The sequence below is a fragment of the Devosia lucknowensis genome (genome assembly GCF_900177655.1).
Lineage (GTDB): Bacteria > Pseudomonadota > Alphaproteobacteria > Rhizobiales > Devosiaceae > Devosia > Devosia lucknowensis.
This window is the reverse complement of record NZ_FXWK01000001.1, coordinates 279,806-395,148: the sequence shown is the minus strand read 5'-3', so window position 1 is coordinate 395,148 and position 115,343 is coordinate 279,806. Positions and strand designations below refer to the sequence as shown.

General features: G+C 62.9%; 98 protein-coding genes and 2 tRNA genes (2 of these 100 running past the window's edge). 52 read left to right on the top strand and 48 right to left on the bottom strand.

Annotated features, from left to right (window positions below; genetic code table 11):
• The 8 genes from CCK88_RS01860 to CCK88_RS01825 all read right to left on the bottom strand — a co-directional run.
• Positions 1–234, bottom strand: the start of a protein-coding gene (locus CCK88_RS01860) for an LPS-assembly protein LptD (RefSeq protein WP_086468844.1). It extends 2,067 nt beyond the left edge of the window; only the first 234 of its 2,301 coding nucleotides appear in the window; it begins with the start codon at positions 232–234; the stop codon falls past the left edge of the window.
• A gap of 235 nt (positions 235–469) precedes the next feature.
• Positions 470–1,480, bottom strand: a complete 1,011-nt coding sequence (locus CCK88_RS01855; RefSeq protein ID WP_086468843.1) for an ABC transporter ATP-binding protein — start codon at positions 1,478–1,480, stop codon at positions 470–472.
• Positions 1,462–2,433, bottom strand: coding sequence for an ABC transporter ATP-binding protein (locus CCK88_RS01850; RefSeq protein ID WP_086468842.1), 972 nt, complete (start codon positions 2,431–2,433; stop codon positions 1,462–1,464). Before CCK88_RS01850 ends, CCK88_RS01855 begins: the two co-directional genes overlap by 19 nt.
• The gene (locus CCK88_RS01845; protein WP_244557411.1) at positions 2,423–3,460 is read right to left on the bottom strand and encodes an ABC transporter permease; all 1,038 of its coding nucleotides are present in this window, start codon (positions 3,458–3,460) and stop codon (positions 2,423–2,425) included. Before CCK88_RS01845 ends, CCK88_RS01850 begins: the two co-directional genes overlap by 11 nt.
• 3 nt (positions 3,461–3,463) lie before the next feature.
• On the bottom strand, positions 3,464–4,438 hold the full coding sequence (locus tag CCK88_RS01840; protein ID WP_086468841.1) for an ABC transporter permease: 975 nt from the start codon (positions 4,436–4,438) through the stop codon (positions 3,464–3,466).
• 156 nt (positions 4,439–4,594) lie between these two features.
• Positions 4,595–6,274 carry an ABC transporter substrate-binding protein gene (locus tag CCK88_RS01835; RefSeq protein ID WP_170926317.1) on the bottom strand — a complete coding sequence of 560 codons (1,680 nt, stop codon included), beginning with the start codon at positions 6,272–6,274 and terminating at the stop codon, positions 4,595–4,597.
• Between the two features lie 105 nt (positions 6,275–6,379).
• The gene (locus CCK88_RS01830; protein ID WP_170926316.1) at positions 6,380–7,402 is read right to left on the bottom strand and encodes a LacI family DNA-binding transcriptional regulator; all 1,023 of its coding nucleotides are present in this window, start codon (positions 7,400–7,402) and stop codon (positions 6,380–6,382) included.
• A 224-nt stretch (positions 7,403–7,626) separates the two neighbouring features.
• Positions 7,627–8,193 (bottom strand): GGDEF domain-containing protein, encoded by a 567-nt coding sequence (locus tag CCK88_RS01825; RefSeq protein WP_170926315.1) that lies wholly within the window; start codon positions 8,191–8,193, stop codon positions 7,627–7,629.
• A 214-nt stretch (positions 8,194–8,407) separates the two neighbouring features.
• Here CCK88_RS01825 and CCK88_RS01820 point away from each other — a divergent pair, with 214 nt between their 5' ends.
• Complete coding sequence (locus tag CCK88_RS01820; protein ID WP_086468837.1) at positions 8,408–9,247, top strand: transglutaminase-like cysteine peptidase; 840 nt, start codon at positions 8,408–8,410, stop codon at positions 9,245–9,247.
• Between the two features lie 46 nt (positions 9,248–9,293).
• On the opposite strand, the gene CCK88_RS01815 is transcribed toward CCK88_RS01820, so the two are convergent.
• The 7 genes from CCK88_RS01815 to CCK88_RS01785 form a co-directional block, all read right to left on the bottom strand.
• Positions 9,294–22,943: a DUF5801 repeats-in-toxin domain-containing protein gene (locus tag CCK88_RS01815; RefSeq protein WP_140048853.1), complete on the bottom strand. Its 13,650-nt coding sequence runs from the start codon at positions 22,941–22,943 to the stop codon at positions 9,294–9,296.
• A 166-nt stretch (positions 22,944–23,109) separates the two neighbouring features.
• The gene (locus CCK88_RS01810; RefSeq protein WP_086468835.1) at positions 23,110–23,721 is read right to left on the bottom strand and encodes a ribbon-helix-helix domain-containing protein; all 612 of its coding nucleotides are present in this window, start codon (positions 23,719–23,721) and stop codon (positions 23,110–23,112) included.
• Complete coding sequence (locus tag CCK88_RS01805; RefSeq protein WP_086468834.1) at positions 23,711–25,057, bottom strand: HlyD family type I secretion periplasmic adaptor subunit; 1,347 nt, start codon at positions 25,055–25,057, stop codon at positions 23,711–23,713. The genes CCK88_RS01810 and CCK88_RS01805 overlap by 11 nt, the downstream gene beginning before the upstream one ends.
• Entirely contained in the window at positions 25,054–27,198 is a 2,145-nt protein-coding gene (locus CCK88_RS01800; RefSeq protein ID WP_086468833.1) for a type I secretion system permease/ATPase, read from the bottom strand. Before CCK88_RS01800 ends, CCK88_RS01805 begins: the two co-directional genes overlap by 4 nt.
• 109 nt (positions 27,199–27,307) lie before the next feature.
• Entirely contained in the window at positions 27,308–28,708 is a 1,401-nt protein-coding gene (locus CCK88_RS01795) for a TolC family protein (protein WP_086468832.1), read from the bottom strand.
• Between the two features lie 26 nt (positions 28,709–28,734).
• Positions 28,735–29,097, bottom strand: coding sequence for a hypothetical protein (locus tag CCK88_RS01790; RefSeq protein ID WP_170926314.1), 363 nt, complete (start codon positions 29,095–29,097; stop codon positions 28,735–28,737).
• A gap of 190 nt (positions 29,098–29,287) precedes the next feature.
• Positions 29,288–30,946 (bottom strand): Na/Pi cotransporter family protein, encoded by a 1,659-nt coding sequence (locus CCK88_RS01785; protein WP_086468830.1) that lies wholly within the window; start codon positions 30,944–30,946, stop codon positions 29,288–29,290.
• A gap of 276 nt (positions 30,947–31,222) precedes the next feature.
• Between CCK88_RS01785 and ugpB the strand changes: the two genes are divergently transcribed.
• The 11 genes from ugpB to CCK88_RS01730 all read left to right on the top strand — a co-directional run bounded on the left by ugpB (position 31,223) and on the right by CCK88_RS01730 (position 41,910).
• Positions 31,223–32,548 (top strand): sn-glycerol-3-phosphate ABC transporter substrate-binding protein UgpB, encoded by a 1,326-nt coding sequence (gene ugpB / locus CCK88_RS01780; RefSeq protein WP_086468829.1) that lies wholly within the window; start codon positions 31,223–31,225, stop codon positions 32,546–32,548.
• Positions 32,549–32,648: 100 nt separating this feature from the next.
• On the top strand, positions 32,649–33,533 hold the full coding sequence (gene ugpA, locus CCK88_RS01775; protein ID WP_086468828.1) for a sn-glycerol-3-phosphate ABC transporter permease UgpA: 885 nt from the start codon (positions 32,649–32,651) through the stop codon (positions 33,531–33,533).
• 12 nt (positions 33,534–33,545) lie between these two features.
• Positions 33,546–34,394: a sn-glycerol-3-phosphate ABC transporter permease UgpE gene (gene ugpE, locus CCK88_RS01770; RefSeq protein ID WP_086468827.1), complete on the top strand. Its 849-nt coding sequence runs from the start codon at positions 33,546–33,548 to the stop codon at positions 34,392–34,394.
• A 3-nt stretch (positions 34,395–34,397) separates the two neighbouring features.
• On the top strand, positions 34,398–35,456 hold the full coding sequence (locus CCK88_RS01765; RefSeq protein ID WP_086468826.1) for a sn-glycerol-3-phosphate import ATP-binding protein UgpC: 1,059 nt from the start codon (positions 34,398–34,400) through the stop codon (positions 35,454–35,456).
• A gap of 44 nt (positions 35,457–35,500) precedes the next feature.
• Entirely contained in the window at positions 35,501–36,247 is a 747-nt protein-coding gene (locus CCK88_RS01760) for a glycerophosphodiester phosphodiesterase family protein (RefSeq protein ID WP_086468825.1), read from the top strand.
• A gap of 10 nt (positions 36,248–36,257) precedes the next feature.
• A complete protein-coding gene (locus CCK88_RS01755; RefSeq protein ID WP_086468824.1) occupies positions 36,258–37,043 on the top strand; it encodes a DeoR/GlpR family DNA-binding transcription regulator in 786 nt (261 codons plus the stop codon).
• Positions 37,040–37,816: an HAD-IIB family hydrolase gene (locus CCK88_RS01750; protein WP_425290626.1), complete on the top strand. Its 777-nt coding sequence runs from the start codon at positions 37,040–37,042 to the stop codon at positions 37,814–37,816. Before CCK88_RS01755 ends, CCK88_RS01750 begins: the two co-directional genes overlap by 4 nt.
• A 146-nt stretch (positions 37,817–37,962) precedes the next feature.
• Positions 37,963–38,745, top strand: coding sequence for an NAD kinase (locus CCK88_RS01745; protein ID WP_086468822.1), 783 nt, complete (start codon positions 37,963–37,965; stop codon positions 38,743–38,745).
• A 297-nt stretch (positions 38,746–39,042) separates the two neighbouring features.
• Entirely contained in the window at positions 39,043–39,783 is a 741-nt protein-coding gene (locus CCK88_RS01740) for an ATP-binding cassette domain-containing protein (RefSeq protein WP_244557410.1), read from the top strand.
• Complete coding sequence (locus tag CCK88_RS01735) at positions 39,784–40,815, top strand: ABC transporter permease (protein WP_086468821.1); 1,032 nt, start codon at positions 39,784–39,786, stop codon at positions 40,813–40,815.
• A gap of 153 nt (positions 40,816–40,968) precedes the next feature.
• Complete coding sequence (locus CCK88_RS01730; RefSeq protein WP_086468820.1) at positions 40,969–41,910, top strand: sugar-binding protein; 942 nt, start codon at positions 40,969–40,971, stop codon at positions 41,908–41,910.
• A gap of 222 nt (positions 41,911–42,132) precedes the next feature.
• On the opposite strand, the gene CCK88_RS01725 is transcribed toward CCK88_RS01730, so the two are convergent.
• On the bottom strand, positions 42,133–42,579 hold the full coding sequence (locus CCK88_RS01725) for a MarR family winged helix-turn-helix transcriptional regulator (protein ID WP_086468819.1): 447 nt from the start codon (positions 42,577–42,579) through the stop codon (positions 42,133–42,135).
• 299 nt (positions 42,580–42,878) lie between these two features.
• Here CCK88_RS01725 and ectA point away from each other — a divergent pair, with 299 nt between their 5' ends.
• From ectA to CCK88_RS01675, 10 genes are all read left to right on the top strand, one after another.
• Positions 42,879–43,439 (top strand): diaminobutyrate acetyltransferase, encoded by a 561-nt coding sequence (gene ectA, locus CCK88_RS01720; RefSeq protein ID WP_244557409.1) that lies wholly within the window; start codon positions 42,879–42,881, stop codon positions 43,437–43,439.
• Positions 43,440–43,481: 42 nt separating this feature from the next.
• On the top strand, positions 43,482–44,768 hold the full coding sequence (ectB, locus tag CCK88_RS01715; protein WP_086470760.1) for a diaminobutyrate--2-oxoglutarate transaminase: 1,287 nt from the start codon (positions 43,482–43,484) through the stop codon (positions 44,766–44,768).
• A 10-nt stretch (positions 44,769–44,778) separates the two neighbouring features.
• The gene (locus CCK88_RS01710) at positions 44,779–45,171 is read left to right on the top strand and encodes an ectoine synthase (RefSeq protein ID WP_086468818.1); all 393 of its coding nucleotides are present in this window, start codon (positions 44,779–44,781) and stop codon (positions 45,169–45,171) included.
• A 39-nt stretch (positions 45,172–45,210) separates the two neighbouring features.
• Positions 45,211–46,140: an ectoine hydroxylase gene (thpD, locus tag CCK88_RS01705; protein WP_086468817.1), complete on the top strand. Its 930-nt coding sequence runs from the start codon at positions 45,211–45,213 to the stop codon at positions 46,138–46,140.
• Between the two features lie 67 nt (positions 46,141–46,207).
• Positions 46,208–47,665 (top strand): aspartate kinase, encoded by a 1,458-nt coding sequence (locus CCK88_RS01700; RefSeq protein WP_086468816.1) that lies wholly within the window; start codon positions 46,208–46,210, stop codon positions 47,663–47,665.
• 42 nt (positions 47,666–47,707) lie between these two features.
• Positions 47,708–48,574 carry an ectoine/hydroxyectoine ABC transporter substrate-binding protein EhuB gene (gene ehuB / locus CCK88_RS01695; RefSeq protein ID WP_086468815.1) on the top strand — a complete coding sequence of 289 codons (867 nt, stop codon included), beginning with the start codon at positions 47,708–47,710 and terminating at the stop codon, positions 48,572–48,574.
• Positions 48,575–48,650: 76 nt separating this feature from the next.
• Positions 48,651–49,325: an ectoine/hydroxyectoine ABC transporter permease subunit EhuC gene (ehuC, locus tag CCK88_RS01690; protein WP_210189893.1), complete on the top strand. Its 675-nt coding sequence runs from the start codon at positions 48,651–48,653 to the stop codon at positions 49,323–49,325.
• A gap of 3 nt (positions 49,326–49,328) precedes the next feature.
• On the top strand, positions 49,329–50,021 hold the full coding sequence (gene ehuD / locus CCK88_RS01685) for an ectoine/hydroxyectoine ABC transporter permease subunit EhuD (protein ID WP_086468814.1): 693 nt from the start codon (positions 49,329–49,331) through the stop codon (positions 50,019–50,021).
• The gene (ehuA, locus tag CCK88_RS01680; protein WP_086468813.1) at positions 50,018–50,794 is read left to right on the top strand and encodes an ectoine/hydroxyectoine ABC transporter ATP-binding protein EhuA; all 777 of its coding nucleotides are present in this window, start codon (positions 50,018–50,020) and stop codon (positions 50,792–50,794) included. The genes ehuD and ehuA overlap by 4 nt, the downstream gene beginning before the upstream one ends.
• A 95-nt stretch (positions 50,795–50,889) precedes the next feature.
• Positions 50,890–53,061 (top strand): mechanosensitive ion channel domain-containing protein, encoded by a 2,172-nt coding sequence (locus CCK88_RS01675; protein ID WP_086468812.1) that lies wholly within the window; start codon positions 50,890–50,892, stop codon positions 53,059–53,061.
• Positions 53,062–53,154: 93 nt separating this feature from the next.
• On the opposite strand, the gene CCK88_RS01670 is transcribed toward CCK88_RS01675, so the two are convergent.
• Positions 53,155–53,229: transfer RNA gene (locus tag CCK88_RS01670), tRNA-Gln, on the bottom strand.
• Between the two features lie 172 nt (positions 53,230–53,401).
• Here CCK88_RS01670 and CCK88_RS01665 point away from each other — a divergent pair.
• A tRNA-Pro gene (locus tag CCK88_RS01665) sits at positions 53,402–53,478 on the top strand.
• Between the two features lie 92 nt (positions 53,479–53,570).
• Here CCK88_RS01665 and galU read toward each other — a convergent pair.
• The 8 genes from galU to CCK88_RS01625 form a co-directional block, all read right to left on the bottom strand.
• Positions 53,571–54,470, bottom strand: a complete 900-nt coding sequence (galU, locus tag CCK88_RS01660; protein WP_086468811.1) for a UTP--glucose-1-phosphate uridylyltransferase GalU — start codon at positions 54,468–54,470, stop codon at positions 53,571–53,573.
• A gap of 123 nt (positions 54,471–54,593) precedes the next feature.
• A complete protein-coding gene (locus tag CCK88_RS01655; protein ID WP_086468810.1) occupies positions 54,594–56,588 on the bottom strand; it encodes a tetratricopeptide repeat protein in 1,995 nt (664 codons plus the stop codon).
• Between the two features lie 8 nt (positions 56,589–56,596).
• Positions 56,597–57,631, bottom strand: coding sequence for a family 8 glycosyl hydrolase (locus CCK88_RS01650; protein WP_086468809.1), 1,035 nt, complete (start codon positions 57,629–57,631; stop codon positions 56,597–56,599).
• A complete protein-coding gene (locus tag CCK88_RS01645) occupies positions 57,631–59,901 on the bottom strand; it encodes a cellulose biosynthesis cyclic di-GMP-binding regulatory protein BcsB (protein WP_086468808.1) in 2,271 nt (756 codons plus the stop codon). The genes CCK88_RS01650 and CCK88_RS01645 overlap by 1 nt, the downstream gene beginning before the upstream one ends.
• Positions 59,898–62,090 carry a UDP-forming cellulose synthase catalytic subunit gene (gene bcsA, locus CCK88_RS01640; RefSeq protein ID WP_086468807.1) on the bottom strand — a complete coding sequence of 731 codons (2,193 nt, stop codon included), beginning with the start codon at positions 62,088–62,090 and terminating at the stop codon, positions 59,898–59,900. The genes CCK88_RS01645 and bcsA overlap by 4 nt, the downstream gene beginning before the upstream one ends.
• Positions 62,091–62,153: 63 nt before the next feature.
• A complete protein-coding gene (gene bcsN / locus CCK88_RS01635) occupies positions 62,154–62,996 on the bottom strand; it encodes a cellulose biosynthesis protein BcsN (protein WP_170926313.1) in 843 nt (280 codons plus the stop codon).
• Between the two features lie 198 nt (positions 62,997–63,194).
• A complete protein-coding gene (locus CCK88_RS01630; RefSeq protein WP_086468805.1) occupies positions 63,195–64,301 on the bottom strand; it encodes a GGDEF domain-containing protein in 1,107 nt (368 codons plus the stop codon).
• 341 nt (positions 64,302–64,642) lie between these two features.
• Complete coding sequence (locus CCK88_RS01625) at positions 64,643–65,257, bottom strand: biotin transporter BioY (RefSeq protein WP_086468804.1); 615 nt, start codon at positions 65,255–65,257, stop codon at positions 64,643–64,645.
• A 91-nt stretch (positions 65,258–65,348) separates the two neighbouring features.
• Here CCK88_RS01625 and CCK88_RS01620 point away from each other — a divergent pair, with 91 nt between their 5' ends.
• Positions 65,349–66,266: an MBL fold metallo-hydrolase gene (locus CCK88_RS01620; RefSeq protein ID WP_170926312.1), complete on the top strand. Its 918-nt coding sequence runs from the start codon at positions 65,349–65,351 to the stop codon at positions 66,264–66,266.
• On the opposite strand, the gene aroC is transcribed toward CCK88_RS01620, so the two are convergent.
• On the bottom strand, positions 66,263–67,378 hold the full coding sequence (gene aroC, locus CCK88_RS01615; RefSeq protein WP_086468802.1) for a chorismate synthase: 1,116 nt from the start codon (positions 67,376–67,378) through the stop codon (positions 66,263–66,265). The two genes, CCK88_RS01620 and aroC, sit on opposite strands and share 4 nt — an antisense overlap.
• A gap of 48 nt (positions 67,379–67,426) precedes the next feature.
• Positions 67,427–68,074, bottom strand: coding sequence for a histidine phosphatase family protein (locus CCK88_RS01610; RefSeq protein ID WP_086468801.1), 648 nt, complete (start codon positions 68,072–68,074; stop codon positions 67,427–67,429).
• Between the two features lie 218 nt (positions 68,075–68,292).
• On the opposite strand from CCK88_RS01610, the gene CCK88_RS01605 reads away from it, so the two are divergent.
• Together CCK88_RS01605 and CCK88_RS01600 are read left to right on the top strand one after the other, a co-directional pair.
• Positions 68,293–69,717, top strand: a complete 1,425-nt coding sequence (locus CCK88_RS01605; protein ID WP_086470758.1) for an FAD-binding oxidoreductase — start codon at positions 68,293–68,295, stop codon at positions 69,715–69,717.
• A 230-nt stretch (positions 69,718–69,947) separates the two neighbouring features.
• Positions 69,948–70,508, top strand: coding sequence for a hemerythrin domain-containing protein (locus tag CCK88_RS01600; protein ID WP_086468800.1), 561 nt, complete (start codon positions 69,948–69,950; stop codon positions 70,506–70,508).
• A 124-nt stretch (positions 70,509–70,632) separates the two neighbouring features.
• Here the strand turns inward: CCK88_RS01600 and CCK88_RS01595 are convergent, their stop codons facing one another.
• On the bottom strand, positions 70,633–71,382 hold the full coding sequence (locus CCK88_RS01595; protein ID WP_086468799.1) for an SOS response-associated peptidase: 750 nt from the start codon (positions 71,380–71,382) through the stop codon (positions 70,633–70,635).
• 77 nt (positions 71,383–71,459) lie between these two features.
• Here CCK88_RS01595 and CCK88_RS01590 point away from each other — a divergent pair, with 77 nt between their 5' ends.
• The 6 genes from CCK88_RS01590 (at position 71,460) to CCK88_RS01565 (ending at position 74,822) form a co-directional block, all read left to right on the top strand.
• Positions 71,460–71,861: an NUDIX hydrolase gene (locus tag CCK88_RS01590; protein WP_086468798.1), complete on the top strand. Its 402-nt coding sequence runs from the start codon at positions 71,460–71,462 to the stop codon at positions 71,859–71,861.
• 9 nt (positions 71,862–71,870) lie between these two features.
• Complete coding sequence (locus tag CCK88_RS01585) at positions 71,871–72,299, top strand: TIGR02301 family protein (RefSeq protein WP_086468797.1); 429 nt, start codon at positions 71,871–71,873, stop codon at positions 72,297–72,299.
• Between the two features lie 92 nt (positions 72,300–72,391).
• Positions 72,392–72,670, top strand: a complete 279-nt coding sequence (locus CCK88_RS01580; RefSeq protein ID WP_244557408.1) for a hypothetical protein — start codon at positions 72,392–72,394, stop codon at positions 72,668–72,670.
• Between the two features lie 81 nt (positions 72,671–72,751).
• Positions 72,752–73,576 (top strand): CAF17-like 4Fe-4S cluster assembly/insertion protein YgfZ, encoded by an 825-nt coding sequence (gene ygfZ, locus CCK88_RS01575; protein WP_086468796.1) that lies wholly within the window; start codon positions 72,752–72,754, stop codon positions 73,574–73,576.
• A gap of 69 nt (positions 73,577–73,645) precedes the next feature.
• Positions 73,646–74,263, top strand: a complete 618-nt coding sequence (locus CCK88_RS01570) for an HD domain-containing protein (RefSeq protein WP_086468795.1) — start codon at positions 73,646–73,648, stop codon at positions 74,261–74,263.
• Positions 74,264–74,375: 112 nt separating this feature from the next.
• Positions 74,376–74,822 (top strand): hypothetical protein, encoded by a 447-nt coding sequence (locus CCK88_RS01565; RefSeq protein WP_140048850.1) that lies wholly within the window; start codon positions 74,376–74,378, stop codon positions 74,820–74,822.
• On the opposite strand, the gene CCK88_RS18875 is transcribed toward CCK88_RS01565, so the two are convergent.
• The 3 genes from CCK88_RS18875 to CCK88_RS01550 form a co-directional block, all read right to left on the bottom strand.
• Positions 74,819–75,796, bottom strand: a complete 978-nt coding sequence (locus CCK88_RS18875) for a cell wall hydrolase (RefSeq protein ID WP_425290604.1) — start codon at positions 75,794–75,796, stop codon at positions 74,819–74,821. The two genes, CCK88_RS01565 and CCK88_RS18875, sit on opposite strands and share 4 nt — an antisense overlap.
• Positions 75,797–76,072: 276 nt before the next feature.
• The gene (locus CCK88_RS01555) at positions 76,073–76,624 is read right to left on the bottom strand and encodes a hypothetical protein (RefSeq protein WP_140048849.1); all 552 of its coding nucleotides are present in this window, start codon (positions 76,622–76,624) and stop codon (positions 76,073–76,075) included.
• Positions 76,625–76,707: 83 nt separating this feature from the next.
• Positions 76,708–78,978 carry a putative PEP-binding protein gene (locus CCK88_RS01550; RefSeq protein ID WP_086468791.1) on the bottom strand — a complete coding sequence of 757 codons (2,271 nt, stop codon included), beginning with the start codon at positions 78,976–78,978 and terminating at the stop codon, positions 76,708–76,710.
• Positions 78,979–79,098: 120 nt separating this feature from the next.
• Between CCK88_RS01550 and ispH the strand changes: the two genes are divergently transcribed.
• From ispH to rnhA, 3 genes are read left to right on the top strand one after another with little or no spacing between them, the layout of a single operon-like run.
• Entirely contained in the window at positions 79,099–80,070 is a 972-nt protein-coding gene (gene ispH / locus CCK88_RS01545; protein ID WP_086468790.1) for a 4-hydroxy-3-methylbut-2-enyl diphosphate reductase, read from the top strand.
• Complete coding sequence (locus tag CCK88_RS01540) at positions 80,067–80,594, top strand: GNAT family N-acetyltransferase (RefSeq protein WP_086468789.1); 528 nt, start codon at positions 80,067–80,069, stop codon at positions 80,592–80,594. The genes ispH and CCK88_RS01540 overlap by 4 nt, the downstream gene beginning before the upstream one ends.
• Positions 80,587–81,057 carry a ribonuclease HI gene (rnhA, locus tag CCK88_RS01535; protein WP_086468788.1) on the top strand — a complete coding sequence of 157 codons (471 nt, stop codon included), beginning with the start codon at positions 80,587–80,589 and terminating at the stop codon, positions 81,055–81,057. The genes CCK88_RS01540 and rnhA overlap by 8 nt, the downstream gene beginning before the upstream one ends.
• On the opposite strand, the gene CCK88_RS01530 is transcribed toward rnhA, so the two are convergent.
• From CCK88_RS01530 to CCK88_RS01510, 5 genes are all read right to left on the bottom strand, one after another.
• Positions 81,041–82,033: a DUF808 domain-containing protein gene (locus CCK88_RS01530; RefSeq protein WP_086468787.1), complete on the bottom strand. Its 993-nt coding sequence runs from the start codon at positions 82,031–82,033 to the stop codon at positions 81,041–81,043. The genes rnhA and CCK88_RS01530 overlap by 17 nt on opposite strands.
• A gap of 60 nt (positions 82,034–82,093) precedes the next feature.
• Positions 82,094–84,118 carry a glycine--tRNA ligase subunit beta gene (gene glyS / locus CCK88_RS01525; protein ID WP_086468786.1) on the bottom strand — a complete coding sequence of 675 codons (2,025 nt, stop codon included), beginning with the start codon at positions 84,116–84,118 and terminating at the stop codon, positions 82,094–82,096.
• A 77-nt stretch (positions 84,119–84,195) separates the two neighbouring features.
• Positions 84,196–84,564, bottom strand: a complete 369-nt coding sequence (locus CCK88_RS01520) for a hypothetical protein (protein ID WP_140048848.1) — start codon at positions 84,562–84,564, stop codon at positions 84,196–84,198.
• Between the two features lies 1 nt (position 84,565).
• Positions 84,566–86,479 carry a DUF2207 domain-containing protein gene (locus CCK88_RS18335; protein ID WP_086468784.1) on the bottom strand — a complete coding sequence of 638 codons (1,914 nt, stop codon included), beginning with the start codon at positions 86,477–86,479 and terminating at the stop codon, positions 84,566–84,568.
• Between the two features lie 5 nt (positions 86,480–86,484).
• Positions 86,485–87,042 (bottom strand): LemA family protein, encoded by a 558-nt coding sequence (locus CCK88_RS01510; RefSeq protein WP_086468783.1) that lies wholly within the window; start codon positions 87,040–87,042, stop codon positions 86,485–86,487.
• A 306-nt stretch (positions 87,043–87,348) separates the two neighbouring features.
• Between CCK88_RS01510 and rnk the strand changes: the two genes are divergently transcribed.
• On the top strand, positions 87,349–87,756 hold the full coding sequence (rnk, locus tag CCK88_RS01505; protein WP_086468782.1) for a nucleoside diphosphate kinase regulator: 408 nt from the start codon (positions 87,349–87,351) through the stop codon (positions 87,754–87,756).
• Positions 87,757–87,849: 93 nt separating this feature from the next.
• Here the strand turns inward: rnk and CCK88_RS01500 are convergent, their stop codons facing one another.
• The 4 genes from CCK88_RS01500 to CCK88_RS01485 are packed head-to-tail and all read right to left on the bottom strand — an operon-like array spanning position 87,850 to position 90,626.
• Positions 87,850–88,773: a glycine--tRNA ligase subunit alpha gene (locus CCK88_RS01500; RefSeq protein ID WP_086468781.1), complete on the bottom strand. Its 924-nt coding sequence runs from the start codon at positions 88,771–88,773 to the stop codon at positions 87,850–87,852.
• A 55-nt stretch (positions 88,774–88,828) separates the two neighbouring features.
• Positions 88,829–89,062, bottom strand: a complete 234-nt coding sequence (locus CCK88_RS01495; protein WP_086468780.1) for a hypothetical protein — start codon at positions 89,060–89,062, stop codon at positions 88,829–88,831.
• Positions 89,063–89,073: 11 nt separating this feature from the next.
• Entirely contained in the window at positions 89,074–89,913 is an 840-nt protein-coding gene (locus CCK88_RS01490; protein WP_086468779.1) for a S49 family peptidase, read from the bottom strand.
• Positions 89,914–89,960: 47 nt separating this feature from the next.
• Positions 89,961–90,626 carry a tRNA1(Val) (adenine(37)-N6)-methyltransferase gene (locus CCK88_RS01485; protein ID WP_170926311.1) on the bottom strand — a complete coding sequence of 222 codons (666 nt, stop codon included), beginning with the start codon at positions 90,624–90,626 and terminating at the stop codon, positions 89,961–89,963.
• A 249-nt stretch (positions 90,627–90,875) separates the two neighbouring features.
• Here CCK88_RS01485 and CCK88_RS01480 point away from each other — a divergent pair, with 249 nt between their 5' ends.
• The gene (locus CCK88_RS01480) at positions 90,876–91,853 is read left to right on the top strand and encodes a polyprenyl synthetase family protein (protein WP_086470756.1); all 978 of its coding nucleotides are present in this window, start codon (positions 90,876–90,878) and stop codon (positions 91,851–91,853) included.
• Between the two features lie 66 nt (positions 91,854–91,919).
• Here CCK88_RS01480 and CCK88_RS01475 read toward each other — a convergent pair whose 3' ends face one another.
• The 3 genes from CCK88_RS01475 to CCK88_RS01465 form a co-directional block, all read right to left on the bottom strand.
• Complete coding sequence (locus CCK88_RS01475) at positions 91,920–92,801, bottom strand: 4-(cytidine 5'-diphospho)-2-C-methyl-D-erythritol kinase (RefSeq protein WP_086468777.1); 882 nt, start codon at positions 92,799–92,801, stop codon at positions 91,920–91,922.
• A 6-nt stretch (positions 92,802–92,807) separates the two neighbouring features.
• Entirely contained in the window at positions 92,808–94,541 is a 1,734-nt protein-coding gene (locus CCK88_RS01470) for a tetratricopeptide repeat protein (protein ID WP_086468776.1), read from the bottom strand.
• Positions 94,542–94,638: 97 nt separating this feature from the next.
• Complete coding sequence (locus CCK88_RS01465) at positions 94,639–96,285, bottom strand: electron transfer flavoprotein-ubiquinone oxidoreductase (RefSeq protein ID WP_086468775.1); 1,647 nt, start codon at positions 96,283–96,285, stop codon at positions 94,639–94,641.
• A gap of 76 nt (positions 96,286–96,361) precedes the next feature.
• On the opposite strand from CCK88_RS01465, the gene CCK88_RS01460 reads away from it, so the two are divergent.
• From CCK88_RS01460 to moaB, 3 genes are all read left to right on the top strand, one after another.
• Positions 96,362–97,174, top strand: coding sequence for a uracil-DNA glycosylase (locus CCK88_RS01460; RefSeq protein WP_086468774.1), 813 nt, complete (start codon positions 96,362–96,364; stop codon positions 97,172–97,174).
• A gap of 105 nt (positions 97,175–97,279) precedes the next feature.
• Positions 97,280–98,605 (top strand): MFS transporter, encoded by a 1,326-nt coding sequence (locus CCK88_RS01455; RefSeq protein WP_086468773.1) that lies wholly within the window; start codon positions 97,280–97,282, stop codon positions 98,603–98,605.
• Positions 98,583–99,119, top strand: a complete 537-nt coding sequence (moaB, locus tag CCK88_RS01450; protein WP_086468772.1) for a molybdenum cofactor biosynthesis protein B — start codon at positions 98,583–98,585, stop codon at positions 99,117–99,119. Before CCK88_RS01455 ends, moaB begins: the two co-directional genes overlap by 23 nt.
• Before the next feature lie 32 nt (positions 99,120–99,151).
• Here the strand turns inward: moaB and CCK88_RS01445 are convergent, their stop codons facing one another.
• Complete coding sequence (locus CCK88_RS01445) at positions 99,152–100,642, bottom strand: MDR family MFS transporter (RefSeq protein WP_086468771.1); 1,491 nt, start codon at positions 100,640–100,642, stop codon at positions 99,152–99,154.
• A gap of 366 nt (positions 100,643–101,008) precedes the next feature.
• Here CCK88_RS01445 and CCK88_RS01440 point away from each other — a divergent pair, with 366 nt between their 5' ends.
• Positions 101,009–102,157 carry a PA0069 family radical SAM protein gene (locus CCK88_RS01440; RefSeq protein WP_086468770.1) on the top strand — a complete coding sequence of 383 codons (1,149 nt, stop codon included), beginning with the start codon at positions 101,009–101,011 and terminating at the stop codon, positions 102,155–102,157.
• Between the two features lie 98 nt (positions 102,158–102,255).
• Here CCK88_RS01440 and CCK88_RS01435 read toward each other — a convergent pair whose 3' ends face one another.
• Together CCK88_RS01435 and CCK88_RS01430 are read right to left on the bottom strand one after the other, a co-directional pair.
• Positions 102,256–102,930, bottom strand: coding sequence for an HAD family hydrolase (locus tag CCK88_RS01435; protein ID WP_086470755.1), 675 nt, complete (start codon positions 102,928–102,930; stop codon positions 102,256–102,258).
• Between the two features lie 63 nt (positions 102,931–102,993).
• Positions 102,994–103,575, bottom strand: a complete 582-nt coding sequence (locus CCK88_RS01430; protein WP_086468769.1) for a hypothetical protein — start codon at positions 103,573–103,575, stop codon at positions 102,994–102,996.
• Positions 103,576–103,698: 123 nt separating this feature from the next.
• Here CCK88_RS01430 and CCK88_RS01425 point away from each other — a divergent pair, with 123 nt between their 5' ends.
• From CCK88_RS01425 to CCK88_RS01410, 4 genes are all read left to right on the top strand, one after another.
• Complete coding sequence (locus CCK88_RS01425) at positions 103,699–104,064, top strand: DUF4180 domain-containing protein (protein ID WP_086470754.1); 366 nt, start codon at positions 103,699–103,701, stop codon at positions 104,062–104,064.
• A gap of 2 nt (positions 104,065–104,066) precedes the next feature.
• On the top strand, positions 104,067–104,756 hold the full coding sequence (locus CCK88_RS01420) for a ribonuclease HII (protein WP_086468768.1): 690 nt from the start codon (positions 104,067–104,069) through the stop codon (positions 104,754–104,756).
• A gap of 82 nt (positions 104,757–104,838) precedes the next feature.
• Positions 104,839–105,975: a site-specific DNA-methyltransferase gene (locus tag CCK88_RS01415; protein WP_086468767.1), complete on the top strand. Its 1,137-nt coding sequence runs from the start codon at positions 104,839–104,841 to the stop codon at positions 105,973–105,975.
• 199 nt (positions 105,976–106,174) lie between these two features.
• Positions 106,175–106,546: a hypothetical protein gene (locus tag CCK88_RS01410; protein WP_086468766.1), complete on the top strand. Its 372-nt coding sequence runs from the start codon at positions 106,175–106,177 to the stop codon at positions 106,544–106,546.
• 3 nt (positions 106,547–106,549) lie between these two features.
• On the opposite strand, the gene CCK88_RS01405 is transcribed toward CCK88_RS01410, so the two are convergent.
• Positions 106,550–107,608 (bottom strand): A/G-specific adenine glycosylase, encoded by a 1,059-nt coding sequence (locus CCK88_RS01405; protein ID WP_244557407.1) that lies wholly within the window; start codon positions 107,606–107,608, stop codon positions 106,550–106,552.
• Positions 107,609–107,930: 322 nt separating this feature from the next.
• On the opposite strand from CCK88_RS01405, the gene CCK88_RS01400 reads away from it, so the two are divergent.
• The 3 genes from CCK88_RS01400 (at position 107,931) to CCK88_RS01390 (ending at position 112,803) form a co-directional block, all read left to right on the top strand.
• On the top strand, positions 107,931–108,446 hold the full coding sequence (locus CCK88_RS01400) for a DUF721 domain-containing protein (RefSeq protein WP_086468765.1): 516 nt from the start codon (positions 107,931–107,933) through the stop codon (positions 108,444–108,446).
• 88 nt (positions 108,447–108,534) lie between these two features.
• The gene (locus CCK88_RS01395) at positions 108,535–109,323 is read left to right on the top strand and encodes a DsbA family protein (protein WP_170926310.1); all 789 of its coding nucleotides are present in this window, start codon (positions 108,535–108,537) and stop codon (positions 109,321–109,323) included.
• Positions 109,324–109,347: 24 nt separating this feature from the next.
• Positions 109,348–112,803 (top strand): AAA family ATPase, encoded by a 3,456-nt coding sequence (locus tag CCK88_RS01390; protein WP_086468763.1) that lies wholly within the window; start codon positions 109,348–109,350, stop codon positions 112,801–112,803.
• Positions 112,804–112,922: 119 nt separating this feature from the next.
• On the opposite strand, the gene CCK88_RS01385 is transcribed toward CCK88_RS01390, so the two are convergent.
• On the bottom strand, positions 112,923–113,237 hold the full coding sequence (locus tag CCK88_RS01385) for a hypothetical protein (protein ID WP_086468762.1): 315 nt from the start codon (positions 113,235–113,237) through the stop codon (positions 112,923–112,925).
• A gap of 336 nt (positions 113,238–113,573) precedes the next feature.
• Here CCK88_RS01385 and CCK88_RS18615 point away from each other — a divergent pair, with 336 nt between their 5' ends.
• The 4 genes from CCK88_RS18615 to CCK88_RS01365 all read left to right on the top strand — a co-directional run.
• Entirely contained in the window at positions 113,574–113,966 is a 393-nt protein-coding gene (locus CCK88_RS18615) for an AtpZ/AtpI family protein (protein ID WP_244557406.1), read from the top strand.
• A gap of 21 nt (positions 113,967–113,987) precedes the next feature.
• A complete protein-coding gene (locus tag CCK88_RS01375) occupies positions 113,988–114,767 on the top strand; it encodes a F0F1 ATP synthase subunit A (protein ID WP_086468761.1) in 780 nt (259 codons plus the stop codon).
• Positions 114,768–114,824: 57 nt separating this feature from the next.
• Positions 114,825–115,052 carry a F0F1 ATP synthase subunit C gene (locus CCK88_RS01370; protein ID WP_067459640.1) on the top strand — a complete coding sequence of 76 codons (228 nt, stop codon included), beginning with the start codon at positions 114,825–114,827 and terminating at the stop codon, positions 115,050–115,052.
• Between the two features lie 97 nt (positions 115,053–115,149).
• Positions 115,150–115,343, top strand: the 5' portion of a protein-coding gene (locus CCK88_RS01365) for a F0F1 ATP synthase subunit B (RefSeq protein WP_425290625.1). 445 nt of this gene lie beyond the right edge of the window; 194 of the gene's 639 nt are visible here — the first part of the coding sequence; its start codon is at positions 115,150–115,152; the stop codon falls past the right edge of the window.

The window sequence follows — 115,343 nt, the reverse complement described above, 5'->3', positions numbered from 1 at the left end:
CAGCACATAGCCGCTGACGCGCAGGACGACATCGCCGCGCGCCGTGATGACGTTGTTGACCTGGTCGAAAACCAGTTCCTCGGCTTCGACGGCAGTCGGCGCGGAGGGGTCGATGGGGGCATTGAAGAAGTCTTGCGGCAACAGTCCCTGGGCCGCCGCGGGCAGCGTGGGAATTGCGGACGACAGCATCGAGGCAAGCGAGGCCAGAACGAGTGCGCGTGTGCGGGACTTCACTGCAAAGTCCCTCCCGCGCCTTTATGCTCTGGAACCCGCCCTGGCATGATCACACTACGCTGACTTCAGAAAACGCAACGTCGTCCGAAGCCGAAACGCCTGCGAACGCTAAACTACCGGTCAATGTAATCAGCGGCAATGAAGAATGTGCAAACCATCAACGGCCTCAGGGCCGGGACCGTGGACAAACTCCAGATTGTTTGCGACCGCGGCCAAAAGGTCACGGCCTGCAAGCTCACAGATTGTGGCAGCGCACCGTGTGACCCATGCCAAGCTGTGTCGGGCCAGGCATGACGTCCTTGCAGATTGCGGTGGCCCTTGGGCACCGTGACACAAAGGGACAGCCGGTTTTTCCGCGGGTCCAGACCGGAATATCCACAGCGCGGCGAGCCCGGCCGGTTTCTATCTTGCGGTTGGGGTTCGGGACCGACTCTATCAGCAATTGCGTATAGGGATGGCGCGGATTGTCGGTGATCTCCTGGCTCGGACCCTGTTCCACCAGGTGCCCCGCATACATCACCGCCGTTTCTTCGGCGAAATAGCGCGCCGTGGCGATATCGTGGGTGATGTAGAGCGCCGCCAGCTGACGGTCGCGCTTGAGGTCTTCAAGCAGGTTGAGGATGCCGAGACGGACCGAGACATCCAGCATGGATGTCGGTTCGTCGGCGAGCAGCACGTCGGGCTGTACCGAAAGAGCCCGCGCGATGGCGACGCGTTGCCGCTGGCCGCCTGAAAGTTCGTGCGGCCGACGCTTGAGATAGTCGGCGGCCGGCCTCAGGCCAACGCGCTCGAGCAGGTCGAGCATTTCCGCCTCGATGGCCTTGCCCCTGAGGTCGGGGCGATGCAGCCGGATCGGCCGCTCGAGGTGATAGCCGATGGACTGGGTGGGGTTGAGCGATCCGAACGGATCCTGGAACACCATCTGCACCTGCGAGCGGTATTGCTGCATGCGGCTGCCGCGGAAGGTGGTGATGTCCTCGCCGCGATAGCGGATGGTGCCGCCGGTGGGCTGGTAGGCTCCGGCCAGCATGCGGGCGCAGGTGGATTTGCCCGAGCCCGACTCGCCCACCAGCGCCAGCGCCCTGCCCCGCGTCAGCTGCAGCGACACACCCGAGAGCGCGCGCAGGAAAGTCTGGTTGAGGAATGCGCCACCGAGGACGAATTCCTTGTCGATATTGTCCATCTCCAGGATGGGCGCTTCCGCCACATGCGTGGTGCCGGCGCGCTCTAGTTCAGCAAGTGACATGCGGCCTCGCTCCTGTGTTCCGGGTAGTAGCGGAGTTCTGGGGCTTTCACGCGGCAGATCTCCATGGCGTGCGGGCATCGTGGCGCGAACCGGCAGCCCGGCGGCAGGGCGCGCAAGTCCGGCGGCGTGCCGGGAATGCCTTCCATGCGCAGGCGCGGCCCGGTCAGCGGCGGGAAACTGTTGCCCAGCGCCCGCGTATAGGGATGCTGGGGATTGGTCAGAATGGCCTCCGCGGGCGCCACCTCCACCAGTTCGCCCGAATACATCACGCCGATACGGTCGCAGAACTCGATCATCAGGCCCAGGTCATGGGTGATGAACAGCACGGAGAAACCCATCTTCTCCTTGAGTTCGACGATCTGCTCGATGATGTCGCGCTGCACCACCACATCGAGCGCCGTGGTGGGCTCGTCCATGATGATGAGACGCGGGCTGAGCGCCAGAGCGATGGCGATACAGATGCGCTGACGCATGCCACCAGAGAACTGGTGCGGAAAATCATCCAGGCGCGCCGGCGGGATGCCGACGAGTTCGAGCAGTTCCACTGCCCGCGCCCGCGCACCGTCAGAACCCAGCTCGGGCTTGTGGGTCTCGATCACGTCCATGATCTGCTCGGCCACCGAGATTACCGGATTGAGCGCATTCATCGCCGACTGGAAGACGAAGCTGACCTCGTTCCAGCGATAGGCCTTGAGCCGCGCCTTGTCGAACTTGAGCACGTCGTCGCCGTTGAGGCGCACCTGCCCGCCCGATACGAGCCCGGGGAGACGGGTCAGGCGGGCCAGGGCAAAGGCGACCGTCGACTTGCCGCAGCCGCTTTCGCCGGCAAGCCCGAAGGCTTCTCCCTCGCGGATATCGAAGTCGATGCCGTCGACGGCGCGGGCGACCGAGTGCTCGCCCACATAGTCCACGGTGAGGCTGCGCACCTCGATCAGGGCACGATCAGAAGACATCGGCGCTTCTCCCGCGACGCTTGAGGAATTTGCGGATGCGGCCGATGCGGCGCGAGGCCTTGAGCTGCGGATTGGTAATTTCGTCCACGGCGAAGTTGATCATGACAAGGGCTGCGCCCGTCAGCATGATCGCAATGGCCGGTGGCCAGATTTCCCACCAGGCGCCAGTCTGCAGCGCCAGGTTGTTCTGCGCCCAATAGAGCATGGTGCCCCATGTCACCGCATTGGGATCGCCAAGGCCGATGAAGCTTAGCGCGGCTTCCGCCAGGATCGCGGCAATGGTGCCGAGCACCAGCCCGCCCATGAAGAAACTGAGCATATTGGGGAATATCTCCTTGAAGATAATCCGCCACTTGCTTTCGCCCATCAGCTCGGCCGCCAGCACGAATTCGCGCGTTCGCAACGACAGCGTCTGCGTTCGGATGGTTCGCGCCGGCCACCCCCAACCGGTGAGGGCCAGCACGATGCCGATCACAAGGGGCCCTGCACTATCCACGAGGCTGGCTATGACGATGATCAGTGGTAACCCCGGCATCACCAGCACAACATTGACGAAGAAGGTCAGAATGTCGTCGGTCCGGCCTCCGAAATAGCCTGCGGAAATGCCGACACCGAGACCAATCACGGCGGCGGCCAGCCCTGCACCGAAACCGACGGCGAGGCTCATGCGTCCGCCATAGGCCAGCTGCGTGTAGACATCCTTGCCCATTCTCGTCGTGCCCAGCACGTGTTCGTAGCTCGGCGCAACATGCGGTTTGCCGGCGCGGCGCTGCGGGTTGTATTCGCTGAATACGGGGCCGAGCAGCGAGAACAGCACCAGTCCCAGCAGCACGATCACGCCGATCATGCCCTTGGGGTTGGTAACGAAGGCGGCGAGGGATGGCGGCAGGCGACTGGTCCAGCCGGGCCGCCCCTTCACGCCGAGTTCTTTCATCAGCGCAGACTGGCTCGGTGCAAACGAGGCAACCACCTCGTCGTCGAGCCGGTCGAGCAATGAACCAGATGGGACTTGGGTGACGTGAGCCATGGGTCAGCCCTTTCTCAAGCGCGGATCGAGAATGACATTGGCGATGTCCGAGAGGAGGTTGGCGACCAGCACGGACATGGTCAGCAACAGCAACTGTGCCTGGATGAAGGAGTAATCCCGGCTTTCAATGGCCGTGACCGTGAACTTGCCGAGGCCGGGATAGTTGAACACCTGCTCGGTCACGAGCGCACCGCCGAGCAGGAACCCTACCGACAGGGCCAGCGAAGTGATCTGTGGCAGGATGGCGTTGCGTGCCACGTAGCGATAGCGCACGCGGCGATCGCTGAGCCCCTTGGCGCGCGCCAGGATGACGAAGTCTTCGTTCAGAAGATTGATCATCATGTTGCGCATGCCCAGATGCCAGCCGCCGAAACTGACGATCAGGATGGACAGCACGGGCAGCGTCGCGTGATAGAGCACGCTACCTATGAACTGGAGATCGAAGGATGGCGCCATGCCGGTCGCATGGGCCCGCCCAAGCGGAAACCATTTGAGCTCCAGGGAAAAGGCATAGAACAGCAGCAATGCGACCACTGCCGGCGTGAATGCATTGAGCATCACATTGATCGGTGTGAAGGCGCTGTCGAAGAAGCCGCCCCGGTTCCAGGCAGCGTGAATCCCCATCATGGTGCCGATCAGGAAAGCAAGGGTGATGGCGATGCCGACCAGCACCAGCGTCCAGGTCGCGCCGTAGAACAGCAGCGACGACGTCGGCTCGGGGAACTGCACGGTGGAAATACCGAAGTCCATCCGCATCACCTGGCCGACATAGCCCAGATACTGCTCCCACAGCGAACCGCTGGTGCCGTAGGACGCACGGATCGCTTCCACCTGCGCCTCGTTGAGGCGCCCCTGGAACGACGCGATGATGCGCGCCGAGGGATCGCCCGGCATGATGCGCGGAATAAAGAAGTTGAGCGTCACCGCCACAAAGAACGCCGCCAGGTAGAAGGCGATGCGCCGCAAGAGATAGATCACCCTTGATCCTCCGAAGTCAGGCCCGTCATCGCGCCGGAGCGCGACTCCCGTGCCGGGAGCCCGGCGCTGACCAATCGGTTGGGACGACTGGCCGGCGCCGAATGACGGGGACTTTGACGAACCGGCAGCGCCGAGGCGCCGCCGGCAGAGCGGGACTTAGCGAGCCACAGGCTTGAGCGAGAGGGCGTGGATCACGCGCTCGCGGGTACCCTCGAAGACCACCGGACGGACATAGGGGTTCTCTTCGGTGACCCAGCCTTCGAAATTGCGGGTCGAGTACTCGTACCAGGTCGGGTTGGCAAACAGGCCGATGACGGGCAGGTTTTCTGCCACCGCGATGTGGATCTTGGTCATCTCTGCCAATTGCTCGTCGCGATCGGCCGTGCTGCGGAACGCATCGAGGGCGGCTTCGACCTCGGGCAGCCGCATCTGGTGCATGGCCTGGTAGTCGACGCGGCCAGCATCCATGTTTCGCGGATTGAACATCGGATTGTAGGTGTTGTACGGCGTCGCGCCGCCATTGGTCCACATGATGTAGCTGTCGAAGTCGCCGGTTCGCGCCTTGTCGTTCCAGGCACCCTGGTCCATGGTCCGGACCACGGCATTGATGCCCACATCCTGAAGGTTTTCCGAGATGGTCTGGCCGGAATTGATCCAGTCGGTCCAGCCGTTGGGGATGTTGATTTCGAAGGCGATCGGCGTCCCGTCGGGATTGTCGCGGAAGCCGTCATTGTCGGCGTCGACAAAACCGGCTGCATCGAGCAGTTCCATGGCGCGATCAGGATCGTATTCCATCAGCCAGGCATAGGGCTCGAGCGCTGCCTCGTCGATCCATGTGGCATAGGCTTCGCCGGTGCCGATGGGGAAACGGGTATGCGTGGTGAGGCCGAAGGTCGAAATTTCCACGATCGTGTCGCGGTCGATGGCGACGGAGAGCGCCTTGCGGAACTCGAGATCGTTGAACGGGGCCTTTGTGGTGTTGATCTGCAGGTTCACGTCGCCACCGGGCGGCAGCCAGTAGTTGTTGAACTCGCTCTGCGGCGTGAAGGTGATCTCGGGGTCGGTCAGGCCCGTACCGAGCCAGTCCACCTCGCCGGCAGACATGGCGGCGATGATCTGTTCATTGCCGTTGAGCTGCAGGAAGCGCAGGCAATCGATGGCGTTTTCGTCGTTGTAGCGACTGTCCTCGTTGCGGCAGAGCTCGAAGGAAGAGCGCGAGAAGTTCTCGACATTGGTCCATGGACCAGTGGCGACCGGGTTGGTGTTGGCGTAGTTCTTGGGGTCCTCGATGTCGGCCCAGACGTGCTCGGGCAGCGGGTAGATGCCGCCGATGGCAAACTTGGCCAGCGCGTCAGGTTCCTTGAGGTTGAACTTGACGGTGTAGTCGTCGATCTTTTCGGCGCTGACGACCGAACCGGTATCGGTGTCCTCGCTGTAGACGTCGATAGCCATCGGATAGTCGGGATGGGCCTTGGCGTATTCGAAGGTGAATACGACGTCGTCAGCGTTGAAATCCTCGCCGTCGCTCCACTTTACGCCTTCACGCAGCGTATAGGTGATCGACATCAGGTCGTCGGCAATCTCATAGGCGGTGGCGAGAGCCGGATAATCGTTATCCGGGTTCCAGATGTTGTCGATCCAGAGCGGCTCATACGCAAAATCGCGCATGAACTGCTGCGGGCCGGTCGGGTTATTGGGATTGAAGTTCTCAACCAGCGCGTCGCTGTCGATCGGATGCAGCGTCAGCACCACCCGGTCCTGTGCCATCGCCGGCATACTCATGGCCAACGTGGCCAGCCCAGCCGTCATCATGGCGATCTGCCTGACTTTATTCATTCTAGTTCCCTCCACGATATTCTCCTCCTCGAGAATTTCATTGGGTGAGATCGATCCCACCCTGATTAGAACGACCAGCCTTTCCCGGGCCGGCATGACGAATGGCTATGCAACCTCCTTGACCGGTTGAAGTGCAGCCACGCTGGAGCGCAGCACCAGGTTGGTGCGGACCAGCGATTGCAGCGGCCCTGCAGAGGGCTCCGCCAGCAAATCAAGAAGGTGCCCCGCCGCTTTCTCCCCGAGGTCATCGGGCTTCTGGCGGATGGTCGTCAGCGGGGGCGACATAAATTGGGCGTGATAGCCATCATCGAAGCCGATGACCGAGATGTCGTGCGGCACGCGCAGCCCGGCTTCGCCAAGCGCCAGGTAAAAACCGGCTGCGATCACATCCGCTCCTGCAAAAACGGCGGTAAAGTCGCGTCGCCGCGCCAGCAGGTCCCGGCCGGCGGAATATCCGAAGCTTTCGTGGAAGAGTCCGGCCAACACCTCGATATCATCGAGCGTCCTGCCCACCTCGGCCAGGGCCGCCTTCACGCCTTCGAGACGATCGATGGCGTCGCCGATCGTCGGATCGCCGGAAAGGTAGACGATGTCCCGGTGCCCCTGCTCCAGCAAATAGCGCATGGCGGCCCGGGCGCCCTCGAAATTGTCGAGGCTCACAATCCCCCTCGAGAGCGGACAATGGTCATGCCCGATCGACACGACGGGGATGCGCGCCTTGCGCAGGATTTCGACGGCGTCAGCCCGCATCGGCCGCTCGAGATAAAGGACGATGCCGTCGCAGGATCGATCAACCATCTCGACGATGGCGCGCGCTTCCTGGTCCTGGTTGGCATAGCCAGACGAGACCATCAGCGACTTGCCCGCCGGGCGGATGGCGCGCTGCACCCCGTAGACGATGTTGGCAAAGTAAGGTGTGCCAATATCCACCACCACGGCGCCGATTACATTGGAGCGGTTGGACCTCAGCGCCTGCGCAAGAGTGTTCGGACGATATCCGAGTTCGGCAATGGCGGTCTCGATCGCCTTGCGATTGGTTTCCGACACATAGCCGTTGCCGGCCACCACCCGCGAAACGGTGGAGCGTGATACGCCCGCGCGTTTTGACACGTCGGTGATGGTGACCATCCCGCCCAATCTCCTCCTGTCGGCCTCTTGTGGGACCGATCCCATAGATGATGAAATCGATTGCAGGAGCAAGTCAAGAGTGCTTGCAGCGTTTGCGCCAAGCCGCGATCACAATTGAAAAAACGTCGGGTTTCCGCGGTTTTGCAGCAGCTCTGATTGGGGAAAAACGGCCCGGCCACTACAGCGGAGCCGTTTGAAAAATGCTGCGCGATGGCGGAACTGTGTCAGCTGATGACGATCTGGCTGTCTGAATTCTTCGCTTCGGCCAGGCCATCGAGCGCTTCCTCGATCAGGCCGCCCTCGCCCGCCTTTTCCGACGGATACGACACGCCGCTCACCGCAACGCCGAGTCGTGCAATGCCTGAGGCCGTCATGAACAGCGTGTCATCCACCGATTCGCGGATACGCGACGCCAGTTGTGCGGCAATCGCCTGGGGTGCCCCGCGCAATAGAACCGCAAAGGCGTAGCCATGAAGGTGGGTGACCAGGTCATCCGCGCGAACGGCCTGCTTGATGGACTGCGCCAGCCAGGGAAGAATATCGGCGCGATGGTCTTCGGCGATGGCTTCGATCGCGGCAGACCGGTCATCCAGATCCACCACCAGCAGCACGCCAGGATGAACGGCCTGTTCGCCCTCGAGGATCGCGGCGAAGCGCACCCAGTTGACGGCGCCCGTGGTCGGATCGATGTCCCCCGCCTGGATCGGCGGCAGATCGCGCGCCTCGTCGCTGCGCCGGTCCCAGTTCTCTTCGGACTTGCCGGTAATCCAGTCCAGCCACGACTTGGCCATGCACGTGCCCTCTCTGCAGATAGGATGACAGCATGCCGTCCATGTCTCAATTCGGCCTAAGGGCATTATGTACAATTTTAATGTTCTCGCGGTCGCCGACCGCAAATATACCCATAAAATTTTATCGAATAAATAAATCCAAATAAAACCAAGCCGATTTTCGAAGTTTTATTTCAATGTTGCGATCTTCTCTGGGTAAACACCGGAGAGACGAATGTCTTTCAAGACTGCACTCGCAACACTTGTTACTATTTCCGCACTCGCGGTCACACCCTCTTTCGCAGCAACTGTTGCCGCGGTGGTGCAGCCCGGCTCGGGCGGAAGCATTCTGGCAACCGAACGGTTTGTCTCGCTGCCCACGCCGCGCCCTGAGGCCGCGGCTTTGCCCACGCTGAGCAACGCTCCGTCTCCCCGGCTTGGCGTGTTCCACTCCGTTGCCATCTCTGCCGCGCGGCTCCCTGCCGCCGCCAAGTGGCAGACCATCCGCGCCGAAGATCACACCGCCCTTTTCGACACCGACTGCTCCACATCAGGCGTTCGCGGCTGCGACACCAGTTTCGCGCGAAAAGTCCAGGGCGTCGCCGCGCGCGCAGCTGGATTGTCCGATCGCGCTATGCTCGATCTGGTCAATCGCACGGTGAATGGCGCCATGCGTTACCGCGAGGATAGCATTGTCTGGGGCAAAGGTGACTATTGGGCGACGCCGAGCGAAATGGCGCTGAAAGGCGCTGGAGATTGCGAAGATTTTGCGATCGCAAAATACTGGCTTCTGCGCAGCCTTGGCATTGCCGACGAGCAGCTGCAGATCGTCGTTCTGCAGGATACGCGCCGTCGCCTGTTCCACGCGGTCCTGGTCGTTCATACCGCGTCGGGCGCCTATGTCCTTGATAATGTTAGCAACCGCCTCGAGGCCGACAGCGCCTACTCCCAGTATCAGCCGATCATGAGCTTTGCCGCCGGCAAGAACTATATCCACGGCTTCACCGGTGGCGCCAGCAACGTCGCCGCCATGCCCCGCGACCTGGCCAATGTCGCACCGGGATCGGGACTATAAAAAAGGGCGGCTCGCGCCGCCCTTTTTGTTCAACATTTTCAGGTGATTAGATCACCTTGATGGTGAAGTCGTCGGTGTCGATCTTGATATCGATCTGGGTACCGACGGTGCCGTGGTTGTTGAGCGTCGCCACATCCACCCAGTTCTCGCCACCGGTGGAGCCGTTGAGATCGACCTGGACCGTCGCATCAGTGCCGCTGTCGACGATACGCACATAGTTGCCGATGTTGGTATCGTTGGTGATGGCACCATCGAGCAACGTGCTGAGATCGACCACGTCCCCTTCAGCCCGGCTGTAATCGGCAATGATGTCCTTGATGCCATTGGTCCCCGAGTCCGACCCGATCACGAAGGTATCGGCACCGGTACCGCCATGCATCGTATCCGACCCCAGGCCACCGATCAGGATATCGTCACCCGAACCGCCGCTGAGGAAGTCGTTCCCGGCATCGCCAAGGAGGACATCGTTTCCTCCGTTGCCCAGGAGGGTATCTCCTTGCTTGGCCTCAGTCACCGTCGTAGCGCTCGGCGCAGGTTGTGGCGGCAATACGCCACCTTCTTGAGTTGTCTTGACGTCTCCAGCGGTGTCGCTGGATGTCGATGTCGCCGTTATCGTACGCGCAGTCGTCGACTCGATATGGAAGGTGTTGGAGCTTGAATTGTAGCTCGCAGAGATTCCCGATACACCGTTTAGTGTGGAAACTAGGCGAGCGGCAGCATTATCAAACCTGTCATCGTGACCGGCAAAAAGGTTCGAGTATGTTGCAGAGTAAGTTGTGTCACCAATAGTGATGAAAATCCGCTCTGAATAATCTGTGTCAAGAAAGTACCCAAAGTTGCTAGGGGAGTTCTGGAAGTCGACTTCGTACTTCCATGGCAAGGTCGTGACAGCATTGACAATTGCAGTGGTGATCGCAAACGAGACACCCGGATAGCTGGTGAGCGTGACCGAGTTACCCGCCAGATTTCCCCACATCACCCCCTTGCCCGACAAACTGTTGGCAAGCGTCACCCCGCCTACACCTACTGCCTTGAGGGCATTAAAGACCTCAAGCGCCGATGTCCGGTTTGCGGCAACTGTGTGGTTGTAGGTCACGCCATCCACCGTAATTGAGACGACGTCACCGACATCGTACCCACCGGGATTGAAACCAACTGTAGTCACTTGCGGCGTGCCAGTATACGTGATCAGCCCCGGGCTCGGCTGGCCGACAACTGAGGTGCCATTCGTGGTATAAACAGTCGCTGAGTCCGCGTTATTTGACGTGGAACTTCCGGAAATCGAGCTGAATGGAGTCGCAGAAAATACGGTGAACTTGTTGCTGCCAGATTCGTACGACACCTCAAAACCCTTGCCAGCCAAATGGCTCACAAGATTTTCAGCTGCACTGTCAAAGCGTTGATCATTGCTTAATCCGGATGTGTAGCGCTGCTCGTATTTATTTCCGTTAATCCAAATACTTATGGATTCGATTGCAGAATCGAATTTGTTCGGATTGTCATGGAAATCTATCTCATACTTCCATGGAAGCGCCGAAACATTGTCGATGTTGGTCGCAACTTCGAAGCTGTGCCCATCAGCGCTGGTCCATACGGCCGAATTATTCGACAGATCCGCAGGCCAGGACACACCCTTCGCAGACAATGCGCTTTCCAAGGTGACATTGCCATCTTTTGCAGTTCTGAGCGCGTCGTAGACGTGCTCGCCAGTTTGTTTGTTGACCGCAACCGTGTGCGTGAACGTTCGCCCATCTACAGTGATGGAGACTTTATCACCGACGTCATAGCTGGATGCAAAAGTCAGAATGGACGTCTGCTTGCCTGTCCATGCGCCGGCAATGATGATGTCATCACCGTCAGTACCGTCGATTGCTCCAAGTATATCCTGAGTAACACTTGTGTGGCCATTCGACACTAGCTTGCCGTCCGTCACTTCATAATCGAAGCTGCCGCTTGGGCTGTTGCTGTTGATCGTGACCGAGCCAGGATTTGTCGTCAGGCTTGCGGTCAGGCCATTGAGGCCGGACGTGCCTGAGATACCGAGAAGATCGCCATTGGCATCCGTATCATTCAGCAGCAGGGCCCATTCAGGAACCTTGAAGGCGTTGCCGATGCCGGCATTGGTGATGATGTTGTCCGCACCCGCCACCGGGGCGAAATTGTCGTTGTCCAGGATCGTCGCCGAGCCGGATACCGACGAGTTCCATGTGTTGCCAGAGGTTACGGCTGCCTTGAGGACGAAGGACTCGTCATTCTCGACATGGGCGTCGTCCACTGTGGCAACGCGTACCAGAACATGGTTCGCATTGGTGCCGGATGGAATGGTGATGCCACTGCCCGAGACCGAAGTCCAGTTGGCGCCATTGTCGAGCGACAGCTGATAGCCACCGATATCTGCGGAAACCGTCGTACCGTGCAGAACCGACAGGTCGAGAGCGATCGTTTCGGTGATTGCCGTCGAGAAACCCAGCTTGAAGACGGCGTAATCGCCTTCCTCGACAGTCGTATCCACTCCAGCGATGGAAAGGACCTGGCTCGGCTGCGAATTGAGCTTGATGACAAGATCTGCAGCCTTGATGTCGCCGTCGCCATCACGCACCGAGTAAGTGAATGTTTCCGACGCGTTTGCCGGCAGGCTCGCGCCGTCAGCAGTCAAGGTGTAGGTGTAGGTCCCATCGGCGTTGAGGACGAGTTTTCCGTAAGTCCCGTTCACGGCGAAGCCGTTGGCAGGGTTGGTGTCGCTGTTTGCGCCAAATTTTACGCCGATCACTGCCAGACCGCCGTCCGCGCCCGCCAGATCGTTGGCGAGAACGTCGCCGGTGACCTTATGGTCCGCCGATGCCGATGATACCAGACGCACCATCAGATCGAAGTTGTTGGCCTGGCCTTCTAGGGTCTTGACGGAATTGACCACTTCTCCCTGCTGATTGGTGAACCCACGGACATCGAGCGTGTAGTCCTGACCATCTATCGTAATGGTCGACGTCGTCGAAGAAATCGAAACGATGTCCGCATTGACCCATGGATCGCTGGAGTCATTCGGGGTCTCATTGTGGGCAAAAGTCAGTGTAATCGGCCCAACGATGCGCGGGACACCATTTATCAGGACCGTGAAGTTCACCTTGAGCGTGGCACCCGAGATCGACGTACCAGCGTCGATGGTCTGGTTATAGTGAGTAAATTTGCCCAGCGAGAACAGCTTGTCGGTCAGCAAGTCATTGAGGCTGGCAGGCGAGTTATCGACAAATCCGTAGCCTGACTGTTGTCCGCCGCCACCCCAACGCACCTCGTCATTCTTGCCGTCGCCATCGCGGTCGTAATACTTCACGCTGGTCCCGCCAGAGAGGCCGGTCCATTCCGCGATCACATTGGCCACGGCGAGGTCGTCGACATAGACGGTCAGGGTATTTGCGTCCTTGTTCGCCACCGGAACGTCATCGATGATGTCGATGGTGATCGTGTTCTGGGCCGTATTTCCATATGCGTCCGTTACCGTGTAGGTGAACGTCTCGACGTTGTTGGCCTTCTGAGTACCATCGTTCGCGTTGGGCGTGGTGGTGACGGGAGAGGTCAGCGTATAGTGCCACGTCCCATCGCTGTTGAGCGTCAGGTTGCCGTTTGAGCCCGCGCCGTTGCCATCGAGTGCGAAAGTCTTGGCACCAGAACCACCGGTGACATTATCGCTCAAGTTGCCGCTGATGGTCTCGCTCAGAGCAGGATTGCTGCCAGTAGGAAGAGCTGCTTCGTTTACCGACACGTCTTCGTTGGCCGCCGCGAGACCCGAGTCCGCCACATTGATTGTTAGCGTCGTCGTCGAAATGTCGCCATCGGCGTCCATGATTGAGTAGACGAAGTGGTCCACCGCCCCTGCGGGCATTACCGAATTTGGATTGGCCTTGTAGCTGTAGCTGCCATCGGCGTTCAGGGTCAGCTGGCCATAAGTGCCAACAATACCGGTGCCGCCAAGGTTGCCATTGGCGGTGACGCCGGTATCTGAACCGGTCGCGACGCCGAGCACCCCGCCTGCGGTGGCTGCGCCGTCGGCGCCAAAGATATCAGGCGTACCATCGGTCAGCACGTTTCCGCTGACTGTACCGCCTTCAACGACAGAAGCGACGTCTGCGTTCGCAAGCGGCACGTCGTCGACGATCTTGACCGAAAGGGTGGTGCTTACCGTGTCGTTGTTGTCGTCTTTGAGGACCACGGAAAAATCGTCGAACAACAGGTTTTCGCCGGCGCCGGTCGGATGCGCTTCATTGTCGTTGAGCGTGTACTTGTAAGTGACAACACCGGTCGAGGCGTCATAGCCGGTGACCTTCAGAGTGTTACCCAGCGCAGAGGTGATGGTGGCCGAGGTGAACACACCATTGGTAATCACAGCCTGTCCGCCGATGGCCAGCGAAGCGATGCCGTCTGGAGCAGATACCGTGAAGTCGCCGTCGACAGTGGTCGGCTGCTTGCTCGTATCTGACCCTTCGCTCTCGCCGTTACCGCGTGAAGCCAGCAGATCGTCCTCATCCACAATCGCGTCGCCGCCATTGGCTCCGGGCGTAAGATTGGTGATGCTGACGCCGTCGTTTTCGCCGTTGATGGTCACGGTGAGCTGGGCCGAGGATGGATCTCCGTCTGCATCCTGCATGGTGTACTGGAATTCTTCGACCAGAGTCTGTCCGGGAACCAGGCTTTGCAAGGTAGCCTTGGTCGTCGCATCTGTCTTCAAGGTGTACGTGTAGGTGCCGTCAGCATTGAGCTGTAGCGTACCGTACGCCCCCGAGACACTGCCTGCAGTAATGACAGTCTTACCGCCATCCGCACCGCCAACGTCATTGTTGAGAACGTTGCCCGAGACGGAGGTGCCATCCTCAGAAATGGACGTTGCATCATTATTTGCCGTGGGCTTGTCGTCCACGATCTCGATCGTGATGGTCGCCGGAGCGGAGGACAGGGTGCCATCGGAAACCGTCAGATCGAAGCTGTCCGTTTCCGCAATGCCGTCCACATCGGTCGTCACCTTGGTGAGGGTGTAGATATATTCCGCGACCCCCGTTGTCGCGTTGTAGGAGGTGACCTTGAATTCACCGAGCTGCGAGGTGAAGACCTTCCCCACAAGTGCATTCAGCTGAGCGGTCTGACCGTTGACCGTCACGTTCACCACGTCGCCCAGTCCATCCTGATCACCGATGGTGAAAGTGCCGGTGGCGGTGTGACCCGTGCCAGCGGTGGAGCCGCCTGAGAGGCCGGATTCGAGCACCTCATTGTCATTGGTCCCGAGGGAGATGGTTGGTGCTGTATTGCTTTCCAGTGCCACCGTGAACGTGTCGCTGACACGGTCGCCGTCGCCATCCTTTGCAGATACTTCAAACGTCAGTGCGTCGATATCGATCGCGTTCTGGGCGGTGCCACCGATGCTGTCGATGCGGAATTGGGTGGAGTTGGCGTTCGGGCCAGAGACCCAGACACCCGTCAGCTCAAGCCGAACGAAAGCAGCAGCATTCTGAATGTTGAGCGTGCCGTCGGCGTTGAACGTCGCGGTCGATCCAGAGCCGACGGTCTGCCCATTGGCATCCTTGGCCACCCAATCGATGCGCATCGTGCCGTTTCCGATGTGATCGACACCGATCTTGGCGGATGTCATCGCGTCGTCGAAGACGACGGCGAGCTTTTCGCCGTTCTCGATGCCGTTGTTTGCAACGCCGACGCCCTGGCCCGACCCATTGAGCGGACCAGAAATTCCTTCGAGCATGAACGAACCGAAGTCCTTGGTAGCCGTCGGGCCGAAGCCGCCCTGCAGCGAGGTGTCGTGCAGGACTGTCGTATCCAGACCGATCGGCGCTTTCTGGACGAAGGAGTATGTGCCGTTGCTGTTGAGGGTAAGCTCGTAGACAACAGTGTTTCCGACCTTACCAACGAGCATACGACCATTTTCGCTCAATGTGGCGTCGATGCCGTCGATCTGCGGCCAGCCGGTGATCCGGAGGCCGTTCGTGGCGTGCTGGCCGTCGGCGCCGAATGCGATATTCAGCGCGCCCGATACCGCCGAGTTAAGGGCGTTGACCTGGGCATTGGCAATGCCATCGCCCCCGAATACCGGCGTGTCGTCGTCAACGTTGAACTTGAGTTCGCCCGAGATGGTATCGCCATCGCCATCGGTGATGGTGAAGCCGAAGTTGAGATCGAGGTTGTCCTCGAAAGCGGTCTCGATATCCGCAGTCGCGGGGTTATCGGTGATCGGATGCACCAAGGGGCGCAGGATGGTCAGCGTGTAATTGCCGCTGGCATCGATGGCGAGGGTATAGACCTGGATGACGCCGCCTTCTGCGGCGCCATTGGTGTCGATGGTACCGACCAGCATGCCGCCCTTGCCGTTCGGCTCCCAGGTCTGCGCCACGTCATACTGCGTGCCGATGCCGTTCTCGCCGACTAGGATGGCCTTCAACCCTGCCACGCCCGTGGCCACGATGGACTTGAGGCCATCGGCGCCGGCGTCGAAGTTGATCTTGCCGGTCGCGATATTGCCGTTGGCATCGTCGCCCGGCCCACCGGCAATGCCGTGCAGCTGGCTGTCGTCGTCGAGGCCGTTGAGGACCTGCTTGACGCTCACTTCGTCGAGCAGAATGCCATATTCGTCCGCAGTGCCCGTGCCGGTGAAGGCAATCGTCGTCGATGCACTGGTTGCGGTGAAGGTCACCGTCACGGCCTGCCAGCCGTTGCCCTTGTCGGCATCGGGATCGAGGACGAAAACGCTCTGGCCATTAACGGTCACCGTCATGCCGTTATCGGCGGCGTGGCCAGGACGCGCTGCGTAGTGGAACGTCAGGGAATAGGTCTGTCCCGCAACGGTGGTGATGGTCTGGGCGATCGTGGAGTTGGTCGCCGTTTTGCCGCTGTCCTGGTCGGAGTCCAGTTCAACGAGGTTTGCCGTGCCGTTGGCGCCCGAAAGGCCACCAGCGCCATTGCTCTGGATTTCGAATGGCACGCCGCCATTGCTGTTCCAGCCTTCGATCGAGGTGAACAACTGCCAGCCGCCAGGCACATTGGCCGGGTTTTCGAAGCTGCCATTCTGGATCAGTTCTGCGCCAAACTTGTCGGCAGTGATGCCGGTGATGCTCGGGCCGTCGTCCTCGAAGCGGATCAGCTGGGTGATATCGCTGGACGCGGTTGCCTTGTCGCCGTCGCCGTCGGTCGCGGTGACGCTCACGCGCACCGAACCCGGCGGCAGGTACAGACCCTCGTCGTGACTGCTGCCACCGACCGGGTGTTCGAGCGAAACGAACTGGGCCACGGTGACAACACCAGTGCCGCTACCGATATGCAGCGCGAAAGCTACCTTGCTGGTGCCGGCGTCATCGTAAATACCGACGACGCGGCCCTCACCATCGAGGGTCAGAGAAATGACCTGCCCCTCGGTGGTCTTCAACGTGGTGGCGCCAGCGACGATGCTGAAGGCATAGGCCAGTTCAGCACCCTTGCCGTCAGCGCCGTAGTCCACGCTCGAGGCGACAACGGCGCCCGTGCCCTGGGCATACTGGGCCTGCATGTTGAGATCGATGCCGACGACAAGGCCCGAGAACAGGTTCTGCACGGCCGCGGCCGCCACCTCATCGGAGTCTGCCTGAATGCTGGCGGACTCATCGATTATGATCAGGTCGTTAATCTGGACGTTGGCCAGGAACGTGCCGGTATTGTCGCCGGAGGTACCGATTTCCTGGAAGGTCAGCGTGTTCGGGCCGGCCTGGGCAACCAGGTTCAGCACGATCGTCTGCATATCGCCGCCGTTTGGATCCCAAGTGCCGACCGAAACGCCGTTCCAGAACACTTCGAGCTTGGCGCTGCCGGCGACCGCGTCAGACGCTTCGCCGATTTCGAAGCTCAAGCGGTAGACTTCGTTGGCCACGAGGCCGTTGATCTGCTGGCTGATCGCCACATTGCCCGGCGAGGCTTCCATGTCGACCATGACGCTGTTGGTCGGGCTGTTCGCACCGCGGTAGCCGTCACCGACGCGCTGCAGCTCGGTCGAATAGGTGCCGCCGTTCGATGAAGAAGTAATCGTCCAGTTGCCAGCGGTGCCAGACGTGTAGCCGCTGCCTTGTCCCCACTGGTTGTTGTTTGCGGTGAAGCCGTCGAAGAACAGGCCGTTGCTCAGGCCGCTCACCGGTGCCACCGAGATCGACGGGCCGTCGTCTTCGAACGAGATCAGCTTGCCCAGGTTGATGGAATCCGAGGCTTTGTCGCCATCGCCGTCGGTGACGGTGACTTTGAGCGAAATCTTGCCGGCAAGGTTTTCGATGCCGGTGGCAAGATTGCCGTCGTTGGCGTCGTTATGCTCGTCATGATCGGTCTTGTCGTCGTGCACGATGGCGCGGAACTGGTTGACGGTGACCGAACCGTCGGCCGCCACCGCGATGGTGAACACAGTGTGCCCACCGATTTCGCTTTTGCCGACGACCACACCGTCTTCGCAGCTCAGCTTGATCTGGCTCTTGGTTGCGGTGTCGAAAAGGCCGGACCGCTCATTGTCGATAACCAGAGTGTAGACCTGCGATGCCAGACCATCGGTCCCGGCATCGACAGCCACCGTGAACAGGTCAGCGGCAGCGATCTTGCCGAAGCCGATGGCGCCCTGCGCTGCCCCTTCAAGGGTCTCGTCATTGTTCTGGCGCCCGCCTTCGTCCTGGACCGAGCCGGTCGTGCCGACGGATTCGTCGAGCACAATGGCGGCGCTGGACTTGGCGACGATGCCGACGGACGGACCGTCGTCCTCGAATTTGATGCGGCCACCCAGGTCGATGCTGTCGCTGTCGCTGTCACCGTCGTGATCGGTAACCGTGACCTCGAGCTTGACGAGGTTGTAGGCCAGCACTTCGGGCGAGTTGGCCTCGTCGTGGTCCGTGCTGTCATTGTGTTCGAGCGCACGGTACTGGAAGACGCGCACATCGCCATCGTTGGCATCCACCGAGATGGAGAAGACTGGAATGTCGTTTCCACCGCTGACGAAATAGCCGACGACGCTCGTTCCGACCATCTTGAGCAGGACTGCGCTATTGGTCTGCGCGTCGATCAGGCCAGTGGCGCCGGCGCTCAACTTGAGCGCAAACGTCACGCTGCCCGGGCGGTCAGCGCCCATTTCGTTATTGAGCGTGAAGAGGCTTCCTTCGCCGCCCTTGGCAAAACCGATGAGCTGCTGGCTGGCATAGGGATCGCGCGTACGATCGGACCAGGTTGCATCCCGTTCGTCATTCTCGTTGCCGGAGCCGCCGAGCGACTCGTCGAGAACGAGCTTGCCGCCATAATTGAGATCGATGTCAGCGACCGGGCTATCGTCGTCCACATTGATCTTGAACGTGCCGATAGCCGTGTCGCCGTCCCCGTCAGTCACCTTATACTTCAGCGAGAATTCGACGTTGTTCTCGTCCTGACCGTAGGGGTGATCGATGGCCGCAAGCTGGGTCACCTTATAGGCGCCGGTGACCGTGTTGGTGATTTCGATCTTGATCACCGGCTCACCGCCCTGGGTGATGATCAGTGTCTTGTCGCCATTGTAGAGATTGTAGCCGAAACCGTCCGGGAGTGCATCGGGCTTGACGAGCAGGACCGAGCCGGCGCCATCCGAACCATACTCATGAGCCAGGAAACCGGTGGTGTTCAAAGGCGCGATGTCGTCGCCCGTACCACCTTCGATACCACCCCAGAGATCGTCGTCTTCGAGCGAAATCAGCGCGTTATTGCCGACCGACGGGCCGTCATCTTCGAAGCGGATGATCTGTCCAAGATCGAACGAACCACCATGCTTGTCGCCGTCGCCATCAGTTACCGTAAGGTTCAGAGAGAGTTTGCCGGAGGCAATCTTTTCGGCGTCCGAACCGTTTTCGTCGTGATCTTGGTTGTCGTTATGCTTGATCGCACGGAACTGATTGACAGAAACCGTACCATCCGCGCCGACGGACACGGTGAATACCCTGACACCTCCAAATTCGGTCACGCCCTCGATGGTCGCACCGACCTGCTTGAGAATGATCTTCTGGCCGGAGGCGGTATCGGTCAAGTCGGAGTAGACCTTACCGTTCTGGGCCGCGCCGCTGAGCATCAGCGTGTAGACCTTCGACTTCAGGCCATCGGCGCCAGCATCGATCGTCTCGTGGAACAGGTCAGCACCTGCCACGCGAGCGTAGCCGATTGCTTTGTCTGCAGCGCCGAAAAGGGTCTCGTCATTGTTCTGCCGGCCGCCTTCGTCCTGGGTTGAACCGGTCGTTCCGACAGACTCGTCCAGCACAAGTCGGACGCCATCCTTGGCTTCGAAACGCACGACCTTCGGGCCGTCGTCCTGGAACGAGATAGCGTTGCCGATGCTGACAGAATCCACGTCCTTGTCGCCGTCGAAATCCGTGACCGTGACAACGGCCTTGATGGCATTGCCGATCAGCGCGGCGGATTCGTCATGGTCGCCTGTCGCATGCTGGATGGACATGTATTGAACCATCGACAGCGTACCGTTGGCACCGATGTGGATGGCGAATGCGGCCGGCTCGCTCGGATGGCCCAGGCCTGTGTTGTTCTGATCGACGCGACCGATCACCAGCCCGTCTTCCAGGCTGAGGAAGATCTTGTCGCCGTTGGTCGTACGAAGGCCTGAGAACACCTTGCCGTTGTCGCCGTTGATTGCGAGCGACCAGGAGACGCTGACAACATCGTCAGCACCCGGCGTCACATTGGCAGTGACCACGCCGCCTTGAGTCGCGAATTGCGGCCCGAGGTTCATGTCGGTGTCGGTGCCCTTGTTGGATACGCCGGCGAAGAGTCCCTTCACGGCGTCACTGGTGGTGTCGTCCGCGTCGGACTGTGTGCCGCGGGTTTCGTCGACGGACAGCGAAGCCTGGCCGAGGCCGGCCTTCACTTCCGGAACATCGTCCTTGATGCGGATGCTGAAGGCATCCTTGAGCACGACGCTGTCGCCGTCATGATCGGTGGCCTTGATAACCGAGCCGAAGTCGATCGATGACAACTCACCTGCGATCTTGTCCTGAAGATCGAAGTTCTCACCATCTGCCCAGTCGTGGTCGAGCTGATCGATAAGGTCGAACGTATACTTGCCATCCGGCTGGATGGTCAGCTTGAAGACAGGACGGTCCTGCCCCTCGTTGTAAACAGATCCAGGGCCATCCTTGTTCACGAAGCCCCAGAGGACATTGCCGTCCTGAACGTCGAAGCTCAGCACGCCGCCCGCTGACTTCAAGCCGAGGCTCTCAAGGGTCGAACGAACCTGCGCCTCATCGACAAAGCTGAACTTGAGCGCTTCGTCGGCACCCGACCTGACGAGATGTGCGAGGCTGCCGGTGACCCGAGCAGCACCGCCATCGACGGTTGTGTAGGAGTTATTGCCGTCATTGGCATTGTCCGGATAGCCATCCGGACGCGTGCCGGTGGACCAGTCCGTGCGGATTTCCTGCTCGTCGACGATCTGGGTCTCGTGGCGGCCCTTGATCAGTTCCGGAACGTCGTCGCGGACCTTGATCGTCAACTGGCCGACGAGATCGACATAGTCGCCGTCGCCATCATAGGCGCGGACGATCGAGCCGAAGTCGAGACCGAGCACGTCCCAGAAGGGCGAGCCATCCTGGAGGTCGAAGTTCTGGTCGGCGCTCGTGGGCGCGTCGTACCAGTCGTCGCCGGGGCGGTCATGGTCGAGCTGGTCGAACAGACGGAATTCATACTTGCCGTCGGCCGGGTTGATGCGGAACTCGAACACGGTCCGACCGCCGGCAGTCGCCGTGAAGGTTGCCCAAGCGCCGTCTGAACCAGACTGGTAGGATAGCGCCGCACCCTGCGAAGACAGACCATAGGCCTCGAATTTGTCGGCTGCGCCGGAATTGATGGCGTACTTGCCGAAGCCGTCGGCTCCGAAGTTCACGACACCGCTCAGGCTGCCATAGATGATCGCAGGACCGGTTTCATTGTTGTACGGATTTTCGGTGTAGGAGCCGTCGGCATTGCCGTCATTGGGGCTGGTGCCGAGCGACAGCTTGGTGGCGATATCGTCTTCGTCGACGATGCGGACATAGTCGTGATTGCCGTTGTAGCGAATGACCGGCAGATCGTCGTCGATCGTGACCGTAAAGGTACCGCCGATGGTGTCGCCGTCGGCGTCCTTGGCTGTAAAACCGACGTTGAGGACAATGTCGTCCTCGTAGCTTTCGCCGTCGCCTTCGCCCTCACCTTCGATGCGCAGCAGGATGACTTCCTCGCCACCGCCTTCGCCGCCTTCATTCCCTTCACCGGGTTGACCGCCCCTGGGCGCATGATCGAGCGGCCCGAACAGCTGGAACATGTAGGCGCCTTCGCCATCGTCCGAGAGCGAAATCTTGAAGATCGGCTGGGAGGACTGACCTTCACCCTCGCCGTCACCAAAGGCGAGGCTTGCCGTGATCGTGGTGCTGGTGATCGTGAAGACCAGCGGATTGCCGCCCGAAGTCAGATTGCCATAGCTGTCCAGGAAGGCCTGGATGTCAGCGGCCGAGAAGTAAACGGAACGGCCACCGCCGTCCTGAGCGAAGCTGCCGTCCTCGTTGAAGGTATCGTCGATATCGCCATTGTCTGCACCCCACAGAATGCCAAGCGAGCCAGTGGCGCTGGTTGCCTTGCCGGGGTTGTCCCCGTCAGACCACCAGTTGCCCACACCGTTGGGCAGGCCGTCTTCGTCGACGCCGACGCTTTCCTGCTGATCCAATCTCGGGCTGTCGTCCTCGATGCCGATAGTGATGGTCGCCGTGGCGGTGCCGCCGCGCCCGTCGTTGGCGGTCACGACGAAACCGAGCTGCAGGACGTCTTCGATGTTGATGCCGCTATGATCGAGCGGCTGGAGCAGGTTCACGATCAGGAAGCCCGAGCCACCGCTGATCGTGATGTCGATAACCGTGGCGCCGTTGACGGTGCCGTACATGTGGTTGGAGCCGACACCCTGCCATTCGATGGCGACACCGTTCGAGGTAAGCCCCTCGGTGGGAGCGCTCAGGGTGAAGCTCAGCGGATTGCGATCTGGGTCGGATGCACCGAGATCGATCACATAGAAGGTGCTGTCTGTCGTATCGAGGCCGAGCGGATTGTCGTCCGCCAGGCCGAATGCCAGACCTTCTTCCGAAATATTGAAGGCATAGCTGCCGAAGGCGAAGCGCGGCGGCAGGTTGCCGGGCAGCAAGTCGCGCTGCTGCGGCGCCGAGAAGGACAGCTCGGTTGGATCGAGCAGGCTGCCGATGGCAAAGGCATCGCCGATGCCGCCGACCGGCACCTCGAAATTGCCGCCGGAGCTCTGGGCCCCTGCCCCGGCAGGACCTGCCGCTGCCTGGATGCCATTGGCTTCAAAAAGCGCTGCGACGGTCTGCGGCGGGATTTCCACGTCGCCGATGAAGATGGTGAGGCCGGTGATCGCGCCGTTTGGTACGACAATGACCGAACCGTCCGCCTGGACGAATTCCAGGTCGGTGCCGTTCACGCGGGGCTGGTCGACGCTGGCATCGGCCGGCAGGCGCAGGATCACCTGATCCTGAATTTCCACCACGACACGGGTTTCAGCGCCTTGTTCGGCCGGTGCGGGTGCGGGGGCGTCGGTCGCGGGGGTCTCTGCCTGCGCCACCAGGGTGACCTCGCCCAGGCCTTCACGACCGTCGACCAGGTTCAGTTCCGAGTTCCGAATGTTCTCGACCATGACAATACCCCCAACATCCAACATCTATTAACTTGGGGTGAACATATAGTCGTCGCGAAGACCTCACAATTGGCACGACTTGCCGTTTGCATATTCCGATATGCTACTCGCGCGAATATTTGCTTAACCTTAATTGTGACTGCATATCGGGATATGCAAACGTCGGTCAGGATAGAATATATCCGACAAGAACGTTGGCCGGCTGCGGCGGCGGCACGATGATCCGGGCCTGAGTCCGGCGTTCGTGATTGTCGACGACAATGGAAACGCCGCATTCGACAGCAGTCCCAGGCTCGACTTCAGCAAAAATGGATTCGGCGGGACGTTCGAGGCGCAGCTGCGCCTTTTCCGCCGGCCCGCTCCGCGACATCACCGTACGCAGGTAGCGCACGAATTCGTCGTTGACGCGGACAAGATGCTTGTTTCGATCAAGCGCGAAGGAAGGGGTCGGCGCCATCTGCATCAGCTTGACCATGGCGAGCGGTTCGGCCAGCACCGAAAGGCGTTCGTCTTCGTCCAGGAGGCGGCGCACGATGACGCTGCGGATGCCACTCGAGAGGTTGGATGCGTTGCTTTCGGCCGCACCGAGCAGGTCGCGCACTAATTCGGACGCCTTGCGGTTCTGACGAATGGCCATGCGCGCGATCGCATCCCAGAACACCCCTTCAAGGCGCAGGGCGTGCCGGCCGGTCGGCGTGGTCACGGTGCGAAAAATCGGAACCGACCATGCCTCGACCGGCGCACCGATCAGTTGCGTTGCGCCTTCGCTACCGCTCAATAAGGGCCTCCTGCTGCACCTTGTTTATTGGCTTGAGCAAGTATTGCAGGATGGAGTGTTTGCCGGTGATGATATCCACTGTCGCCACCATACCAGGAAGAACGGCGAGTTCCTGGCTGCGATATTTGAGAGCAGTTTCTTCGGCCCGCACAGTGACGAGATAATAGGTCTCGCGCGTTTGTTCGTCGACGAGACTATCGGCAGACACGTTGTCGACGATACCGCGTAGTCCACCGAACACCGAGAAATCATACGCAGTGAACTGGATCCGTGCCGCCTGGCCGGGAATCACGAAGGCGACGTCCGAGGGCTTGAGCCGCGCTTCCACGAGCGTGAATTCGGACTTGGGCACAATGTCCATGAGGCGTGCACCGGCCTGCACCACGGCGCCGATCGTGGTCACGTCGATGGAGTTGACCACGCCATCCACAGGCGAGCGGATCTCGGTGCGGCTGACGCGGTCGGCCGCGCCGCGCAACTGCTGCTCGGCACTGGCGAGTTCGGCCCGACGGAGCGTCAGTTCACCCAGCGATTCCTGACGAAACTGCTGGTCTGCTTGCTGAACCTGAAGTTGCGCTTCCCGCAGCGCCGCCTGCAAACGCGCTGTGCCTTCGTCGGCGGCGGCGATCTGGCCGGAAAGGTCGGCCACTTCCGCACGGAGGGCCAGAAGATCAGTGCGTGCCGTCAGGCCACGCTCGGCCATCGGCTCGACAAGGCCGAGCCTCTCCTGCGAAATCGTGAGACTGGCCTTAAGGCGCGTCTTGTTGACGCCGAGTTCGTTGAGCTCGCGCTGCCGCTGTTCGACGCGCTGTGCCAAGACTTCGCTGGTGCTCACCTGGCTCTGCAGGCGCGAGGCCAGCAAGTCACGCTCGGCGACGCAGACGTCTGGGGCTTCGGCTGCCACGCGTTCGGGGCAGATATAGGCGTCGAGTGTAAGGCCGCTGCTTTCCACGCGCAGCCGTTCGACCTGCGCAGAAAGAGCCAGCACCCGCGCCTCGACTTCACCGGCGCTCGACGCGGTCGTCGTGTCGTCGAGCCGCAGCAGAAGCTGACCGGCCGACACCTGTTCGCCCGAGCGCACCAGGATGTCGGTGACGACACCGGGCTCGGCGCTCTGCACGATCTGAGATTTGCCCGATGGGATGACCTTGCCTTCCGCCCGGCTGATCTGATCGACCTCGGCCCAGTTGGCCCAGAGGAGAAAGACGAAAACCACGGCAACGATGAGGACGATGATATAGGTCCAAGAGCGCGGCGGGCGATCGGCCGGAAGGGCATAGTTGACCGACTTCTGGTCGGGCCCCTTGTTCTGGAACGGCTTGGGCTGGAAGTTCATGCGCCGTCCGCCCTGACGCGAAGCTGCTCGAGCACCTGATCCTTGGGTCCGTCCGCGATCAACCGGCCGTTGTCGATCACCATGAGCCGCGTCACCAGCGACAGCAGGCTGTAGCGATGCGTGGCGATCAGCACGGTCTGATCAGGCATGAGGCTGGATTCGAGATGCTTGATGAGCTGCCGCTCGGTCGCGAGATCCATGGAGCTCGACGGTTCGTCGAGGAACATGATCTTGGGTTCGACCAGCATGGCGCGGGCAAGCGCGATCGCCTGGCGCTGGCCGCCCGAGAGCAGCGCGCCACGTTCACCCACCTGCATGTCATAGCCTTGCGGATGGCGCGACACGAACTCCTCGACGCCGGCGCGGCGGGCGGCCGTCATCAGCCGCTCCTCGGTGGCCGACGGATCGCTCATCAGGATGTTGTCGCGCACCGTTCCGTTGAAAATCTCCGGGTCCTGAACCACGAAGCCAACGGCCCGGCGCAGGTCGTCGGGATGGTATTGGTCGATGTCGATGCCATCGATCGACACCTCGCCTTCCGAGGCGCGGTGGAAATTGACCATGAGCCGGCCGATCGTAGTCTTGCCCGAGCCGATGCGGCCGATGATGCCGACCTTCTCGCCCGGCTCGATGCTGAACGAGACGCCATCAAGCACGAAGACCTTGGATTGCGGATAGGAGAAGCGCACCTTGTTGAACGAGACGCGGCCGCCCTGGACCGTGCGCTGCATCTGATTGGGCCGGTTCGGGCGTTCGTCGGGCAGTTTCATGATCTGATCGACGGTCTGATAGGCTTCCATCGCGGTGCGTGCACGCAGCAGCGTCCCGGCGATCATGCCGATGGGTGCGATCAGGCGGTTGGACAGCATCATGGCGGCGATGATGGCCCCGGTCGTCACTTCGCCCGTCGTGAAGGCATATGAACCGCCCACGATGATGCCGACCAGGGACAATTGCGACAGAGCCGCCGTCGTGTTGGTGGCCATGGCCTGGAGCGAACGCAGCTTGTCCTGGGTATGGGAGGACGCCAGCACCGCCGCTTCCCAGCGGCGCAGCAACTGCCCTTCGGCGCGCGTCGCCTTGACGGTCTGTGCGCTTGTCAGCGCCTCGACCAGAACGGCATTGCGGGCGGACGATTCAGCCAGTGCCGATTTCACGGCACGACCAGACAGTATCCCGACGATCAAGGTCAGCACGAGCGCGATCACCCCTGCGATCAAGGGGAAGACCACCAGCCATCCGACCAGCAGAGCAATGATATAGGCGAAGATGCCGAGGAACAGCGCATCGACGAACATGACCAGCGTGCTGGCCGCCACGAATTCGCGCAGCACTTCATATTGCCCGATGCGGCTCACGAAGGCGCCTGTAGAACTGGGGCGCGAGGCCATGGGCGTGTTGAGCACGCGGTCGAACAAGGCCGATGACAACCGGAAGTCGATCGAGCGGCCCACGAATTCGATCACCCCGGCCCGCGCCAGCTTGAGCAAAAGGTCGAAGATCGAGACCGTCCCTACCCCGATGGCGAGGACCCAGAGCGTCGTCTGCGCCGAATTGGGCAGCACGCGGTCGTAGACGTTCATCGTGAAGAGCGGAAAGGCCAGCGCGAAGACGTTGATGAATGCGGCCGCAAGCAGGACATAGAGGATGCTAACTGAATGGCCGCGAACCGCCGACCAGAACCAATGCCCGGTTCGCGCGAAGCGATTGCCTGTGTGGTCCTGGACGCTCTCGAAGTCGGGCGCGACAAGCAGCAGCTTGCTCGGCTTGCGCGCATCGAGCGCCTTGGCATCGACATTGATCTCGGCGCCATGTGCCGGGTCATAGACCCGATACATGCGGCGGCCCAGGCGGCGCAGCAACACGACCGGCGGCCGATCGCCCGGCACCAGGACGGCCGGGAAATCATATTCCTTCAGCCGCGAAATGGCTTCCTCGAGCGGACGCACCGTAACGCCGATACGGCTGAACGCGGCGGCCATGAGGCCGACATCCATCTTGCCGTCGGTGAGCGGAAGGCCTGCCGTCAGCGTTGCTGTCGAATCCGACTTCCGCCAAGCACGCGCCAGGAACTTCACGCAATCCAGCACTGGATCGCGCAATGTCTGACTAGCGGGCTCGGGAGCAGTAACGACGGACATTCAATCCGCCGTTTCGCAGTTGTGCATTTGAAAATACCGTAACCAACTCAGCAGCCGTTCGACATCTAAGCACGAATGCGACGATGGAGCGCTAAAATAGCGGTGATGACTACTGGCCAACTGTGGGAAGCGTTAACGGCTGGAGCGTGCGCGGCTCGGAGGCTTCCCACGACTTGATGTCGAGAGCGAAGCGCGTGTCAGCCACGGCACTGCCATGAGGCTGGACGCCCATGTAGTGCAACAGGCTGCCGCTGGCCGCCAATACGCGATACTCCGCGAACATCACGCTGTAGCGCGCCGTTTCGCGCAGGATCTGCACGTTCACGCGGGTATTCTGGGCATCGAGCACGTCCAGCAGCGAGCGCTCACCGATGGTGAACTGATCGCGATAGGACGAGACGAGATCAGCCGAAGACGAGAGCTGGTCACTATAGACCGTCGCCAATTCGCCCTGGCTCTTGAGGCGCAGCCAGGATTCACGGACAGCTTGCTCGACTTCGCGCACGGTCTGGTCGAACACCAGCTTGGCTTCGCTTTCGCGGCGCAGTTCTTCCTGGACCTGAGCACGACCGATGCCGCCGTCAAAGATGTTCCAGCGCATCGAAAGGCGCATGCTGGCGTCGTTCTGCCAGCCGCTTGAACCGGACAGATCAAGACCGGTGGCCGCACGGCCTTCGATCTGAACCTTGGGGCGCAGGCCCGATTCCGCCTGGTCGACCAGAGCCGAAGCGGCGTCGATGTCGGCACCCGCGGTCTTGGAGCGCGGATTATTGACGATCGCATTGGCGATTGCGACTTCCAGGGACGACGGAATGGCGCTGCTGGCGCGCGGCGGCGAACTCACCGTGCCCGGCATCATGCCGACATAGGTCTTGAATTCGATCTGCGCGGCAGCGAGTTCGACACCAGCCTCGGTGAGGCGGGCGCGGGCAGCGGCCAGCCGTTCGATCGACTGGAAGCGATCAGCTTCGGTAAGCTGGCCGTTCTCGATGGCCGTCGAGACGTCCTGCGACATGGACTCATGGAAGGCGACGTTATCGCGATTAAGCCCAACGATCTGCTGCTGCAGCAGCACCTGGTAATAAACGCGGACGATCTGGAGGGCGATGAATTCGCTGCGCTCCATGACGCGATGCGAGGCGCTGTCGACGCGCGCAGCCTGCCGCGCCACTTCGGCATCGCGGAAGCCGCCGTCATAAAGATCGAAGGTCGCGGTGATGCCAATCTGGCTGGGGTAAAGCGCGTCGCCCTCGATACCGGCGGCACGACGCGATGGCGTATTGAGCAGCTGCACGCCGGTCGACGCTTCAAGGTCCACGCGCGGAGCATAGAGACCCTCGGCCTGGCGCAACTCGAAACCGGTTGCGTCGTGGTTCTGAATGGCCTGGCCGATCTCGGGATTGCTTTCCATGGCAATCGTCACGGCTTCATTTAGGCTCATGGCACTTGCGATGGCCGGCGCGAAGAAGACGACACTCGACAGCAAAGCGGCCTTGAGGAAATTATTCATGTTTACTTGCCCCCCGGCAAACAGCGCTAGCGGAACGATACGTAGCGCGCGTGGAAGCAATCACACTTCTGGACCGATTCCTCGTCCAGGTGACCACCGTCCAGATACCCAACTGCGGCGGAACAGGCCCACCGCGCTTCCATTGCCCAGATGAATGCCGGCGAGCGCGAAGCCTGCACGGAAGGATTGCTCATGCCATCCCTGGCGCTTTCGAAATTTGCCCAGACCGTCTGCTTGACCACATCGAGCGGCTGCATCGGCAAGGTCGACTGGCGATAGCTGACACAGCTTCCGCCATAATACCCACCCAGATCTGCTGCACTAACGGCACCAACTGAACTCACGACAGCAGCCGCAACTACAAACCGCAAAACGTTATGCAAACGCATGGATGGATATCCCCCTTACTTGGGACCATTACATGCGGGTCAAATCAAGTGCAAGTTGCCAAGTGCGCGCAACACTTTATTAAACGGGAACCGATGCTGAAATGTCGCACCGGCCAAGTCGCTCTAAGTCCCCAGTTTTTCCGCGGCGACACTATTAGACCATCAAAAACCCCGAAAATTGCCAGGATTCCTACTTATCCGCAACAAGTCTAGTGGGCAGTAATTCGCCCTGCTCGCTGAGGATGGAGTAAGCAATACCGGTTAGGAGCGAATTGATCCGGCGCAGCGCGTGCATAGTTTCAAGGTGCAACTCGCTGGTTTCGAAGCTGTTCGGATCGCCTGATCGGAGCCGGGCGAAGTGTTTCTCCATGCTCTTCCTTTCCATCAGCCCCACCTCATCTTTCTCGGCGACCAGCTGTCGCGCCGATTCGGCATCCTCCGATACCAGTACATTGAGCGCGAGTTGCATATTGGCCAGCACCTTGGCGTGGAGGTCCGTCAACTCCTCCCACCCAGGTTGCGAGAAGGTGATGCGCCGGCCCTGCTTCTGGTCGGCGACGCGCAGCAATTCGCGCGCGATGATGTCTCCGGCCTGTTCGAGCGCGATCGCGAAGATGCTGAGATCGGAGGCGCGACGCGACTGCGCTTCATCCATGCACCCCCAGTCGAGGCGCGTAAGGAACAGCTTGATGGCGCGATTGGCACCGTCAACCTCGGGCTCCAGATCCTTGACCCTGCGGATGGCAGCCTTGTCGCCGCTGCGCACGATGTCCATGACGGGCTGCAGCATGACTTCGACCATTTCGCTCATCCGCAGCAGCTCGCGCGTGGCGCTGGCCAGGGAAGCGTCGATATTGCCGTGAGGATCGGCGACCAGTGCCGTGCGGCGCAAACGGGCGATGTCCGACTGCCCGGCAGGCGACGCATCCTTCAGCAGCATACCCGTCAGCCGGTCGACAAACCGCACCAGCGGCAACCCCAGGATCAGCACACTCAGATTGAAGAGGATATGCATAAGACTTGCCTGCTGCCCTACCGAGCCGGGAAGACCGAGTGCATGGACCTCTAAAACCTGGACCAACGCCAGGCAGAGCAGCGCCGCGCCGCCGCGGAGGAGCACGGCCCCGGCAGCAATGCGGCGAGCGCGCAGATCCCCGCCCCGCGCCATGCCAAGCGCGATCAGCGTTCCGCCGAGATTGGCGCCCAGAAGGAATGCCGCAGCGATTTCGAAAGGAATGATACCGGCGGTGCCAAACGTAATGATGACCAGAACGCTGGCCACTGATGAATAGGATATCCAGGTCACCAGCGCCGCCACGATGAAACTGGTCCAGAGATCACCGCGCAGGTAGTTGACGATCACCGCCAGCGCTTCGCTGTCGCGCCAGGGCGCTGTGGCTTCCGACACCATTTCGAGCGACAGCAACACGAAGGCAATGCCGAGCACCATGCGCCCGACCTGCTTGGTCCGTCGCTCGGTGCCGCGCAGGAACAACAGCCCGCCAACGATGATCAGGGGCGCGACAAACAGCGACAGGTCGAAGGACAGAATGCTGGCGACCAGGGCCGACCCAAGATAGGCGCCGAGCATCAGGGCCAGGCCCGCGGGCACTGAAAGGAGCCCGCCACTCGCAAAACTCGCCGCGAGCGCCGCGACGGCGGTCGAACTCTGCAGGGCCACCGCCAGCATGGTGCCGATGAAGGCGGCACTCAGGCGACTGCGTTCGGCATGGCCGAGCGTACGCTTGAGCTCGGCGGAATAGGCCCGCTCCACCGCCGTGCGCACCATCCGCACCGCCCAGAGCAGCAGGACGACGGCAGCAATCAACTGGACGATGAAGAAATACATGGCCTTCTCTGGATCTGCCGGCGGGACGACAACACCGGCTCCTCATGATGTTCACATGAACGCCCGCGGCGCAACGCATTGATACAAGCTCTGACACTGCTCAGCGCCATAACCATAAACACCATATAAATCAGATAGATAATCATCTGATGCACGTGCACGGGATGTACGCGAATGTTCATATGAACTTTTTTGGGTTGCAAAGGCGCTTCCCAATGCTACCGTTTGCTCAGCACGGAGCGGGGAGGCTCCGGCCAAAAAACAAAGGGAGTGAGCATGTCCAAGAACACGTTGTGTCTGACGGTCGGGCTGGCCGCCATCTTGTCCGCGAGCCCGGCAATGGCGCAGACCGAGATCGCCTGGTGGCACGCTATGGACGCGGAACTGGGCCAGAAGCTGGAAGCCATTGCCAAGGGCTTCAACGACAGCCAGGACGACTATGTGGTGGTTCCCACCTACAAGGGCACCTATCCCGAAACCCTGACGGCGGCCATCGCTGCGTTCCGCGCCAATGAGCAGCCGGCAATCGTGCAGGTCTTTGAAGTCGGTACGGGCACGATGATGGCGGCGACCGGCGCCGTCAATCCGGTGTACCAGCTGATGGCGGATGCTGGCGAGCCGTGGGATCCGGCGGGCTTCCTCGCCCCCGTGACCGGCTATTATTCGGACACCAACGGCAACATCCTGTCGATGCCGTTCAATTCGTCCACCCCGATCATGTACTACAACAAGGACGTCTTCGAAAAAGCCGGGCTCGATCCGGAAGCGCCGCCCAAGACCTGGGCCGAACTCGAAACCATGGGGCGCCAGATCGTCGAGTCCGGGGCAGCGCCCTGCGGCTTCACCACCGGTTGGGTCAGCTGGATCCAGACCGAAAATCTCTCGGCGATCCATGACCAGCCCTACGGTACGCTGGAAAACGGCTTCGGCGGCCTGGGCACCGAGTTCACCTTCAATGGTCCTGTGCAGGTCAAGCACTGGGACAATCTCAAGAAATGGGCTGACGAGGGTATCTTCCAGTATGGCGGCCCGGTCGGCGGCGCCGACGCACCACCCAAATTCTACGCGCAGGAATGCGCCATCTACATGAACTCCTCGGCCTCGCGTGCCGGTGTGATCAACAATGCCAAGGACTTCGAAGTCGGGTTCGCTCCGCTGCCCTACTATGACGACGTGACCACCGATCCGAAGAACTCGATCATCGGCGGCGCCACGCTCTGGGCGCTCAATGGCAAGGCTCCGGAAGTCTATACGGGCGTCGCGAAGTTCTTCACCTACCTCTCGAGCCCTGAAGTCCAGGCCCAGTGGCACCAGGATACCGGCTATCTGCCGATCACCAATGCCGCCTACGAGCTGGGCCAGGAAGAGGGCTATTACGAAGCCAATCCAGGTTCGGACATCGCGATCAACCAGATCACCCGGGGTGAGCCGACGGCCAATTCCAAGGGCGTGCGCTTCGGCAACCTGACACAGGTCCGTACCGCGGTGGATGAGGAATTCGAGGCGCTGCTTTCGGGCAGCAAGACCGCCCAGGAAGCTCTCGATGCCGCCGTACAGCGCGGCAATCAGATCCTTCGCGACTTCGAAGCCGCCAACAGCTGATCCGAGCCAACCGCCCCGGTCATTGCATCGGGGCGGTTTGGCCGGGCGGTCGATGGCCGCCCGGTCCATCTGGACCTGACTTTGGGGGAGCTTCCGGCCCATGCAAACCAAGCGCACCATTTTTCCGAACAGGGTCCTGCCCTATGCGCTGCTGGCGCCGCAGCTGGCAGTGACGCTGATCTTCTTCATCTGGCCAGCCGCGCAGGCCGTGAAATCGTCCTTCGAGCGTGAAGATCCCTTCGGTTTCCGCACCACCTTCATCTGGTTCGACAACTACCTGCGGCTCTTTGCCGAGCCTGGCTACCTCAATTCGCTGAGCAAGACGGCGATCTTCGCGGTTTCAGTCACCCTTTTGTCCATGAGCCTGTCGCTGCTGCTGGCTGTCGCGGTCAACCGGGTGATCAGGAGCAACCGCGCCTACACGACCCTGCTCGTCTGGCCCTACGCCGTCGCACCTGTCGTGGTCGGCATTCTCTGGTGGTTCATGTTCAATCCCACCATCGGCATCGCCCCCTACCTGCTGCGAGGCCTCGGCATCAGCTGGAACCACCGGGTGGATGGCAACCAGGCCATGATCCTGGTGGTGATCGCGGCCAGCTGGAAGCAGATCTCGTACAATTTCCTGTTCTTCGTCGCGGGCCTGCAATCCGTGCCGCAGTCGCTCACCGAAGCGGCGGCGATCGATGGCGCCGGCCCGTTCAAGCGGTTCTGGACCATCGTATTCCCGCTGCTGTCGCCGACGACCTTCTTCCTGCTCATCGTCAATATCAACTACGCGATGTTCGACACCTTCGGCCTTATCGACGCCACCACCAATGGCGGCCCGAACCAGGCGACCAATATCCTCGTCTACAAGGTCTATGCCGATGGCTTCCTCGGCCTCAACATCGGCTCGTCGGCCGCCCAGTCGGTGGTGCTGATGTTCATCGTCATCGTCCTCACCGTCGTCCAGTTCCGCTACATCGAGCGGCGCGTACAGTATTAGGGAGCCCGGAATATGGTAGAAAATCGCCCCTGGCTCAGCATCCTCACCCACGCGGTGCTCATCGTCGGCGTCGTCATCGTGGTGTTTCCGGTCTATCTGGCATTTGTCGCCTCGACCCACGGCAGCGGCGACTTCATGCGGGGCCTGGTGCCACTGCTGCCCGGCCCGCATCTGGTTGAAAACTACGGCCGCATGCTCACCGAAGGCATCTCCACTGCCGGCGCACCGCCGCTGTCGATCATGCTGATGAATTCGTTCATCATCGCGGTCATCATCGCTGTCGGAAAGATCGCCATCTCGCTGCTCTCGGCCTATGCGATCGTGTTCTTCAAGTTCCCGTTCCGGCTGCTGGCGTTCTGGATCATCTTCATCACGCTCATGCTTCCGGTCGAGGTGCGCATCATTCCCACCTTCGCGGTGGTGGCGAACCTGGGCCTGCTCAATTCCTATGTCGGGCTCACCTTGCCGCTGATCGCTTCGGCGACGGCGACCTTCCTGTTCCGCCAGTTTTTCCTGACAGTGCCGGACGAATTGATGGAGGCGGCCCGCGTCGATGGCGCGGGGCCCATGAAGTTCTTCCGCGATATCCTCCTGCCCCTCTCGCGCACCAATATCGCGGCGCTGTTCGTCATCCTCTTCATCTATGGCTGGGTGCAGTATCTCTGGCCCCTGCTCGTGACCACCGACAGCAAATATTACACCGTGGTCATGGGCATTAAGCGGCTGGCTGCCACGGCCGATGCCGAACCGCTCTGGAACCTCGTCATGGCCTCGGTGATCCTGGCCATGCTCCCTCCCGTCCTTGTCGTCATCTTCATGCAGCGCCTGTTCGTCAAAGGCCTCGTGGAAACGGAGAAATAAGCCATGGCCACGATCGACCTGATCGACCTCAAGAAAAACTACGGCAATGTTCCAGCCGTTAAAGGCGTCAATCTCCGCGTTGCCGATGGCGAACTCATCGTGCTGGTCGGCCCGTCCGGCTGCGGCAAGTCCACGCTCCTGCGCATGGTGGCGGGACTTGAAACGGTCAGCGAGGGGCGTATCGAGATCGGCGGGCGCGACGTGGTCAAGGCCGAGCCGGCCGAGCGCGACATCGCCATGGTGTTCCAGAACTATGCGCTCTACCCGCACATGACCGTGCGCGGGAACCTTGAATATGGCCTCAAGAACCGCGGCACGCCGCGCGAAGAAATCGACCGTCGCGTCCGGGAGGCAGCCGACATTCTCGAGATCGGCGCCCTGCTCGAGAGGAAGCCGCGGCAGCTCTCGGGCGGTCAACGTCAGCGCGTAGCCATGGGCCGCGCCATCGTGCGCGAACCGGCGGCCTTCCTTTTCGATGAACCGCTCAGCAATCTCGATGCCAAGCTGCGCGTGCAGATGCGCGTCGAAATCCGCAAGTTGCAGCGGCGCCTCAAGACCACCAGCCTCTATGTCACCCACGACCAACTCGAGGCCATGACCCTTGCCGATCGGCTGGTGGTAATGAATGGAGGCCTCGTCGAACAGCTCGGCACGCCGACCGAGGTCTACGATCGCCCCGCGACCCTGTTCGTGGCGGGCTTCATCGGCTCACCGCCGATGAATCTCATTCCGGTGTCCGCACTGCCCGAGGGTCCGGACGCGAGCGCGCTTCCTCCAGGCACCGACGTCATCGGCATCAGGCCCGACGCCTTGTTCCTGGCGCCGCAGGACGGGTCGTCCATCGCGCTCAAGGGCACAGCGGAACTGCTCGAACCGATCGGCTGGGAAAGTCATCTCCACGTGCGGATCGAGCGTTCCGGCCAGTCTGTCGTGCTCAGCGTGCCAGGACGCCCGGATATTGCGGAAGGGTCAGAAGTCATGCTCTACGCTCGCGCCGCCGACATCCATCCCTTCAACGCCCAGACAGGCCGTCGAACCGACGCCGCTGTCGCAAATCTGTAGCACAATCAGCCTAAGGGCCTGCCACCCTCACACGAAGACGCCTCATGACATCTCCTTCCTATCCCGGCCCCACCAGCAACGAAGTCCAGGCCCACCGCGGCGCGTCGGCCATCGCGCCCGAGAATACGATCGCGGCCTTCCGTACCGCGGCGGAAGCCGGTGCAAAGTGGGTCGAGCTCGACGTGGCGCTCAGCGCCGACGGCACGCTCATGGTCATCCATGACGATACGGTTGACCGCACCAGTTCAGGCCAGGGTCCGCTCGGCGAGCTCACCGCCGCACAGATCGGTGCGCTCGACGGCGGCGCATGGTTCGACGCACGCTTCGCCGACGAACGCATTCCGACGCTTGCCGAGACGATTGCCGCACTGGGCGAACTCGGCCTCAGCGCCAATGTCGAAATCAAGCAGCACAAGCACCACAAGTCGCTCGACCAGCTGGTGCGCGCCGTACAGGCCGACATCGCCAGGCGGTCCGCCAAAACCGACATCATGATCTCGAGCTTCGACGCCGAGGCGCTCAAGGCCATGGCCGCCCTCGAGCCAGACCTCGAAATGGCGATGCTCTGGGTGCGTCCGCCAGACGATTGGGAGGCACGCCTGGAGGCCATTCCGGCCAAAACCATCCACATGCATTTCAAGGCGCTCAGCATCGGTTTGCTTGAAGAAACCAGCAAGCGGGGCATCAAGGTGCGCGCCTGGACCTGCAACGATCCTGTGCAACTGGTTTCCTTCTGGGATGCCGGTCTCACCGGCGTCATCACCGACGACCCCAAGGTCTTCCTGGGGTAGCGGGGTCATCATGGGGCAAGACATGCTGTCGAGCCGGCAACGCGATATTCTGGCCCTGATCGAGGCCGAGGGTGCTCAATATATCGAGCAGCTCGCGGCCCGCTATGCGGTCACGACCCAGACGATCAGGCGCGACATCAACGCGCTGTGCGACATCGGCTATGCCCGCCGTTTCCACGGCGGGGTGGATGCGCCCGTGGAAAGCCGCAACATTTCGATCAATGCCCGCGCCGCCCTCAACAGTGCTGCCAAGCGCAGGATCGCCGCCCGCATCGCCGCAGCCATCGAGCCGGGCTCGACGGTGTCGATGGGCATCGGCAGTACCGTGCAGTTCGTCGCCGAGGCCCTGCGCGGCCACAAGGGACTGCGCGTCGTCACCAACAATATCGACGTGGCGCTCATGCTGTGCGAGGCGCCGCAGGTCGAGGTGCATATGACCGGCGGCCTGCTCCGCCACAACGACCGCGACGTGGTGGGCGCGGACTCGCTGCAGTTCTTCGAAAAGTTTTACGCCAATTACGCCGTGATCGGTGCCGGCGCCCTGCATCCCGAAAAGGGCGTGTTGGATTTCAGTTATTCGGAAGCACAGACCACGACGACCCTGATCGCCAATTCGCGCATCCAGTTTCTCGCCGCTGATATCAGCAAGTGGACCCGCGACGCTTCGGTGCGGGTCGTGCCATTCGGTCGGGTCACCACGCTGTTCACCGATAGATTGCCCGAGGATGGCGTTGCGGCTGCCGCGCTGTCCGACGCGGGCACGGAGGTCGTGCTTTGTGAAACGGAGCCCGCCTGATGTTTCAGGGCCCCTCCCCCACTCCCGAAGACCTCAGCGGCGTGCGCTATCTTTTCACCGATATCGACGACACGCTCACCACCGAAGGCCGCCTGCTGCCACAGACCTATCAGGCACTGTGGGACCTGAGCGAGGCCGGGATAGACATCGTTCCGGTGACTGGCGGGTCAGCGGGCTGGTGCGAGCATATCGTGCGGGCCTGGCCCGTGGTCGCCGCCATCGGGGAAAGCGGCGCCTTCGTCATGACGGCAGAAGGCAATCGTGCGGCAATCGAGTTCTGGGATGACGAACAGCGCCAGCGCGACCGGCAGGAGGCGCATCTGGCGGCGATAGAACCGCTGCTCGACAGCCGCTTCCGACTGGCGCATGACCAGGGACTGCGGGTCGCCGACGTCGCTATCGACATTGTCGGGCACCCGCGCGACGCCGTTGACGATCTTGCCGCCCGCATCAGAGCCCTGGGAGGCACCGTCGCCATCAGTTCGGTCCACATCAACACCTGGCTTGGGCCCTACGACAAGCAGGCCATGAGTGCCCGCGTGCTGCGCCAATTTGGCGTCAGCGGAGGCGATGTCGCCCGCTTCGTCTCGTTTGTCGGCGACTCGCGCAACGATGCCCCGATGTTCGGCTTTGTGGGCAAATCGTTCGGGGTCGCCAATATTGCTTCGGTGCTGGCCGACCTCCCCACCCGCCCGCGCTGGATTTCCTCGCGCCCGGCCGGATTGGGGTTCGTCGAGGTGGCCGAAGCGCTGCTCGACGCCCGCGGCCGCTAACGGCCCGTTCACGCCGCAGTCTTTCTTCCTATTCATTTTATGCGGGCCCGAGGGTACATAGGCGGGCTGCCGCTGCGTTGAACCGCATACGAGCCGCATCGTCGTCCCTTGACGGACAACGACCTGAACCAGTGGGGCGAACAATCGTGACAGCGACCGGCCAGGCCAATCGACAGATCTGCTTTGTCACCAACGACACGCCCGATGCCGACGCCGCCGCGTCGCGCCTGCGCGCCCGCTATGGTGACTATCCGTTCGATGAGGCGCAGATCATCGTCGCCCTGGGCGGCGACGGATTGATGTTGCAGACGCTGCACCGCGCCATGAAAAGTGACGTGCCCGTCTACGGCATGAACTTCGGCTCGGTGGGCTTCATGATGAATGCCTTTTCCGAGGATCGGCTGTGCGAACGTCTCGAGGCAGCGCAAAGTACGCGCATCTACCCGCTCTCCATGACCGTTGTCAGCCAGGCCGAAGGTACGCGCACGGCGCTGGCGCTCAACGAAGTTTCCCTCTTCCGCTCCACGTACCAAGCGGCCAAGCTTCAGATCATTGTCGATGGCGAAGTCCGGCTCGAAGAGCTGGTCTGTGACGGCGTGCTGCTGTCCACGCCGGCCGGATCGACCGCCTATAATCTTTCCGCGCATGGCCCGATCCTGCCGATCGAAGCCCAGTTGCTGGCCCTGACGCCGATTTCGCCGTTCCGGCCCCGGCGCTGGCGTGGTGCAATCCTCTCCAACCGTGCCGCGGTCCGCTTCATCACGCGCGAACCGGGCAAGCGACCAGTCAGCGCCGTGGCCGATAATGTGGAATTCCACAATGTCCAGGAAGTGACGGTGAAAGAAGACCGCACACATGGCGTAACGCTGCTGTTCGATCCGGGCACGAGCCTCGAAGAGCGCGTGTTGACCGAGCAGTTCCGCTTCTAAGACCACCCCGCCCCGACGCCTGCACGTCCTTGGCCCTCATATCGGTCAGCTGGCCTGACCAGTTGACAGCTTGTGCGATTAGTTTTTAGCTGAGCGCTGACGTACGCCCATCAATGGCCTGCATTTATCATATTGTACTACTAATAAAAGCGTAGTACGACTATGCCTCACCGCCGGGGGAGGACTGGCGGGGGCAACATCGACAAAGATCAGGACACGCTTCGCGCATGCACGAGTTATCGTGCGTGGCCGTTCTTTGTCATCGCTCGCCCATGATCGCCAACAAGGGAGGACGTGTTGGCACTATTGGAACTAAAGGGCGTGACCAAGGAGTTCGGGGCCATCCGCGCCCTGTCCGATGTCAGCTTCTCGATCCAGCCCGGCGAGGTTGTCGGCCTCATGGGCGATAACGGCGCAGGCAAGTCCACGCTGGTCAAGATCATCTCGGGAATCTACCAGCCCACCGCAGGCTCGCTCGAATTCGACGGCACTCACGCTCAGGTGGGCAGCCCCGGCGAAGCGCGGCGTCTCGGCATCGAGACCGTCTACCAGGACCTTGCCCTCGCCGATAACCTTACCGCGGCGGAGAACATCTTTCTCGGGCGCGAGATGAAGCGCCAGGTCGGGCCGTTCCGCTTTCTTCGCCATTCGGCCATGAATGCCCGCGCTGCCGAGCTTTTTGCCGAGCTCAAGTCCGAAACCCGCGCCGGCGACTATGTGCGGCAGATGTCGGGCGGTCAGCGCCAGGCCGTGGCGATCGCGCGCACACGCCTTTCCGACGCCAAGCTCATCCTCATGGACGAGCCGACAGCCGCAATTTCAGTGCGCCAGGTGGCCGAGGTGCTCAACCTCATCCACCGCCTCAAGGAGGCCGGCATCGCCGTCATCCTGATCTCCCACCGCATGCCGGACGTCTTTGCCGTCTGCGAGCGCGTCATCGTCATGCGCCGCGGTACCAAGGTTGCCGACAAGGCGATCGCCCATTCGTCACCCGAAGAGGTGACCGCCCTGATCACCGGCGCGAAGGAGGCCGCATAAATGGCCCAGACCCACGCCCAGACGTTTACCAATGTCGGCCAGACGCGCTTTTGGCAACACGGCTTCCTTGCGAGCCAATCGGCCTATGTGTTGGCGGCGCTGATCGTCCTCATCGTCATCATGAGCATGCTGTCGCCGAACTTCCTCACCGGCGGCAACATCTCGAACATCACACGCAATTTCTCCTTCATCGCCATCGCGACGCTGGGGATGACGCTGGTCATCATCACCGGCGGCATCGACCTTTCGGTGGGCTCCACCATTGCCCTTTCCGCCACGGTCACGTCGCTGGTCATGAATGCCCTTCTAGGGGCAAACTTCTATCCCTTCCCCGGCAGCGCCCTTCTGATCTCGCTCGTCGCCGGCCTGGGCTCGGCTGCTCTGGTGGGCCTCTTCAACGGCCTGGCCATCGCCAAACTCAAGCTCAGCCCGTTCGTGACAACGCTGGGCACGCTGTCGATGGTGCGCGGCCTGGTCTATGTGGCGACGCAGGGGCGCGGCACCTTTCCCGCGGGTCCCGACAAGGACATGTTCCTCGCCATCACCGCCGGCAAGCTGTTCGACGTCCTCCCGGTGTCGTTTCTCTATCTCATCATCTGCGCCGTCGTAATGTGGGTGGCGCTCAATCACACGGCCTGGGGCAAGCATGTGTTCGCCATCGGCAGCAACGAGAATGCCGGCCGGTTGACGGGCGTCAATGTGGATCGGGTCAAGATCCAGGTCTATGTCCTGTGTTCGCTGGCCGCAGGCGTCAACGGCATCATCATCTCGGGATGGCTTGGGTCCGCCCCGGCCAACCTGGCGACCGCCTACGAGCTGACCATTATCGCGGCGGCGGTGATTGGAGGCGCCAATCTCGCCGGCGGCGTGGGCGGCGCGGCAGGCGCCATCATTGGCTGCATTCTCATCGAGGTCATCCGCAACGGCCTCGTCCTAGCGCGGGTCGACCCCTACTGGCAGCAGACCCTTGTGGGCGCGATCATCGTCGCCGCCGTGCTTGTTGACCGGCTGCGGTCATCGCGAAACGGCTAGCCACGCCGACGGGCTTTCGGGTGCCACGACTTGTGCGGCACCGTTCAGGATCGGTGCGTCCGCAACGATGGACGCATCGAAGGGAGGCCGGCGAATGGCTCGCCGGTTTGAGGTACCCCGGACCGCAATCCGGACCATTTGGAGGAGACGACTATGACCAAGACAGCCATCGTGCTCGGCACGATTGCCACTCTGTTTCTCGGCGGAACCGCTATCGCCCAGGAAAGCTACACATTCGCCGTCGTGCCCAAGGCCATGAACAATCCGTTCTTCGACCTCGCCCGCGATGGCTGCGAAGCGCGCGCCGCCGAACTGGGCAATGTCACCTGCATGTATATCGGCCCCGTCGAGCATGAGGCCACCACCCAGGCCCAGATCATCGAAGACCTGATTACCCAGGGCGTCGACGGCCTTGCCATCTCGGTGTCCGACATCGCCGCTGCCACAACGGTGATCGACCGCGCCACCGCTGCGGGTATCGCCGTCATCACCTTCGACTCCGATGCTCCCGACAGCACGCGTACAGCCTATGTCGGCACCGACAACAAACTGTTCGGTGAAGACCTCGGCAAGCTGCTGCTGCAGGTTGCTCCGGATGGCGGCACCTACGGCATGATCTCGGGCGGTGCAGCCGCGCCGAACCTGGCCCTCCGCGTCGATGGCGTGCGCGAAGCCCTGGCCGGTTCGGCCTGGACCGAAGTCCCCGGCTCGCCGACCTTCTCGAACGACGACATTGCGCTCGCCGTTCAGCAGATGGGTGACCTCAAGACCGCCAATCCCGACCTCAAGGCCATCGTCCCGGTCGGCGGCTGGCCGATGTTTGCGCCCGATGGCTGGAAGAACTTCGTCGACCAGTACAAGGCCGACGTCGACAGCGGTGCATTTGCCCTCGTGGTGGCAGACACCCTTCCCCAGCAGTTGCAGCTGCTCAAAGAAGGCTATGCCCACGGCCTCGTCGGCCAGCGCCCCTATGAAATGGGCCAGAAGGCCATGGATACCCTGCTCGCCATCAAGAAGGGCGAGACGGTCGATGAGATCATCTACACCGGCAACGACGTCGTCACCGCCGAGAACGTCGACGAATTCCTCAAGTAATCCGTGCGCCGGGGCAATCCGTTGCCCCGGCGGACCCGAGCGTTTTCATTCCTCCCGAAGATCCTGTTCCATGGGCAGAGATCAACTGGCCCCGCTTCGGCGGGGCCTTTTCTTTTGAAGACACACGAAAAATCAAGCGCCCCGGTCTCTGATTGAGTGAAAGCGCGCCCTGCCCCATCCGGGTTCATTGCAATAACCAGACACGTCGCCGATCGTCCCGGGTCAATCTCCCGAGATGATGTCCTTGGACTCCACGATGGCGGCGGCGCCTTCGTCGGTATTGCCGAGCATGGCCGCGACGCGTTCCAGCGATGAGATCAACATGGCCTGCTCCCAGTCCTGCAGGGCCACGAACTGGCTGTGAAACTGGGCATGGGCGCCGTTGGGCGCTATGGCAAGCGCCTCCTGGCCGGCCGGCGTCAATGACAACCAGACCTGGCGACGATCCGTTTCGCCTTTACGTTTCTGGATCATGCCCGAGGCTTCGAGCTTTTGCAGCAGGAAGGTGGTAGTGGCCTGGGTGATGCCCATGCGTTGCGCGATATGGCCCGCGGTCTGCTCGCGATCCTCGTCCAGCATCTGCATGAAGATCAACTGCGACGGGGTGAGGCCAGTCTCACTCATCAGCTGCTTGCTGTTGGCCTCGGTGGTGCGGAGTATTTTGCGCATGGCTGTCAATGCGCGCTTGGTTCTGTTTTCCAACGAAACACCTGTTTGGGGCAATACGGGATCATAAGCCGGGGACCCCAAGCGCCCAAGAGGGCAACTGCGTAATCGAATATCAATTAGCCTTAACTAAGCATTTTTAGATACCCGCCCGATCCAGGCAATTTCGCGACGCACGAAAATTTTCTATTCGGCCGCAACCACATGTATTCAATACTTATTTCCGGGCCATGCGAGGGGTTGTCTTGGTTGCGCCATGATTGGCGGTTGACTGATAGTTTCAGTTGCCTAAGTTTCTAGCCATGATTTTTGGCAATACCGTTCTCACCGATGCGATGGCCTGGAAGCGTGTGGCTGAGCCGCTCGTCCGGCCGCCGAACCCGGAAGATGGCCCAGCCGTCTGGCAGCTGATCAAGGCAACACCATCGCTCGACAGCAATTCGCTCTACTGTAACCTGTTGCAGTGCACCCATTTCGCACAGACCTGCGCCATCGCCGAACGCAACGGAGACGTGGTGGGCTGGGCATCGGGCCATGTCCTGCCCAAGCAACCAGATACGCTTTTCATCTGGCAAGTCTGCGTTGCCGACGCTGCCCGCGGTTCGGGGCTTGCCAAGCGCCTTATACTCGACGTGCTGGCCAGGCCCGCACGAGCGCAGATTTCGCGCCTCCAATGCACCATCACCCAGGACAACACGGCATCCTGGGCATTGTTTGGCTCTCTTGCGCGTGACCTCGGCGCTCAAATGGAGCAGGTGCCCTGTTTCCGGCGCGAACAGCATTTCGCCGAGACGCATGAGAGCGAACTGGGCGTCTCAATCGGTCCTTTCACACAGGACCGAGCGCGCGCGCTTCTCGACTGATTTTTCACCCATTCCCTTCGATAGACCTTGGAGACGGGCCTCATGACCACGTCCATTATCGCTGCATCTGTCCTGTTTGACCGCGTCGAGAGCCGGGTGCGCTCCTACTCTCGCAGCTTTCCGAAATTGTTCGACCGGGCCGAAGGCGCCAGCATCTACGATGCGTCCGGCAAGCCTCACATCGATTTCCTGTCGGGCTGCTCGAGCCTCAACTACGGCCACAATGACCCGGACCTCAAAGCGGCGCTGATCGACTATGTGTCCGCCGATGGCATTGCCCACGGGCTCGACATGTTCACCAGGGCCAAGGAGCAGTTCCTGCGCAGCTTCGAGCGGCATATCCTCAAGCCGCGCGGCATGGATCACCATATCCAGTTCACTGGCCCCACGGGTGCCAATGCGGTCGAGGCCGCACTGAAACTGGCACGCAAGGTGACCGGGCGCACCAATGTCATATCCTTCACCAACGGTTTTCATGGCGTAACGCTCGGCGCTCTGGCAGCGACGGGCAACGGCAAGCATCGCAACGGCGCGGCAACGCCTTTGTCCGGCGTGACCCGGGCCGCCTACGAAGGCTATTTCGGCCCCGACATCGACACCGCTGAACTGCTGGATTTGCAGCTGAGCGACCCTTCGAGCGGCATTGACCTGCCGGCCGCGATCATCGTCGAGACAGTCCAGGGCGAAGGCGGGCTCAACGCAGCCTCCTCCGAGTGGCTCCGGCGCATCCAGGCGATTGCGCACCGTCACGACGCCCTGTTCATCATCGATGATATCCAGGCCGGCTGCGGCCGCACTGGCGGTTTCTTCTCATTCGACGGCATGGATCTTCAGCCCGATATCGTGACCATGGCCAAGTCCCTGTCCGGCATGGGCTTGCCGCTGGCGATTGCGCTGATCAAGCCGCGTTACGACATCTGGAAGCCGGCCGAGCACAACGGCACGTTCCGGGGCAATAATCATGCCTTCGTGACGGCGACGGCGGCCATCGAGAAATTCTGGGCCGACGGCGCTTTCGAAGCCGATGTCGCCCGGAAGGCCGCCTACCTGGCCCAGCGGCTAGAAACCATTGCCGACGAGCACGGCCTGCGCGTCAAGGGACGCGGCATGATGCTCGGTATCGAAGCCCGAAGCGGCGAAGCTGCCGCTGCGGTTTGCAAGCGCTGCTTTGACGACGGCCTGATCATCGAAACCTCGGGAAGTTTCGACGAGGTGGTCAAGGTCCTGGCGCCCCTCACCATAACCCAAGACCAGTTCGCCGATGGGCTCGACATCATGGAAGCCGCCTTTGCAGCGGTCATGGGTTCACGTCGCGCGGCTGCAGAATAGGAGACCACCGATGATCGTCAGAGATCTGCAAGACGCCCGCGAAAGCGACAGGCTGGTCCAGGCCAATGGCTGGGACAGCACACGCCTGCTGCTGGCCGGCGATGACATGGGCTTCAGCTTCCACATCACCCGTATCCACGAGAACACCAGTCATGTGTTCCACTACAAGCACCATTTCGAGAGCGTGTTCTGCATTTCCGGCGAAGGCACGATCGAGGAACTCGACAGCGGAACGGTGCATCAGATTCGCCCCGGCGTCATGTATGCGCTTGATCTCAATGATCGCCATCGCCTGTCTGCCAAGAGCGAGATGGTGATGGCCTGCTGCTTCAACCCGCCCGTCACCGGCCAGGAAGTGCACCGCGCAGACGGGTCCTATGCACCTGTCGGCGAAGACGCCTGAAGCCACAAACCGCTAGCAAAACACAGGAAAGGCGACGACATGACCACGGCCGCCACGCAGACACCAATCACCGACTTTTACCCCACCCGCCTGCCGCAGGAGAAATGGCTCAAGCGCACGGACCCCGTCGTGTGGGGACGCTGGACGCCCGAGGCGCCACTGACCCGCGCAGAAACCCATGCCTTCGAGAAGAATGGCTTCCTCGTGCTCAACGGGGTGTTTTCAGCCGCAGAGGTCGCGGCTCTGCAGACCGAATCCGCCAGGATGCGCGCCGGCGACGCCGGGCTTGAGCCCGAAAACATCATCACCGAGCCCGGTTCCGACGAGGTGCGGACGGTATTTCGCCTCGACGAGCAGAATGCGCTCTTCGACAGGCTGGCTCGTGACAAGCGTATTGCCGGGCGCGTGAGCTATCTGCTCGACGACGATGTCTATCTCCATCAGTCGCGCCTCAACTACAAGCCGGGCTTCACCGGCAAGGAGTTCTACTGGCATTCCGACTTTGAGACCTGGCACGCCGAAGATGGCATGCCGCGCATGCGCGCCATTTCGGCCTCGGTTTTGCTGACCGACAATGACGCGCTGAACGGCCCGCTGATGCTGATGCCCGGCTCACACAATACATTCGTTGCCTGTGCCGGCGAGACGCCCGAAAACAATCATCAGACCTCGCTGAAGAAGCAGGAAGTGGGTGTACCCTCCCAGGACAGCCTGACGCGCATGGCGAAGGAATTCGGCGTGGACTACGCGGCCGGTCGCGCAGGTACCGTTATTCTGTTCGACTGCAATACGCTGCATGGCTCGAACGGCAATATCACGCCGTTTCCAAGGTCCAACGCCTTCTTCGTCTACAATGCCTGGTCCAATCGCGTAGTTTCGCCCTTCGCGGCAAAAGCACCACGCCCAGCCTTCCTCAGCTCCCGCGATGCAGAGCAACCGCTCGTCATCGAAAGCGGCAAGCTCGGCTAACAAGGACACTCAACAATCCAGGCTGAAACGTATGGTCCCCTGGCGACAGGGGGCCACCGGAGAATTCATGACCAAGTCCAGCGGCTCACACACCGTCGAGAAAATCGGTGGCACGTCCATGTCGCGCACCGCCGAACTCATGCAGACCGTTCTTGTCGGCGATCGCCAGGGGGATGCACTCTACAATCGCATCTTCGTCGTCTCGGCCTATGCCGGCATCACCGACGCTCTGCTCGAGCACAAGAAATCGGGTGAACCGGGCGTGTATGCTTTGTTTGCGGATGCGGAAGGCGGCTGGGCCTGGGGCGATGCACTGACCGGCGTCGCCGACCGGATGTATGGCATCAACGATATTGTCTTTCAGGACGATGGTGCGCGCCAGGCCGCCAATCGCTTCGTGCGTGAACGCATCGAAGGGGTGCGGTCCTGTCTGATCGACCTCGCGCGCCTCTGCTCCTTCGGCCACTTCCAGCTCGAACAGCACCTGCTCGCCGTCCGCGAAATGCTGTCATCGCTGGGTGAAGCACAGTCCGCCTTCAATACGTCTCTGCTGCTCAACACAAAGGGCGTTCGAGCCCGGATGATCGATCTCACAGGCTGGCGCGAAGAGGGGCAGCAGACCCTCGATCAGGCCATTCGGAGCGCGTTTGCCGATGTCGATCTCAGCTGCGAACTGCCGATCGTGACGGGCTATGCGCAATGCAGCGAAGTGCTCATGGGCACCTATGATCGCGGTTATAGCGAAGTGACCCTGTCGCGGGTAGCGGTGGTGACCGGCGCCAGCGAGGCCATCATCCACAAGGAGTTTCACCTCTCATCGGCCGACCCGCGCGTGGTCGGCGCCGACGCGGTGCGGGTCATCGGCGAGACCAATTACGATGTGGCGGACCAGCTGTCCAACATGGGCATGGAGGCCATTCATCCCCGGGCCGCCAAGAGTCTGCGTCAGGCCGACATTCCCTTGCGGGTCAAGAATGCCTTTGAACCCGACCACGACGGGACGTTGATCCGATCCGACCTTGCGCCAGCCAAGCCGGGCGTCGAAATCATCACCGGCGTGGAGAACGTTTATGCGTTCGAGTTTCATGACCCTGACATGGTCGGGGTGAAAGGCTACGACGCCAAAATCCTCGAAGCGCTGAAGCGCCATAAGGTCTGGATCATCTCCAAGACGTCGAACGCCAATACCATCACCCATTTCCTCAAGGGCTCGATGACCGCCATCAAGCGGGTCGAATCCGATCTCGCTGAAGAGTTTGCCTGCGCCGAAATCAGCGTCCGCAAAGTGTCCCTGGTCTCGGCCATCGGTCGCGACCTCGGCGATACAGCCGTGCTCGTCCGCGCCATCGGGGTTCTGGCCGAAAGCGGCATCCGTCCGCTTGGCATGCACGACCTGATCCGCAGGGTCGACCTGCAGATCATCGTCGAGCCCAGCGATTTTCACGCCACCATGACGGCCCTGCACAAGGGCCTGATCCAGAATTGGCAAACCGAGCAGCGGGCGCCGCTGCACGCGGTCGCCTGATCCGCACTCCATCGCAAATCCGATCACCAACAGGAGAATTTCATGACCAAGTTTACACGCACCGCCGTATTCGCCGTTTCCGGCCTTGCCCTTGGCCTGGCCACCAGCGTCGGTGCCAGTGCTGCCACGCTGGCCGAAATCCAGGAGCGCGGCGCGGTCCGTATCGCCGTCGCCAACGAAATTCCCTATGGCTACGTTGACCCCTCGGGCGAGGCGCTCGGCGCCGGTCCCGATGTCGCCAAGGCCATTATGGAAAAGCTCGGCGTCGAGAATATCGAGTGGGTCACCACCAATTTCTCCTCGCTGATCCCGGGCCTCCAGGCCGACCGCTTCGACATGGTGGCAGCAGAGATGGCCATCCTGCCCGACCGGTGCCAGCAGGTGTTGTTCTCGGAGCCCAACACTTCCTATGGCGAGGGTTTGCTGGTGCCCGCAGGCAATCCCAAGGACATCCATGCCTATGAGGATTTTGCCGAAAACGCCGAACTGCGCGTCGCCATCATGGCGGGCGCCGATCAGCTGGAAATGATGCAGAAGCTGGGTGTCGACGAAAGCCGTCTCGTGACCATTGCCGCCAATGCCGATGCGATCTCGACCGTTTCGACTGGCCGAGCCGATGCCTATGCCGCCACGAGCCTGACCGCCAGTGGCCTTGCCGGTCAGAGTGAGGGAGTGGAAGTGGCCGGCGCGTTCACCGACCCGGTGATCGATGGCGAGGAAGTCCGCAGCTGGGGCGGTTTTACCTTCGCCAGCGGCAACGAAGAGTTGCGCGACGCGGTCAATGACGCTCTGGCCGAATTCAAGCAGACCGATGAATGGTCCGGTATCGTCTCGGGATACGGCTTCACCCAGGCCGATATCGACGGCTCGATCGCGCGCAGCACCGACGAGCTTTGCGACGCAGGCTGATCCTTCCGCTTCATGAACTGACTTGGGCGGGTGTTCCGGCACCCGCCCAAGACGCGTTTCAACAATCAAAGGACCAATGATGCATTGGACCGAATATTTCGGCCCCCTCATGGAAGGGGCTTGGGTCACCGTACAGTTGACGGTGCTCTCCACCATTTTCGGCGCGACCCTGGCCTTTGCCGCAGGCATTGGCAAGATCAGCCGCAATGGAGCCGTGCGCGCACTGGCCATCACCTATATCGAGGTGTTTCGCGGGACGTCGCTCCTGGTGCAGTTGTTTTGGCTTTATTTCGCGCTGCCGATCGCCGGCATGGCGATGGGGATCGATCTCCGGCTGCCGCCCCTGGTCGCGGGCATCATGGCCCTCAGCCTCAATATCGGGGCCTATGGAGCCGAAGTGGTGCGTGGCGCCATTCAGTCCGTTCACAAGGACCAGCATGAGGCTGCGCGGGCACTCAATTTCACGCCGCGCCAGACGCTGTGGACCGTTACCATTCCGCAGGCCGTGCCCGAAATGATGCCATCCTTCGGCAACCTGGCCGTGCAAAATCTCAAGGACACGGCGCTGGTTTCGCTGATCAGCCTGGGTGATCTGGCCTTCCGCGCCGAGCAGATCCGCAACTTCACCCAGGACAGCACGACCATCTATTCCATGCTGCTGCTGACCTATTTCGGCATGGCGCTGGTGCTGACAGCCATGATGCGCCTGCTCGAAATTCGCGTGAGCCGCTGGCGCACGGCGAGGAGCTGACCCATGCTATTTGGTTACGAATGGGACCTCTCGAGCCCACTGGCCTTTGCCATCTCGATCCTGCCGATCCTGTTGACGGGGCTGGTGGTCACTATACAGGCGGCAAGCCTGGGCTTCGTCCTCGCCCTGGTCTTGGGTCTGGTCTGGGCGGTGCTCAAAGGCCTGCCCTTTCCCTTTATCGCCTGGCCGGCGCGCGTGATCACGGAATTCATCCGCGATACGCCTCTGCTCGTGCAATTGTTCTTCCTCTACTACGTGCTGCCCGAATACGGCATCGTGCTGCCGGCCTTCATGACCGGCGCCCTGGCGCTGGGCATCCAGTACAGTGCCTATACGGCCGAGGTTTATCGGGGCGGGCTGGAAGCCGTCGGCGCAGACCAGCGCGAAGCGGCGCGGGCGCTCAATCTCACTGCCGGGCGCACCTTTACCCATATCATCGTACCCCAAGCCATTCCGCGCATCGTTCCGGCCATGGGCAATTACCTGGTCTCGATCATGAAGGACGTCCCGATCCTCTCGGTCGTGACGGTGCTCGAAATGCTCAACGTCGCCAAGATCGTGGGTGACCGGACCTTCGACTATCTCATCCCGCTGTCCATGGTGGGCGCGATCTATCTCATCCTGACGCTGATCGCGTCGGGGGGCGTGCGCCTGCTCGATACGTGGCTGCCCAAGCAAGGAATCCCCCTCAAATGAGCGAAGACATCATTCGGTTCGACAAGGTCGAGAAGCGCTTTGGAGACCTTACTGTTCTCAACAAACTCGATTTCTCGGTGAAGCGCGGCGAGAAGGTTTCGATCATCGGGCCGTCGGGCTCGGGCAAGTCGACGGTGCTGCGCATCCTGATGACGCTCGAGGGGATCGACGGCGGCAGCGTCACCGTCGACGGCGAACCGCTCTGGCACGAAAACTCCGGCGACGGCAGCCTCAAGCCTGCCAGTGAGAAGCACCTGCGCAAGATGCGCGGCAAGCTCGGCATGGTGTTCCAGCACTTCAACCTCTTTCCGCATATGAGCGTCTTGCGCAATATCACCGAGGCGCCGGTCAAGGTGCTGGGCCTCTCCAAGGCCGAAGCGCGCCAGCGCGGCGAAGAATTACTCGAACTCGTCGGCCTCGCCGATCAGGCGCAGAAGTTTCCCAGTCAGCTGTCCGGCGGACAGAAGCAGCGCGTCGGTATCGCGAGGGCACTGGCCATGCGCCCGAGCATCCTGCTGTTTGACGAACCGACCTCGGCGCTCGATCCCGAACTGGTCGGCGAAGTGCTCAATGTCATCGGCAAGCTGGCGGACGAGCACGACCTCACGATGCTCCTGGTGACCCACGAAATGCGTTTCGCCCGCGAGATTTCCGATCGCGTCTGCTTCTTCGACCGGGGCAAGATCCGCGAAGAGGGCACGCCCGAGGAACTGTTCACCGATCCCAGCGAGGACCGCACCCGCGAATTCCTCTCGGCCGTGCTGGATCAGTAATCACCCTGGAGGCCGGGAGAATCCGGCCTCCATTCCAAGTCCGAGCGTATGGCGCCGTCTGCGGGGCTGCTCTCAGTATTCGTGAAGGAGCGCCGATGCGCCTCTTGGCCTATGCCCTCGTCATATTCGCCATTCTCGTTCCCCAGGCCAGCGCACAGGCGCAACCCACGACGGAGCCGGCCCAAGCCGAAGCGCCGGCGCAGACACAGGGCCTCGACGCCTTGATCGACATCATCGAGGCGGACCCTGCAGGCGCCGCTTTGCTGGCCCGTGTCCGCGCCAATGCCCTTGCGGAGGTGGAGCGCTCTTCGGCCGATGAAACATCGGACACGACCATTGCGCAGCAGGTGGCCGAGTTCACCCGCGGCGCCGCCGAGGGCGTTTCTGCCAGCGTGCAATCGGTCGGGGATGTGGTCGACGACGTTGCGCGCGGTCTGTCTGGCACCGGGTCGGACCAGCTTCGCAGCGTGACATTCGATATTGTTCGTGTCGGCGCCACGATTTTCGGGGTCCTGTTGCTGCTCAAGCTTCCGGCCGCCTGGTTATCGGGCAAAGCGGCACATCAACGCGACGGCGCGCGCTGGCTGCGGAAAGCCACCAGCCTGCTGGCCGCGGTCGTGATCGATCTGATCCCGGTCATACTGGCATGGGCGGCCGGATATCTGGTCGCCATGCTGATTGCGAATGGCGGCAGTGGGCGACTGGGCATCAACCAGCCCCTGCTGCTGAACGCCTTCCTGTTTGTGGAACTGCTCAAGGTCGGCATGCGGGCGGTGCTGATGCCGCGCCATTCCGCCATCCGCATTCTGCCGATGGGCGATACGAGCGCCAATTACTGGTCGTTCTGGCTTTCCCGCGTGCTATCGCTCGTGGGCTACACGTTTCTCTTCGTGGTGCCCATTCTTGCGACCAATGTCTCGGTCGTTTTGGCCTCGTCCGTCGAGGTGCTGGTCGTTGCCACCCTCACCACCATCGGGATCCTAGTGGTGCTGCAGAACAAGGATCAGGTCCGAGCGCTTTTATCGGCCGTCGTCGACAAGAACCGGCGCGAAGGTTTGGCGCAGATCATTCTGCCCCTCGCGCGGTACTGGCACATTCTGGCCATCACCTATCTCGGCGCCCTGTTCGTTGCGTGGCTCGCCAACCCCGCGCAGGCGCTGCCCTTCATCGTGGCGGCAACCCTCCAGACCATTGTCGCGGTGGTGGTGGCGCTCCTCGCTGTCGGGTTCATCGCCCGTTTCGTCAATGCCGGGCTGCGCCTTCCATCTGACGTCAAGGAGCGCCTTCCCCTGCTGGAACGGCGCCTGCACGCCTTCGTCCCAAAGGTGCTCCAAACCGTACGGATCATTGCCTTGGCAGCGGTGCTGCTGACCGCAGCGCAGGCCTGGTCGCTCTTCGATTTTGTCGGCTGGATCAGTTCCGAGGCCGGCCAGCATACGGCAGGCTCCATCATCTCGGCGCTGGCCGTGATCCTCATCGGCTTCGCCATTCACGTGGCCACCTCGTCCTGGGTGGAATATCGGCTCAATCCGAACTACGGCACGATCCCGACGGCGCGCGAAAAGACGCTGCTGTCGCTGTTCAAGAATGCCATGACGATCACGCTGGTGGTGTTTGTCAGCATGCTGGCCCTGGCCCAGATCGGCGTCAACATCGCTCCGCTGCTTGCAGGTGCCGGCGTTCTCGGGCTGGCCATCGGCTTCGGTGCGCAGAAATTCGTTCAGGACATCATCACCGGTGCGTTCATCCAGCTCGAAAACGTGATGAACGAAGGGGACGTCGTCGAAGCAGGTGGCAAATCCGGCGTGGTCGAGCGATTGACCATCCGGTCGGTATCGATCCGTGACCTGTCCGGAACACTGCACCTCATTCCGTTCTCCTCGGTCGACCAGGTATCGAACAGCAACAAGGACTTCGCCTATCATCTGGCCGAAATTCGCGTGGCCTACGATACCGATATCGGCGTCGCCAAACAGGCCATCGAGGACGCCTATGACCTGCTGATGGAAACGGAGCATCGCGACCATGTCCTCGGCCCGCTCGAGATGCACGGCATCACGGCATTTCTCGAGTCGGCCGTGGTCGTCCGGGCCCGGGTCAAAACCCTGCCCGGTTCGCAATGGGCGGCAGGACGCGCGTTCAATGAATTCGTGAAGCAGGTGTTCGACCAGCGCGGCATCGTCATCCCGTTCCCGCAAGTCACCATGCATACGTCGAAATCGCAGGACCCCGTCGGCTCAGTTCGCAACAGCGCCGTTTTGACCTGATTTTGGCGAGTTGCGTTAAGGTCCTCGCGCCGTCGCGGTCCTGAAGCGCAATCGTCGCAGGTATTCGCGGGCGGACAGAGTAGTGTCGGGAAATGGCTGGGGTGCTAGGATTCGAACCTAGGAATGCCGGTACCAAAAACCGGTGCCTTACCACTTGGCGACACCCCAACTGCGGCGGTTCCTACACGGTTCGCTGGCGCCACGCAACTCGATCTCTGGCGGGCGATAAAAGGTTGTGAGAACCGCTTGAACAGTGCCATCGCCAAAGCTATAAAGCCGCCACATCGCGACGGGGCGGAGTTATTTCCGCCTGGAACTTCCCGAAATGTCGCGTGTCTGACGGAGTATAGCGCAGCCTGGTAGCGCACCTGCTTCGGGAGCAGGGGGTCGAGTGTTCGAATCACTCTACTCCGACCAATCAACCCCGGCTTCTCGCGAGGCCGGGGTTTTTGTTTGCCATGCAGCCCTGCCCCGCCGATCCGAACCGGCCGGGCGGGACGATGAGGCCGTCAGGCCGAGCGGCGGGATGGCGTGGACAGGAGGCCCAAGCCGTCGACGGCTGTGAGGAAGTCGTCGCGGACGTCATCGCGGTCCAGCGCGAAGGCAATATTGGCGGTCAGGAACCCGACCTTGGAGCCGCAGTCGAAGCTGCGCCCGGCATATTTGACGCCTGTGAAGCGCTGGGTTTCGAGAAGCTTGAGCATGGCATCGGTCAATTGGATCTCGCCGCCCGCGCCCTTGGTCTGGGTGGAGATCAGGTCGAAGACCTGCGGCTGGAGAATGTATCGTCCCGAGATGATCAGATTGGACGGCGCCATATCAGGCTTGGGCTTTTCGACCATGCCACTGATGGCGAAGCTGCGGTCGGTCCCTGCCCCGCGTGCAACGACGCCATAGGACGACACATCCTGCATCGGCACTTCCTCGACGGCGATGACATTGCCGCCGACATCGTCATAGGCATCCATCATCTGCTTGAGCACACCGGGCTTGCTCTGGAACAGCATGTCAGGCAGCAGCAGCGCGAAGGGGTTGTCGCCCACGATATCGCGCGCGCACCAGACGGCATGGCCCAGGCCCAGCGGCTCCTGCTGGCGGGTGAAGCTGGTCCGGCCGGCCGAAGGCAGGTCGCGGCTGAGTTCACCCAGCGCAGCGGCCTTGCCGCGGGCGGCAAGGGTCGCTTCCAGCTCGAACTGCTTGTCGAAATGGTCTTCGATCACACCCTTGTTGCGACCGGTGACGAAGACAAAGTGCTCGATGCCGGCTTCGCGCGCTTCGTCCACCGCATACTGGATCAGCGGCCTGTCGACGACCGGGAGCATTTCCTTTGGCATGGCCTTCGTGGCCGGCAGGAAACGGGTTCCAAGACCGGCAACCGGGAACACTGCAGTTCTCACTCGCTTCGACAAAGTTGTCTCCAGCACAAATCAATTTTTGAACAATTGGTACAAGTTCTTCCGAACTTACCCATGAGCTCTGATTAGCACGCCTGAAGATAAAGCGAACAAGAGACCGGATTGTCGGTTAATCGACTATTGGAACCCGCGCGCCTGAAGCGCATCCAGACCACGCTGGGCCTCGGAATAACCAGTGGCAGCAACAGCGGCGAAGATCTGGCGGGCTTCGCGCAGCCTGCCGAGATGGTAGTAGCTCCAGGCCCTGATGGTCAGGAGGTCGTTCTGTTCGGGGGCGAGGGTGGCGCGCTGATCGAGCAGTTGCAGCACCTCGTCGTAGCGGCCGATCTGGTAATAGGTCACCGCCGTATCGGCGAGGATGGCGATCTGCATTTCATGCACGCGCTCCGGCGTCTGCGGCATGGCCGATGCGGCCACCGCCGCTTCCTCGATGAGGCCAAGGCGGAGCAGCGCCAGGGTCAGTCCATAATAGGCCTCGGTGCGCGTCGCTTCCGATGGCGCCAGAATGGCACGCTGGAAAAGCTGTTCGGCTTCGGTGGCGCGATCGAGATCCATCAGGCACCACGCGCGCCCCAGAGCCTGGGCGCCGCTGAAGTTCTCGGCCGGAATGTACTGGCCACACTGTTCGTAGGCGCGTAGCTGGTCGGGGGTCTGCGAAGCCACCAGCATCAGCCGCGGCCCCTGGTCGAAGCGATAGCGCATCGGTACCAGCTGCGGCTCGGGAATTGTGGTGATCACGGGTGCGTCGGTCGGAGCGCCCGGTTTGCCGAACTGTTCGATCCGCGGGGAGAGGGAGCCCCACTGGCGGATGATCTCGCGCACCCGGGCGCGATCCTGCAGTTTCTGGCTGGAGACCAGCAGGCCATAGGCCGCGGGCTCGAAGTTGGGATTGAACTCGAGCGCCTTCAGGAACCAGCGCGCGGCGGTCTGCGTCTGGCCGAAGTTGAACGCATACCAGCCGAGTGCCTGAGCCGCATCGGCATCCTGGGAATCGTTGATCGCCTCGATGATGCGGTCGAGCACTTCGGGCGTGAGGCGGCGCGGCGGATTGCCGGCCAGCAGCGAATTGGCCAGGGCCAGATACTGTGCCTGCAATTCGTCGCTTTCGAACCGGTGTTCGGCCAGAAGTTCCTCTGCCTCGGTCAGCTGCCGCAGTTGCACCATGGCGCGCGCCAAGGCGCCCAGGCTGTCGGGCGTGGGGTCGATGTCCACCGCCTTCTGGAACAGGTCGCGGGCCTGCCGCGCGCGGTTGGCCTGCAGTTCGTAATAGCCGAGCAGACGCAGGTCGTCGGTCGTGGGCGCGGCAGCGATCGCGCTCTCGATCAGGGTCACCGCATCCGGATCGACCTGGCGCGACACGCCATTGAGGTAGTCGGCCACGGACTGGCGGGCCTGATCGACACGGATTGGCGCGAACTCGTCGTCGCGCTCGAAGCTGAACAGCGTGTCCATGTCGGCGGGCGACAGCAGGGTGCGGGCCTTCTGCATCGTGGCCAGCCGCTCCGGTGCGGTCGGGCAGTTCTGTAGCACGAAGCTATAGGCATCGACCGCGCGCGGCTCGCTGCCGGTATCGACGAAGGCCTCGGCCAGTGACCAGAGCAGGTCGACATTGGTGCAGACAAGAATATCGGGGTGGTTGGCGGCAACGCGGATCACCGTATCATAGTCCTGCACCGTCGCGGCGGCGCGGATTTCGGCCGCTGCGCTACCGGTGGACAAGGCATCGAGCAGGTCCTGCGGCGGACGCCAATCCGGGGTTGCGGCCATGCGTGCATCGATCTCGGCCTGCACGCCGGCAAGGTCGCCCTGCCCGTAGAGGTCCCACATGTGCTGCAGGTTCTCGTCGACACCGGTGTCGCCGTTCAGCGGATCGGCGGGCGGCACCCAGCCGGGATAGATCGCCGAAAGGCGCGCGATCTCTGCCTGCAGGCGCCGCTCGTCGCCCTGCCGCGCGAAATAGCGCAGCGCGCTCTCATCCACCACCGGGCTCGCTGCCGGCGGCGCGGCCTGCGACAGTTCCGGGGTCGGAGTCGCCTGCTGGGCCAATGGCGCAGCGGTCATCGAAAGACCGGCGAACAGACCGACGATTATGCAGCGTGCATGGATGGTCATGGGTGGCCTCAGAGACAATTTGGTGCGCTTTCACGCAGGAAGGACAGTGTAAGCAGATGCAGCGTCGAGCCGTAGTAACTTTGCGGCGAAAAGCCCTGCAGCGCCGGATCGACTTTCTGGCCATCGAGAATGCAGCTCAAGGCGGCGCCGATGATGCGGTACCCTGGTTCCTGCAGGGGATCGACCATTCGGCCGGACTCCACGGCCACGGTGCCGGCGCCATCGCCGCTCAACGGGGCCACGAACTGGCGCAGCAAGGCCGGCTCGGTGGTGCCGCCGCGCAGCAGATAAAGCGGGATGCGGATACTGTTGTAGCTGAACTCGGCCGGGAAACCCTTGGCGGGCGCGGGTTCGGCACCCCGCAGCGACAGCCAGTCGGTCGGCAATTCCATGGGCCCGATCCGCGCCTCGTTGATGAGGCGCCGTCCGGCCTGGGCGATGCTTTCCCAGTCGGTCTGTGGCGCGAGGCGCGAGAGGGTCGGGAAAGCCTCGAACACCCAGTAGGAGAGGTTGACGATCGGACCATCTTCCTGGTCCTCGCGGCCAAAGCCGAAGGCGCCCGGCAGCAGCACGTCGCGGCCGCGCCAGCGCAGGGTCGAGGTTTCGCCCACTGCGTCGGCAATGCTGCGGGCAGCATGGACATAGACGGGCTCGTCCCAGCCTTCCCCGGCCAGCGCGAGGCCGTAGGCGATGAGGATATCGCCGTCGCTGGCATTATTGCTGTCCGTGACGTTGGGCGTGGCGTCGGGGTCCCATTTCCAGGCCACCAGCCCGTCATCGCGGATCATCAGTTCATTCTGGGTGAAGGCCCAGATATCGGCAAAGCTCTGCGCGTCACCCGCCAGGTAGGAGAGGATCAGGCCGTAACCCTGCCCTTCGCTGTGCGAGATATTGCCGTTGGCCGTGTCGATGACGCGCCCCTCGCTGACGAAAGCGTTGCGATAGGCCGCCCATTCGTCGGCGGTCACGGAGCCCTGCTGGGCGCCGTGCACGGCGGAGACGGAGGCGAGGGCCATGGCGGCGACCAGCACGAGACCCCGCATCAGGCGCGCCTGCCCATGACGCGCAGGACGGCGGAGGTTGCCAGCGTCAGCGCGACCAGCACCAGGCAAAGGCCGAAGCCATAGGCCAGCACGTGGCTCGAGAGCCAGTTGGCGAGGATGTTGCGCAGATTCTGGAAGCTCCAGGGGCTGCTCTCGTAGAAGCTGACGCGGTTCGGCTCGATGACCTGCACGGCGCTGCCATCCTGCGGGATGACGCTGACGCGACCGGCCATCCTGGGCCACATCGAGGCCTCGGTGACGAGTGCGATACCGGCATCGAGGTTCTGCGCATTGGGCACGGTCAGCATGGTCCACAAGCCACCCTCGGGCTGCAGGCGCTGCAGCACGACGGCCTTGTCCGAAAGGCGCGGCGCGTAGGGCTCGTCGGTCGGCGGCAGGACCCCGAGGCTGTTCGGCCCGAGATCGAGCAGGCCCGCCACCCAGTTCTGCAACCGGCCAAGCATGGACGCGTCGTTGGAGGTCCCGGTCGAGCGCCAGCGCTGGAGGATCGTGTCGAGGCTGCCCTGGTCGACTTCGAGGGCAATGTCGTCGCTGGCATAGGGCTGGAGCACGCCGACGCGCTGGATGGCGTCGGGCGGCAGCTGGTTGTAGGCGCCAACGAAGATCGCGTCCTGCGCTGGTGCGGGGCTCGCCAGGCTCACCGACTTGATCGCCATGGCCTGGTTGGTCTGGCCCGCCAGCCGGGCGACGAAGGTCATGGCGGCAGGCAGCACGGCATCGCCGGAGCCCAGCACCAGGTCCGGCGTATCGGTGCCACCCGAATAGGGGAAGCCGGTATTGGCGAAGGCCGCCAGGTTCGGCACCTGCGAAATGCGCCCGAAATCGGGCATGGTGAAGGTGCTGTCGCTCGAGATCAGTAGGCGCTGGTCGGTACCGACGGTCACCGTGCCGGGCGCGCAGATATCGTCGGCCTCGGTGCGCAGCGCCGCCACGACTTCCACCGTGTTCACGCCGGGGCGGAACTCGCTCATCGGCACCTTGATCGGCAGGTCGCGCAGCGCGTCGTCGGTGCGCAGGATCGGCGTCACCGAAGCGATTTCGCCGTTGATGAACACGTCGAACTGGCTGCCCGGGCGCACTTCGCTCGAATAGGCGGCGCTCAGCGTGATCTGCGCCTGGCCATAGCGGTCGGCGTAGAAGTCGGCCGGCAGGGCAAACGAGAACTGCGTGCGATAGCGCCGGCCGTTGAAGCTGAGGCCCTCAAAGCCCAGCTGCTCGAAGGACAGCGTGCCCGCGCCGTCAAGGATCGGCACCGGCAGGGCGCGATCGGCGCGCGGCGGGATGGCGCCGGCATACTGTTCGTATTGCGCAGCGATCGGGCGCAGGTCGTCGATCGCCGCCTTGACGCCGGCCCAGTCGGGGCCGGAGAGCACGAGTGCATTGTTGGCACCAAAGGCCGCGACCGGCGCGTTGCGCGCTTCCTGGGCCAGTGGACCCACGCCTTCAGGCAATTGCGAGGCTGGGCCGAGGACGACATTGAGAACGCCCTCTTCCTGCGACGCCGGCAGGGTGTTGGCAAACTGCACTTCGGTGTTGGCGACACGCATGGTGAGCGCCAGCGTCTGCACCAGGTCAGCCAGCAGAGCGCCGTTTTCCATGGCCGTGCCCGAGGGCATGATCACGCGGACAATGCTTTTTCCGGTGCTGGTCCAGCCTGCCGCCGCCAGGTCGTCGAGACGGCTCAGCTGGCCGACTCGCGCGCCGGAAAAGCTGAGGAAGGAGTCCACGGCCGAAAGGTCGGTCCACAGCTCGTAGGTCGAACCGATCGAGCAGTCCGTGCGATGCCGCTGGTCGGCAGTGATTGTCACGGTGTTGAAGCCCTGGCGCAAGACGCCACTGGGCACGTCGACGGCGACCTTGGCGATGCCCGCCGAGGACGCAACCGGATTGAGCATGACGGTGGTGCCGTTGATCTGCACCCGCAGTCGAGAGGATTCGGGCGCCACGACCAGCGCGTTGACATAGCCGAGGTTGAGCGTTGCCTTGGCAGCGGCCTGGGTCGGAGTGAGGTAGATCTGGTAGTTGCGGCGGTCGACTTCGCCAGCCAGCCGCGTCGTGCCGGCCGGCAGCAGGTAGCGGATGAGGTCGGGCGCGGCGATGACCGGAGCGGCAGTGGCGGAGGCCGATGGATCGGGCGTCACCGGCACGATCATTTCGGCTTCGGGGCTCATGTCAAAGCTCGGCACCTGCTGTGCATGGGCCGAACCGACCATCAGGGCGAGCGCCAGCGGGGTGAGGACGCGGATCATGCCGAAGCCCTCCGGTTGCGTGTAGATTTGACGGCCGGCGTCTGCCCGAACTTGACCAGGTAGGCCAGACCACGGCTGGTCTGGTACAGTGCGATCCAGAGGAAGCGCGCCAGGCCTTCGATGATGCCGATATTGGCGCGCTTGGAGTTGAGACGCTCGGTCCACTGGGCCGAATTGGCGTAGAGCAGATCGGCCATCAGGCGATAGTCGTTGGCGGTCTTGAGCACATACTGGCAGCCCAGCACAGTGCCATTCTCACCCATCACGGCATTGCGGATGTCGACTGTCATTTCCGGCTCTTCGATCTTGGAATAGGGCGTGAAACGCAGCCCGGTCATCGTGTCCTTGCTGATGCCGCTGCGGTTCGAGCGCAGCTTGACGCTCATGCCGGTCGAGGACACGTCCATGATGGTGCCATCGACCCAGGTGCCGTCCTGCGTCCGCACCTGGCAGGCGCGATCAACCGGCACGCGACGGTTCTGGCGCGCTTCGCGACGTTCCGACACCACGCCCAGCGCACACCCGGCGATCAGCAGGTTGAAGAGGTTCCAGCCCCCCACCACGAGCGTGATCTCCGCCTTGAAGGGCTCGGCGTAGAGCCTGAAGATGGTGAAGCCAAGGCCCACAAGCAGCAGGAAGAAGATGATGTAGAAGGGCATGCCGATCTCGGACACGCGGCTGCGCACCGTGGTTTCGTCCTTCGAGGTCACATTGAAGGTCGGCTTACTCGGGTTGAGCATCACCGACAGCAGCGCCGGGAACAGGTGCACCGACTGGATATACTCGTAGAGTTCGGAAATCAGCGGCCAGCGCCAGCGGCCGAACAGCGAGTTCTGGATGACGAGGTTGGCCAGCATGTAGGTCACGGTATAGGCGACGAATTCACCGCTCGACGCCGTGAAGATCTGCAGGTCGAAGAACAGGTAGAAGAATGGCGCGAACAGGAAGATCATGCGCGAGATCGGGAACAGCCAGAACATGGTGCTCGACAGATACGACATGCGCTGGCCAAAGCTCAGGCCCCGCTTGAACAGCGGGAACTTCATCAGCATGATCTGCAGCATGCCCTGCGCCCAGCGGGTGCGCTGGCCGATGAAGCTGGCAAAGGTTGCCGGCTGGAGGCCGGCGATCAGCGGACGATCGACATAGATGCTGTTCCAGCCCTTGCCGTGCAGGTCGATGGCGGTTTCGGCGTCTTCGGTGATGGAGCGACCAGCAAAACCGTTGGTGGTTTCGAGCGCCGTGCGTCGCAGCACCGCGGCCGAACCGCAGAAGAATGAGGCATTCCACTTGTCGAGACCGCGCTGGATCACGCCATAGAACATCTCGTTCTCTGAAGGCATGGTCTCGAATGTCTGGAGGTTGCGCTCCAGCGGATCGGGATTAAGGAAGAAGTGCGGCGTCTGCACCAGGAACAGGCGGTGGTCCTTGGCAAAATAGGGCACCGTCTGCTGCAGGAAGTCGCGCGCCGGGGCGTGGTCGGCGTCGAACACCGCCACCAGTTCGCCCTTGGAATGGGCCAGGCCGTTGTTGAGGTTACCGGCCTTGGCGTGCTCGTTGCGGTCGCGTGTCAGGTAGTTGCAACCCAGTTCTTCGGCCAGCTTCTGCAGCCGCTCATGGCGATGCTGGGCGGCCACAGCCTGGTCCAGGCTTTCGGCCTGGCGCTTTTGCAGCGTGCCGCCGTCGTCGAGCAGCCACACGGTCAGCTTGTCGGCCGGATAATCCATGGCCTTGGCCGCAGCGAGAGTGCCGGCGAGCAGGCCTTCATCCTCGTTGTAGGTCGGCACGAACGCGTCGACATGCGGCACGTCATCATCGGGCTTGAGGCTGGTCGAGGGGCGCGGCGGCAGCGGTGAGGATACCACGAAGAGGCTGAGGCCAAGCATCAGCACGCTGTACATTTCGGCAAGGTAGAGCAGGAAGCCGGGAATGAAGTCGGCGATCTGCGTGACCGGCGGGATAGTGCTCGTCGTGCGCCAGAAGGCATAGCGCAGGATGATGGCCGTACCGAAGGCCAGCAGCATCAGGCGCCAGGTGCCGCTCAGCTTGAACACCTTGATGAGCATCATCAGCACCAGCAGCAGCAGCGATGTCACGAGGTGAGCCTGGATACTGACCGGCATCGTGATGGTTACAGCCGCGAGGGCAGCGACGCCGAGCCAGAAGACCAACGAGATAAACTTACGCATGACAAAACACCGCGGTCGCAGGGAACTGAGAGGATACTTCGATACGTCTGATGCCGGAGCCCGTCAGGGCGTCGGAACAATGGGCACGTCGCCTCCGCCATCCGGAGATGGAATGAGCGGCGATGACGACGGGCTCGGAATTGTGTCTTCCTGAGCGGCCGGCGCTGGGGCCGGTGCGGGCGCGGCAGCCGCGGGCGCACTGGCGCGCGGGCGCGCCGGCGGTGCGATCGGCGGCAACACGTTGGCGGGACCATAGACCCCACCACCCGGAGAAATGACCTTGCCATAGGCCCCGATGTCCTCGGGCGCCGGACGGGCCACGCCCGCCACACCCTTGATCCGGAGCTGGAACATGATGTCGAGCAATTCCTGCTCGGTCTTGGTCTGGTCGCAGATCAGCGCGCGCAGGTTGATGGCGCCGCGCGCCACCCCGCCCCCGGGCTTGCGTTCCGGCGCAATGCGTTGCCAGGCATACATGCACAGGTCCGCAGTTGCCGTGCGGCCCATCGAATAGCCGAACGGGCCATATTGGTTCTGCACGAAATAGGGCGACAGCTTCATGTCGGCGAAGTTGACCGTGCCGCGCGCCTCGCCGCCCAGGTCCATATTGGCCAGCGGCACGTCCTGCAGCCCGCCCGGCGTGGCGGAATGCGCGACCGCCTCGAACATCTGGATGGTGAAGTAGTTGGTGCCCGGCGATTTCGCCCGTGTATCGAGCGAGATCTTCTGCTCGGTCGCGTTGACGTAGCCAGTCTGCACCACGCCCAGAATGGCTCCCGCCCCGGGGGACAAGGCCAGCATGGCTTCGGTCGGCACCACGGCCTTGGGAGAATAGCTCTCCAGCGGCGCAGTCGTCGCGCAGGCGGACAGCAATCCAGCAGCAGCTAAAGCGCTGAATGCGCCCAAGAATCGGGAACGGCACTTGGAATAATTCATCACCATATGCCGACGTCTTTTGACCAAAGTATTCCCCGACGCGGCCACAGCACACGTTGCTTGCAAATCGATCTACCACAGTAGAGGTGACCGAAATATTAGATTTGACATCAAGATGCGGGCAAACCGAGACAATTTGATGATGACCTGGCATTTTTGTCACAGGAATCATGGCTGAAGCACCTGTTCCTCGGTGCTGCGTTCAACAGCCAGTCTGGTGCAGTTACGGCCGCCGCGCTTGGCGCGGTAAAGGGCCTCGTCCGCGGCAGCGAGCTCCCGGTCGAACGTGGTTTCGTCGCGCCACCAGGCGATGCCGATACTGACGGTGACCTGGAGGGCGAGCTGGGCAATGCGCACCCGGTGCCGCTCCACCTCCGAGCGTAGCCGCTCGCCGGCCGCCTGAGCCTCCTCCCAGCTGTCGGCCTGCAGCAACACCGCGAATTCCTCGCCGCCGATGCGACAGACGATGTCGCCTGATCGAACGATGTCCTGAAGGTGGCGGGAAATGTGCCGAAGCACCTCATCGCCAGCCGCATGACCATGCGCATCGTTTACGGATTTAAAGTTGTCGACGTCGATCAGGAGCAGTGCATGACCCTTGGCCTTGCGCGGACGGCTGTCGAAGGCTGCGATCAGCGTGCGGCGATTGTGGAGGCCCGTGAGCTGGTCGGTATTGGCCATCTGGCGCAGATGCAGCTCGGCTTCGAGCATGCCGCGTTCGCGCTCGACGAAAGCGCCGAACAGCAGCGAGATCGCCAGGTTGACGAGCAGAGAGACCTGCAAGGCAACGCCAGGGGCCAGCGACGCGGTATCGGGCGCCCAGATATAGGAGGGGAGCAGTGCCGCATTGAGCAACGCCCCCAGAACGATCAGGGCCAGCAGCTTCGAGCGCACGAGCCCACGGATTTTCATGTGCCAGAGCGTTCCCACTGCGCAGGCAAGGATCAGCTGCACCGGTTCGATGGGCGAATTGGTCCCGAGCGCGACGCCCACCAGAAAGGCGAAACCGAGGGCGGTGAGCGCACCGAGCATGCCGAGAAAGGCCGCAGCCAGACCAACGAAAATCGCGCCATTGTCAGCCAGCAGGGATGCGCCACCGGCCGCATGATAAAGAGACGAAACCAGCGAGATTAGCCCAAAGAGAAACCCGAGCGTTACTGACCTGGCCTTGCGGTCGGAAATGACGCGAGACAATTCGCCGTAGACAATCGACAGACAGGCCAGAAGCCCGATGTCGGTTATGCTTGGCAGCAGTGATTGAATCTCAACTGGCATTGTCTTCCGGACCGGAATAGCGTCCTTGGGTACAAACTGCCTATGACACGACGATATCGACTACGCCAATCAAGCAATTTTATGTAGTTAATCTTCATCCTTAACTTGACAGGGATGGTTAAATTGCGCCTGCACATATATTAGTCTTGGTGCACAGCAGTTAATCCAAATATTGATCAACGACGGGGATTTGAGACCTTTTCGGGCCGAAATCCCGGTAAGGCGGCACGCGCAGCGTTAAAGAAGGCAGTTCCCCGTCTGCGCCTGAAACCCGCCTTCGACAGCAAAGAAAAAGGGCCGGTGTTTCCACCAGCCCTTCGTATTTTGTATTTCCAGACGACTTAGCGCTTGGCGCCGAATGCGCTCCAGAGACCGGTGACGGTCATTGCGGCAAAGGCCATCTTGAGTATGTCCCAGACGACGAAGGGTTCGACAGCGCCTGCATAGGCGGAAGCGACCACATTCGTCTGGTCGATCCACTGGGCCGCGCCCGACAACGTCACCAGCCAGGCAAAGCCGAACGCATAGAGCACGGCAGTCGCGACCAGCATGGCGCCGAACAGCGCGAACGGGCGGCTCGACGCGCCGCGATCGGCAGCGTAGCCAATGATCGCAGCCTGGGCGAGGAAACCGAGGAGGAAGCCCCCGGTGGGACCGGCGAGATAGACCATGCCACCGCCGGCAGCGAAGACGGGCAAGCCCATTGCGCCTTCCAGAAGGTAGGCAGCGACGGTGGCCACGCCGATACGCAGGCCGAAGGCGGCTGCCAGTGCTGCGATGGCAAGGCTCTGCAGCGTGACGGGAACGGGCCACACCGGAACACTGACCTTGGCGGCAGCGGCGATCAGCATGGTGCCGAGCAGGACGATCGCGGCGTTGGTTGCCAGCTTGGCGACGTTGCCCTTGGGCTGGAATGCGCCGAGCAGCGTGTTAGGCGTGGTCAAAGTCACAGCCATTTCATACCTTCCGTAATTGATAGGGACCAACCCCCTCCCGGGGCGGTCTGGTCCAGACACTGTCTCTTACTTTCTCGTTACCATGGACGCAATGGCCAGCTCCGTTACCCCGCCGCGCTACCAGACCGACTTCGATCCACAAACCGGCCATCCCATCACCCTCGCGGAGGGCGTGGTGCGCGTCACCGCCCCCAACGCCTCGGCCTATACGTTCACCGGCACGAACAGCTTTCTTCTTGGCCACGAACGGCTTGCGCTCGTCGATCCCGGCCCGCTCGATTCCCGGCACGTGACCGCTCTCAGCGGCGCCATTGCCGGACGGCCGGTGGAAGTCATTCTCCTCACGCATACCCATCGCGATCACAGCGCGGCGGCGGCGCGCTGGGCCAAGGCGCTCGATATTCCGCTCTGGTTCGGCGGCCCGCACCGGTTGTCGCGGCCGCTGCGGCGATTCGAACGCAATCCGCTGCGCCGATCGGCCGACTGGGACCTGGTCCCCGATCGGACGCTTGTCGACGGCGAGGCGATCGTCGCCGGCGATATGCGGCTCACCGTGCACACGACGCCCGGACACTGCGCCAACCATCTGGCTTTCGGCATCGAGGGCACGGACATGCTGCTCTCGGGCGACCATGTGATGGGGTGGAATTCCACCCTTGTGTCGGTTCCCGATGGATCGATGGCCGATTACTTCGCCTCGCTCGACAAGGTCATCGCCCTGCCCTACCGGCACTATCTGCCCGCGCATGGCGGCCCCATTGCCGACGGCCCGGCGCATGCTGGAGCGCTGCGGGCGCATCGTCAGCTGCGCAACCGGCAGTTGCTCGAGGCCGTGGCGCAGGGGGCGACATCGGTCGGCGCGGTGGTCGATCTGATCTATCCGAGCCAGCCGGTCAAGGTGCGCCTCGCCGCCCGCATGACCATGATGGCCCATGTGGAATATCTCGAAGCGCTGGGCCAGCTCAGGGTCGGGCGCGGGCTGCTTGGGGCGAGGTTGAGCCTGCCCTAGTTGCGCTGGAAGCCGACGCCGCCTTCGCGACCGGTCTGTCCGCGTTGGCGCAACATGTGATCGGCCAGAACGAGCGCCATCATCGCCTCGCCCACCGGCACGGCGCGGATGCCGACGCAGGGGTCGTGCCGGCCCTTGGTGATGATGTCGGTATCTTCGTTGGCCGTCGTCACGGTCTGGCGCGGGGTCAGGATCGACGAGGTCGGCTTGACGGCGAAACGGCAGACGATCGGATCGCCATTGCTGACCCCGCCCAGAATCCCGCCCGCATGGTTGGACAGGAAGTACGGACGATCGGACCCGGCCCGCATCTGGTCAGCATTCTCGACGCCGGTGAGGCTGGCGGCCTCGAAACCTGCGCCGATCTCGACCGCCTTGACCGCGTTGATGCTCATCATGGCCGAGGCGAGGTCGGCGCTCAGCTTGCCATAGATCGGCGCGCCCCAGCCGGGTGGCACACCTTCGGCTACCACTTCGATCACCGCGCCGACCGAGTTGCCGTCCTTGCGCAGGCCATCGAGGTAGTCGGCCCAGAGTGCGGCCGCCGTTGCATCGGCACAGAAGAACGGATTTTCACCGACCTGATCCCAGTCGAAATTGGCGTAGTCGATCTTGTGCGGCCCCATCTGCACCAGACTGGCGCGGATGGTGACGCCTGCCAGGACCTGCCTTGCCACCGCGCCAGCTGCCACGCGGGCCGCCGTTTCGCGGGCCGAGGTCCGTCCGCCACCGCGATAGTCGCGGATGCCGTATTTCCGGTCATAGGTATAGTCGGCATGGCCCGGACGATACTTGTCGCGGATGTCGCCATAATCCTTGGAGCGCTGATCGGTGTTCTCGATCAAAAGCGAGATCGGCGTGCCGGTCGTGCGCGGCCCGTCGGTGCGTTCGTCCTCGAAGACCCCGGAGAGGATTTTCACCTCGTCCGCTTCGCGGCGCTGAGTGGTGTACTTGCTCTGCCCGGGCTTGCGGCGGTCGAGGTCGCGCTGGATCATCTCCGGCGTCAGCGGAATGCCCGGAGGACATCCGTCGACGACCACGCCCAGCGCCGGCCCGTGGCTCTCGCCCCAGGTGGTGAAACGGAAAAGATGCCCGAACGTATTGAATGACATGGCGCGGTCCCGATGATGCGGCGGTTTTAGGGAGCGGAACCGGTCAGGTCAATCGACGTGCGCGCTCCAGGTGTCACGTGCGGAGTGGAGGACCATCTTGCCGCCGGTGAAGTGGGCGATCACACCCTGCGGCGGCGGCCAGTTCATCACCTGCTTGCGCGACGTGCCTTCCACCAGATGCCAGAGCACGCGCAACACGCCGCCATGCGCGACGACCACCGCATGGTGGGTCAGCGTATGTGCGAAATCGAGAAGGCGCCCCGCCACGTCGTCGTAGTTCTCGCCATTTTCGGGGCGAAAATCCCAGTAGCTTTCGTCCCGCTCGCCGGGCGCCAGCGCAGCGTGCTCGCGCGCGATCTCGGCGTGCAGACGGCCCTCGAAGGCGCCGAAGGAAATCTCGATGAGACGCGGATCATGGATCACGGGCGGAAGCGCCACGTCGAAAGCGGCACGCATGCGGTCCATGGTTTCGCTGGCGCGGCTGAGCGGCGAGGCGAACCAGTTGAGCGATGCCGGATCAACGCCGTCGCGTTCGAGCATCTCGCGCAGCAGGACACCATTGGCGTCCGCCTGCAACTGCCCGGTGCGATTGAGCGGAATGTCCTTGCTGCCCTGGTAGCGGTGTTCGCGGTTCCAGTCGGTTTCACCGTGGCGCGCGAAGTAAAAGTCTGGCCAGTCGGGGGCAGTCATGCTCATTCACGCGCCAGCAGCGCGGCCTTTGCAAAAGCGTTCCCGGGCGAGAAGGGGTAGCCGGTTCGCCGTCCGGAAACGCACCAAAATATCACCTTGGGCAGATCGCGGTTCGTGGAACCGGCGAGACGCCCAAGTCTGGAGTCAACGTCCCGCTTGTGGCACATGGAAGGCCGGGCGGGCAAGCGCAACGCCTTCATCGCTCATCTGTTTTGGATACCGTCATGACGCTCACCGCTGCTCAGACCGTCGCCGCTCTCGCCACCATAGCGGGCTCCGACAATGTGGTTGGCGACCCCGCGAAGATGGGCGCCTGGCTCTACGAGCCGCGCAAGCGCTTCCACCAGAGCGCCGCTGCGGTCGTCACCCCGCCCACGGTCGAGGCCGTGCAGGCCGTGCTGCGCTGGGCCAACGAGAACGGCACCGGCATCATTGCCCAGGGCGGCAATACCGGGTTGGTGGGGGCGCAGGTGCCTTTGTCAGGCAATGAAGTGATCCTTAGCCTGGCCCGGCTCGACCGCATCCGCTCCATCGATACCGCTGCCGGCGTCATGACCGCCGAAGCCGGCGTCATCCTCGAAAATGCCCACAAGGCGGCCGAGGCCGAAGGCTCCATGTTCCCGCTCTGGCTCGCCTCGCAGGGCTCCGCGCGCATCGGCGGGGTGCTTTCTTCCAATGCCGGCGGTGTCAATGTCCTTGCCTATGGCAATGCGCGGGAGCTCACCATGGGGGTCGAGGCCGTGCTGGCCGATGGACGCCTCTACCGGGGGCTCAATGCCCTGAAGAAGGACAATACCGGCTACGATCTCAAGGACCTGCTGGTGGGAGCCGAGGGCACGCTAGGCATCATCACCGCGGCCAGCCTCAAGATCTATCCCCTGCCCGAGGATTACGAGACGGCACTCGTCAACATCGCTTCGCCAGAGGCGGCGCTCGAGCTTTTCCAGCTCATGCGCCAGCGTGCCGGCGCCCGTCTCAATGCCTTCGAGCTCATTCCGTGGATCGGGCTCGACATCCAGATGCGCCACGGCATGCTGGACAGGGATCCGACCGCCAGTGCGTCTCCCTGGTATGCCCTGATCGAGTTGAGCCGCATGGCCGGCACGGCGCCGGGCGCCCTGCAGTCATCGCTCGAAGCCGCCTTCGATGCTGCCTTGATTTCGGACGCAACCATCGCCGAGAGCCTTGCCGACCGCACCCGCATGTGGGCCTTCCGCGAGCAGATGAGCGAGTGCCAGTCGCGCGAAGGCGCATCCATCAAGCATGACGTCTCCGTCCCCATCGCCGCCGTACCGGCCCTCATCGGCCAGGGCGTCACCGCGGCCGAAACACTAGTCCCCGGCATCCGCCCCGTCCCCTTCGGCCACATGGGCGACGGCAATATCCACTTCAACTTCTCCATGCCCGTGGGCGCCGACCCCAAGGCCTTCATGGCCGAGTTCGACGAAGCCGTGCACGCGGTCATCTACGATGTGGTGCTGAAACTGGGCGGATCGGTCTCGGCCGAGCACGGCATCGGCCAGCTCAAGGTCGATCTGCTCCGGCAGGTCAAGGACCCCGTCGCGCTCGACATGATGCGCGCCATCAAGACGGCGCTGGATCCCAAGGGAATTTTGAACCCTGGCAAGATGCTTCGATCCGTCCCCTAGGGTCGATTGCGCTGGTTGCACGAACGCGCCACAAGCGCTGACCCGTCCTTGGGCATGACCCGAGGACCAGTCTCTACGCCCACCTGCGGCCCAGCTCCTGCCGTGAGCGGCGCTCAGGTCGAGCCAGAGGGCGAACAGTGACTGTAGAGGCAGAGTGCTCCCGCCCATCTCACCCGGTCATCCCGCTGTGCCTTCTTGCAGCCAGGGCTTCATCGCACCATGTGTGACCCATGCTGCTCAAAGATATTCAATTCCTCGACGACGCAACGCGTCCGCCAATTCCCGAACTGCCCGGCCTCACCGACGACCAGAAGCATCAGGGCGAACATCTCAAGATGATTCACGATCATCTTCGGGACAATATGAAGGTGCTGGGGCGCCTCATCGAACGTGCGTCCGAGGGCAAGGCGAGCGCCGATGAAATCAAGGCGGAAACCGCCGATCTCGTCATGGTGTCGAACTACCGCCGCTTCGGCACGCTGTGCGGGCAATACTGCCAGTTCGTCCACGGTCATCATTCGATCGAGGACCAGGCGCTGTTCCCCTCGATCGCCGCGCAGGGCCCTGCCTTCAAGGCCATTGCCGACCGTCTCCAGGCCGAGCATGTGGTGGTGCACACCCTGCTCGAGCGGCTCATCGACGCCCTGATCAAGCTGGCCGACGAACCGGGGCAGAGCCATTTCGATGACGCGGTCACGGTGTACCGTGCCCTTGAAAAGGTGCTGCTGAGCCACCTCCACTACGAGGAAGACGCCATCGGCGACGCGCTCGGCTATTTCGAGATCATGTGATGCACCGGGTCTACTCTTCTCCCCCTCGGGGAGAAGGCGGCCTGAGCGTTCCTTGTCCTACCTGAGGCCACTCGTCCCCTCCGCCTTCGTCACCAGCGGGCCTGTCCTGGTGGTCGAAAACGCCCTAGAACAGATCCATCTGCCCGCCGCCGCCCGCGACCTTCCTGGCCCGGGGCCGTGGCGCCTCGTCCCCTGCTTCGGGTAATGACACCGGCTCGATCAATCCGGGGTCGTCGTCGCGGGCGGAATTGACCCTCGTCGAGACGGGATGAAACTTCAGCACGCCGTCTTCGAGCGGCAGCGCCATCTGCGCTGCTTTTTGCGCCCGGATTTCCCGGACATTGAGCCAGTCGTCCTGCTGCTGCTCATCCATCAGGATGGCCGGCATGCGGTCGTGGATCACCGATAGCTGCGGATTGGCGGCGACGGTGATGGTGGCGACGCTGTCGATCTCCTCGCCATTGGGTCCCATCCAGGTCGAATAGAGGCCTGCCAGTGCCATCGGCTGCCCGTCGGCACGCGTGATGTAGTAAGGCTGCTTCTTTTTGTCGGCGCCGGTATGCCATTCGTAATAGCCGCTGGCCGGCACGATGCAGCGCCCGTGCTTGACGCGGTCCCGGAATGCCGGCTTGTCCGCCATGCTTTCCGCCCGCGCATTGACCAAAAGCGGGAACTCGCGCGGGTCCTTCACCCAGCCCGGCACGAAGCCCCAGCGCGCAAACCGCGCCTCTCGCTGGCCTTCCTGCTCCCAGATGGCGACGATCGGCTGGGTCGGGGCGATGTTGAAGCGCGGCAGGATGTCGACGCTCTTGAGCAGCTTGAACAGCTCCACCATCATCTCGGGCGGCAAAGTCGACGCATAGCGTCCGCACATGATCGTGTCTCCTTTACGCAAGAGAGGTAGTGTCTCCAGGACCGAATCGCAAACCACCCAAGAGTGCGTTCCCCAGAATGACCGCGCCTCCCAATGCTGCCAGTGTAGGCATCGTCAAGCATGGCAAGATCCTGCTGATCAAACGTGCCTTCGCGCCCTATCAGAACCTCTGGACCTTTCCCGGCGGCCGCATGGAGCCGAACGAAACCATCGAGCAATGCGCCATCCGCGAGGTGCAGGAGGAACTCGGGCTCACCGTGCGCAATCCCCGCCATGCCATCACCCAGGAACTGGGTCGCGACGGCACTTACCGGCTGGCGGTCTTCACCACCACCGACTATGTGGGCACCATAAGGCCTTCGAACGAAGTCACCGACTTCAAGTGGGCCGATCCCGGAATGCTGCTGGCCCTGCGCACCACATCACGGCTCGACGACGTGATTAGAGAATGCTTCAAGGTCCTGGGGCAAAGCTGGTAGAAGGCAGGCATGATGTCCCGATTGACCACGTTTGCGCGCCGTCTGCCCCGTCACCGACCCGTCCTGTCGGGGAAGGCGCGAACCGGGATTGCCGCCGGCTTTTCGGCCCTCCTTCTCTCGTCCCCTGTCCTCGCCATCGACCCGCCCTATCAGCGGCAGATGGAGCGGCTCTCCGAGATCATGGGCAGCCTCTACTACCTGCAGCCGCTCTGCACCTCCGCCAGCGAGGATTGGCGGACGCAGGCGTCGGAACTGATCGACCTCGACGAACCCGACGAAGACCGCCGCCAACGGCTCGCCGGGGCCTTCAACACCGGCTACTCCGCATTTTCGCGCTTCCATCACCAATGTACGCCGTCGTCGCGGGAGGCCTTGGCGCGGCTTCTCGAGGAGGCCCAGCGCCTTGCCCGGGACATCCATACGCGCTTTGCCGAATAGGCCGGCGCATTCCGCGCAATTGCCCACGCGCCGTTAACCTTCGGCTTACTTCCTGCACCCTCGCCGGGCCGGGTCATGGTATGCCCGGGGACATGAGCACGCCCAAGACCATTTTCTCGCCCGCCTCCGGGCATGGCCCGTTTGATCGCAGCCAGTCCGAGCGCCAGCTGGCGCTCGAATATCTGGCCGAGGCGTGGAACAGTGCCGAGGAAGATGGGCTCGAACCGGCATCGCTTGCCCATGCCTCGCTTTTTGCGGCCCTTGCCACTTTCGTGCGCATGCATGGCGACGAAGCGACTGCAGACCTCGTCGAGCAGTTGCCCGAGCGCATTCGCAACGGCGAATACAATCTCGAACGCATCCTGCAGTAAGCCGCGGCTGCTGGGCAGCGCTTGAAAAACCAGCGGCACTGCGCCACCTCTGGCTCTCACGAATCTGCGTCAGGAGCCGCCATGTCCATCTCCCTTCGCGCCGACCGGTCGATCTTCCGCTTCGCCGGTGCAGAAGCGCATCGCCTCCTCAATGACGTGCTCACCGGCGTCATGCCCGGCAGCGCGGACGGGCTTGCCCACTGGTGGGCCCTGCTCTCGCCGCAGGGCAAGATTCTTGCCGAAGGTTCGGCGAGCTGGAGCGAGGACGCCATTTGGGTCGACACCCACCACACGGTGGCAGACGACTTCTTCAAGCGCATGCGCATGTACAAGCTGCGTGCCGATGTCGAGATATCCGACATGCGCGAGCACTATCGCATGGGCTATTCGCCCTCGGAGGTTAAGGGCGCGACGCTCGACAGGCGCGGGCCAGTGGAATTGGGTTGGCGGGTCATCGCATCGGTCGACGATGCCGCGGATTGGTCCGCCGACGACACGCCTTTCCATGCTGCCCGCATTGCGGCAGGCGTCGCAGTGCAGGGCAATGATTTTCCTGCCAACGACGCCTTCGCCCACGATATCGGCATGGACATGCTCGAGGGCATCGACTTTGCCAAGGGGTGTTATGTCGGCCAGGAGGTGGTCTCCCGGATGAAGCACCGCGGTACGGCGCGGCGCCGACCGGTCATTGTCACCGGCCCCGCTGGCGAGGCAAGTCAGCCTGTGGTCGCTGACGGGCGCGACGTTGGTACGATCGGTCAGGTGGTGGAGGGCATGGCCGTTGCCAGCCTTCGTCTTGACCGCATCACCGATCCCGCAGCGGCGACGCTCGATGGGAAGCCGGTCACGCTGACGCTCCCCGCATGGGCATCCTACCATTTCGGCGACGCCAGCGACGACGCGTGACGCCGCATTCTCGAATCGAGTGGATCTGCTAGTGTTGATGTTAGCACCCTGCTAACGAATTCGAGCCTTATGTCCCGCCACAGCTCCCGTGCCTGGCAGCGCATGCTGTCAGGCCGTCGCCTCGATATTCTAGACCCCTCCCCCGTCGATGTGGAGTTGTCGGACATCGCCCACGGTCTCGCACGCGTGGCGCGGTGGAATGGCCAAACCATTGGCGACTATCCCTTTTCCGTCGCGCAACACTCGGTTCTGGTGCTCGAACTGTATCGCACGGCCAATCCCGAGGCGGGACCAGCTTCGCAACTGCAGGCGCTCCTGCACGACGCCCCGGAATATGTCATGGGCGACATCATCTCGCCATTCAAGGCAGCGATGGGCGGGAACTACAAGGACGTCGAAAATCGTTTATTGTCAGCGATTTATCTGCGTTTCTCGCTGCCCGCGACGATGACTGTGGCGCTTGGAAAGCTGGTGAAAAAGGCCGACCGCGAAGCCGCCTATTTCGAGGCCACACACCTGGCCGGCTTCGATCCGGCCGAAGCGCGCCGTCTGTTCGGTCAGCCCGAGCAGTCCGCCTTCGACATCGAGGCCTTCGAAAGGCTCATCCGCCCGTGGCCGACGCAGCAGGCCAACGAGCGTTTTATCGAGACTTTCCAATCTATTAGCGCCTCTCTCCCGACCCAATAGTCACGCTTTGCGGATTAACCTTAAGCGCAGATAGGCGTTTGCGACCAGAACCGACATGGTTACTGATCCGTTAAGGCAAGTGTGCCGAAACGGAACAGAACGGGTGTCTGAGATGACTCTGCCAACGCGCCAGACAGTGATGGGCATGGCCCTTGGAGCGATCTGCGCCAGCGCCGTCGCTGCGATTGGTCCGGGCTTTGTGCTCGATGCCTTTGCCGACGAGATGCCGGCGGGCTTCGACACCGACAAGCTGGTCAAGTTCGACGACCGCACCTACCAGGTCGACTATGAGGATTGGGTCTCCACCGATCCGATCTCAACGGCGACAGTCAAGAAAATCGAAGCCGGCAAAGTCACTTACGTCAGTATTTCGACTACAGCGACCGGGACCTATTCGACCGACGGACTGACCTCGCGGCACGTGCAATATCCGGGTATCGACGTCACCGAAGTCGTCCCGCGAGCAGACAATTTCATGCGCTTCTGGACCAATGGCAGCTGGTATCGCTTCACCAGCCAGGCCGGCAATTCCTTTATCCGGCTGAGCGGCCGGCACTAACCGAACAGCCAGCCTGTCTTGAACTTGTAGAAGACGTGCAGACCGATCTGCGTCACCTTGGTCATACGGGGTGCCCATGCCGGGCGGACGTAGGTGGCGTGATAGTGCGTCGCGTCGCCGACTTCCGTCAGGTAGAGTTCGCCGCTGGCAACCTTGGTTGCGATTTCTTCGGCCTGATCCCAGGGGCGCCGTTCCGTCACAACCTCGGGAATGCCGTCGCATGCGAAGGAGAACTGGCACGCGTTGCGACGATGCTGGTTCTGGAACACGACACCGCAAATGGTGTCGGGATAGCGATGATCCTTGACGCGGTTGAGCACGACCTGGGCCACTGCGACCTGTCCGCGGTAGGATTCACCACGTGCTTCGAAGTAGATCGCCGTCGCCAGGCACCAATGCTCGCGATCGGACACCTGAATGGCGTCACCCGTGCCCATGCTGCCGATAGGCGGCGTGTTGGCGCGCGCATAGGCAAGCTGTTCAGGCACGGAGTCAGGCATGGTTACGCTGCCCAGACTATCATCGGACCGCGGCGCGATGCCGGCAATGGCATCGAGGGCCGCAGCCGCGCCGGGATGGAGCGAGGCCACGGACATGCGCGGCCCGCTTTCCGTTTCACTCTCAGCTTCGGCAATGCTGGACTGACCGAGGGCGGCCGGATCGGACGGCGCGCGCAACGCGGCAATCTGCATGCGGGCGGCCTCAAAACTCTGGGAAATAGCAGCAGCGTCCAGAACGGGACGTACGCGATTGGTCTTCTCGGCCCGGTTGGGACCAGTGAAACTGACACTGTCGAACAGGTGGTCGACGGAACCGGTGATGATGGGATCGACGCCGGAATAGCTCAGGCTCGCCTGCGCGATCGCAATCGGGCTGTCTTCGCCAGGCAGACCTGCGCCGCCGAGGGGCGCGGAGCCCGGGCCCAGTGCCGCGCCGGCGAGGCCGATATAGGCAAGGGGCGTGACGACTGCCATCGCCATCGTCCTGGCGAGGCCTACGCCCCGGCTAACCGCTCTAACCGGGCGCTTGGGCGCCACCGGCCGGTGGGAAAATGCCATAAATGATACTCAACGCTACGCAACACGAACTCAGGCGCGGCAATTGTGACGCTCAAATGCCGACGGTCGTGATGATCGGTTATTAAGGTTAGCGCGGGGTAAATGGCATTCGCGGCGTGCACGCGGCGTCGATGTGGCCAGCATGAGGCAAGAGGCGCCCATGCGTGCGACAAATTGGCGGGAAAGCTGCGCCTACTCGCAGGCTGCAACCACAGGCGCGACTTCGGCGGGAAACGCATCGACGCGGAAACGGACCGACAAGGATCGGGTACTGACAGGCGTCACGCGGACAGTAAGGTTGGTCGTGCCCTCGAGACTATCGAGGAAACTGATGGTATCCGCGGTATTGTTGATCAGAACGGCAGTGTTCTCGGCATTGACCGGCAGCGTGGACGATCGCGCACGGGCAAGGTCGTTCTGTAGGGTCAGGCCCACATCGCGACCGATCGACGACATGGTGTTTCCGGCGAACCCGAACGTCACCTTCAGCCCTTCGGCCTCGCACGAAACGGTGATCGTGGCTGGTGCGCGTCCGGTGGGTCGCGCCGGGATCAGCTGTTCGGATTCGAGCGTGACGCTGGCAAGCGGCGCAGCGCCGGCAGCCGTTCTGAACAGAGTGTCGTAGCACGCAAGGCGCTCACCATCGTCTCCGATCGCGGCGCACTGGGCACCGGTCTGTGCTGCGACCGGCAGAACCGGAGCCATCAGCAGCGGAATACACACGGCGAAAACTGCTCTTTTCACGAACCAGATGCCCCTTCCCATATCGGCCCGTTTCGGGCGCACTGTGCTTTACCCACCGCATATAGGTATGCAGCGGCAGCTATTTAAGCCGATGCCTGTGCCAAGGTCAGCCGGGCAACCGGAACACGATAGGGTGAGCAACTGACATAGTCGACGCCAAGGCCCGCAAAAAACTGCAGCGACGCCGGATCCCCTGCATGCTCGCCGCAGATGCCGATCTTCAAGCGAGGATTGGCTGCCTTGCCGCGCGCAATGGCAATGGCGATCATTTCACCCACTCCCTTTTCGTCGATGGTGACGAAGGGGTCACGCTCATAGACGCCCTTGCGCTGATAGGCCGCAAGGAAGGCCGGGGCATCGTCGCGCGAGATGCCGAACGTCGTCTGGGTAAGATCGTTGGTACCGAAGGAGATAAAGTCGACCATCCCCGCGATGTCGCCGGCCCGGAGGCAGGCGCGCGGCAGCTCGATCATCGTGCCGAATGAAAACCGCACGCGATCCGACCGGGTCAGCCCGGAATTGTCGAGCATGGCCATGGCGCGTTCCCGGATCCAGGAGACTTCGGTGGCCGTGGACACGAAAGGCACCATCACCTCTACGGTGACGGGATCGGCCTGGCGTTCGCTGGCGGCGCGCGCGCCTGCCAGCACAGCCTGCATCTGCATCTGCAGGATTTCGGGATAGGTGATGGCCAGCCGCACGCCGCGATGCCCGAGCATGGGGTTGATCTCGGCAATGCGTTCGAGGCGCAGGCGCAGCGCCCGCACCGCGACGCCGAGCGATAAGGCCGTTTCTTCGACCTCCTCATCCGTGCGCGGCAGGAATTCATGCAGCGGCGGATCAAAAAGGCGCACCGTCACCGGTAATCCGCGCATGGCCGAAAAGAGTGCCGAGTAATCCCCGGTTTGAAAATCCACCAGACCCGCCAGAGCCCGGGCGCGGGCATCCTCGTCTTCCGAGAGGATCATGCGCCGCAGCGCCACCATGCGCTCGGGCGAAAAGAACATGTGCTCGGACCGCGCCAGCCCGATGCCCTCGGCCCCGAAGCTCAGGGCCGTCTGCGCTGATTCCACAGTCTCGGCATTGGTGCGCACCGCGATGGTTCGGCTCGCATCGGACCAGCCGAGCAGCTTGCTGATGGCGCCACCGATCTGCGGCTGCGCCAAAGGCAGGGTCCCGAGGTAGACAGCACCGTCAGTGCCATCGATGGTGAGACGGTCGCCGGCCCTGAATTCCCGCTCGCCGATGCGGCAGACCATTTCGCTGGTATCGACGCTGAGGCTGCGCACACCTGCCACGCAGGGCTTGCCGGTGATGCGCGCGATCACGCCCGCATGGCTCGACATGCCGCCGCGCGCGGTGAGGATGCCGGTAGCGGCCTTCATGCCCTCGATATCGGCTGGGCCGGTTTCGTTGACGACGAGGATGCAGTGCTTGCCTCTTGCCCTGAGCCTGGCTGCATCGTCGGGGTTAAACGTGATGATGCCGCTGGCCGCGCCTGGCGAAACCCCGAGGCCCATGGCTATCGGGGTCACCTCGTCGGCCGACTTGAGCCGCGGATGCAGCATGAGTGCGAGGCGATTGGCATCGACGCGGCTCACTGCGCCTTGTGGCGTCCAGACCTTGCGCTCGACGCGATCGACCGCGGCGGTCAATTCGGCGCCGGCGCTCGCCTGTACCGGACGCGCGGAGACGAATGTCACCTGGCCCCGGTCGATAGCGACGAGGCACGCCATGTGCCGGCCAGCCTTGGCGTCGAGCAGGTCGATCAGAGACACCACGCCGGCCGGGAGGCGCGGCAGCGGACTACCGCCGAGGGGGGCCGGTCCGAGTACGCCCGACGTGGCATTGCGCGTGAGGAATTGTTCGACGTCACCGCTCGCAAGGGCCTGTACCAGCACGATCTGGCGTCCGCGGTCGTCGTCCTGACGCTGACCTGTCCAGGTGCGGCCGGAAAAGCCATAACTTTCGAAGGCCTGCTTGATGGCCTTCGCCAGTGGGCGCGTAGGGTCGACCGCATCCTCAGGCGCGGCGGGGGCCGCAATGCCGAGCTTTGCCGGCGCAAGTCCACCATTGTGACTGCTGGCCGACGTTCGCACCACCAGTTGCGGCGGCGACCCATCCCTGGAGACCAGCTTGAAGAGACAGGCGACCCAATGGGTGCGCAGGCGCGTATCTTTGCGCGTCCGCTCGGCCTGAAGTTCGTCCCAGGCGGCGCGCGTGATGGCAATGGTTGGAACGGTGGGAAAGCCGGCCTCGCCGACGCGGAAGATCCAGCGAGCCTTGCCGGTGAGCAATTTCAATTGACCAGCGCTGAGGTTCGCCTTCCCCATCGCCGGGGCAATCGCAAACATTTCCTGCGCCAAACTCACCTGAAACCGTCCCGGTCACACACCTTGGTGCATATTGCCCATGCCCTGCCCTTGCTGCAACAGCACTTGACTTGCGAAGGCACTGAAAGCATCTGATCTGACATGGAAAAAAGGCCGCACCTAGACATTCTGCTCTGCGCACCACGTGGATTCTGCGCTGGCGTCGACCGCGCGATCCAGATCGTGGAGCTGGCGCTCCAGAAATATGGCGCGCCGGTCTATGTCCGCCACGCCATCGTGCACAACAAATACGTGGTGGAAGGCCTCAAGGCCAAGGGCGCGGTATTTGTCGAAGAACTCGACGAGATCCCCGAGACCGAGGCGCCCGTCGTGTTCTCGGCGCATGGCGTGCCCAAGAGCGTGCCGGCCGATGCCCGCTCGCGCAACATGTTTTTCCTCGACGCCACCTGCCCGCTGGTCAGCAAGGTGCATGTCGAGGCCACGAGGCATTTCGAGGAAGGCCACGAGATCGTGCTGATCGGCCATGCGGGTCACCCCGAGGTGGTCGGCACGATGGGCCAGCTGCCTGCCGGCGCCGTTACCCTGATCGAAACGGTGGACGACGCCAACGCCTTTACGCCCCGCGACCCGCAGACCTTGGCCTTTGTCACGCAGACCACGCTCAGCGTCGATGACACGCGCGAAATCGTGGCGGCGCTGCGCGCGCGCTTCCCGGCCATCAACGGGCCGCACAAGGAAGACATCTGCTACGCCACCACGAACCGTCAGGAATCGATCAAGGCCGTGGCGCCGCTCGTCGATGCGATGATCGTGGTCGGCTCGCCGCATTCGTCCAATTCGCAGCGGCTGGTGGAAGTCGCGCTTCGCTCGGGATGCAAGGTCGCTACTCTGGTCGACCGCGCCAGCGAGATCGACTGGTCGCTCTATGGCAACCTGACATCGCTGGGCGTCAGCGCTGGCGCCTCGGCTCCCGAAAGCCTCGTCGAGGAAGTCATCGACGCCTTTGCCGCGCGCTACGAGGTTTCCGTCGAGACCAAGACCACGGCCGAAGAGAACATCGCCTTCAACATCCCCAAGGTGCTGCGCAACCTGGAAGTGGCCTCCGGCCGATGAGCGATCTCGCCCTGTTCGAGACCGACCGGCTGGTTCTTTCCGGCTGGCGGCTCGACCAAATCGATGACCTCGTCGCGCTCCATGGCACTGCCAATGTCGCCCGCTACCTGTCTTCGAGCGGCGAGCCCTGGACGCGCGAAAAGGCCGAGACGGCGCTGCGCGGCTGGATCGAGCTCTTCGAAACACGGCAACTGGGCAAGCTGCGCCTCACGCGCAAGAGCGACGGCGTCTTCATCGGCCGCGCCGGCTTCGGCATCTATGGCCCCACCGGCGAGCCCGAAATCGGCTATGCGCTCTTTGAAGAGCATCACGGCCAGGGCTTTGCCAAGGAAGCGGCAGCCGGCCTCCGGGACTGGTATTTCCGCGAAACCACCAGCACGCACTTCATCGGCTTTGCCGACACGTGCAATGCGCCATCTCTTGCCGTCCTGCGCAAGATCGGCATGGAGCCAACCCATGTCGAGGTGGAGCCCGGTGGCCTGACCTGCCAGTTTCATATCCTGAGGCGACCAAGCATTGGCTGAACCTGTCATCATCCATACCGACGGCGCCTGTTCGGGCAATCCAGGCCCTGGTGGCTGGGGCGCGATCCTGCAGTTCGGCCCGCACCGCAAGGAATTGAAGGGCGGCGAGGCGCTGACCACCAATAACAAGATGGAGCTGACCGCGGCCATCGAGGCGCTCAATGCCCTCACCCGGCCCTGTACCGTCGACCTCCACACCGATAGCCAATACGTCAAGAATGGCGTGCAGAGCTGGATCCATGGCTGGAAGCGCAACGGCTGGCGCACGGCCGACAAGAAGCCGGTCAAGAATGTCGAACTCTGGCAGGCGCTCGACGAGGCCACCAAGCGGCACGAGATCAGTTGGCACTGGGTCAAAGGTCACGCGGGGGACGAACTCAACGAACGCGCCGATGAACTGGCCCGTGAAGGCATGGCGCCGTTCAAGCAGAAGCGCGCCGTGCCACTCACGCCGCCGGTTTAGCCCGCTTCGGCAACAGGCCCTTGATCGCCTTCCAGGCCGGGCTGATGACATAGCCGGCCACTGGGATCAGCAACGCGCCCAGCGCAAGGCCGATGACGAAATCCACCAGCGCCGTGGCCAGCCAACCGGCAATTCCCGCGATTGCCGGGAAGGTGTGCTCGGCCCAATGGGCAGCCGCTTCGATCACATGCTCGGGTCCGGTCACGCCGAACTGGTAGAGGCCGTGGGCAATGATGCTTCCCCCGACCCAGGTCATCGCCGCTGTGCCGACAAGGCTCAGGCCCTGCATGAAGGTCGGCATGGCCTGCACCACGCCACGGCCAAATCCCCGACCGGCGCCGGTGCGGCCGTTCTTGGCCAGCCACAGGCCCATGTCGTCCGCCTTCACGATCAGGGCAACCGCCCCATAGACGGCGATGGTGATCCCGACGCCCGCAACCGCCAGGATGCCCGCGCGCGTCCAGAAGTCAGGAACCTCGATGGCGGCCAGGATGATGGTCATGATCTCGGCCGAGAGAATGAAATCGGTCTTGATGGCGCCCGCGACCTTCTGATCCTCCAGCGAAGCGGGGGAGATGGCGGTGTGCTCGATGCTTGCTTCGTGATGCTCGGCCTGATGCGGGGCAAAAAGGTGAAACACCTTTTCCGCCCCCTCGTAGCAAAGATAGGCGCCGCCGATCATCAGCAGCGGCGTGATCAGCCAGGAGGCGAACAGCGAAAGCAATAGCGCCGCCGGCAGCAGGAACAGCAGCTTGTTGCGCACCGAGCCCCAGGCGATACGGGCGATCATGGGCAATTCGCGATCGGCCTTGAAGCCCGAGACGTAGCTGGGCGTCACCGCGGCGTCGTCGATGACTGCACCCGCAGCCTTGGCACCCGCCTTGGCCGCCTGCCCGGCTATGTCGTCCAGCGAGGCCGCGGCGACCTTGGCAAGGCTCACGACGTCATCGAGAAGGGCGATCAGTCCAACAGCCATGTCATGCTTCCGAAAAGGTGGTGCAGAGCAAAACCGCGCGAACCCCGCGCGGTTCCCGCCTTAGCCCGCGACCTTACCGAAATCGGCCACGAGGTGCATGGTGTCGCGCAGGCGTGCCAGAAGGTTGAGGCGGTTTGCGCGCACCGCCGGATCGGCATCGTTGACGAGAACCGCGGTGAAAAACGCATCCACAGGGGCGCGCAGGGTCGCCAGTTCGGTCATGGCCCCCTTGTAGTCGTCCCGCGCTACATGCGCGGCGACGCCCGAGTGGACCCCATCGACGGCAAAGGCCAGCGCTTCTTCCTCGGGCAGCCTCAGCGCTGCCTGATCGACAGACCCGGCATAGGACTTGCCGTCCTTTTTCTCCTCTGCCGCGAGGATATTGGCGGCGCGCTTGTAACCGGCAAGCAGGTTCGCGCCGTCGTCGGTTGCCAGGAGGGTCGAGAGCGCTTCGGCACGCTGGGTGATCTGCAGTATGTCGTTGCTGTCAGACGAAATCACTGCATCCACGAGGTCATGGCGGGCGCCGGCATCGCGCAGCGTCACCTTGAGACGGTCATGGAAGAAAGCCAGCAGATCCGGCTCCACCGCGAGCGGGAACTTCAGGTTGTTTTCCGTGATGATGCGGATGACACCGAGAGCAGCGCGCCGCAGCGCGAAGGGATCGCGCGAGCCGGTCGGCTTCTCGTCGATCGACCAGAAGCCGGAGAGCACATTGAGCTTGTCCGCGAGCGCCACGGCGATAGACACGGGTTCGGTCGGCACGCGGTCCGAGGGACCAACGGGCTTGTAGTGCATCTCGAGGGCATGGGCGATCGCCGCCGGCTCGTTTTGCGCAGTGGCGTAGTAGCGACCCATCAGGCCCTGCAGCTCGGGGAACTCACCCACCATGCCGGTGACGAGATCGGCCTTGGCCAGCATGGCGGCGCGCTTGGTCTGCTCGACATCGGCACCGACCTTGGGCGCGATTTCGGCGGCAAGATTGACCAGGCGTTCGACCATGGAGAATTGCGAACCCAGCTTGGCGTGGAATACCATGTCCTCGAGCTTGGGCAGGCCGTGTTCGAGCGGAATGGCGAGGTCGCCCTGGTAAAAGAAGGCCGCATCGGACAGCCGCGCGCGGATGACGCGTTCGTTGCCGGCCACGACCACGGCCCCGCCATCTACAGGAATGGTGTTGCTGGTGATGATGAAATTGGGGGCCAGCTTGCCGGATGCATCGCGCAGGCAGAAGCATTTCTGGTTGGCGCGAATGGTGGCGATGATGACTTCCTCCGGCAGCTTGAGGAACTCCGGATCGAACGAGCCCATCATCACATTGGGCCACTCGACGAGACCGGCCACTTCTTCGAGCAAGCCTTCGTCGTGGATCACGCTCAGGCCCTGCGCGAAGGCCAGATTATCCGCATCGGTGCGGATAATGTCCTTGCGGCGATCGATATCGAGCACGACCTTGGCGCGTTCGAGCGCCATCTGGTAGTCGTCGAAGCGCTTCACGCGGATCGCATCGGGCGACAGGAAACGGTGGCCGAACGTGGTCTGGCCGGAGGCGAGGCCCGCAATGGAAAACGGCACGACCACCGGCTCGTCATTCTCGGTGCCGAAGGTCGCGGTTATGGCGCGCAGGGGGCGGACCCAATTGAAGCCGCCCGAACCCCAGCGCATGGACTTGGCCCAGCCGAAGTCGCCCATCACCTTGGGGAGGATGGTCGAGAGCAGGTCGACCGCGTCGGCGCCCGGCTTGTCGATCTGCGCCACGTAGAAATCGCCCTTCTTGGGGTCGCTTTCGATCTTGGCCTGATCGAGCGAAGTCAGCCCGGCGGACCGCAGGAACCCGTCGATGGCCGGTTGCGGCGCCCCGACCTTGGGGCCCTTTTTTTCCTCGCGCGTGTCTGGCGAGCGGACCGGCAGGCCGGATACCGACAGGGCGAGACGGCGTGGGGTCACGAAAGCCTTGGCACCTTCATAGACCAGACCTGCATCCACCAGAGCATTGGTGACGGACTTCTTGAGGTCTTCGGCCGCACGACGCTGGAAACGGGCGGGGATTTCCTCGGAGAAGAGTTCGAGCAGAAGTTCGGGCATGTGAAAGTACCGGATTTTGAGGCGTGTGCGTGATTAGCGCGGGGGCGTCGGCTTGTCCATGCGCTAGGCAGGAGGTCTCAACCTGAATGGGCCGCCATATGCGCGTCCATTCGCTTCTCCACCTCGGCCATCACCGCATCGGGGATGTTGACATAGCCCAGTTGGGAATCCAGCCACACGAGGCGCTCGAAGCGCATGGCAAGAAAGACGAGCACTCTCAGCGCGAAATCATCTTGAGCCGGCGGATGCAGGAAGTGCGCCGTGCCCTGTTCATCGAGGTAATGGCGCGCCCGATATTCGGCGTCCCCTTCGACAAAGCCATAGTCGATGAAGTTGTAGAAATAGCCGAAGGCGCCGCTGCTTCCCCGCTCGCGGTCGCCATAGTCGAGACCATGCGCAACCCATGCCGGGGCGACGATATCCTGGCCGTAGACGCCTTCGTCCATGCTACCAGCCGCCGCCCCCACCGCCGCCCCCGCCACCGCCGGAGAAGCCGCCACCGCCACCGCCGCTCGAAATGCCCGACGACGAGGCCTGCACGGGTTGTGCCGCGATCATTGCCGCCGCCATCCCTGCGGAGGCCGTGGAGATCGAGCTGGCAATCGAGCCGGGCGAGAAGCCATTGCGGCCGAAGTAATAGCTTGGACTGTAGCTTTGGGGCGCGTCGCTGACCGCGTTGCGCTTGAGTTCGGCATCGAAGTGCTCGGACCACGGTTTTTCCACGCCCAGGGCGATGGCATAGGGCAGGATGCGCTCGAAACGGTCCACCGTCAGCGGCGGCTCGTCGTTGATGTTGAGCCGGTTCTTCTCGGCCGTCTCGAGGTAGAGCTTGAACCCTTCGATCTCGTCCATGACCTTGCGCCCCTGCACCGTCGGGGCGCGCATCAGGACCGCGAAAACCACGCTGATCAGCACCAGAGAGCCTGCCGCTATGGCGGCGTTATTGATCGTGAAGCCGGTGAAAATATCGAGGGCGCCGCCCAGGAAGTTGAAACCGAAAACGCCCAGCCAGGCGATAGCGAAAAGCTTCTGCACCCAATGGCCCGACTTCACCATGCCGAAAATGGCGGACCCGAGGATCCCGGCGAACACCCCGCCAAAAAGCGCAGCGATCAGCCAGCCGGGCTCGAGGACGTCGAACCACACCATGGCGCCCATCATCAGTGCGGCCAGCACGAAACTGAAAACGGCGAAGCCAAAATTGTTGTTGAACCAGACCTTTCGGTTCTCGCGCTCGATGGCGGCCGTGAATTCGCCCCGCTTGGTTCCCAGATCCTTGCCGTTGCTCTTGTCGAAGGTGACGGTGCGCCGGCTGCTGAAATAGTCGAACAGCACCTGTTCACCCACCGGCAGTTTTTCATCCGGCTCCTTGCCGGTGACAATGACCGCCAGCGTCTTGGCCTTATTGTCGATCGTGACGAGGCCCTTGGCCCCCAGGCTGAAAATGGCCGCAGTCATCGCCGTCCAGCCCGAATTGGCGAAGCCCCACCGGCTCACATAATGGGTGAGTGCCGGGGAAAACCCCTTGGGCGGATGGAATAGCGGAATGATTGTGCCCTTCGGGGGATCGCGCCCCACACGCAGCCAGGCCGTGAAATTGTAGAGCAACAACAGGGCCACCGAGCCGACTGCCAGCAGGGTCTCGCGCTGGTCCGAAATCGCCTGGAGCACCGCATCGGCGCCTTGGGGATAAGCGACAACGCCCTTCTGGAACGAGACGACGACCGTCATGCCCTCGCCCGGACCGAGTTCGCGCTGCGACCGGAACAGCGCACTACTGTCGGTCTGACGGGTGATGGAAACGGCGCTCTCGCGTGACCCGACATCGCCGGTATAGGCGGCCAGATTATTGATCACCGCGCCCTTGGGCAGGATCACCCGCGCAGTCGCGGCCAGTATCGGGAAATCCCAGTAATTCCCCGTGGCGTTCCAATAGAGCTCGTCGCCGCCATCAGCGCTGGGGCGGATCATGCGCTCCATGGCGTAGCGGATCTGGTAGCGATGGACGCCCCTGTTCAACAGGGCATCGGGATTGCCGATCCAGATGCGATGGAAGTCGCCCATGCGTTCGAGCCGGAACGCTTCGGGCTGTCCGTCGCGCGTTACGGCTGTCACCTCGAGGGCGATGCGGATCTTGTTGCCCGCATCGCCGAGCATGGTAACCGGGATGTCGCGGTAGATGCCGCGCCGGATATCGATCCCTTCGACATTGACGTCGAGGGTCTCGGTGACCGCCACCGACCCGTCGGTGCGCACGGCGATCTCGGAGGCGTAGCTGCGAAATTCCTCGCGTGCCAGGGCAGGCACGGCGAGCGCCATAAAGAGCGCCGCGGCCGCGAGCAGATTGGTAACCAGGCGCATGGCTGTCAGAATTTCACCTGCGGAACGGCGCGCTCGGCTTCATTCTCCAGCTCGAAATACTCGGCCTGCTCAAACTTGAAGGCGTTGGCGACGAGATTGGAGGGGAAGCTTTCGACCTGGATGTTCAGGTTGCGCACCGCGCCGTTGTAATAGCGCCGCGCCATCTGGATCTCGTCTTCCACGCCCTGCAACGCGGTCTGGAATTCGAGGAAGGTCGTATTGGCCTTGAGGTCGGGATAGGCCTCGGCCACTGCGATCAGGCGGCCGAGCGCAGCGGACAATTCGCCTTCGGCCTGCGCACGAGCCGCCGGGCCGGCGGCAGAGGCGCTGGTCGCCTTGGCGCGCGCATTGACGACCGCGTCGAGCGTTTCGCGTTCATGCGCCATATATCCCTTCACCGTTTCCATGAGGTTGGGAATGAGATCCGTACGGCGCTTGAGCTGGACGTCGATCCCGGACCAGCCTTCCTTGACCATCTGCCGGTTGGACACGAGGCCGTTGTAGATGACGATGGCGTAGCCGACGACGCCGACGACCAGGGCAAGGACGATCCAGCCGAACATAGTGCGCTCCTTCAAGCGTTTGCGGGCGGAGACTGGCAGGTCGGCCAGGGCTTTGCAATCGCGCCGCCGCGCCCGGGGTTGACTTCGGCGTCGCAATCCCTAGCTTTTAAGGCATGAACACGCGCCCGGCCCATCGCTGCACCATCATCCTCGAAGGATAGATGCCCTAGGCATGCTCACGCCGGAGCCTGTTTAGGGCTCAAGGCAGGTCGTTTTCGACCTCCGGCGGACGATGTTCATACTCCCCAGTTTCCCTTGCGAGCGCGATGAGACGCGAACGCATGCCATTTTCAAGGACGACCAGACATGACTGAAATCAGGCGCGACCTCACCCCTGCCCTCACCCTCGGTAAATCCGACCACGCCAAGCTCTACGCTCTCGCCGAAGCCGGCCTCGATCGCATGCCCGATCTTGCCGATGTCCTGCTCACCGAACTCGACCGGGCGAAGGTCGTCAGCGACGACAAGTTGCCCGAGGGCGTCGTCCGCATGGGCTCGCGCGTCAGGTACGAGACCAATACGGGGACAGAGACCACCGTGACGCTGGTCTACCCGGTCGATGCCGACATCGAAGAGGGCCGCATTTCGGTGATGACGCCGGTCGGCGTCGCGCTGATCGGTCTGAAGGCCGGCCAGTCGATCACCTGGCGCGACCGTGCCGACAAGCGGCACAAGCTGACCATCCTCAGCGTAGACGCACCCGTGGTGGCTTGACTCTCAAGGGTGATAGCTCTGGCGATGATGCATCCCTCAGGTCAGACCCGAGGGCGGTTCGGTGGAGAACCGACGCCCAGCGCAGGTCGGCGCCTAGTCGGCGCCGCCGCCTGATGTCTGCAGCCACGCCTCGCCGCAGGCCTTGGCGAGTTCGCGGATGCGCAGGATGTAGCTCTGGCGTTCGGTCACCGAGATGACGCCGCGGGCATCGAGCATGTTGAAGTTGTGCGAGGCTTTGACCACCTGCTCGTATGCCGGAATGGCCATGGTCTGGCGGTTGGCTTCGGCGCCCTTGGCGAGGATGGCCCGGCATTCCTTTTCCGCGTCCTCGAAGTGGCGGAACAGCATGTCGGTGTCGGCGGCTTCGAAATTGTACTTCGAGCTTTCCCGTTCGTTCTGAAGGAACACGTCGCCATAGGTGACCTTGTCATCGCCCTGGCGGCCGTTGAAATTGAGATCGTAGACGTTCTCGACGCCCTGCACATACATGGCGAGGCGCTCGAGGCCGTAGGTGATTTCGCCGGGGACGGGCGAGCATTCGAAGCCGGCCACCTGCTGGAAATAGGTGAACTGGCTGACTTCCATGCCGTCGCACCAGCACTCCCAGCCCAGACCCCAGGCGCCCAGCGTCGGGCTTTCCCAGTCGTCCTCGACGAAGCGGATATCGTGCACCGACTGGTCGAGGCCGATGGCCGCCAGCGAGTCGAGATAGAGCTGCTGGATATTGTCCGGCGACGGCTTGAGGATCACCTGGAACTGATAATAGTGCTGCAGACGGTTCGGGTTCTCGCCATAGCGCCCGTCCTTGGGGCGACGCGAGGGCTGCACATAGGCGGCCTTCCAGGGCTTCGGCCCCAGGGCGCGCAGCGTTGTGGCGGTGTGGAACGTGCCGGCGCCCATCTGCATGTCGTAGGGCTGCAGCACGACGCAACCCTGTTCGGCCCAGAACTGCTGGAGCGTCAGGATAAGGCCCTGAAACGAGTTCTTCGGGTCCATATGGGCGGGGCGGTCGTTCATCGGGCAGTCCTGGGTCTAGAGCCGGACAAACCTCTAGTTTGGCGGGTCGAAACGGTCAATGCCGCTTGTCGGCGTCGTCCCGGTCCTTGGGCCGATAGGTGCCGTCGTCGCCACGCTTGAGGTCGATGACGTCGGGCCGCTGCCGCTCGAGCTTGTCGCGCTCGCGGGCCAGACGCTTGGCCTCCTCGGCGTCGGCATTGAACTTGCCCGACCAGTCGTTCCAGATCCGGCGAACGCCGAGATAGACCAGTACGGCAAGGCCCACGAATAGCAGAATGCGCAGCAGCATTGTCGTCGACCCTAGAGCCCCAGCCGCGCCCACCAGGCGCGGTCCTCGAAGGAGTTGGTAACGTCCTCTACCACGCCCTGCGCGGAAAATCCCAGCCGCGGCAATGCGAAGAACGGGCGCTTGGGCGCAATCGCCTTCAGCACGACTTCGGGACCGAACCGTTCGCGCATCACGGCGTGAAGATCGCCGATGGCATCGACGAGCCCCAGTTCCACGCCCCGAATGCCGGTCCACCATTCTCCGGTAAACAGCGTGTCGTCATCCGCCTTGAGGCGCCCTCGCCGCCCCGCCTTCACGTGGTCGATGAAGACTTGGTGGATGTCGAGTTCGAACCGCTTGATGCGCTCCACATCCTCGGCCTTTTCGGGCAGGAAGGGATCAAGCGTGGACTTGTTCCTGCCCGCCGTATGGACCCGCCGCTCGATGCCGAGCTTGTCGATGGCGCCCACGAAACCGAAGGTCGCCATGATGACGCCAATCGATCCCACGATGGACGACGGATCGACGAAGATTTCGTCGCCGGCCACAGCGATGAAGTAGCCACCCGAGGCAGCCGCATCCTCCACGAAAACTAGCACGGGCTTATCGTGCTGGTTCGCCAGATCGCGGATGCGCTTGGAGATCAGCCGGCTCTGCACCGGGGAGCCGCCCGGCGAATTGATCACCACTGCGACGGCAGGCGCCGACTTCATCGCAAAGGCCCGCTCGAGAAGCGGTGCCACCGTTGCGATATTCAGTCGTCCGGGCCGTTGCTCCGCCGCAATGACCCCATGAAGGCGGACCACCGGAATGGTGGGGGGACGGCGGATCATGCGGCTCAGCCAATTGCGCTTCGTGGATGCGTCGGACATGTCCCCTCCAGTGATCTGACCCAGCATTTAGGGACCGGCCGGCGCGATTACCAGTCGAGCGCCGCCTCGCCGCGGAAAATCGCATCGAATTGCGGAGAGAACGCATTGCCCTCGCCCAGATGCATCACCCGCGTCGGCAGAAGGCGCAGCGGGGCTTTCGACCCTTTTGTGCCACGCACCAGGACGCGGCTGGCATCGGCGCCCTCGCGCGGCGCCAATGGCAGCACCGTCATGGCGCCGAAGCGGGCCGAGAACGCCGCGAGCAAGGCCCCAAGGCCGCTCGCCGGATAGATCACGATCGCTGTGCCGTTCGCCCTGGCGCTGCCCGCCGTACACCGCAGCCAAAGATCAAGGCTCTGCTCGTCCATATGCCGCGCGTCCGCGCGCGACGCATCCGTGGCCAGTGTCCCCTGCCCCGTCCCGAAGAACGGCGGATTGGCAATCACGATGTCGTAGGCATTGTCCTGCAATCCGGCCGAGCGGCGCAGTTCGGCTTTGGCGGCAACATCGACCGCGATCACGCGACCGCGCCCGGCCAGGTCATTGGCGGCAAGATTGGCGCGCGCCAGTTCGGCGGTCGGCAGGTCGCGCTCGACGAGGTCGGCCCTGGCGGCTCGTCCTGTGGCCAGCGACACCAGTGCCGCGGTTCCGACGCCGGCACCCAGATCGAGCAGGCTTTCGCTGCCGGCAGGCACGGCTGCGCCGAGCAGCACGCTGTCTATCCCGGCCCGAAAGCCATGGCGCGGCTGCGACAGAGTGAGCCGACCGCCCAAAAAGGCGTCGCGTGTGACGGTTTGGTGTTTTACAAACTCGGTTGGCTGGTCTAGGGACATCGCACCCGGATGGCTGGTTTTGTGCGACCATATATGGCACTGCACAACGGTCTCAACCCGATTTGCCAGCAAGGCAACAAGGACGTTACGGCGGTGTCAGTTCTGCCCCAGATCAAGGAAGCGCCTGCGATGAACCCCGTGGAACGGCTTATGGCCGCCACGGCGGACGATATGGCGCGCGTCAATGCGATGATCCTCGATCGCGCCCAGAGCCATGTCGACATGGTGCCCGAACTGGCCCGCTACCTGATCGACAGTGGCGGCAAGCGCCTTCGGCCCATGCTGACCGTCGCGGCGGCAATCCTCTTCGGCAAGGGCAATGGCAGCGCCGCCAACTTCGCGGCTGCCGTCGAATTCATGCACAACGCAACGCTGCTCCATGACGATGTCGTGGACGAAAGCGACATGCGCCGCGGCAAGCCGGCGGCCCGCATGGTCTGGGGCAACAAGGCCTCGATCCTGGTGGGCGATTTCCTGCTCGGCCAGGCCTTCATGATGATGGTCGAGACGCGCAACGTCGATGCCCTCGGTGTGCTGTCCGCAGCTTCCGCCGTGATGGCCGAAGGCGAGGTCTTCCAGCTGGCCAAGACCGGCGATCTCGATACGACCGCGGCCGACTATGCCGAAGTCATCCGCGCCAAGACGGCCGTGCTTTTCGAGGCCGCCTGCGAAGTGGGTGCCATGTCGGGCGGCGCGGACGAGGCCGGACGCAAGGCCCTGGCGCTCTATGGCCTCGAGCTTGGGAATGCGTTCCAGCTGGTCGACGACGCGCTTGATTATGGCGGACAGTCGGGCACGCTGGGCAAGAATGTGGGCGACGACCTGCGCGAAGGCAAGATGACCCTGCCGGTAATCCTTGCGCTGCAGTCGGCTACGGAAAGCGAACGCGCCATCATCGCCTCGGCCTTGGGCAATGCCGAGGCGAGTGACCTCGAAGTCCATCAGGTCGTGGCGATCTTCAACCGGTACGAGACTCTGAAGAAAACCCTCGAACGGGCACAGGCGCACGCCCGCGCGGCGATCGACGCCCTGTCCAGCTTGCCCGAGAGCGAGATGAAATCGATCCTCGCCGACGTGGTGGTCCACTCAGTCAGCCGCGCAAGCTGAGTTCACTTACAGACGCCACCCGGCGTCCCCCTGCTTGAGGGGCAGGCTGGGTGGGGCGGTTGGCAGCTACCCCTCAACACCCAGCAAGGGTGCCGTTCCAACCCAATAGTCGGGATGCAGCTTGCGCATCTGGCTGGCCGCGTCGTGGGCCTGGCCGGCCGATCCAAACAGTCCGAACACCGTCGCGCCTGACCCCGACATGCGGGACAGCATGCAACCCGACGTTTCAGCCAGTTCGTCGACAATAATGCCGATCTCGGGCACCAGCTTGATGGCTGGCGGCTGCAGGTCGTTGCGGGTTTCGTTGAGCCAGATGCCCAATTGCACCGGACGCGTCAGGGGCTCGGGCAATGCAGGCAGCGGATAGTTGTCATGGGCACGCAGGCGACGGAAGACATCGGGCGTCGAAACAGGTACGCGCGGATTGATCAGCGTGATATGGAGCGACGGAAAATCGGGCAGCGGCGACAGGATTTCACCCACGCCCCGCGCGACCAGCGGTCGCGACAGCAAGCAGGCGGGCACATCGGCGCCGAGCCCTGCGGCAAGATCCAGCAAATCGGACACCGGTACCGGCTCGTCCGCAAGTTCGGCCATGATGCGCAAAGCGGCTGCGGCATCGGCCGAGCCGCCGCCGATGCCGGACGCAACGGGCAGGTTCTTGACGAGATGCAGCTTCAGCCCCGGAGGCGACACTTCGGGCCAACGCTCGCGAAATGCCGCGACAGCACGCATCACCAGATTGGTAGGCCCTGCGCCAAGACCCTCGGCAAACGGCCCCCCAATGGTGAGACTGTCGCATTCGGCAAGGCCAGCATCGAGATCGTCACCGATATCGGCAAAGACGATCAGGCTTTCGAGGTCGTGATAGCCGTCCTCGCGCCGCCGCGTCACATGCAGCGCCAGGTTGATCTTTGCCGGCGCTGCCTGCGAGACGACGTCCGCCATGCGCGCCTATTCGGTCTCGGTTTCCGGCGTCAGGCCATCGGCCAGTTTCGGCGCCACGCGCTCGGCGACATTGCCGATGCTGTCGACCGAGCGGGCGATATTCCACTGGAAGCGCGCTTCCAGCGTGCGCCCGACCTTCCAGTAGGCGTCGCCGAGGTGATCGTTGATCTCCGGATCGTTCGGCAGCAGCATCACGGCGCGTTCCAGGGTTTCCACCGCCTCGTCCATGCGGTCGAGCTTGTAGAAGGCCCAACCCAGGGAATCGACGATGTAGCCGTCCTGTGGCTGCGCTTCGACGGCCTTTTCGATCATCTCCAGCGCCCGCTCGAGATGCATGTCCTGGTCGATCCAGCTATAGCCGAGATAGTTCAGCACCTGCGGCTGGTCGGGATTGAGTTCGAGGGCCTCGAGGAAATCAGCCTCCGCTTTCGGCCATTCCTTGGCGCGTTCATAGGCGATGCCGCGCACGTAATAGAATCGCCAGTCGGAAGGCGCTTCGCCGCCTGTGATCTCCAGCGCCTTGCCGTAGGCATCTGCGGCGCCGAGATAGTCCTCGTCATAGCGCAAGAGGTCACCCAGCACCGACACGGCATCGAGGTCATCGGGGCGGGTCGCGACGATATTCTTGAGACGGCGGATGGCTTCGGCCCGGTCGCCTGTCGCGTCGAGGTTCTGCGCCACGCGCACCACGGCCATCGGTTTAAGCGACGAGGTGTTGGGGATGGCGTCGTAGATGGAGTTGGCGGTCTGGTGCTGGCCCGCCTGGTCGAGCAGCTGGCCCAGCGCGAGCGAAATGACGTCGGCACCCGGGTCGAGATAAACGCCAAGGCGCAGGAACACGAGGGCCAGGTCGGCGCTGCCGTCGCGCGAGAGCGCGACACCAATGCCGTGGAACATTTCGGCTGCGCCGACCTGCACGTTGGAGGCAAAGACGCCCGGCCGGCGGCCGGCGTCGATGGCTTCGCGCACGTCGTCGATGATGGGATGGGTGACCCCTTCGGCTTCGAAGGCATCGAGCACGTCGCCAGCGGCCTCGAAGTCGCCCTTGTTTGCCAGCATGCGGGCATAGACCTCCGCCATGCGCGCAACGAAGGGCTCGCGCTCGAAGGCCTCGCCGGCCAGCTTGAGCGCCAGATCGGTATCGCCGGATGCCTCGGCCATGAGGGCGCGATGGAACACGAGGAACTGCTCCAGCCCGTTGGCGCCGAGTTCGACCATCAGGGCCTGGGCTTCGTCGCCCCGGTTGTCGCCGACCAGGGCCCAACCGCGCAGGATGCCCGCGGTGATGCCACTGAAACTGTCTTGAGAAATAGTCGAGAGCTGGCGGATGGCGGCGCCGTAGCGACGTTCCTTGAGAGCTTCCGTGGCGACCACGAGCTCGGCCAGTTCATTGCCCGCATCGAGTTCCAGCATGCGCCGTGCAGTCGACGCAGCCTTGCCGATCTGGCCGTCGGTCGCCAGGGCCACGAAGGCGCGTTCGACCAGGATCGGATTATCCCAGTCGGCCTGGGCGGCATCCGAGAAGTAGCGCGCCGCTTCGTCGGTCCGCAGATCCTTGAGGGCTTGCTGACCGGCCATATAGGCGCCGGTGACGCTGGGTCTGAAGAGCTTCAGCATGTCCTGCGCCGTCTGCTGGATCGACAGACCGGCTCCGGTCTGCGCAGCCAGAGGCGTGGTCAGCGTGGCCAGCAGCGCGACCATGGCAATGCGCCGCGCCGTACGATTGAAGAGCTGGGTCACGTGCTTGATTTCTCCCTATGCCGTCGCCGGCAGCGTGTGGGCGGAAAGATTGTCCGTTTTGCGACTGCGCCGCAAGGGTGGCGCTTTATGCAGACGGTCACATTCCGCTGTAATTGGGGCCACTGCCGCCTTCGGGTGGCACCCAGGTAATGTTGCCCGCGGGATCCTTGATGTCGCAGGTCTTGCAGTGCACGCAATTGGCCGCGTGGATCCGGAAGACGGGCGCCCCACCCTCTTGCGCAACTTCATACACCCCGGCCGGGCAATAGAGCGGCGCAGGCTCACCGAACCGGGGCAGGTTTTCGCGAATCGGCACGGCCGGGTCGGCGAGGCGCAGATGCACCGGCTGGTCCTCGTCATGCGCGAGGTTGGCCAGGAACACCGAGGACGTGCGGTCGAAGGTCAGCTTGCCGTCCGGCTTGGCATAGGTGCGCGGGGTGACGGCGTTGATCGGCTTGAGCCGCTCGCGATCCTGGTGCCGGTGAAACCGCAGGTTGATCGGCGAGCGCTTGAAGATGGCGCGCCACCAGAGTTCGGCCCCGATCAGAAGCGAGCCCGCCACCGTTCCGAACCTCGACCAGAGCGGCTTGGCATTGGCCACACCCTGCAATTCGCGGGCGATGCCGGTGCGCATGATCGAGGGACCGAAGTCGGCGATGAGGTCGTGCTGCCGTCCCTTGGCCAGAACCGCGCCCACCGCATCGGCGGCCCCGATGCCCGAGAGGATGGCGTTGTGGATGGCCTTGAGCCGGGGGGCATTCATGAAGCCGGCCGCGCAGCCGATCAGGCCGCCACCGGGAAAGGCGAGCGTGGGGACGGACTGCCAGCCGCCCGCGGTCACGGCGCGTGCGCCATAGCTGATCCGCGTCCCCCCTTCGAGCTGCTTGCGCACCGAGGGGTGGAGCTTGAAGCGCTGGAATTCATCAAAGGGCGAGAGCGTCGGATCACGATAGTCGAGATAGGTGACGAGCCCGACATAGAGCTTGCGGTCGGCGGCATGGTAGACGAAGCCGCCGCCGGCCGTATCATTGTCGAGCGGGAACCCCAGATAGTGATCGACCTGCCCCGGATTGTGCTGGCCCGCCGGCACTTCCCAGACTTCCTTGATGCCCAAACCGTATTTCTGCGGCTGCCGCTCGAGGTTGAAGTCACCCATGATCTGCCGGGCCAGCGAACCGCGCGCGCCCTCGGCGATCAGCGTATACTTGGCCTCAAGCGCAATGCCTTCGGCAAATCCGGGCTTGGGGTTGCCGTCGCGATCGCGACCGAGATCGCCGGTAATGATGCCGCGCACCGGCCCCTTGCCGCTGCGCAGTACATCGACCGCCGCCGTCATCGGGAAAATGTCGACGCCCAGCTCGGCCGCCTGTTCTCCCATCCAGCGCACAAGGTCGCCGAGACTGACGATCACCGCGCCCGGGGTCTTCATCTGCGGCGGCACCAGCGCATGCGGCAGGGCGAAGTCGCCCCGTTCCGTCAGGTAGTGATAGGTGTCCCTGGTCACATCCGGCCCAACCGGAGCGCCCTTGAGCCGCCAGTCCGGGATCAGCGCATCGAGCCCCACCGGGTCCATCACGGCGCCGGAGAGGATATGACCGCCGACTTCCGCCGCCTTTTCCACCACCGTCACCGACAATTCCGGATGGCGCTGCTTGAGGCGGATGGCCGCTGCCAGGCCCGACGGACCGGCGCCGACGATCAACACGTCGGTGGCGAGCGTTTCACGATTTCCGGCTTCTGCCATGGATGGGGAACCTTTGGGGCGGAGGCGTGGGTTTGGCGACTGGTCGCCTCGGACGGGGTGTGACATAACGTGGCCAATGTCTCAAGATCGACCCCTCAACAATGCCGAACTGCTCTCGGTGCTCGACTGGTATCGGGCCGCCGGGGTGGATCTGGCCGTGGTCGACGAGCCGGTGGACCGTTTCGCGCAAAAGCCACCTTCCGCGCCGACCATGCCTTCGCGCGCCGCGGCACAGGCCGCAGCCGCCCCTGTTCCGGCGCCTGCCCTCGGCCCGATCGGCGGCGATCCCGGCGCGGCCCGTTCGCTCGCGGCAACGGCGCAGTCGCTCGATCAGTTGCGCACCATCCTCGAGGGCTATGACGGCTGCGGTCTCAAGTTCCGCGCCACCCAGCTGGTGTTTGCCGATGGCAATCCCGAGGCCAGGATCATGCTGATCGGCGAAGCGCCCGGAGCCGAGGAGGACCGGCAGGGCAAGCCTTTCGTCGGCCGCTCCGGCCAGTTGCTCGATCGCATGCTGGCGACCATCGGCCTCAACCGCGACCTCGTCTACATCGTCAACACCGTCCCCTGGCGTCCGCCCGGAAACCGCACGCCGACGCCGGAGGAAATGGAGTTGTGCCTGCCATTCCTCCACCGCCAGGTCGAGCTGGTCGCGCCGCGACTGGTACTGACCCTGGGCGGCCCCGCCATGCAGACGGTGTTCAAGACCACCAACGGCATCATCAAGATGCGCGGCAAGTGGCAGGATGTGACGATCGGTTCGCACGAGGTCGCGGCCCTCCCAACCCTGCATCCGGCCTATCTCCTGCGCAATCCGCCGGCCAAGCAGCAGGCCTGGCGCGACCTGCTCGGCTTCCGGCGCAAGATGGTCGAAATGGGTCTTGGCTGATCACACATTCGCCCGGCTTTCCCCCTAGCCAGCGCAACCTCACGCGCTATGGTCGTGTTGACTGATTTGCGCCCATCCTGACCACCAACGAAGGCCGATTGCGTCATGGCTTCCGTCATCAAGATCTACGCCCTGTTTCTCGGCTCCGCCCTGCTCATGTTCGGCGGCGGCCTCCAGGGTCTGCTCCTTTCCGTTCGCGGTGCGGAGGAAGGTTTCTCCCTCCTCGCGCTGGGTTTGATCGGCACCGGCTGGTCGATCGGTTTCGTCGCCGGCTCGCTGTTCGTGCCCCTGGTCGTGCGCAAGGTCGGCCATATCCGTGCCTTCTCGGTAATGGCGGCGATCGGCACCATCACGATCCTGCTCAACCTCCTGTGGGTCAACGACGTGAGCTGGATCGTGCTGCGCGCGCTCAGCGGCTTTTGCTTTGCCGGTGCCGCGATGATCGTGGAAAGCTGGCTCAACGAAGTCGCCGACAACAAGAGCCGCGGCACGATCTTCTCGATCTACGTCACCATCAACATGGCCGCCTCGACGCTCGGGCAGATCGCCATGTCGGTCACCGGCACGGCCGGTTTCATTCCCTTCGTCGTGGGCGCGATCAGCTTTATCTGCGCCGTGCTGCCTACTGCGCTCACCTCCAGTCCGCAGCCCAAGCCGCTGCAATCGGCCAAGATCGACATCGGGCTGCTCTATCGCACCTCTCCGGTCGCGGCGATCGCCTCGTTCTCGGTCGGCATGGCCAACGGCGCCTTCGGCACGCTGGCGCCGGTCTACGGCTATGAACAGGGGCTCGATGCCGGCGGCATCGCCCTGCTCTTTGCCATCGCCGCCATCCTCGGCGCGGTCGCGCAGGTGCCGTTCGGCCGGCTTTCCGACCATATCGACCGGCGCCTGGTCATGATCGGCCTGTCCGGCTTTGCGGCGGTCGTGGGCGCGTTGATCGTCATCATCAACCCGACCGCCGGTTGGGGCATGTATGTGCTGTTCGCAGCCTATGGCTTTGCGGCCAACCCGATCTACGCGGTGGCCGTGGCCCATGCGAACGACTTCGCCAAGGATGGGGAATTCGCCAAGATCGCAGGCGGCATGCTGATGATCTGCGGCATCGGCCTTGCCATCGGCCCTGCCGTCGCATCGGTCATCATGGGCGCCTGGCACCCGGTCGGCCTCTTCATCGTCACCGCGACGTTCCATGGTGCGCTGGCCGGCGCAGCCTATCTGCGGATGCGGGTGCGCAAGAGCGTCGAGGCCGAGGAGCGCGCGCCGTTCCAGCCCATGAGCGATCGTCAGGTTACCCCTGAAACCTTTGTGCTTGACCCGCGCACGGAAAACGATGACGACGACGTCCCGGTGCAGCGCGAAGCCGCCGTGCCCGAAGAGCTTATTGAAACGGTGGAGCGACGCGACGATGTTCAAGACAAGCCGGTTTGAGGATCGCGCATTCAAGCCGCTCTCCATCGCCGTCATTGCCGTGTCCGATACCCGCACGCTCGAGACCGACACCGGCGGCGCGCTGCTCAAATCCCTGCTGGAAGCAGATGGCCATGCCTGCTTCGAGCGGCAGGTGGTACGCGACGACGTTCAGCTTATCCGTGCCGCCGTGCAGGCCTATGTCGCCCATCCCGACGTCGACGTGATCCTCACCACGGGTGGTACCGGATTTTCCGGCCGCGATGTCACGCCCGAAGCGGTGGAACCCCTGTTCGACAAGCGCATGGAAGGCTTTTCCGTGCTCTTCCATCAGTATTCGGCGACCACGGTGGGGACCTCGTCGCTCCAATCCCGTGCCACCGCAGGGTTGATCGGCACCACCTTCGTCTTCTGCCTGCCAGGGTCGCGCGGGGCTTGCCGCGATGCGTGGGAAGGCATCCTGACCCATCAGCTCGACTACCGGCACAAGCCGTGCAATTTCGTCGAACTGATGCCCCGCCTCAGCGAACGATAAGAAAACGGCGCCCGTAGGCGCCGTTTGTGCATTCAGTGTCCGCCGCCGTGTCCCGGCATGCCGCCCTCGGGCTTGCGGATGAAGACCGCCGCGACGATGGCAAAGAGCGAGATGATCGCTCCGACCAGGAAGGCGGCGCGGATGCCACTCGCCAGCGCCTCGACCGGGTCCACCCCTTCAGCGGTCAGCGCCGCCGTCCGGATGGTCATCAGCGCGATGAAGAGCGCGATGCCCGCGGCACCGGCCAGCTGCTGGATCGAGCCAAGCACCGCCGAGGCGTGCGAATAGAGCTCCATCCGCACCGACCCCATGGACGAGGTGAAGACGGGCGTGAAGATCAGCGCGAGGCCGATGCTCAGCACGACGTGCCCGGCCAGGAGTGCCCAGGGCGAGGTGTCCTGGCCCACCAGCGTAAGTGCCCAGAGCACGGCGGAAACCAGGATGGTGCCGGGCACGGCCAGCATGGTCGGACCGACCCGGTCGAACAGCCGTCCGACGAACGGCCCCATGAGACCCATGATCAGGCCGCCGGGCAGCAGCAGCAGACCGGTCTGCAAGGTATCGAGACCGACTACGCGCTGCGTGTAGATCGGCAGCAGGATAACCGTACCGAACAAGGCCATCATGGCGATCAGCATCAGGCTGACCGATACCGTGTAGTTGCGCGACTGGAAGACGCGCAGGTCGAGCAGCGCCTTGTTTTCGCGCTGCAAGCCCAGCTGCCGCCAGACGAACAGGCCCATCGCGACGACGCCGACGGCGATCGGCGCCCACAGGGGAATGGCCGAGGGTTCACCGGTATGCGCAAAGCTTTCGCCAAAGCTCGAGAGACCATAGACCAGACCACCGAATGCCAGGGCCGAGAGCACGACCGACAGGTAATCAAGCGGTGCGTATCGGGGCGTCGAGACGTTGCGAATGCGGGTGGCGCCGAGCACAAGCGCGCCGAGCGCGATGGGCAGGGTGAAGTAGAACATGAACCGCCAGTCGAAATGGGCCAGGATGAACCCACCGATGGTCGGTCCGATGGCCGGAGCGACGGACATGACGATGGAGATGTTGCCCATGGTCTTGCCGCGCGCCTCGGGCGGCACGAGGGTCATGACCGTGGTCATCAGCAACGGAATCATGATCGCCGTACCAATGGCCTGGATCACGCGACCGCCAATCAGGAGTTCGAGCCCGGGCGACACGGCGCAGATCAGCGTGCCGAACGAGAAAACCGAGATCGCGAGCAGGAAGATCGGGCGCGTGTTGAGCCGCTGCAGCAGGAAGCCGGTGATCGGGATCACGACCGCCATGGTCAGGAGGAACCCCGTGGTCAGCCACTGTGCCGCGCTTGCTTCGACACCCAGGTCGGTCATGAGATGGGGGATGGCCACGCTCATGATGGTTTCATTGAGAAACACCACGAAGGTCGAGACCAGGAGAATGGCAATGACCAGCCGATTGCGGGCGGCATTGTCGGGATGATGCGCGGCGACGTCGGGCGTCGCTGCATCCATAGTGGCGTCGAGTGTCATCTCGTGTCCCTTTCGAGATTATCGTTTCCACCATGCGACGGGGCCGCCGCATGAATTTCGACAGATCAATCATAAAATTCTGCGACAGCGACTGTCAGGAATGCGCTGTTCGGGAGCGAAGAGGCCTTCCGAACGCAAAAAATCGCGAGCTGGCTCGCGCTGGCTGACAGGGCCGACGGGAGCGGTTCTCTACGCCTGGAAGGCCCCGCGGTAAAGGCTTGTAATGCATGCCCGTCATGCCGATATCTGATCCGGCGGCCAATATGGCCGCAATCATGTTCTTGTTCTGTTCTCATCAAGCTGCTAGCGTTGGGATGCGTCGGATGGATGTCGATTCCATCGGCCGTCCAGCCAGGAGACAGGATCATGGCCGCATATCAGGCCCCCTCTTTCGAAGCCCTCGAACGCTTGAGCAAGAGCCGCGATGCGGATCTGGCACGGCGCGAACTCATGCAACCAGACCGTATTCGCGGTCGCGGCGCGCAGAGCAACCGCACGGGCAGGTTTGAGCCGCACCAGCGCGACAGCTTCGACGATGGCTGGGGCGTGGTCGAACCGATGCCGGTATTCGAAACGGTCGAACATGTCGAACGCGCCAAGACCATTATTACCACCAATGATAGCCCCGATATCGGCTTCGAGCGCTCGATCAACGCCTACAGGGGCTGCGAGCACGGCTGTTCCTATTGCTTTGCCCGTCCGACCCACGCCTATCTCGGTCATTCCGCTGGCATCGATTTCGAGCGCGACATCTACGTCAAGGCCAATGCCGTCGAGGCCTTGCGCGCCGAGCTGTCCGCGAAAAACTACCGCCCCAAGCCCATCGCCATGGGCACCAATACAGATCCCTACCAGCCGGCAGAACGCAGCCACAAGCTCACGCGGGGCATTCTCGAGGTCATGCTCGAAACCCGGCATCCCGTGATGATCACCACTAAGTCAGCGCTGATCATTCGCGATCTCGACATCCTCACGGAGCTGGCCAGGCTCAACCTGGTGAAGGTGGCCATTTCGGTCACCTCGATGGATCACAAGCTCAGCCGCAAGATGGAACCGCGCGCATCTTCGCCGGCCCGTCGGCTTGAGGCCATACGCCTGCTCAGCGAGGCCGGCGTGCCCACGGCCATCTTCGCCTCGCCCATGATCCCGGCGATCAACGACATGGAGCTTGAACGCATTCTCGATGCCGGTAAGGCCCAGGGTGCGGTCAGCGCCTCGATGATCCTGCTGCGGCTTCCGGGCGAAGTGCGGGACGTGTTCCGCGAATGGCTGCTGCGCCATTTCCCCGATCGGGTCCGCCATGTCCTTTCGCTCGTCCGCGATACGCGCGGCGGCAAGGACTATGACTCGCGCTGGGGCGTTCGCATGACCGGCGAGGGCCCCTATGCCACGCTTCTTCGCCAGCGCTTCGAAAAGGCGCGGGAGCGATATGGGCTCGACGCCAAGCTGCCGCCGCTGCGCAATGATCTGTTCATCGCGCCCAAGGTCGATAGCCCGCAGATGAGCCTGTTTTAGCCGTCACCCGGACAAGCCGGTGGGCAATACATGGAATCGAGCGCAGCGCCCCCACCTGACCTCCCCGTCTCAGGGGGAGGTTGCGTAGAGGTTGCTCCTCAACCGAACAACCGCCGTTCGACGAATTCCAGCAGGTCCGCCCCTGTGTAATCATGGGCCGCCAGCACCGCGCCGGCCTCCACCAGTTGCTCGGGTTTCAACCCGGTCGCCAGACCGACCGTCGCGATCCCGGCGCCCGTCGCCGAGGCGATGCCGGTGCGCGAGTCCTCGAAGGCCACGCTATGGGCCGCATCGGCGCCGAGGAGCCGCAGGCCTTCGAGATAGGGCAAGGGATGCGGCTTGCCATGCGCCAGTTCATCACCGATCACCACATGCCGGAAACGGGCGCGGATGCCGATGGCGTCGATCAGCAGATCGGCATTGGGCCGCGGTGCATTGGTCACCGCCACCATGGGCACGTCGTGCGCATCGGCCCAGTCCAGGAGGCCCATCAGCCCCGCAACCGGCTCGATTCCCTTGGCGGCCAGCTCGCGGAACTTCGCCTCCTTGCCCATCATGATCTCCCACTGCCGCTCCGGCGTCTCGGCGGGGAAAAAGCGGGCGCCGATGGCGGCATTGGCCAGGCCCTGCAATTCCCTGCCGAACCGGTCCCGGTCGAATGTGTGCCCGTAGGGCGCGAAGGCGATGTTGAAGGCTTCGAGATGCAGCGGGTCGCTTTCCACCAGGGTGCCGTCGATGTCGAACAGCAGGGCGGCGCCGGGCTTGAGGGGCATGGTGAATTCCGTCTGATGGGGCCGGAAAACCACACCAAACCCGTTTCCGCGTCAATGACCGGACTAGTACTGCGTCACTTTGCGCGCATAGGCGCTCATGAAGTCGAGCGACGCCAGAACGCCGCGCAGCGACAGGCGCGTCTCCACCGGCCTCTCGACGCCCTTGAGCGGTACGCTAAGGCTGACCGCGTTCCGCTCCTTCATCGTCTCGATCACCGAGGCGAGGCGGTCCGGATCGGAAATGAAGAACTGGTTGGTGGTGTTGTGCCGGGTTTCGATGCCCTGGCCCAACACCAGTTGCAGCGGCGCCGTTCCGCCGAAGTGCAATGTCATCGGCCGCGCGGGATCGTATTCGCCTGTCGCAGGCGCCACGGTGATGGCGAGGTCGAGATCGCCGTCCAGCCGATTGCGGATGAGGGTCAGCTTGTAGGCCGGCAGATTGGCATCGTTGAGCTCCTGGCTACCGGTGCTGGCAAAACACGAATAGCCATAGAAATCGGTGGCGTCCTCGTTGATGACATCCGGACAGGCGGCCAGCCAGTCGCGATGGTATTCGCGCCATTCGCCGAACGGGTGATGGAAGGGCTCCGCCGCAGCGGGGGCAGTCAACAGCACGAGGGCCCAGAGGCCGGTTGCCAAGCGCATGGAAGTCTCTCTCGCCTTTGCCCCCCGGCCAGACTCTTGTATCAGGAGCACCATGAGCCGCAAAAGTGGCGGCGGGTTGTCCCGAAATCGGTCTTGCGGGCGATCATGCGCATGGAGATTGTCATGAGCACGAGATCCTTCAACGACACCACGGTGTTTTTTGTCGAAGGCGAGGGCCCGGCCCTTGCCAGCGAACAGGACGCTCTCGACCTCATCGGCGCCACCTACGGGACCGGCGCCGACATGATCGCCGTGTCAGCGACCAGGTTCGCGCCCGGCTTCTTCGATCTTTCGACGCGACAGGCTGGTCACTTTTTCCAGAAGCTGCAGAATTATCAGATGCGCCTCGCCATCATTGGCGATATCTCGGCTCACATGACGGCCAGCAAAGCCCTGCGCGACTTCGTGGGCGAGACCAACCGCATCGGCCACCATCTGTTCGTCACCGACGAGGCCGCATTGGAAACGGCCCTGCGGCCCAAGGATTGATCATGGCACGCAAGCCCAAGCCCGCACCGACCGCAGAGCTCTTCTCCCCCGAAGCCGGCTTCCCGGACTTCAGCCACGAGGAAATGCTGCTGGCGCGCGGCGCCCGGCTGGTCGCCGGGGTCGACGAAGCGGGACGCGGCCCCCTCGCCGGCCCGGTCGTCGTCTCCGCGGTCCGCCTCGACCCCGACAATATCCCCGCCGGCCTCAACGATTCCAAGAAGCTCACCGCCGAGCGCCGCGAGGAACTGTTCGAGGCGATCATGGCCAGCGCCGAAGTCGCAGTCGTCTCCGCGCCGCCCAGCGAAATTGTTGCCCTCAATATCCGCGGCGCGACGCTGGCAGCCATGGCGCGCGCCGTTCGGGCCCTGCCCCGCCCGGTGGATCGGGTTCTGGTCGATGGCCGCGACGTGCCGCCGGGCCTGCCCTGCCCGGGGCTCGCGCTCATCGGTGGCGATGGACGCAGCGTTTCGATCGCGGCGGCTTCCATCGTCGCCAAGGTGATGCGCGACCGCATGTGCGCCATCATGGATTGCGACGCCCCGCATTTCGGTTTTTCCGGACACAAGGGCTATTCGACGGCGGCCCACCTCGCGGCGCTCGATCTGCATGGTCCGTGCCGCCACCACCGCGAGGAATTTGCGCCGGTCGCCGCACTGCTTGTGCGCCGGACAGTTGTCGCGATGGTTGATTAACCCCTCGCTAACCCCTTGCGAACGCTCCATTAACCTCAACGCTCTATAACGGTCTTGTTAGTACTGCGTTAGGGTTAAGTGCATGTTGCGTACCGCGCGTACGGCCCGTCAGGCCGATGCGGAAAGGGAGGCCACGCGCCTTCCGATCGATACTATCCTTGTGGGCGATTGCATCGACCATATGAATAGTTTGCCGGCCGGCTCCATCGATCTCATTTTCGCAGATCCACCGTATAATCTGCAGCTGGAACAGGGTCTCACGCGTCCCGACCAATCCAAGGTCGATGCGGTCGATGACGATTGGGACAAGTTCGACAGCTTTGCCCATTACGACGCCTTCACCAAGGCGTGGATGACGGCAGCGCGTCGTCTGCTCAAGCCCGATGGCGCCATGTGGGTCATCGGCTCCTACCACAATATTTTCCGCGTCGGCACAGCGCTCCAGGACCTGGGGTTCTGGATGCTCAACGACGTCATCTGGCGCAAGGCGAACCCCATGCCGAATTTTCGCGGCACACGGTTCACCAATGCCCATGAAACGCTGATCTGGGCCGCCAAGTCGCAGAAAAGCCGCGTCACCTTCAATTATGAAGCCATGAAGCTGGCCAATGACGACACGCAGATGCGCAGCGACTGGCTGTTCCCCATCTGCACCGGCACGGAAAGGCTCAAGGGCGAGGATGAGGGCAAGCTCCATCCCACGCAGAAGCCTGAAGCCCTGCTGTTCCGCATTCTCAATGCCACGACCAAGCCCGGCGACATCGTGCTCGATCCGTTCTTCGGCACCGGCACGACCGGCGCCGTGGCCCGCAAGCTCGGTCGCCACTTCATCGGCATCGAGCGCGAGGCCACCTACATCGCCGGCGCCCGCCAGCGGATCGCCACCATCCGCCCCGGGGTCTTCGAAGCCCTGCAGTCGGTCACACCCAAGCGCAAGGAAGCCCGCATTCCGTTCGGCTCGCTGGTCGAGCAGGGGCTTCTTGAAGTCGGCACGCAACTCTTCGACTTAACGAAACGTTACTCTGCCATGGTTCGTGCAGACGGCTCGCTCGTCTCGGGTCCACACCAGGGGTCGATCCACAAGGTCGGCGCATTGGTTCAGGGTTCCGAGTCATGCAACGGGTGGACCTTCTGGCACCACGAACAATCTGGACGAATGGAGCCGATCGACACGCTTCGCGCCGACATTCGTTCAAAACTTGATTTGCTTTCTGCCTGATCCTGACCTCCAATCATTCTTCAGGCTCTAAAACTGGCCGCCGGTTTGCCCCGGCGGCCTTTTTGTTTGTCTGCACCCCCCGCTCATGCACATCACATCAAGGTCGGCATTCGATACCGGCTGCTCCAGGCACACGAGACCAGGTCGGACCACTAGCCGCCATACTTATTTGCGGGCAGTATATGCGCAGGAGGCCAAGATGATCCGCCTGTCGCTCGCCATACTTCTCCTGTCGACCACGATGGTTTTCGCCCAGGACAGCTTTTTTGCCGAAGGCGATTTCGAATGCCTGTCGGACATGGACGGACCGGACACCTATCACGGCACACTTCGCGTCGGCAGCGGCCCCAGCTATGGCTGGCTTGACCCGGACACGGCTACGGTCGAGGAAACGGTTCCCCTGCAGATCCTGGGCGCAGGACAGGTCATTTTCGGCAACGAGTTTTCCGAGCACATTGCGCCGGGTTCGTTTTACCTCATGGGCCTCTACAACGAAGAGCTCTTCGCCTATCAGGCGTCTCTCGCCACCGATGAGCAGGTCGTCGAAGTCATCTGCACCTTCGTCTATTGAACGTCAGGCCTGGTCCAGCCCGGCCAGATTGAGCACCTTGCGGAACAATGTCGGCAGGGCCTCGCCCGCGAGCGCGTCGGGTGAAGACCACCATCCGTTGACGAGCCCGTCCGGCGGCACCACTGCCGACCACACCTCCAGCTCCAGGCGGAAATGGGTGAAGATGTGCACGACCTCGCCGTGACGTTGCCACGCGGCTGTCACTGGGAAATCCGGCTCCCCCGGCTCTGCCGTCCAATCCGATGTCGGCACTTCGGTCATTCCCGCCAGCAGGCCCTTGGCCGGACGGCTTTGAAGATAAACGTCGCCCGATGCGTCGCGCATGACGAAGGCATGTCCCCGGCGCACGGGCCGTTCGGCCTTGACCGGCTTGATCGGATAGCGCGTCGGCTCGCCTTCGGCCCTGGCCTCGCAGCCATCATGCAGCGGGCAGACGAGGCACATCGCTGCCCTTGGCGCACAGATCGTGGCGCCCAGATCCATCATGGCCTGGGCAAAATCCCCGGCCCTCACGGGCACAGCCAGTTGCAGCGCGCCGCGCAATTCGTCCTTGGCCTCGCGCACGGGAACGTCGAGCGCGTAGTAGCGCGCCAGCACGCGATCGAGATTGCCATCGAGCACCGCGACGCGCTCGTCAAAACAGATCGCAGCAATGGCCGCGCTGGTATAGGCGCCGATACCCGGCAGGGTCTGGAGGCCCGCCGCGGTATCGGGAAACACGCCGCCGTGGTCGCCGACCACCGCTTGTGCGCACGCATGCAGATTTCGGGCCCGCGCGTAGTAACCCAGGCCCGCCCATTCGCGCAGCACCGCATCGAGCGGCGCGGCAGCCAGGTTCGCTACCGTTGGCCACAGGCTGGTGAAGCGCAGGAAGTAGGCCTTCACCGCGGCAACGGTGGTTTGTTGCAGCATCACTTCGCTCAGCCAGACGCGGTAAGGGTCGGGCCGAACACCATCGCGCCGGTCCTGCGGCGACACCCGCCACGGCAGGTCGCGGGCATGGCGGTCGTACCACGCGAGCACTGCGGGCGAATCTATTGGATGCGGGTGGGAGAGGGACATGGCCGAGGGATAGCGTCTTCTTCCCATAAGCGACAAGTGGCACCCCACCCGGCCTCCCCCTGAAACAGGTGGAGGGGAAGAGCTGCGACCTTCACCGCTCTCGCGACAGTCTGGATGGGTCCCTCCCCCTTCTGCAGGGGGAGGTTAGGTGGGGGTGTTGGGGGTATGGGAATGGACGGTTCTTGCGTGAAAGCAGCGCCCCTCCCTGGCTCTGCTACGACCCTGCCGGGTCTAGCGACGCTACTCTCCTCTCAATGGGGAGGGTGGCGAACCCTGCCCTCGCCCCCTTGCCCCCCGACCATGCCGGGAGTACTCCACCGCTATGGCAAAAGACGACCTGCCCCAACCGAAACGCCGCAACAAGACGCTGTCCGTGGCGGATGCGCTGAGTGGCGCGCTCGATCCGGTGCTGAGGAAGCGCGGCTTTGCGGGTCGGGACATCATCACCCACTGGCGGCTGATCGCACCCAAGCCGTTCGACGACACCACCCTGCCCGACAAGCTGACTTGGCCACGCTCCGAACGCAGCGCCGAAGGGGCAACGCTGTACCTTCGCTGCGCGCCGGGACAGGCCCTCTTCGCCCAGCACGAGGCTCCTGCGATTGCCGCAGCGGTGAACCGGTATTTCGGCTACATTCTGATCAATGATGTCCGTTTGTCGGCGGAGCCATTCACGCCCAGTTCAGGTCGAAGGGTGCAGAAGCCGTATCAACCGAGCCAGAGCGAACTCGCGAAGGTCGGCAAAGCGACCGAAAAGGTCGAGGACGATGATCTGCGGGAAGCGTTGCATGCCCTCGGGCTGGCGCTCTCGCGCAGATCGTCCCAAAAGGCGAAATAGACTGTTCACCTCCAAGTGAACCCGAAGGGCACTTGCTCGCCACAAGCCCATGTGTAGTGTCGCCGTCGAAAGCGTCCAGGAGACCAAATTGACCACGAACCGCAGAAACTTCATCATCGCCGGAGCCGCTGTCGCCGTAGCCACAGTGGGCGGAGGCTCGTTCCTGCTTGCGCCAACGCCGGTTTTCGCGGCGACGGCCCAGCCCGACCAGCCGGTCATGCCGCTTGTCGATGGCATGGTCGACAAGGTCGAGGGCAGCATGGATGCGCCGGTCACGCTGATCGAATACGCATCGCCGACCTGCCCGCACTGCGCGGCCTTCCACACCACGGTCTATCCGCAGCTCAAGGCGGATTATATCGAAACCGGCAAGGTCAAGTTCATCGTGCGCCCGTTCCTGCGCAACGAAGTCGACGCCGCCATCTTCATGCTGGCCGAGGCTGCCGGTCCGGAACGCTACGAAGAAGTGCTCTCCACCTACTTCTCGACCCAGAACAACTGGATGTCGGCGCCGGGCACGCAAATCCTCGCCATCGCCCAGCAGCTCGGCTTTACCCAGGAAAGCTTCAACGCTGCCTTGACGAATCAGGAGCTGCTCCAGGCTATGGAAGCGGTGCGCACCCAGGCCATGGATGACTTCGGGGTGACGGGAACGCCGAGCTTCTATGTCAACGGCAACAAGATCACGACCGGTTACGATTTCGAGCAGCTCGCCGCTGCCATCGATCCGCTCGTTCCTGCCGATTTCGTTCCCACCGCGCCTTCGTCGACTGCTCCGGCCGCGGCTCCTGCCGCCGACGCGATGGCTCCGGCAAACGATGCGACCAGCCCGGTCGACAGCATGGCTCCGGCCAACGAAGTCTCGCCTGCCAACTAACGCCGATCTGCGGTGGGGGAACTCATGAAGTTCTCCCGCCTCAAGCTTCACGGCTTCAAATCCTTTTCCGATGAGACCGTGCTCGTCATGGAGCCCGGCCTCACCGGCATTGTCGGGCCCAATGGCTGCGGCAAGTCCAATCTGGTCGAGGCCATGCGCTGGGTCATGGGCGAAAGCTCGTACAAGGCGATGCGCGCCTCCGGCATGGACGACGTCATCTTCTCGGGCTCCGGCAACCGCCCGGCGCGCAATACCGCCGAAGTCACCCTCGTCCTCGACAATTCCGATCGCACCGCGCCTGCCGCCCTCAATACGGCCGATGTGCTGGAAGTCACGCGCCGCATCGAGCGCGAGGCAGGTTCGGTCTACCGCGTCAACGGCAAGGAAGTGCGCGCCCGCGACGTGCAGCTGCTGTTCGCCGATGCCTCCACCGGGGCGCATTCCCCGGCCATGGTGCGCCAGGGGCAGATCGGTGAACTGATCGCCGCCAAGCCGACCGCGCGCAGGGCCCTCCTCGAAGAAGCCGCGGGCATTTCGGGTCTCCACTCTCGCCGCCACGAGGCCGAACTGCGGCTGCGCGCTGCCGAAGGCAATCTCGAACGCGTCGACGACGTCATCGCCCAGGTCGAAAGCCAGCTCGAAACCCTCAAGCGTCAGGCGCGCCTTGCCATCCGCTACCGTGGCCTGTCCGGCGACATCCGTCGCGCCGAGGCGACGCTTTTTCATATCCGCTGGGTTGCCGCGCGCGTCGCCGAGAAGGAAAACGAGGCGGCGCAGGCCGTCCTCATCCGGCAACTGGCCGACGCGACCCATACCGAGCTGGCCGCGCAGAAGGCACTCGAAACCGCCGAAGCCGCCCTCAACCCGCTGCGCGAACGCGAGGCCGTGACCGGCGCGGTGCTGCAGCGCTACACGATCCTTGCCGAACAGCTGGCCGACGAAGCCCGCCGCATCAGCCAGCGCCGCGGCGAGCTCGAAGATCGCCTCCGCCAGATCGCTGCCGACGGCTCGCGCGAGCGCGATCTGGTTGGCGAGGCCGACGCGACGCTGGCCACCTACCAGATCGAGCAGTCCCAGCTGGCGGGTGAACAGCAGGCGTCGCAGGCGCAATTCGATGCTGCGCGCGCCGAAGCCGAAGCGGCCCGCGCAGCCGTGGCCGCAGCAGACGAACAGGCCCGCCGGGCTGCCGACGCCCTTGCGCAGGTTCGCGCGCAGCGCGCCCAGGCCGAGCGCAACCTTGCCGATGCGCAGTCCCGCCGCGCGCGCCTTGCCCAGCAACTGGCCGAGGTCGACGCCGAACGCACGCGCGTCATCGCGGCCCTCGATGCCGACGAAACCCTCGCATCCCGGCGCACGGCCCTCGAAACAGCCCAGTCTGCTGCCGCCACCGCTGAGGTCGCAGCGCTGGCTGCCGAAGAAAGCGCCCGCTCCGCCCAGGCCCATCTCGACACCGCGCGCCCGCGCCTTGGCGAACTCGATGCGCTCGTGACCCGCCTCGAGGCCGAGGCCTCGACCCTGGACAAGATGCTCAATGTCGGGGCCAGCCTCTGGCCTGCTGTCGTGGATGAGCTCACCGTCGAGCCGGGCTACGAGACGGCGCTCGGCGCGGCCCTGGGCGACGATCTCGAGGCCTCCTCTGATGCGGGCGCCCCCATGCACTGGTCGGTGGCCATCGACGGGTACGACGACCCCGCCCTGCCCCAGGGGGCCGAACCGCTCAGCCGCCATGTCACCGGCACGCCGCTGCTGAAGCGCCGCCTCGACCAGATCGGGCTCGTGGATGCGGTCGACGGTCCGGCGCTGATGAAGGCCCTGAAGCCCGGCCAGCGCCTCGTGACAGCGGACGGTGCCCTCTGGCGCTGGGATGGGTTCGTGGCCGCCGCGGATGCACCGAGCGCTGCGGCCCAGCGCCTCGCGCAACGCAATCGCCTTGCCGAACTCGACGAGGAAATCCTGCGCGCCAAGGGCGAGCGCAATGCCTGGAGGCGTGACGTCGAGGCGCGTTCGGCGGCCCTCGACACCGCCCGCGAGCACGAACGCACCACGCGCGAACTGTGGCGCCGGGCGCAGCACGCGATCGGCACCGCACAGACCGAGCTCGACGCCGCGCAACGCGCCATGGGCGATCTCAATACCCGTCGTCTGACGCTGGACGAGGCGCAGGCTCGCCTGGCCGCCAGCCTTGTGGAAGCCGAAGCCATGCTGGCCGAGGTGTCCGCCCGCATCACCGACAAGGACGACGAAACCCAGCTCGCCGCCGCGGCCGACCGGGCCCGGCAGGGCCTCGCAGAACTGCGCGACAAGGCCGACCAGGCGCGCCTCAGACTGGGCACTATCGAAACGGCGGCCCGCATGCGAACCGCACGTCTCGACCAGCTCGGCCGCGACAGCGCCTCCTGGCAACGGCGTCGCGACGGCGCGCAGGGGCAGCTGGCGACGCTCGACCAGCGCATGGCTGATGTCGAGGCCCAGCTCGCCGGCATCGCCGAGGCGCCCGACGGTTTTGCCGGCCGCAAGGCCCAGCTCGACCACCAGATCGCGACCGCCAAGGTCGAGCATCAGCAGGCCGGCGATCACCTGCAGTCCGCCCAGAGCGCCTGGCGCGACGCGGATCGGGCCCTCAAGGGCGCCGGCGACGCTCTCAACAGTGTCCGCATCGAGCTCACCCGCATCGAGGAGCGGCTCAAGGGCAGCATTGCCCAGCGTCAGCAGATCGAACGGCAAACCGAGGAATCGCTGGGCATCCACGCCCATCGCACCCTCGAAGCGTCCGGCATCCGCGCCGAGGAAGCGCTGCCCGCCGAGCAGGCGATGGAACAGAAGCTCGAGCGCCTAAAGTCCGAACGCGAGCGCCTGGGCGGGGTCAATCTCTCCGCCGAGAAGGAAGCCGCCGAGGTCCAGGAAAAGCTGGACACCATGGTGCGCGATCGCGACGACATCATCGAAGCCATCGCCAAGCTGCGCGCGGGCATCGCCTCGCTCAATCGCGAGGGACGCGCCCGGCTCAACGAAGCCTTCGGCAAGGTCAACGCCCATTTCCAGGAGCTGTTCACCACGCTGTTCGGCGGTGGCACCGCCGAACTGACATTCGTTGAGAGCGACGATCCGCTTGAAGCCGGGCTCGAGATCATCGCCCGCCCGCCGGGCAAGAAACCGCAGACCATGACCCTGCTGTCAGGCGGCGAACAGGCACTCACCGCCATGTCGCTGATCTTTGCGGTGTTCCTCACCAATCCCGCGCCGATCTGCGTGCTCGACGAGGTCGATGCGCCGCTCGACGACGCCAATGTCGAACGCTTCTGCAACCTGCTCGACAGCATGCGCCAGCGCACCAATACGCGCTTCATGGTCATCACGCACAATCCGATCACCATGAGCCGGGTCGATCGCCTGTTCGGCGTCACCATGGCCGAGCGCGGCGTCAGCCAGCTGGTATCGGTGGACCTGACGACGGCCGAGAGCTTCCGCGAGGCGGGCTAGGGACGCGGTTCCTCCGCGCTTTCGCCATTGCCCCGGCTCGACCGGGCAATCCAGTTCGCTGACGCGTGGACCGCCCGATCAGGTCAGGTATAGACGATGAGCAAGGTCGACGAACCCTCTCACACCCCCGAGGCCAGCCGCGTTTCCAGTTCGGCGATGGTCTGGCGGGCATCTGCCAGTTCGGCCTGAAGCCGGCTGATTTCCTGGCGCAGCTGCGCGGCATCGTCTGCCACCGGCGTCGTGGCTTCCGGCTCGGCTTGATCGCTCGAGAGGATGCGGGCATGCAGAGCGCGCAGATAGTCGATGTCATCGGGATAGGACTGCCCGGCCTTGGCCTCGGCCAGGATCCGCTCCAGGTCGGCTACCGTGTCCTCGTTCATCTCGCCTGTCGCCAGCAACTCACCGACAAGACGGTCGACTTCGGCCTCATTCATGCTTTGCTTGCCTCGTTGATTGATTGATCGCCAATGGCTTGCCCCAAACCGCATGCCGACACAACACGTCGCCTTGTCGCGCCGTTCCCGAGGCGCTTGTAGTTGCAGTCGCGACGGGGCTTGCGCACGGAGAATCCCCGGCCCCTGCCCTGACTCCGCCAAAATCGTGGAGTGGACAGCATGCCGCACCCCCACTGAAACCCGAATAGAGCTTATTGCACAAGCACTTAAGGCTAAACTGCGCGCCTTGACACCAAATGGGGCCACCACTATGTTGCGCGCGACTTAAAAGGGCGCCCCTTGAAACGGGGAAAGGCCGGCCAAAGGGAGCAGCGGATGAGCAATTCGCAAGACGACCACAGCCAGCCAAAAGGCGCTCAAGGGGTGACGCGTGATCTTGCATCGCGTATCGCCTCTGCCAAGCGGGAGCGCGAGCGGGAGGACAACAGATCCGCCCGAGATGCTTCCCCGGAGATGAGTGGTCTGGCGCGCGGCATGCGCATCGGCACCGAGTTCATCGCCGCGGTCCTGGTAGGTGCCGGTCTCGGCTACCTTATAGACCTTGGCCTGGGAACCAGCCCCTGGGGCCTGCTCATCCTTCTCTTGATGGGCTTCGCCGCTGGAATCCTGAACGTCATCCGAGTGGTGGCGGAAATGAATGCCGCCTCGCCTCCCCCGCCGGGGTCCGATCTCGGGCCCGACGCGGAAGACGAAGAGCGGGGTGAATAATGATGACGCTTAGAGGGCTCCATGGCCGGTACTGACCCGATCCACCAGTTTGTCATCTATGACATCTTCAAGCTGTTCACCGTTGGCGGCGACGGCACCGAAGGGTCGGGCACGACCTTCGCCTTCACCAATTCGGCACTGTTCATGGTGCTGACCGTGGCAGTCACGACGGTCTTCCTGCTCTGGGCAACGTCGGGCAAGCGCGTGATCCCGAACCGGCTGCAACTGACGGCGGAGCTCTTATACGAGTTCGTCGCGGGAATGGTCCGAAGCTCGGCGGGCAAGGAAGGCATGAAGTTCATGCCCCTGGTGTTCTCGCTCTTCACCTTCATCTTCGTGGCCAACATGTTCGGCATGGTGCCGTATTTCTTCACCGTCACCAGCCACATCATCGTCACCTTCGCCCTCTCCATGATGGTGTTCCTCACCGTCATTCTCTACGGCTTCATCAAGAACGGCCCGAAGTTCCTCAAGCTCTTCGTTCCTGCCGGTGTGCCGGGCTACATCCTTCCCATCGTGACGCCGATCGAGGTCATCTCCTTCCTCTCGCGCCCGATCAGCCTGTCCGTCCGTTTGTTCGGCAACATTCTTGCCGGCCACATTACCCTCAAGGTGTTCACCGGCTTTGCCGTGATGATGATCGGTGCCCTGGGTGCCCTTGGCTGGTTCGCCGCCATTCTGCCGATGATCATGGCTGTCGCCATCACCGGTCTCGAGTTTCTCGTCGGTTCAGTTCAGGCCTACGTCTTCGCGGTCCTGACCTGCATGTATCTCAACGACGCGATCCATCCGTCCCACTAACCACCAATTTCGGCGGATGACCCGCCGGACCCCAAAGTCGCTTGAAAGGATATTAAAATGGAAGCTGAAGCCGCAAAGTTCATCGGCGCCGGTATTGCAACCTTCGGTATGGCTGGTGCCGCCCTCGGCGTGGCCAACATCTTCGGCAACTTCCTGTCGGGTGCCCTGCGCAACCCGTCGGCTGCTCCGAGCCAGTTCGGTAACCTGATTTTCGGTTTCGCCGTGACCGAAGCTCTGGGCATCTTCTCGTTCCTGGTTGCCCTGATCCTGCTGTTCGTCGCCTAATTCGCGACCATACAGAATTGCCGCAGCCGGACATCTGTTTCGGCTGCAGCCCTTCTCCGGCCGTCGGCCGGTTGACCGGATTTAACGGAACCTCGACCTGATGGTAACGCAAGCTCACGCCCAAGAAGCGGATACGCATACCGAAATGGCCACCGAGCACGGTGAGCCTGTTCCGGGTGCCACGGGTCATGAAGATCCGACCGTGGACACGCATGCCACGACCGAAGCGCACGGTGATGCCGGCCATTCGGACGTGTTTCCGCCCTTCGACCCTGCCACTTTCCCCAGTCA

What these genes read in the sequence shown, in the direction of transcription:
- CCK88_RS01855 (WP_086468843.1), bottom strand. Translation starts at nt 1,480, where the DNA reads ATGTCACTTGCTGAACTAGAGCGCGCCGGCACCACGCATGTGGCGGAA.
- CCK88_RS01850 (WP_086468842.1), bottom strand. Translation starts at nt 2,433, where the DNA reads ATGTCTTCTGATCGTGCCCTGATCGAGGTGCGCAGCCTCACCGTGGAC.
- CCK88_RS01845 (WP_244557411.1), bottom strand. Translation starts at nt 3,460, where the DNA reads ATGGCTCACGTCACCCAAGTCCCATCTGGTTCATTGCTCGACCGGCTC.
- CCK88_RS01835 (WP_170926317.1), bottom strand. Translation starts at nt 6,274, where the DNA reads ATGAATAAAGTCAGGCAGATCGCCATGATGACGGCTGGGCTGGCCACG.
- CCK88_RS01830 (WP_170926316.1), bottom strand. Translation starts at nt 7,402, where the DNA reads ATGGTCACCATCACCGACGTGTCAAAACGCGCGGGCGTATCACGCTCC.
- CCK88_RS01825 (WP_170926315.1), bottom strand. Translation starts at nt 8,193, where the DNA reads ATGGCCAAGTCGTGGCTGGACTGGATTACCGGCAAGTCCGAAGAGAAC.
- CCK88_RS01820 (WP_086468837.1), top strand. Translation starts at nt 8,408, where the DNA reads ATGTCTTTCAAGACTGCACTCGCAACACTTGTTACTATTTCCGCACTC.
- CCK88_RS01815 (WP_140048853.1), bottom strand. Translation starts at nt 22,943, where the DNA reads ATGGTCGAGAACATTCGGAACTCGGAACTGAACCTGGTCGACGGTCGT.
- CCK88_RS01805 (WP_086468834.1), bottom strand. Translation starts at nt 25,057, where the DNA reads ATGAACTTCCAGCCCAAGCCGTTCCAGAACAAGGGGCCCGACCAGAAG.
- CCK88_RS01800 (WP_086468833.1), bottom strand. Translation starts at nt 27,198, where the DNA reads ATGTCCGTCGTTACTGCTCCCGAGCCCGCTAGTCAGACATTGCGCGAT.
- CCK88_RS01795 (WP_086468832.1), bottom strand. Translation starts at nt 28,708, where the DNA reads ATGAATAATTTCCTCAAGGCCGCTTTGCTGTCGAGTGTCGTCTTCTTC.
- CCK88_RS01790 (WP_170926314.1), bottom strand. Translation starts at nt 29,097, where the DNA reads ATGCGTTTGCATAACGTTTTGCGGTTTGTAGTTGCGGCTGCTGTCGTG.
- CCK88_RS01785 (WP_086468830.1), bottom strand. Translation starts at nt 30,946, where the DNA reads ATGTATTTCTTCATCGTCCAGTTGATTGCTGCCGTCGTCCTGCTGCTC.
- ugpB (WP_086468829.1), top strand. Translation starts at nt 31,223, where the DNA reads ATGTCCAAGAACACGTTGTGTCTGACGGTCGGGCTGGCCGCCATCTTG.
- ugpA (WP_086468828.1), top strand. Translation starts at nt 32,649, where the DNA reads ATGCAAACCAAGCGCACCATTTTTCCGAACAGGGTCCTGCCCTATGCG.
- ugpE (WP_086468827.1), top strand. Translation starts at nt 33,546, where the DNA reads ATGGTAGAAAATCGCCCCTGGCTCAGCATCCTCACCCACGCGGTGCTC.
- CCK88_RS01765 (WP_086468826.1), top strand. Translation starts at nt 34,398, where the DNA reads ATGGCCACGATCGACCTGATCGACCTCAAGAAAAACTACGGCAATGTT.
- CCK88_RS01760 (WP_086468825.1), top strand. Translation starts at nt 35,501, where the DNA reads ATGACATCTCCTTCCTATCCCGGCCCCACCAGCAACGAAGTCCAGGCC.
- CCK88_RS01755 (WP_086468824.1), top strand. Translation starts at nt 36,258, where the DNA reads ATGGGGCAAGACATGCTGTCGAGCCGGCAACGCGATATTCTGGCCCTG.
- CCK88_RS01735 (WP_086468821.1), top strand. Translation starts at nt 39,784, where the DNA reads ATGGCCCAGACCCACGCCCAGACGTTTACCAATGTCGGCCAGACGCGC.
- CCK88_RS01730 (WP_086468820.1), top strand. Translation starts at nt 40,969, where the DNA reads ATGACCAAGACAGCCATCGTGCTCGGCACGATTGCCACTCTGTTTCTC.
- CCK88_RS01725 (WP_086468819.1), bottom strand. Translation starts at nt 42,579, where the DNA reads ATGCGCAAAATACTCCGCACCACCGAGGCCAACAGCAAGCAGCTGATG.
- ectA (WP_244557409.1), top strand. Translation starts at nt 42,879, where the DNA reads ATGATTTTTGGCAATACCGTTCTCACCGATGCGATGGCCTGGAAGCGT.
- ectB (WP_086470760.1), top strand. Translation starts at nt 43,482, where the DNA reads ATGACCACGTCCATTATCGCTGCATCTGTCCTGTTTGACCGCGTCGAG.
- CCK88_RS01710 (WP_086468818.1), top strand. Translation starts at nt 44,779, where the DNA reads ATGATCGTCAGAGATCTGCAAGACGCCCGCGAAAGCGACAGGCTGGTC.
- thpD (WP_086468817.1), top strand. Translation starts at nt 45,211, where the DNA reads ATGACCACGGCCGCCACGCAGACACCAATCACCGACTTTTACCCCACC.
- CCK88_RS01700 (WP_086468816.1), top strand. Translation starts at nt 46,208, where the DNA reads ATGACCAAGTCCAGCGGCTCACACACCGTCGAGAAAATCGGTGGCACG.
- ehuB (WP_086468815.1), top strand. Translation starts at nt 47,708, where the DNA reads ATGACCAAGTTTACACGCACCGCCGTATTCGCCGTTTCCGGCCTTGCC.
- ehuC (WP_210189893.1), top strand. Translation starts at nt 48,651, where the DNA reads ATGATGCATTGGACCGAATATTTCGGCCCCCTCATGGAAGGGGCTTGG.
- ehuD (WP_086468814.1), top strand. Translation starts at nt 49,329, where the DNA reads ATGCTATTTGGTTACGAATGGGACCTCTCGAGCCCACTGGCCTTTGCC.
- ehuA (WP_086468813.1), top strand. Translation starts at nt 50,018, where the DNA reads ATGAGCGAAGACATCATTCGGTTCGACAAGGTCGAGAAGCGCTTTGGA.
- CCK88_RS01675 (WP_086468812.1), top strand. Translation starts at nt 50,890, where the DNA reads ATGCGCCTCTTGGCCTATGCCCTCGTCATATTCGCCATTCTCGTTCCC.
- CCK88_RS01655 (WP_086468810.1), bottom strand. Translation starts at nt 56,588, where the DNA reads ATGACCATCCATGCACGCTGCATAATCGTCGGTCTGTTCGCCGGTCTT.
- CCK88_RS01650 (WP_086468809.1), bottom strand. Translation starts at nt 57,631, where the DNA reads ATGCGGGGTCTCGTGCTGGTCGCCGCCATGGCCCTCGCCTCCGTCTCC.
- CCK88_RS01645 (WP_086468808.1), bottom strand. Translation starts at nt 59,901, where the DNA reads ATGATCCGCGTCCTCACCCCGCTGGCGCTCGCCCTGATGGTCGGTTCG.
- bcsA (WP_086468807.1), bottom strand. Translation starts at nt 62,090, where the DNA reads ATGCGTAAGTTTATCTCGTTGGTCTTCTGGCTCGGCGTCGCTGCCCTC.
- CCK88_RS01630 (WP_086468805.1), bottom strand. Translation starts at nt 64,301, where the DNA reads ATGCCAGTTGAGATTCAATCACTGCTGCCAAGCATAACCGACATCGGG.
- CCK88_RS01625 (WP_086468804.1), bottom strand. Translation starts at nt 65,257, where the DNA reads ATGGCTGTGACTTTGACCACGCCTAACACGCTGCTCGGCGCATTCCAG.
- CCK88_RS01620 (WP_170926312.1), top strand. Translation starts at nt 65,349, where the DNA reads ATGGCCAGCTCCGTTACCCCGCCGCGCTACCAGACCGACTTCGATCCA.
- aroC (WP_086468802.1), bottom strand. Translation starts at nt 67,378, where the DNA reads ATGTCATTCAATACGTTCGGGCATCTTTTCCGTTTCACCACCTGGGGC.
- CCK88_RS01610 (WP_086468801.1), bottom strand. Translation starts at nt 68,074, where the DNA reads ATGAGCATGACTGCCCCCGACTGGCCAGACTTTTACTTCGCGCGCCAC.
- CCK88_RS01605 (WP_086470758.1), top strand. Translation starts at nt 68,293, where the DNA reads ATGACGCTCACCGCTGCTCAGACCGTCGCCGCTCTCGCCACCATAGCG.
- CCK88_RS01600 (WP_086468800.1), top strand. Translation starts at nt 69,948, where the DNA reads ATGCTGCTCAAAGATATTCAATTCCTCGACGACGCAACGCGTCCGCCA.
- CCK88_RS01595 (WP_086468799.1), bottom strand. Translation starts at nt 71,382, where the DNA reads ATGTGCGGACGCTATGCGTCGACTTTGCCGCCCGAGATGATGGTGGAG.
- CCK88_RS01590 (WP_086468798.1), top strand. Translation starts at nt 71,460, where the DNA reads ATGACCGCGCCTCCCAATGCTGCCAGTGTAGGCATCGTCAAGCATGGC.
- CCK88_RS01585 (WP_086468797.1), top strand. Translation starts at nt 71,871, where the DNA reads ATGATGTCCCGATTGACCACGTTTGCGCGCCGTCTGCCCCGTCACCGA.
- CCK88_RS01580 (WP_244557408.1), top strand. Translation starts at nt 72,392, where the DNA reads ATGAGCACGCCCAAGACCATTTTCTCGCCCGCCTCCGGGCATGGCCCG.
- ygfZ (WP_086468796.1), top strand. Translation starts at nt 72,752, where the DNA reads ATGTCCATCTCCCTTCGCGCCGACCGGTCGATCTTCCGCTTCGCCGGT.
- CCK88_RS01570 (WP_086468795.1), top strand. Translation starts at nt 73,646, where the DNA reads ATGTCCCGCCACAGCTCCCGTGCCTGGCAGCGCATGCTGTCAGGCCGT.
- CCK88_RS01565 (WP_140048850.1), top strand. Translation starts at nt 74,376, where the DNA reads ATGACTCTGCCAACGCGCCAGACAGTGATGGGCATGGCCCTTGGAGCG.
- CCK88_RS18875 (WP_425290604.1), bottom strand. Translation starts at nt 75,796, where the DNA reads ATGGCAGTCGTCACGCCCCTTGCCTATATCGGCCTCGCCGGCGCGGCA.
- CCK88_RS01550 (WP_086468791.1), bottom strand. Translation starts at nt 78,978, where the DNA reads ATGTTTGCGATTGCCCCGGCGATGGGGAAGGCGAACCTCAGCGCTGGT.
- ispH (WP_086468790.1), top strand. Translation starts at nt 79,099, where the DNA reads ATGGAAAAAAGGCCGCACCTAGACATTCTGCTCTGCGCACCACGTGGA.
- CCK88_RS01540 (WP_086468789.1), top strand. Translation starts at nt 80,067, where the DNA reads ATGAGCGATCTCGCCCTGTTCGAGACCGACCGGCTGGTTCTTTCCGGC.
- CCK88_RS01530 (WP_086468787.1), bottom strand. Translation starts at nt 82,033, where the DNA reads ATGGCTGTTGGACTGATCGCCCTTCTCGATGACGTCGTGAGCCTTGCC.
- glyS (WP_086468786.1), bottom strand. Translation starts at nt 84,118, where the DNA reads ATGCCCGAACTTCTGCTCGAACTCTTCTCCGAGGAAATCCCCGCCCGT.
- CCK88_RS01520 (WP_140048848.1), bottom strand. Translation starts at nt 84,564, where the DNA reads ATGGACGAAGGCGTCTACGGCCAGGATATCGTCGCCCCGGCATGGGTT.
- CCK88_RS18335 (WP_086468784.1), bottom strand. Translation starts at nt 86,479, where the DNA reads ATGCGCCTGGTTACCAATCTGCTCGCGGCCGCGGCGCTCTTTATGGCG.
- CCK88_RS01510 (WP_086468783.1), bottom strand. Translation starts at nt 87,042, where the DNA reads ATGTTCGGCTGGATCGTCCTTGCCCTGGTCGTCGGCGTCGTCGGCTAC.
- rnk (WP_086468782.1), top strand. Translation starts at nt 87,349, where the DNA reads ATGACTGAAATCAGGCGCGACCTCACCCCTGCCCTCACCCTCGGTAAA.
- CCK88_RS01500 (WP_086468781.1), bottom strand. Translation starts at nt 88,773, where the DNA reads ATGAACGACCGCCCCGCCCATATGGACCCGAAGAACTCGTTTCAGGGC.
- CCK88_RS01495 (WP_086468780.1), bottom strand. Translation starts at nt 89,062, where the DNA reads ATGCTGCTGCGCATTCTGCTATTCGTGGGCCTTGCCGTACTGGTCTAT.
- CCK88_RS01490 (WP_086468779.1), bottom strand. Translation starts at nt 89,913, where the DNA reads ATGTCCGACGCATCCACGAAGCGCAATTGGCTGAGCCGCATGATCCGC.
- CCK88_RS01480 (WP_086470756.1), top strand. Translation starts at nt 90,876, where the DNA reads ATGAACCCCGTGGAACGGCTTATGGCCGCCACGGCGGACGATATGGCG.
- CCK88_RS01475 (WP_086468777.1), bottom strand. Translation starts at nt 92,801, where the DNA reads ATGGCGGACGTCGTCTCGCAGGCAGCGCCGGCAAAGATCAACCTGGCG.
- CCK88_RS01465 (WP_086468775.1), bottom strand. Translation starts at nt 96,285, where the DNA reads ATGGCAGAAGCCGGAAATCGTGAAACGCTCGCCACCGACGTGTTGATC.
- CCK88_RS01460 (WP_086468774.1), top strand. Translation starts at nt 96,362, where the DNA reads ATGTCTCAAGATCGACCCCTCAACAATGCCGAACTGCTCTCGGTGCTC.
- CCK88_RS01455 (WP_086468773.1), top strand. Translation starts at nt 97,280, where the DNA reads ATGGCTTCCGTCATCAAGATCTACGCCCTGTTTCTCGGCTCCGCCCTG.
- moaB (WP_086468772.1), top strand. Translation starts at nt 98,583, where the DNA reads ATGTTCAAGACAAGCCGGTTTGAGGATCGCGCATTCAAGCCGCTCTCC.
- CCK88_RS01445 (WP_086468771.1), bottom strand. Translation starts at nt 100,642, where the DNA reads ATGACACTCGACGCCACTATGGATGCAGCGACGCCCGACGTCGCCGCG.
- CCK88_RS01440 (WP_086468770.1), top strand. Translation starts at nt 101,009, where the DNA reads ATGGCCGCATATCAGGCCCCCTCTTTCGAAGCCCTCGAACGCTTGAGC.
- CCK88_RS01435 (WP_086470755.1), bottom strand. Translation starts at nt 102,930, where the DNA reads ATGCCCCTCAAGCCCGGCGCCGCCCTGCTGTTCGACATCGACGGCACC.
- CCK88_RS01430 (WP_086468769.1), bottom strand. Translation starts at nt 103,575, where the DNA reads ATGCGCTTGGCAACCGGCCTCTGGGCCCTCGTGCTGTTGACTGCCCCC.
- CCK88_RS01425 (WP_086470754.1), top strand. Translation starts at nt 103,699, where the DNA reads ATGAGCACGAGATCCTTCAACGACACCACGGTGTTTTTTGTCGAAGGC.
- CCK88_RS01420 (WP_086468768.1), top strand. Translation starts at nt 104,067, where the DNA reads ATGGCACGCAAGCCCAAGCCCGCACCGACCGCAGAGCTCTTCTCCCCC.
- CCK88_RS01415 (WP_086468767.1), top strand. Translation starts at nt 104,839, where the DNA reads ATGTTGCGTACCGCGCGTACGGCCCGTCAGGCCGATGCGGAAAGGGAG.
- CCK88_RS01410 (WP_086468766.1), top strand. Translation starts at nt 106,175, where the DNA reads ATGATCCGCCTGTCGCTCGCCATACTTCTCCTGTCGACCACGATGGTT.
- CCK88_RS01405 (WP_244557407.1), bottom strand. Translation starts at nt 107,608, where the DNA reads ATGTCCCTCTCCCACCCGCATCCAATAGATTCGCCCGCAGTGCTCGCG.
- CCK88_RS01400 (WP_086468765.1), top strand. Translation starts at nt 107,931, where the DNA reads ATGGCAAAAGACGACCTGCCCCAACCGAAACGCCGCAACAAGACGCTG.
- CCK88_RS01390 (WP_086468763.1), top strand. Translation starts at nt 109,348, where the DNA reads ATGAAGTTCTCCCGCCTCAAGCTTCACGGCTTCAAATCCTTTTCCGAT.
- CCK88_RS01385 (WP_086468762.1), bottom strand. Translation starts at nt 113,237, where the DNA reads ATGAATGAGGCCGAAGTCGACCGTCTTGTCGGTGAGTTGCTGGCGACA.
- CCK88_RS18615 (WP_244557406.1), top strand. Translation starts at nt 113,574, where the DNA reads ATGAGCAATTCGCAAGACGACCACAGCCAGCCAAAAGGCGCTCAAGGG.
- CCK88_RS01375 (WP_086468761.1), top strand. Translation starts at nt 113,988, where the DNA reads ATGGCCGGTACTGACCCGATCCACCAGTTTGTCATCTATGACATCTTC.
- CCK88_RS01370 (WP_067459640.1), top strand. Translation starts at nt 114,825, where the DNA reads ATGGAAGCTGAAGCCGCAAAGTTCATCGGCGCCGGTATTGCAACCTTC.